At 68.1% G+C, this 102,910-nt stretch carries 144 protein-coding genes and 2 tRNA genes (1 of these 146 only partly in view); 45 read left to right on the forward strand and 101 right to left on the reverse strand.

What is annotated here, in order from left to right; translation table 11 throughout:
- Both ACIBQX_RS10825 and ACIBQX_RS10830 read right to left on the reverse strand, forming a co-directional pair.
- Positions 1 to 1,246 carry the 5' portion of an MFS transporter gene (locus ACIBQX_RS10825; protein WP_397002933.1) on the reverse strand. The gene continues 65 nt to the left of window position 1, outside the view, so only the first 1,246 of its 1,311 coding nucleotides appear in the window; the start codon lies at positions 1,244 to 1,246; its stop codon lies beyond the left edge, outside the window.
- A 143-nt stretch (positions 1,247 to 1,389) separates the two neighbouring features.
- A complete protein-coding gene (locus ACIBQX_RS10830) occupies positions 1,390 to 2,505 on the reverse strand; it encodes an epoxide hydrolase family protein (RefSeq protein ID WP_397002935.1) in 1,116 nt (371 codons plus the stop codon).
- Between the two features lie 62 nt (positions 2,506 to 2,567).
- Here ACIBQX_RS10830 and ACIBQX_RS10835 point away from each other — a divergent pair, with 62 nt between their 5' ends.
- Positions 2,568 to 3,575 (forward strand): helix-turn-helix transcriptional regulator, encoded by a 1,008-nt coding sequence (locus ACIBQX_RS10835; RefSeq protein ID WP_397002937.1) that lies wholly within the window; start codon positions 2,568 to 2,570, stop codon positions 3,573 to 3,575.
- 10 nt (positions 3,576 to 3,585) lie between these two features.
- Positions 3,586 to 3,843 carry a hypothetical protein gene (locus tag ACIBQX_RS10840; RefSeq protein ID WP_397002939.1) on the forward strand — a complete coding sequence of 86 codons (258 nt, stop codon included), beginning with the start codon at positions 3,586 to 3,588 and terminating at the stop codon, positions 3,841 to 3,843.
- Between the two features lie 82 nt (positions 3,844 to 3,925).
- Here the strand turns inward: ACIBQX_RS10840 and ACIBQX_RS10845 are convergent, their stop codons facing one another.
- From ACIBQX_RS10845 to ACIBQX_RS10860, 4 genes are read right to left on the reverse strand one after another with little or no spacing between them, the layout of a single operon-like run.
- Complete coding sequence (locus ACIBQX_RS10845) at positions 3,926 to 4,336, reverse strand: type II toxin-antitoxin system VapC family toxin (RefSeq protein WP_397002940.1); 411 nt, start codon at positions 4,334 to 4,336, stop codon at positions 3,926 to 3,928.
- Positions 4,333 to 4,653, reverse strand: coding sequence for a type II toxin-antitoxin system Phd/YefM family antitoxin (locus tag ACIBQX_RS10850; protein ID WP_397002942.1), 321 nt, complete (start codon positions 4,651 to 4,653; stop codon positions 4,333 to 4,335). Before ACIBQX_RS10850 ends, ACIBQX_RS10845 begins: the two co-directional genes overlap by 4 nt.
- Before the next feature lie 55 nt (positions 4,654 to 4,708).
- Entirely contained in the window at positions 4,709 to 5,620 is a 912-nt protein-coding gene (locus ACIBQX_RS10855) for an ROK family protein (RefSeq protein WP_397002944.1), read from the reverse strand.
- Positions 5,617 to 6,297: an N-acetylmannosamine-6-phosphate 2-epimerase gene (locus ACIBQX_RS10860; RefSeq protein ID WP_397002946.1), complete on the reverse strand. Its 681-nt coding sequence runs from the start codon at positions 6,295 to 6,297 to the stop codon at positions 5,617 to 5,619. The genes ACIBQX_RS10855 and ACIBQX_RS10860 overlap by 4 nt, the downstream gene beginning before the upstream one ends.
- A gap of 105 nt (positions 6,298 to 6,402) precedes the next feature.
- On the opposite strand from ACIBQX_RS10860, the gene ACIBQX_RS10865 reads away from it, so the two are divergent.
- Complete coding sequence (locus tag ACIBQX_RS10865; RefSeq protein ID WP_397002948.1) at positions 6,403 to 7,128, forward strand: GntR family transcriptional regulator; 726 nt, start codon at positions 6,403 to 6,405, stop codon at positions 7,126 to 7,128.
- On the opposite strand, the gene ACIBQX_RS10870 is transcribed toward ACIBQX_RS10865, so the two are convergent.
- The 5 genes from ACIBQX_RS10870 to ACIBQX_RS10890 all read right to left on the reverse strand — a co-directional run bounded on the left by ACIBQX_RS10870 (position 7,116) and on the right by ACIBQX_RS10890 (position 12,292).
- The gene (locus ACIBQX_RS10870; RefSeq protein ID WP_397002950.1) at positions 7,116 to 7,592 is read right to left on the reverse strand and encodes a GNAT family N-acetyltransferase; all 477 of its coding nucleotides are present in this window, start codon (positions 7,590 to 7,592) and stop codon (positions 7,116 to 7,118) included. The two genes, ACIBQX_RS10865 and ACIBQX_RS10870, sit on opposite strands and share 13 nt — an antisense overlap.
- Before the next feature lie 239 nt (positions 7,593 to 7,831).
- A tRNA-Met gene (locus tag ACIBQX_RS10875) sits at positions 7,832 to 7,908 on the reverse strand.
- A 53-nt stretch (positions 7,909 to 7,961) separates the two neighbouring features.
- A complete protein-coding gene (locus tag ACIBQX_RS10880) occupies positions 7,962 to 9,944 on the reverse strand; it encodes a GTP-binding protein (protein WP_397002952.1) in 1,983 nt (660 codons plus the stop codon).
- Positions 9,945 to 10,116: 172 nt separating this feature from the next.
- Positions 10,117 to 10,692 (reverse strand): HD family hydrolase, encoded by a 576-nt coding sequence (locus tag ACIBQX_RS10885; RefSeq protein WP_397002954.1) that lies wholly within the window; start codon positions 10,690 to 10,692, stop codon positions 10,117 to 10,119.
- Between the two features lie 106 nt (positions 10,693 to 10,798).
- On the reverse strand, positions 10,799 to 12,292 hold the full coding sequence (locus tag ACIBQX_RS10890) for a hypothetical protein (RefSeq protein ID WP_397002956.1): 1,494 nt from the start codon (positions 12,290 to 12,292) through the stop codon (positions 10,799 to 10,801).
- A 272-nt stretch (positions 12,293 to 12,564) separates the two neighbouring features.
- Here ACIBQX_RS10890 and ACIBQX_RS10895 point away from each other — a divergent pair, with 272 nt between their 5' ends.
- Together ACIBQX_RS10895 and ACIBQX_RS10900 are read left to right on the forward strand one after the other, a co-directional pair.
- Complete coding sequence (locus ACIBQX_RS10895) at positions 12,565 to 13,032, forward strand: hypothetical protein (RefSeq protein WP_397002958.1); 468 nt, start codon at positions 12,565 to 12,567, stop codon at positions 13,030 to 13,032.
- Between the two features lie 127 nt (positions 13,033 to 13,159).
- Positions 13,160 to 13,483 (forward strand): putative quinol monooxygenase, encoded by a 324-nt coding sequence (locus ACIBQX_RS10900; protein WP_397002960.1) that lies wholly within the window; start codon positions 13,160 to 13,162, stop codon positions 13,481 to 13,483.
- 3 nt (positions 13,484 to 13,486) lie between these two features.
- Here the strand turns inward: ACIBQX_RS10900 and ACIBQX_RS10905 are convergent, their stop codons facing one another.
- Positions 13,487 to 13,936, reverse strand: a complete 450-nt coding sequence (locus ACIBQX_RS10905; RefSeq protein WP_397002962.1) for a VOC family protein — start codon at positions 13,934 to 13,936, stop codon at positions 13,487 to 13,489.
- A 136-nt stretch (positions 13,937 to 14,072) separates the two neighbouring features.
- Here ACIBQX_RS10905 and ACIBQX_RS10910 point away from each other — a divergent pair, with 136 nt between their 5' ends.
- The gene (locus ACIBQX_RS10910) at positions 14,073 to 14,957 is read left to right on the forward strand and encodes an alpha/beta fold hydrolase (RefSeq protein WP_397002964.1); all 885 of its coding nucleotides are present in this window, start codon (positions 14,073 to 14,075) and stop codon (positions 14,955 to 14,957) included.
- The gene (locus ACIBQX_RS10915) at positions 14,954 to 15,445 is read left to right on the forward strand and encodes a GbsR/MarR family transcriptional regulator (protein ID WP_397002966.1); all 492 of its coding nucleotides are present in this window, start codon (positions 14,954 to 14,956) and stop codon (positions 15,443 to 15,445) included. The genes ACIBQX_RS10910 and ACIBQX_RS10915 overlap by 4 nt, the downstream gene beginning before the upstream one ends.
- Here ACIBQX_RS10915 and ACIBQX_RS10920 read toward each other — a convergent pair.
- A complete protein-coding gene (locus ACIBQX_RS10920; RefSeq protein ID WP_397002968.1) occupies positions 15,424 to 15,978 on the reverse strand; it encodes a CGNR zinc finger domain-containing protein in 555 nt (184 codons plus the stop codon). The genes ACIBQX_RS10915 and ACIBQX_RS10920 overlap by 22 nt on opposite strands.
- A gap of 91 nt (positions 15,979 to 16,069) precedes the next feature.
- On the opposite strand from ACIBQX_RS10920, the gene ACIBQX_RS10925 reads away from it, so the two are divergent.
- Together ACIBQX_RS10925 and ACIBQX_RS10930 are read left to right on the forward strand one after the other, a co-directional pair.
- Positions 16,070 to 17,383, forward strand: coding sequence for an MFS transporter (locus ACIBQX_RS10925; protein WP_397002970.1), 1,314 nt, complete (start codon positions 16,070 to 16,072; stop codon positions 17,381 to 17,383).
- Positions 17,377 to 18,216 (forward strand): alpha/beta fold hydrolase, encoded by an 840-nt coding sequence (locus ACIBQX_RS10930; RefSeq protein WP_397002972.1) that lies wholly within the window; start codon positions 17,377 to 17,379, stop codon positions 18,214 to 18,216. The genes ACIBQX_RS10925 and ACIBQX_RS10930 overlap by 7 nt, the downstream gene beginning before the upstream one ends.
- 260 nt (positions 18,217 to 18,476) lie before the next feature.
- Here ACIBQX_RS10930 and ACIBQX_RS10935 read toward each other — a convergent pair whose 3' ends face one another.
- Positions 18,477 to 19,067 carry a hypothetical protein gene (locus ACIBQX_RS10935; protein ID WP_397002974.1) on the reverse strand — a complete coding sequence of 197 codons (591 nt, stop codon included), beginning with the start codon at positions 19,065 to 19,067 and terminating at the stop codon, positions 18,477 to 18,479.
- An 18-nt stretch (positions 19,068 to 19,085) separates the two neighbouring features.
- Here ACIBQX_RS10935 and macS point away from each other — a divergent pair, with 18 nt between their 5' ends.
- The gene (gene macS / locus ACIBQX_RS10940) at positions 19,086 to 20,192 is read left to right on the forward strand and encodes a MacS family sensor histidine kinase (RefSeq protein WP_397002976.1); all 1,107 of its coding nucleotides are present in this window, start codon (positions 19,086 to 19,088) and stop codon (positions 20,190 to 20,192) included.
- A 4-nt stretch (positions 20,193 to 20,196) separates the two neighbouring features.
- Entirely contained in the window at positions 20,197 to 20,847 is a 651-nt protein-coding gene (locus ACIBQX_RS10945) for a response regulator (protein WP_397002978.1), read from the forward strand.
- 6 nt (positions 20,848 to 20,853) lie between these two features.
- Here ACIBQX_RS10945 and ACIBQX_RS10950 read toward each other — a convergent pair whose 3' ends face one another.
- The 4 genes from ACIBQX_RS10950 to ACIBQX_RS10965 all read right to left on the reverse strand — a co-directional run bounded on the left by ACIBQX_RS10950 (position 20,854) and on the right by ACIBQX_RS10965 (position 24,250).
- Positions 20,854 to 21,144, reverse strand: coding sequence for a YiaA/YiaB family inner membrane protein (locus ACIBQX_RS10950; protein WP_397002980.1), 291 nt, complete (start codon positions 21,142 to 21,144; stop codon positions 20,854 to 20,856).
- 466 nt (positions 21,145 to 21,610) lie between these two features.
- Positions 21,611 to 22,342, reverse strand: a complete 732-nt coding sequence (locus ACIBQX_RS10955) for a hypothetical protein (protein WP_397002982.1) — start codon at positions 22,340 to 22,342, stop codon at positions 21,611 to 21,613.
- A 218-nt stretch (positions 22,343 to 22,560) separates the two neighbouring features.
- A complete protein-coding gene (locus tag ACIBQX_RS10960; RefSeq protein WP_397002984.1) occupies positions 22,561 to 23,532 on the reverse strand; it encodes an alpha/beta fold hydrolase in 972 nt (323 codons plus the stop codon).
- A gap of 109 nt (positions 23,533 to 23,641) precedes the next feature.
- Positions 23,642 to 24,250, reverse strand: coding sequence for a hypothetical protein (locus tag ACIBQX_RS10965; RefSeq protein WP_397002986.1), 609 nt, complete (start codon positions 24,248 to 24,250; stop codon positions 23,642 to 23,644).
- A 151-nt stretch (positions 24,251 to 24,401) separates the two neighbouring features.
- Here ACIBQX_RS10965 and ACIBQX_RS10970 point away from each other — a divergent pair, with 151 nt between their 5' ends.
- On the forward strand, positions 24,402 to 25,415 hold the full coding sequence (locus tag ACIBQX_RS10970; protein WP_397002988.1) for a MerR family transcriptional regulator: 1,014 nt from the start codon (positions 24,402 to 24,404) through the stop codon (positions 25,413 to 25,415).
- A 43-nt stretch (positions 25,416 to 25,458) separates the two neighbouring features.
- On the opposite strand, the gene ACIBQX_RS10975 is transcribed toward ACIBQX_RS10970, so the two are convergent.
- Complete coding sequence (locus tag ACIBQX_RS10975; RefSeq protein WP_397002990.1) at positions 25,459 to 26,004, reverse strand: dihydrofolate reductase family protein; 546 nt, start codon at positions 26,002 to 26,004, stop codon at positions 25,459 to 25,461.
- 44 nt (positions 26,005 to 26,048) lie between these two features.
- Positions 26,049 to 26,750, reverse strand: a complete 702-nt coding sequence (locus ACIBQX_RS10980; RefSeq protein WP_397002992.1) for a helix-turn-helix domain-containing protein — start codon at positions 26,748 to 26,750, stop codon at positions 26,049 to 26,051.
- A 154-nt stretch (positions 26,751 to 26,904) separates the two neighbouring features.
- On the opposite strand from ACIBQX_RS10980, the gene ACIBQX_RS10985 reads away from it, so the two are divergent.
- Positions 26,905 to 27,717: an RNA ligase family protein gene (locus ACIBQX_RS10985; protein ID WP_397002994.1), complete on the forward strand. Its 813-nt coding sequence runs from the start codon at positions 26,905 to 26,907 to the stop codon at positions 27,715 to 27,717.
- A 103-nt stretch (positions 27,718 to 27,820) separates the two neighbouring features.
- Here the strand turns inward: ACIBQX_RS10985 and ACIBQX_RS10990 are convergent, their stop codons facing one another.
- Both ACIBQX_RS10990 and ACIBQX_RS10995 read right to left on the reverse strand, forming a co-directional pair.
- Positions 27,821 to 27,946, reverse strand: a complete 126-nt coding sequence (locus ACIBQX_RS10990) for a hypothetical protein (RefSeq protein ID WP_397002996.1) — start codon at positions 27,944 to 27,946, stop codon at positions 27,821 to 27,823.
- Positions 27,947 to 28,240: 294 nt separating this feature from the next.
- Positions 28,241 to 28,624, reverse strand: a complete 384-nt coding sequence (locus ACIBQX_RS10995) for a peptidase inhibitor family I36 protein (protein ID WP_397002998.1) — start codon at positions 28,622 to 28,624, stop codon at positions 28,241 to 28,243.
- Positions 28,625 to 28,789: 165 nt separating this feature from the next.
- On the opposite strand from ACIBQX_RS10995, the gene ACIBQX_RS11000 reads away from it, so the two are divergent.
- The 6 genes from ACIBQX_RS11000 to ACIBQX_RS11025 all read left to right on the forward strand — a co-directional run bounded on the left by ACIBQX_RS11000 (position 28,790) and on the right by ACIBQX_RS11025 (position 31,831).
- Entirely contained in the window at positions 28,790 to 28,924 is a 135-nt protein-coding gene (locus ACIBQX_RS11000) for an excalibur calcium-binding domain-containing protein (RefSeq protein WP_397003861.1), read from the forward strand.
- Between the two features lie 318 nt (positions 28,925 to 29,242).
- Complete coding sequence (locus tag ACIBQX_RS11005) at positions 29,243 to 30,196, forward strand: M23 family metallopeptidase (RefSeq protein ID WP_397003000.1); 954 nt, start codon at positions 29,243 to 29,245, stop codon at positions 30,194 to 30,196.
- Positions 30,197 to 30,249: 53 nt separating this feature from the next.
- Positions 30,250 to 30,612 carry an SCO4225 family membrane protein gene (locus tag ACIBQX_RS11010; RefSeq protein WP_397003002.1) on the forward strand — a complete coding sequence of 121 codons (363 nt, stop codon included), beginning with the start codon at positions 30,250 to 30,252 and terminating at the stop codon, positions 30,610 to 30,612.
- A gap of 200 nt (positions 30,613 to 30,812) precedes the next feature.
- Positions 30,813 to 30,953, forward strand: a complete 141-nt coding sequence (locus ACIBQX_RS11015; RefSeq protein ID WP_397003004.1) for a hypothetical protein — start codon at positions 30,813 to 30,815, stop codon at positions 30,951 to 30,953.
- On the forward strand, positions 30,950 to 31,258 hold the full coding sequence (locus ACIBQX_RS11020; protein WP_397003006.1) for a hypothetical protein: 309 nt from the start codon (positions 30,950 to 30,952) through the stop codon (positions 31,256 to 31,258). Before ACIBQX_RS11015 ends, ACIBQX_RS11020 begins: the two co-directional genes overlap by 4 nt.
- A 255-nt stretch (positions 31,259 to 31,513) precedes the next feature.
- Positions 31,514 to 31,831, forward strand: a complete 318-nt coding sequence (locus ACIBQX_RS11025; protein WP_397003008.1) for a hypothetical protein — start codon at positions 31,514 to 31,516, stop codon at positions 31,829 to 31,831.
- Between the two features lie 48 nt (positions 31,832 to 31,879).
- Here ACIBQX_RS11025 and ACIBQX_RS11030 read toward each other — a convergent pair whose 3' ends face one another.
- The 5 genes from ACIBQX_RS11030 to ACIBQX_RS11050 all read right to left on the reverse strand — a co-directional run bounded on the left by ACIBQX_RS11030 (position 31,880) and on the right by ACIBQX_RS11050 (position 36,120).
- On the reverse strand, positions 31,880 to 32,818 hold the full coding sequence (locus ACIBQX_RS11030; protein ID WP_397003010.1) for a cyclase family protein: 939 nt from the start codon (positions 32,816 to 32,818) through the stop codon (positions 31,880 to 31,882).
- Positions 32,819 to 32,856: 38 nt separating this feature from the next.
- Positions 32,857 to 33,216, reverse strand: a complete 360-nt coding sequence (locus tag ACIBQX_RS11035; RefSeq protein ID WP_397003863.1) for a DUF6193 family natural product biosynthesis protein — start codon at positions 33,214 to 33,216, stop codon at positions 32,857 to 32,859.
- Entirely contained in the window at positions 33,113 to 34,669 is a 1,557-nt protein-coding gene (locus tag ACIBQX_RS11040; RefSeq protein WP_397003012.1) for a PQQ-dependent sugar dehydrogenase, read from the reverse strand. Before ACIBQX_RS11040 ends, ACIBQX_RS11035 begins: the two co-directional genes overlap by 104 nt.
- A gap of 677 nt (positions 34,670 to 35,346) precedes the next feature.
- Positions 35,347 to 35,805, reverse strand: coding sequence for a hypothetical protein (locus ACIBQX_RS11045; RefSeq protein ID WP_397003014.1), 459 nt, complete (start codon positions 35,803 to 35,805; stop codon positions 35,347 to 35,349).
- 108 nt (positions 35,806 to 35,913) lie between these two features.
- Positions 35,914 to 36,120 carry a hypothetical protein gene (locus tag ACIBQX_RS11050; protein ID WP_397003015.1) on the reverse strand — a complete coding sequence of 69 codons (207 nt, stop codon included), beginning with the start codon at positions 36,118 to 36,120 and terminating at the stop codon, positions 35,914 to 35,916.
- 1,549 nt (positions 36,121 to 37,669) lie between these two features.
- Between ACIBQX_RS11050 and ACIBQX_RS11055 the strand changes: the two genes are divergently transcribed.
- The 3 genes from ACIBQX_RS11055 (at position 37,670) to ACIBQX_RS11065 (ending at position 38,523) form a co-directional block, all read left to right on the forward strand.
- Complete coding sequence (locus ACIBQX_RS11055) at positions 37,670 to 37,984, forward strand: hypothetical protein (RefSeq protein WP_397003017.1); 315 nt, start codon at positions 37,670 to 37,672, stop codon at positions 37,982 to 37,984.
- A gap of 174 nt (positions 37,985 to 38,158) precedes the next feature.
- Positions 38,159 to 38,314 (forward strand): hypothetical protein, encoded by a 156-nt coding sequence (locus ACIBQX_RS11060; protein ID WP_397003019.1) that lies wholly within the window; start codon positions 38,159 to 38,161, stop codon positions 38,312 to 38,314.
- Complete coding sequence (locus tag ACIBQX_RS11065; protein WP_397003020.1) at positions 38,311 to 38,523, forward strand: hypothetical protein; 213 nt, start codon at positions 38,311 to 38,313, stop codon at positions 38,521 to 38,523. Before ACIBQX_RS11060 ends, ACIBQX_RS11065 begins: the two co-directional genes overlap by 4 nt.
- 141 nt (positions 38,524 to 38,664) lie before the next feature.
- Here ACIBQX_RS11065 and ACIBQX_RS11070 read toward each other — a convergent pair whose 3' ends face one another.
- Positions 38,665 to 38,799 (reverse strand): hypothetical protein, encoded by a 135-nt coding sequence (locus ACIBQX_RS11070; RefSeq protein WP_397003022.1) that lies wholly within the window; start codon positions 38,797 to 38,799, stop codon positions 38,665 to 38,667.
- A 409-nt stretch (positions 38,800 to 39,208) separates the two neighbouring features.
- Positions 39,209 to 39,532, reverse strand: a complete 324-nt coding sequence (locus ACIBQX_RS11075) for a hypothetical protein (RefSeq protein ID WP_397003024.1) — start codon at positions 39,530 to 39,532, stop codon at positions 39,209 to 39,211.
- Between the two features lie 93 nt (positions 39,533 to 39,625).
- On the opposite strand from ACIBQX_RS11075, the gene ACIBQX_RS11080 reads away from it, so the two are divergent.
- Positions 39,626 to 40,609, forward strand: coding sequence for a tyrosine-type recombinase/integrase (locus tag ACIBQX_RS11080; protein ID WP_397003026.1), 984 nt, complete (start codon positions 39,626 to 39,628; stop codon positions 40,607 to 40,609).
- Positions 40,610 to 40,783: 174 nt separating this feature from the next.
- Entirely contained in the window at positions 40,784 to 41,470 is a 687-nt protein-coding gene (locus ACIBQX_RS11085; RefSeq protein ID WP_397003028.1) for a thermonuclease family protein, read from the forward strand.
- A gap of 120 nt (positions 41,471 to 41,590) precedes the next feature.
- Here ACIBQX_RS11085 and ACIBQX_RS11090 read toward each other — a convergent pair whose 3' ends face one another.
- Positions 41,591 to 41,938, reverse strand: coding sequence for a hypothetical protein (locus ACIBQX_RS11090; RefSeq protein WP_397003030.1), 348 nt, complete (start codon positions 41,936 to 41,938; stop codon positions 41,591 to 41,593).
- A gap of 518 nt (positions 41,939 to 42,456) precedes the next feature.
- Between ACIBQX_RS11090 and ACIBQX_RS11095 the strand changes: the two genes are divergently transcribed.
- A complete protein-coding gene (locus tag ACIBQX_RS11095) occupies positions 42,457 to 43,305 on the forward strand; it encodes a helix-turn-helix domain-containing protein (protein ID WP_397003032.1) in 849 nt (282 codons plus the stop codon).
- Positions 43,306 to 43,457: 152 nt separating this feature from the next.
- Entirely contained in the window at positions 43,458 to 43,820 is a 363-nt protein-coding gene (locus ACIBQX_RS11100; protein ID WP_397003034.1) for a hypothetical protein, read from the forward strand.
- 8 nt (positions 43,821 to 43,828) lie between these two features.
- Here ACIBQX_RS11100 and ACIBQX_RS11105 read toward each other — a convergent pair whose 3' ends face one another.
- Positions 43,829 to 44,080: a GntR family transcriptional regulator gene (locus ACIBQX_RS11105; RefSeq protein ID WP_397003036.1), complete on the reverse strand. Its 252-nt coding sequence runs from the start codon at positions 44,078 to 44,080 to the stop codon at positions 43,829 to 43,831.
- A 197-nt stretch (positions 44,081 to 44,277) separates the two neighbouring features.
- On the opposite strand from ACIBQX_RS11105, the gene ACIBQX_RS11110 reads away from it, so the two are divergent.
- The 10 genes from ACIBQX_RS11110 (at position 44,278) to ACIBQX_RS11155 (ending at position 51,247) form a co-directional block, all read left to right on the forward strand.
- Positions 44,278 to 44,514 carry a hypothetical protein gene (locus tag ACIBQX_RS11110; RefSeq protein ID WP_397003038.1) on the forward strand — a complete coding sequence of 79 codons (237 nt, stop codon included), beginning with the start codon at positions 44,278 to 44,280 and terminating at the stop codon, positions 44,512 to 44,514.
- 514 nt (positions 44,515 to 45,028) lie between these two features.
- A complete protein-coding gene (locus ACIBQX_RS11115) occupies positions 45,029 to 45,325 on the forward strand; it encodes a hypothetical protein (RefSeq protein WP_397003040.1) in 297 nt (98 codons plus the stop codon).
- Positions 45,326 to 45,538: 213 nt separating this feature from the next.
- Positions 45,539 to 45,766, forward strand: coding sequence for a hypothetical protein (locus ACIBQX_RS11120; RefSeq protein WP_397003042.1), 228 nt, complete (start codon positions 45,539 to 45,541; stop codon positions 45,764 to 45,766).
- 86 nt (positions 45,767 to 45,852) lie between these two features.
- Positions 45,853 to 47,418, forward strand: coding sequence for a hypothetical protein (locus tag ACIBQX_RS11125; RefSeq protein ID WP_397003044.1), 1,566 nt, complete (start codon positions 45,853 to 45,855; stop codon positions 47,416 to 47,418).
- A gap of 24 nt (positions 47,419 to 47,442) precedes the next feature.
- A complete protein-coding gene (locus ACIBQX_RS11130) occupies positions 47,443 to 47,622 on the forward strand; it encodes a hypothetical protein (RefSeq protein ID WP_397003046.1) in 180 nt (59 codons plus the stop codon).
- Positions 47,623 to 47,627: 5 nt separating this feature from the next.
- On the forward strand, positions 47,628 to 48,296 hold the full coding sequence (locus tag ACIBQX_RS11135; RefSeq protein WP_397003048.1) for a hypothetical protein: 669 nt from the start codon (positions 47,628 to 47,630) through the stop codon (positions 48,294 to 48,296).
- A gap of 359 nt (positions 48,297 to 48,655) precedes the next feature.
- Positions 48,656 to 50,293 (forward strand): hypothetical protein, encoded by a 1,638-nt coding sequence (locus ACIBQX_RS11140; protein WP_397003050.1) that lies wholly within the window; start codon positions 48,656 to 48,658, stop codon positions 50,291 to 50,293.
- A gap of 190 nt (positions 50,294 to 50,483) precedes the next feature.
- Positions 50,484 to 50,744 carry a WhiB family transcriptional regulator gene (locus tag ACIBQX_RS11145; protein WP_397003052.1) on the forward strand — a complete coding sequence of 87 codons (261 nt, stop codon included), beginning with the start codon at positions 50,484 to 50,486 and terminating at the stop codon, positions 50,742 to 50,744.
- Between the two features lie 35 nt (positions 50,745 to 50,779).
- Entirely contained in the window at positions 50,780 to 50,950 is a 171-nt protein-coding gene (locus tag ACIBQX_RS11150; protein ID WP_397003054.1) for a hypothetical protein, read from the forward strand.
- A gap of 99 nt (positions 50,951 to 51,049) precedes the next feature.
- Positions 51,050 to 51,247 (forward strand): hypothetical protein, encoded by a 198-nt coding sequence (locus ACIBQX_RS11155; RefSeq protein WP_397003056.1) that lies wholly within the window; start codon positions 51,050 to 51,052, stop codon positions 51,245 to 51,247.
- Here the strand turns inward: ACIBQX_RS11155 and ACIBQX_RS11160 are convergent.
- The 3 genes from ACIBQX_RS11160 to ACIBQX_RS11170 all read right to left on the reverse strand — a co-directional run bounded on the left by ACIBQX_RS11160 (position 51,200) and on the right by ACIBQX_RS11170 (position 53,402).
- Entirely contained in the window at positions 51,200 to 51,493 is a 294-nt protein-coding gene (locus ACIBQX_RS11160; RefSeq protein WP_397003058.1) for a hypothetical protein, read from the reverse strand. The genes ACIBQX_RS11155 and ACIBQX_RS11160 overlap by 48 nt on opposite strands.
- A 113-nt stretch (positions 51,494 to 51,606) precedes the next feature.
- Positions 51,607 to 52,005, reverse strand: coding sequence for a hypothetical protein (locus ACIBQX_RS11165; RefSeq protein WP_397003060.1), 399 nt, complete (start codon positions 52,003 to 52,005; stop codon positions 51,607 to 51,609).
- A gap of 86 nt (positions 52,006 to 52,091) precedes the next feature.
- Positions 52,092 to 53,402 carry a helix-turn-helix domain-containing protein gene (locus tag ACIBQX_RS11170; protein WP_397003865.1) on the reverse strand — a complete coding sequence of 437 codons (1,311 nt, stop codon included), beginning with the start codon at positions 53,400 to 53,402 and terminating at the stop codon, positions 52,092 to 52,094.
- Between the two features lie 162 nt (positions 53,403 to 53,564).
- On the opposite strand from ACIBQX_RS11170, the gene ACIBQX_RS11175 reads away from it, so the two are divergent.
- The 3 genes from ACIBQX_RS11175 to ACIBQX_RS11185 all read left to right on the forward strand — a co-directional run bounded on the left by ACIBQX_RS11175 (position 53,565) and on the right by ACIBQX_RS11185 (position 55,821).
- Positions 53,565 to 54,608, forward strand: coding sequence for a radical SAM protein (locus ACIBQX_RS11175; RefSeq protein ID WP_397003061.1), 1,044 nt, complete (start codon positions 53,565 to 53,567; stop codon positions 54,606 to 54,608).
- Positions 54,605 to 55,291, forward strand: a complete 687-nt coding sequence (locus ACIBQX_RS11180) for a dTMP kinase (protein ID WP_397003063.1) — start codon at positions 54,605 to 54,607, stop codon at positions 55,289 to 55,291. The genes ACIBQX_RS11175 and ACIBQX_RS11180 overlap by 4 nt, the downstream gene beginning before the upstream one ends.
- Positions 55,292 to 55,377: 86 nt before the next feature.
- Complete coding sequence (locus ACIBQX_RS11185) at positions 55,378 to 55,821, forward strand: NUDIX domain-containing protein (protein WP_397003065.1); 444 nt, start codon at positions 55,378 to 55,380, stop codon at positions 55,819 to 55,821.
- A 364-nt stretch (positions 55,822 to 56,185) separates the two neighbouring features.
- On the opposite strand, the gene ACIBQX_RS11190 is transcribed toward ACIBQX_RS11185, so the two are convergent.
- Positions 56,186 to 56,398, reverse strand: coding sequence for a hypothetical protein (locus ACIBQX_RS11190; protein ID WP_397003067.1), 213 nt, complete (start codon positions 56,396 to 56,398; stop codon positions 56,186 to 56,188).
- 134 nt (positions 56,399 to 56,532) lie between these two features.
- On the reverse strand, positions 56,533 to 56,778 hold the full coding sequence (locus ACIBQX_RS11195) for a hypothetical protein (protein WP_397003069.1): 246 nt from the start codon (positions 56,776 to 56,778) through the stop codon (positions 56,533 to 56,535).
- 279 nt (positions 56,779 to 57,057) lie between these two features.
- Between ACIBQX_RS11195 and ACIBQX_RS11200 the strand changes: the two genes are divergently transcribed.
- From ACIBQX_RS11200 to ACIBQX_RS11215, 4 genes are all read left to right on the forward strand, one after another.
- Entirely contained in the window at positions 57,058 to 57,945 is an 888-nt protein-coding gene (locus ACIBQX_RS11200; protein ID WP_397003071.1) for a hypothetical protein, read from the forward strand.
- Positions 57,946 to 58,046: 101 nt separating this feature from the next.
- Positions 58,047 to 58,592, forward strand: coding sequence for a class F sortase (locus ACIBQX_RS11205; protein WP_397003073.1), 546 nt, complete (start codon positions 58,047 to 58,049; stop codon positions 58,590 to 58,592).
- Between the two features lie 106 nt (positions 58,593 to 58,698).
- Positions 58,699 to 59,121 (forward strand): type II toxin-antitoxin system Phd/YefM family antitoxin, encoded by a 423-nt coding sequence (locus tag ACIBQX_RS11210; protein ID WP_397003075.1) that lies wholly within the window; start codon positions 58,699 to 58,701, stop codon positions 59,119 to 59,121.
- Between the two features lie 128 nt (positions 59,122 to 59,249).
- The gene (locus ACIBQX_RS11215) at positions 59,250 to 59,501 is read left to right on the forward strand and encodes a hypothetical protein (RefSeq protein ID WP_397003077.1); all 252 of its coding nucleotides are present in this window, start codon (positions 59,250 to 59,252) and stop codon (positions 59,499 to 59,501) included.
- Positions 59,502 to 59,620: 119 nt separating this feature from the next.
- On the opposite strand, the gene ACIBQX_RS11220 is transcribed toward ACIBQX_RS11215, so the two are convergent.
- From ACIBQX_RS11220 to ACIBQX_RS11280, 13 genes are all read right to left on the reverse strand, one after another.
- The gene (locus ACIBQX_RS11220) at positions 59,621 to 59,983 is read right to left on the reverse strand and encodes a hypothetical protein (protein WP_397003079.1); all 363 of its coding nucleotides are present in this window, start codon (positions 59,981 to 59,983) and stop codon (positions 59,621 to 59,623) included.
- A 105-nt stretch (positions 59,984 to 60,088) separates the two neighbouring features.
- Entirely contained in the window at positions 60,089 to 60,802 is a 714-nt protein-coding gene (locus ACIBQX_RS11225; RefSeq protein WP_397003081.1) for a peptidoglycan recognition family protein, read from the reverse strand.
- Positions 60,803 to 60,810: 8 nt separating this feature from the next.
- A complete protein-coding gene (locus tag ACIBQX_RS11230; protein ID WP_397003083.1) occupies positions 60,811 to 61,155 on the reverse strand; it encodes a hypothetical protein in 345 nt (114 codons plus the stop codon).
- 177 nt (positions 61,156 to 61,332) lie between these two features.
- On the reverse strand, positions 61,333 to 61,686 hold the full coding sequence (locus ACIBQX_RS11235) for a hypothetical protein (protein ID WP_397003085.1): 354 nt from the start codon (positions 61,684 to 61,686) through the stop codon (positions 61,333 to 61,335).
- Between the two features lie 108 nt (positions 61,687 to 61,794).
- The gene (locus ACIBQX_RS11240) at positions 61,795 to 62,202 is read right to left on the reverse strand and encodes a hypothetical protein (RefSeq protein ID WP_397003087.1); all 408 of its coding nucleotides are present in this window, start codon (positions 62,200 to 62,202) and stop codon (positions 61,795 to 61,797) included.
- Entirely contained in the window at positions 62,202 to 64,025 is a 1,824-nt protein-coding gene (locus ACIBQX_RS11245; protein WP_397003089.1) for a hypothetical protein, read from the reverse strand. The genes ACIBQX_RS11240 and ACIBQX_RS11245 overlap by 1 nt, the downstream gene beginning before the upstream one ends.
- A gap of 29 nt (positions 64,026 to 64,054) precedes the next feature.
- Positions 64,055 to 65,089 carry a phage distal tail protein gene (locus ACIBQX_RS11250; protein WP_397003091.1) on the reverse strand — a complete coding sequence of 345 codons (1,035 nt, stop codon included), beginning with the start codon at positions 65,087 to 65,089 and terminating at the stop codon, positions 64,055 to 64,057.
- A gap of 52 nt (positions 65,090 to 65,141) precedes the next feature.
- Positions 65,142 to 65,846, reverse strand: a complete 705-nt coding sequence (locus ACIBQX_RS11255) for a hypothetical protein (protein WP_397003092.1) — start codon at positions 65,844 to 65,846, stop codon at positions 65,142 to 65,144.
- Complete coding sequence (locus tag ACIBQX_RS11260; protein ID WP_397003094.1) at positions 65,847 to 66,314, reverse strand: hypothetical protein; 468 nt, start codon at positions 66,312 to 66,314, stop codon at positions 65,847 to 65,849.
- 1 nt (position 66,315) lies between these two features.
- Positions 66,316 to 66,633: a hypothetical protein gene (locus ACIBQX_RS11265; protein ID WP_397003096.1), complete on the reverse strand. Its 318-nt coding sequence runs from the start codon at positions 66,631 to 66,633 to the stop codon at positions 66,316 to 66,318.
- A 55-nt stretch (positions 66,634 to 66,688) separates the two neighbouring features.
- Positions 66,689 to 67,153, reverse strand: a complete 465-nt coding sequence (locus ACIBQX_RS11270; protein WP_397003098.1) for a hypothetical protein — start codon at positions 67,151 to 67,153, stop codon at positions 66,689 to 66,691.
- Positions 67,154 to 67,163: 10 nt separating this feature from the next.
- A complete protein-coding gene (locus tag ACIBQX_RS11275; RefSeq protein WP_397003100.1) occupies positions 67,164 to 67,379 on the reverse strand; it encodes a hypothetical protein in 216 nt (71 codons plus the stop codon).
- Positions 67,380 to 67,443: 64 nt separating this feature from the next.
- Positions 67,444 to 71,481, reverse strand: a complete 4,038-nt coding sequence (locus tag ACIBQX_RS11280; RefSeq protein ID WP_397003102.1) for a hypothetical protein — start codon at positions 71,479 to 71,481, stop codon at positions 67,444 to 67,446.
- Positions 71,482 to 71,613: 132 nt separating this feature from the next.
- On the opposite strand from ACIBQX_RS11280, the gene ACIBQX_RS11285 reads away from it, so the two are divergent.
- Positions 71,614 to 72,060, forward strand: coding sequence for a hypothetical protein (locus ACIBQX_RS11285; protein ID WP_397003104.1), 447 nt, complete (start codon positions 71,614 to 71,616; stop codon positions 72,058 to 72,060).
- A 1-nt stretch (position 72,061) separates the two neighbouring features.
- On the opposite strand, the gene ACIBQX_RS11290 is transcribed toward ACIBQX_RS11285, so the two are convergent.
- The 10 genes from ACIBQX_RS11290 to ACIBQX_RS11335 form a co-directional block, all read right to left on the reverse strand.
- Positions 72,062 to 72,397, reverse strand: a complete 336-nt coding sequence (locus tag ACIBQX_RS11290) for a hypothetical protein (protein WP_397003106.1) — start codon at positions 72,395 to 72,397, stop codon at positions 72,062 to 72,064.
- Positions 72,398 to 72,432: 35 nt separating this feature from the next.
- Complete coding sequence (locus ACIBQX_RS11295; RefSeq protein WP_397003108.1) at positions 72,433 to 72,954, reverse strand: hypothetical protein; 522 nt, start codon at positions 72,952 to 72,954, stop codon at positions 72,433 to 72,435.
- The gene (locus ACIBQX_RS11300) at positions 72,954 to 73,439 is read right to left on the reverse strand and encodes a hypothetical protein (protein WP_397003110.1); all 486 of its coding nucleotides are present in this window, start codon (positions 73,437 to 73,439) and stop codon (positions 72,954 to 72,956) included. The genes ACIBQX_RS11295 and ACIBQX_RS11300 overlap by 1 nt, the downstream gene beginning before the upstream one ends.
- Positions 73,440 to 73,442: 3 nt before the next feature.
- Complete coding sequence (locus tag ACIBQX_RS11305) at positions 73,443 to 73,655, reverse strand: hypothetical protein (RefSeq protein WP_397003112.1); 213 nt, start codon at positions 73,653 to 73,655, stop codon at positions 73,443 to 73,445.
- Positions 73,655 to 73,987: a hypothetical protein gene (locus ACIBQX_RS11310; RefSeq protein ID WP_397003114.1), complete on the reverse strand. Its 333-nt coding sequence runs from the start codon at positions 73,985 to 73,987 to the stop codon at positions 73,655 to 73,657. Before ACIBQX_RS11310 ends, ACIBQX_RS11305 begins: the two co-directional genes overlap by 1 nt.
- 72 nt (positions 73,988 to 74,059) lie before the next feature.
- Positions 74,060 to 74,494, reverse strand: coding sequence for a hypothetical protein (locus tag ACIBQX_RS11315; protein WP_397003116.1), 435 nt, complete (start codon positions 74,492 to 74,494; stop codon positions 74,060 to 74,062).
- Positions 74,491 to 74,841, reverse strand: a complete 351-nt coding sequence (locus ACIBQX_RS11320; protein WP_397003117.1) for an HK97-gp10 family putative phage morphogenesis protein — start codon at positions 74,839 to 74,841, stop codon at positions 74,491 to 74,493. The genes ACIBQX_RS11315 and ACIBQX_RS11320 overlap by 4 nt, the downstream gene beginning before the upstream one ends.
- Complete coding sequence (locus ACIBQX_RS11325; protein WP_397003119.1) at positions 74,841 to 75,269, reverse strand: DUF6093 family protein; 429 nt, start codon at positions 75,267 to 75,269, stop codon at positions 74,841 to 74,843. The genes ACIBQX_RS11320 and ACIBQX_RS11325 overlap by 1 nt, the downstream gene beginning before the upstream one ends.
- 12 nt (positions 75,270 to 75,281) lie before the next feature.
- Positions 75,282 to 75,635 (reverse strand): hypothetical protein, encoded by a 354-nt coding sequence (locus ACIBQX_RS11330; RefSeq protein WP_397003121.1) that lies wholly within the window; start codon positions 75,633 to 75,635, stop codon positions 75,282 to 75,284.
- 8 nt (positions 75,636 to 75,643) lie between these two features.
- The gene (locus ACIBQX_RS11335) at positions 75,644 to 75,937 is read right to left on the reverse strand and encodes a hypothetical protein (RefSeq protein ID WP_397003123.1); all 294 of its coding nucleotides are present in this window, start codon (positions 75,935 to 75,937) and stop codon (positions 75,644 to 75,646) included.
- An 818-nt stretch (positions 75,938 to 76,755) separates the two neighbouring features.
- Here ACIBQX_RS11335 and ACIBQX_RS11340 point away from each other — a divergent pair.
- The gene (locus ACIBQX_RS11340) at positions 76,756 to 77,214 is read left to right on the forward strand and encodes an HNH endonuclease (RefSeq protein ID WP_397003125.1); all 459 of its coding nucleotides are present in this window, start codon (positions 76,756 to 76,758) and stop codon (positions 77,212 to 77,214) included.
- Here ACIBQX_RS11340 and ACIBQX_RS11345 read toward each other — a convergent pair.
- The 42 genes from ACIBQX_RS11345 to ACIBQX_RS11550 form a co-directional block, all read right to left on the reverse strand.
- Complete coding sequence (locus ACIBQX_RS11345; RefSeq protein WP_397003127.1) at positions 77,211 to 78,350, reverse strand: hypothetical protein; 1,140 nt, start codon at positions 78,348 to 78,350, stop codon at positions 77,211 to 77,213. The genes ACIBQX_RS11340 and ACIBQX_RS11345 overlap by 4 nt on opposite strands.
- Positions 78,351 to 78,361: 11 nt before the next feature.
- Complete coding sequence (locus tag ACIBQX_RS11350) at positions 78,362 to 78,724, reverse strand: DUF2190 family protein (protein WP_397003129.1); 363 nt, start codon at positions 78,722 to 78,724, stop codon at positions 78,362 to 78,364.
- 22 nt (positions 78,725 to 78,746) lie between these two features.
- Positions 78,747 to 80,276: a hypothetical protein gene (locus ACIBQX_RS11355; RefSeq protein WP_397003131.1), complete on the reverse strand. Its 1,530-nt coding sequence runs from the start codon at positions 80,274 to 80,276 to the stop codon at positions 78,747 to 78,749.
- A gap of 13 nt (positions 80,277 to 80,289) precedes the next feature.
- Positions 80,290 to 80,442 carry a hypothetical protein gene (locus ACIBQX_RS11360; protein ID WP_397003133.1) on the reverse strand — a complete coding sequence of 51 codons (153 nt, stop codon included), beginning with the start codon at positions 80,440 to 80,442 and terminating at the stop codon, positions 80,290 to 80,292.
- Positions 80,443 to 80,458: 16 nt separating this feature from the next.
- Positions 80,459 to 81,547, reverse strand: a complete 1,089-nt coding sequence (locus tag ACIBQX_RS11365; protein ID WP_397003135.1) for a hypothetical protein — start codon at positions 81,545 to 81,547, stop codon at positions 80,459 to 80,461.
- Positions 81,548 to 81,557: 10 nt separating this feature from the next.
- Positions 81,558 to 83,225: a hypothetical protein gene (locus tag ACIBQX_RS11370; protein ID WP_397003137.1), complete on the reverse strand. Its 1,668-nt coding sequence runs from the start codon at positions 83,223 to 83,225 to the stop codon at positions 81,558 to 81,560.
- A gap of 14 nt (positions 83,226 to 83,239) precedes the next feature.
- Complete coding sequence (locus ACIBQX_RS11375; RefSeq protein WP_397003139.1) at positions 83,240 to 84,700, reverse strand: hypothetical protein; 1,461 nt, start codon at positions 84,698 to 84,700, stop codon at positions 83,240 to 83,242.
- A complete protein-coding gene (locus ACIBQX_RS11380) occupies positions 84,663 to 85,208 on the reverse strand; it encodes a hypothetical protein (RefSeq protein WP_397003141.1) in 546 nt (181 codons plus the stop codon). The genes ACIBQX_RS11375 and ACIBQX_RS11380 overlap by 38 nt, the downstream gene beginning before the upstream one ends.
- A gap of 136 nt (positions 85,209 to 85,344) precedes the next feature.
- Positions 85,345 to 85,632 carry a hypothetical protein gene (locus ACIBQX_RS11385; protein WP_397003142.1) on the reverse strand — a complete coding sequence of 96 codons (288 nt, stop codon included), beginning with the start codon at positions 85,630 to 85,632 and terminating at the stop codon, positions 85,345 to 85,347.
- 1 nt (position 85,633) lies between these two features.
- Entirely contained in the window at positions 85,634 to 85,828 is a 195-nt protein-coding gene (locus ACIBQX_RS11390) for a hypothetical protein (protein WP_397003144.1), read from the reverse strand.
- The gene (locus ACIBQX_RS11395; RefSeq protein ID WP_397003146.1) at positions 85,825 to 86,070 is read right to left on the reverse strand and encodes a hypothetical protein; all 246 of its coding nucleotides are present in this window, start codon (positions 86,068 to 86,070) and stop codon (positions 85,825 to 85,827) included. The genes ACIBQX_RS11390 and ACIBQX_RS11395 overlap by 4 nt, the downstream gene beginning before the upstream one ends.
- Positions 86,067 to 86,336 (reverse strand): hypothetical protein, encoded by a 270-nt coding sequence (locus ACIBQX_RS11400; RefSeq protein ID WP_397003148.1) that lies wholly within the window; start codon positions 86,334 to 86,336, stop codon positions 86,067 to 86,069. Before ACIBQX_RS11400 ends, ACIBQX_RS11395 begins: the two co-directional genes overlap by 4 nt.
- Positions 86,336 to 86,575, reverse strand: coding sequence for a hypothetical protein (locus ACIBQX_RS11405; RefSeq protein ID WP_397003150.1), 240 nt, complete (start codon positions 86,573 to 86,575; stop codon positions 86,336 to 86,338). Before ACIBQX_RS11405 ends, ACIBQX_RS11400 begins: the two co-directional genes overlap by 1 nt.
- A 106-nt stretch (positions 86,576 to 86,681) precedes the next feature.
- Positions 86,682 to 86,870, reverse strand: a complete 189-nt coding sequence (locus tag ACIBQX_RS11410) for a hypothetical protein (protein WP_397003152.1) — start codon at positions 86,868 to 86,870, stop codon at positions 86,682 to 86,684.
- Between the two features lie 6 nt (positions 86,871 to 86,876).
- On the reverse strand, positions 86,877 to 87,188 hold the full coding sequence (locus ACIBQX_RS11415; RefSeq protein WP_397003154.1) for a hypothetical protein: 312 nt from the start codon (positions 87,186 to 87,188) through the stop codon (positions 86,877 to 86,879).
- A gap of 11 nt (positions 87,189 to 87,199) precedes the next feature.
- Positions 87,200 to 89,851: a hypothetical protein gene (locus ACIBQX_RS11420; RefSeq protein WP_397003156.1), complete on the reverse strand. Its 2,652-nt coding sequence runs from the start codon at positions 89,849 to 89,851 to the stop codon at positions 87,200 to 87,202.
- A gap of 70 nt (positions 89,852 to 89,921) precedes the next feature.
- Complete coding sequence (locus ACIBQX_RS11425; protein ID WP_397003157.1) at positions 89,922 to 90,383, reverse strand: hypothetical protein; 462 nt, start codon at positions 90,381 to 90,383, stop codon at positions 89,922 to 89,924.
- Positions 90,384 to 90,386: 3 nt separating this feature from the next.
- A complete protein-coding gene (locus ACIBQX_RS11430; RefSeq protein WP_397003159.1) occupies positions 90,387 to 90,614 on the reverse strand; it encodes a hypothetical protein in 228 nt (75 codons plus the stop codon).
- Entirely contained in the window at positions 90,598 to 90,882 is a 285-nt protein-coding gene (locus ACIBQX_RS11435; RefSeq protein ID WP_397003161.1) for a hypothetical protein, read from the reverse strand. Before ACIBQX_RS11435 ends, ACIBQX_RS11430 begins: the two co-directional genes overlap by 17 nt.
- A gap of 346 nt (positions 90,883 to 91,228) precedes the next feature.
- Entirely contained in the window at positions 91,229 to 91,756 is a 528-nt protein-coding gene (locus tag ACIBQX_RS11440) for a hypothetical protein (RefSeq protein WP_397003162.1), read from the reverse strand.
- Positions 91,757 to 92,005: 249 nt separating this feature from the next.
- Positions 92,006 to 92,527, reverse strand: a complete 522-nt coding sequence (locus ACIBQX_RS11445; RefSeq protein ID WP_397003164.1) for a DUF6221 family protein — start codon at positions 92,525 to 92,527, stop codon at positions 92,006 to 92,008.
- Positions 92,520 to 92,837: a hypothetical protein gene (locus ACIBQX_RS11450; protein ID WP_397003166.1), complete on the reverse strand. Its 318-nt coding sequence runs from the start codon at positions 92,835 to 92,837 to the stop codon at positions 92,520 to 92,522. The genes ACIBQX_RS11445 and ACIBQX_RS11450 overlap by 8 nt, the downstream gene beginning before the upstream one ends.
- Before the next feature lie 82 nt (positions 92,838 to 92,919).
- On the reverse strand, positions 92,920 to 93,270 hold the full coding sequence (locus ACIBQX_RS11455) for a hypothetical protein (protein WP_397003168.1): 351 nt from the start codon (positions 93,268 to 93,270) through the stop codon (positions 92,920 to 92,922).
- A complete protein-coding gene (locus ACIBQX_RS11460) occupies positions 93,267 to 94,223 on the reverse strand; it encodes a phage antirepressor KilAC domain-containing protein (protein WP_397003170.1) in 957 nt (318 codons plus the stop codon). Before ACIBQX_RS11460 ends, ACIBQX_RS11455 begins: the two co-directional genes overlap by 4 nt.
- 213 nt (positions 94,224 to 94,436) lie before the next feature.
- Positions 94,437 to 94,628: a hypothetical protein gene (locus ACIBQX_RS11465; protein WP_397003172.1), complete on the reverse strand. Its 192-nt coding sequence runs from the start codon at positions 94,626 to 94,628 to the stop codon at positions 94,437 to 94,439.
- A complete protein-coding gene (locus ACIBQX_RS11470; protein WP_397003174.1) occupies positions 94,628 to 95,023 on the reverse strand; it encodes a hypothetical protein in 396 nt (131 codons plus the stop codon). The genes ACIBQX_RS11465 and ACIBQX_RS11470 overlap by 1 nt, the downstream gene beginning before the upstream one ends.
- Complete coding sequence (locus ACIBQX_RS11475; RefSeq protein WP_397003175.1) at positions 95,023 to 95,673, reverse strand: hypothetical protein; 651 nt, start codon at positions 95,671 to 95,673, stop codon at positions 95,023 to 95,025. Before ACIBQX_RS11475 ends, ACIBQX_RS11470 begins: the two co-directional genes overlap by 1 nt.
- Positions 95,674 to 95,894: 221 nt before the next feature.
- Positions 95,895 to 96,137, reverse strand: coding sequence for a hypothetical protein (locus tag ACIBQX_RS11480; protein ID WP_397003177.1), 243 nt, complete (start codon positions 96,135 to 96,137; stop codon positions 95,895 to 95,897).
- 299 nt (positions 96,138 to 96,436) lie between these two features.
- Positions 96,437 to 96,510, reverse strand: a tRNA-Lys gene (locus ACIBQX_RS11485).
- A gap of 20 nt (positions 96,511 to 96,530) precedes the next feature.
- Positions 96,531 to 97,946 carry a hypothetical protein gene (locus tag ACIBQX_RS11490; RefSeq protein WP_397003179.1) on the reverse strand — a complete coding sequence of 472 codons (1,416 nt, stop codon included), beginning with the start codon at positions 97,944 to 97,946 and terminating at the stop codon, positions 96,531 to 96,533.
- Between the two features lie 63 nt (positions 97,947 to 98,009).
- A complete protein-coding gene (locus tag ACIBQX_RS11495; protein WP_397003181.1) occupies positions 98,010 to 98,735 on the reverse strand; it encodes a hypothetical protein in 726 nt (241 codons plus the stop codon).
- Between the two features lie 294 nt (positions 98,736 to 99,029).
- Positions 99,030 to 99,464 carry a hypothetical protein gene (locus ACIBQX_RS11500; RefSeq protein WP_397003183.1) on the reverse strand — a complete coding sequence of 145 codons (435 nt, stop codon included), beginning with the start codon at positions 99,462 to 99,464 and terminating at the stop codon, positions 99,030 to 99,032.
- A gap of 94 nt (positions 99,465 to 99,558) precedes the next feature.
- On the reverse strand, positions 99,559 to 99,870 hold the full coding sequence (locus ACIBQX_RS11505) for a hypothetical protein (RefSeq protein ID WP_397003184.1): 312 nt from the start codon (positions 99,868 to 99,870) through the stop codon (positions 99,559 to 99,561).
- A complete protein-coding gene (locus ACIBQX_RS11510; RefSeq protein ID WP_397003186.1) occupies positions 99,867 to 100,328 on the reverse strand; it encodes a hypothetical protein in 462 nt (153 codons plus the stop codon). Before ACIBQX_RS11510 ends, ACIBQX_RS11505 begins: the two co-directional genes overlap by 4 nt.
- Entirely contained in the window at positions 100,325 to 100,636 is a 312-nt protein-coding gene (locus tag ACIBQX_RS11515; RefSeq protein ID WP_397003188.1) for a DUF6011 domain-containing protein, read from the reverse strand. The genes ACIBQX_RS11510 and ACIBQX_RS11515 overlap by 4 nt, the downstream gene beginning before the upstream one ends.
- Positions 100,629 to 100,826, reverse strand: coding sequence for a hypothetical protein (locus ACIBQX_RS11520; protein WP_397003190.1), 198 nt, complete (start codon positions 100,824 to 100,826; stop codon positions 100,629 to 100,631). Before ACIBQX_RS11520 ends, ACIBQX_RS11515 begins: the two co-directional genes overlap by 8 nt.
- Complete coding sequence (locus ACIBQX_RS11525) at positions 100,819 to 100,992, reverse strand: hypothetical protein (RefSeq protein WP_397003192.1); 174 nt, start codon at positions 100,990 to 100,992, stop codon at positions 100,819 to 100,821. Before ACIBQX_RS11525 ends, ACIBQX_RS11520 begins: the two co-directional genes overlap by 8 nt.
- Positions 100,985 to 101,371, reverse strand: coding sequence for a hypothetical protein (locus tag ACIBQX_RS11530; RefSeq protein ID WP_397003194.1), 387 nt, complete (start codon positions 101,369 to 101,371; stop codon positions 100,985 to 100,987). Before ACIBQX_RS11530 ends, ACIBQX_RS11525 begins: the two co-directional genes overlap by 8 nt.
- Positions 101,364 to 101,750 (reverse strand): DUF4326 domain-containing protein, encoded by a 387-nt coding sequence (locus ACIBQX_RS11535; RefSeq protein WP_397003196.1) that lies wholly within the window; start codon positions 101,748 to 101,750, stop codon positions 101,364 to 101,366. Before ACIBQX_RS11535 ends, ACIBQX_RS11530 begins: the two co-directional genes overlap by 8 nt.
- 3 nt (positions 101,751 to 101,753) lie before the next feature.
- Positions 101,754 to 102,053, reverse strand: coding sequence for a hypothetical protein (locus ACIBQX_RS11540; RefSeq protein WP_397003198.1), 300 nt, complete (start codon positions 102,051 to 102,053; stop codon positions 101,754 to 101,756).
- 79 nt (positions 102,054 to 102,132) lie between these two features.
- Positions 102,133 to 102,522 carry a hypothetical protein gene (locus ACIBQX_RS11545; RefSeq protein ID WP_397003200.1) on the reverse strand — a complete coding sequence of 130 codons (390 nt, stop codon included), beginning with the start codon at positions 102,520 to 102,522 and terminating at the stop codon, positions 102,133 to 102,135.
- A gap of 56 nt (positions 102,523 to 102,578) precedes the next feature.
- On the reverse strand, positions 102,579 to 102,881 hold the full coding sequence (locus ACIBQX_RS11550) for a hypothetical protein (RefSeq protein WP_397003202.1): 303 nt from the start codon (positions 102,879 to 102,881) through the stop codon (positions 102,579 to 102,581).
- Positions 102,882 to 102,910: the final 29 nt, after the last annotated feature.

The following is a 102,910-nucleotide window of genomic DNA, read 5'->3' on the forward strand; positions in this document are numbered from 1 at the left end:
AGGTCACCCCCACGCAGGCCACGTAGAAGATCCCGAAGGCGGCGAAGGCGAGGGACGGGCTGCCCGTCGCCGCGAACGACATGCCGAACGCCCGGTTGATCAGGAACCCGCCGAGGGCGCCGACGGCGGAGATGATGCCGATGGCCGCCGAGGCCTGCCGCTTGCCGTACAGCAGCGCCGCCTCGTCGGTGCCGCGCTCGGCCACCGCCTTGGCCTGGAAGATCGCCGGGATCATCCGGTAGGTGGACCCGTTGCCGATGCCGGCGGTCAGGAAGAGCAGCTGGAAGGCCAGGAAGAACAGCCAGAAGTCGCCCGAGACGGAGCCGAGCCAGACCAGCAGCACCCCGCCGCCCATGGCGGCGAAGTTCCACAGGGTGACCGGCGCGCCGCCGAGCCGGTCGGCAAGCCAGCCGCCGACCGGCCTGATCAGCGACCCGATGAGCGGCCCGGCGAAGGCCACCGCCGCCCACGGCGAGCCGGGGAACAGGCTCTTGCTCAGCAGCGGGAAGGCCGTGGAGTAGCCGATGAACGAGCCGAACGTGCCCACGTACAGGAACGACATGATCCACGTCTGCGCCTTGCCCGCCACCGCCATCTGCTCGCGCGGGCTGGCCTTGGCGCTGGTCAGGTTGTCCATGAAGAACCAGGCGCAGGCGGCGGCCAGCACGATGAACGGGATCCAGAACCAGCCGGCCGCGGCCAGCCCGAACGCCCCGATCACCAGCGGGATGACGAACTGCACCGAGCTGACGCCGATGTTGCCGCCCGCGGCGTTCAGCCCGAGCGCCACGCCCTGCTTGTCGCGCGGGTAGAAGTAGGTGATGTTGGCCATGCTGGAGGCGAAGTTGCCGCCGCCGAACCCGGCCAGGGCCGCGATCACCAGGAACATCCAGTACGGCGTGGCGGGGTTGCTCACCGCGACGCCGAGCAGCACCGACGGGATGATCAGCAGCAGCGCGCTGGCGACGGTGAAGTTGCGCCCGCCGAACCTGGCGGGGCCGAAGGTGTAGGGCACCCGCAGCACCGAGCCGATCAGGTTCGGCAGCGCGATCAGCCAGAAGAGCTGATCGGTGGAGAAGGCGTAGGCGCCCATCTGGGCGGCCACGATGCTCCACAGCGTCCAGACGGTGAAGCCTAGGTGCTCGGCCAGGATCGAGAAGATCAGGTTCCGACGGGCGACCTTCCGGCCGGTGTGCTGCCAGAAAGCCGCGTCGTCGGGATGCCACTCGGCGATCCAGCGCGCCATCGTTCCTCCTACGCTCGGGTGGCCAGGACTCGAACGTTAGGAAGCCGGAGTTACGCACACCGACGATCCGTGGCTGTGCGGGCGTTACATGTAACTCACCCGCGCAACACGCAATACATATGCGTCACGGCGGAAACATGTTGTTAATCCAGCGTTCTGAAGAAGGCCCGGACGTCGGCGACCAGTGCCTCGGGCCGCTCCATGGCCGGGAAGTGGCCGCCCGTGGCGAACTCCGTCCAGTGCACGACGTGGTCGGTGCGCTCGGCCAGGCTCCGCACCGGCCGCACGTAGTCGTGGGCGAAGACGGCCACGCCCACCGGGATGGGCGACCGCTCCGGCATGGTCCACGCGTGGGCGAACTCCCAGTAGAGCTGCGCGGCGGAGTCGGACGTGTTCGTCAGCCAGTAGAGCGAGACGTTGGTGAGCAGCCGATCCCGGTCGACGCCCTTCTCGGTCCAGTCGTCGAACTTCTCCGCGATCCAGGCGAGCTGCCCGGCCGGCGAGTCCGCCAGCCCGAACGCCAGTGTGTGCGGCCGGGTCGACTGGATGGCCATGTATCCGCCCAGCTCGCCGGTGAACCGCTCCAGCCCTTCGAGCCTGGCCTGGTCGGACTCGCTCAGCCCGTCGAGCTCGCCCGGCTGCCCCGAGGGAAAGGTCATCAGGTAGTTCACGTGCACGCCGATCAGGTGCTCGGGGTCGGCGAAGCGCAGCTCCCTGGCCACACCCGAGCCCCAGTCGCCGCCCTGCGCGCCGTAGCGCTCGTAGCCGAGCCGGGCCATCAGCGTGGCCCAGGTCCGGGCGATGCGCGCGAGCGTCCACCCGGTGCCGGCCAGCGGGGCGGAGAACCCGTAACCCGGCAGCGACGGAATGACCAGGTGGAAGGCGTCGGCCGGGTCGCCGCCGTGCGCCCGCGGGTCGGTGAGCGGGCCGATCACGTCCAGGAACTCCACGACGGAGCTGGGCCAGCCGTGCGTGAGGATCAGCGGGGTCGCGACGGGCTCGGGTGAGCGTACGTGCAGGAAATGGATGTCTTGGTGGTCGATGGTGGTGACGTACTGGGGGTGGGCGTTGAGCCGCGCCTCGTGCTCGCGCCAGTCGTAGCCGGTGGCCCAGTGGTCGGCGAGCTCGCGCAGCCGCGCGGCGGGCAGACCGCGCTCGCCGCCCGCTCCCGGCGTCTGGACGGGCAGCCGGGTACGGCTCAGCCGCTCGCGCAGGTCATCGAGGTCAGCCTGGGGGATGTCGATGCGGAAGGTCCTCATGGACGGAACGTTCGCAGCAATAGCGGCAAGCTTCTTGCCGGGATGGCCGTGAGAATGGAGGAATGCTGGAGACCTCCGCACGGCTGCTGCGCCTGCTGACGCTGCTGCAGACCCGGCGCGACTGGACGGGCGCCGAGCTGGCGGCGCGGCTGCGGGTCAGCCCGCGCACCATCCGTTACGACATCGGCAAGCTGCGCGACCTCGGCTATCCGGTGCACGCCGCGCCGGGGGTGGCGGGCGGCTACCGGCTGGGCGCGGGGGCCGAGCTGCCGCCGCTCCTGCTCGACGACGACGAGGCCGTGGCCGTCGCCGTGGGGCTGCGCACCGCCGCCGGAGGCACGGTCGACGGCATCGAGGAGGCCTCGCTGCGCGCCCTGGCCAAGCTCGAACAGGTGCTGCCGTCCCGGCTGCGCACGCGGGTGCGGGACCTGCACGGCCACACCGTCTCCCTCGCCACCGGCGGGCCCGCCGTCTCGGCCGACACCCTCACCGCCATCGCCGCCGCCTGCCGCGACCACCACCGGCTGCGCTTCGACTACCGCGCCCACGACGGCACCGACCGGGCCCGCGACGCCGAGCCGTACCGGCTGGTCCACACCGGGCGGCGCTGGTACCTCATCGCGTGGGATGTCGAGCGCGCCGCCTGGCGCACCTTCCGGGTCGACCGGATCACGCCGCGCGTGCCGTCAGGTCCCCGCTTCACGCCCCGCCCGTCGCCGCCGGCCGACGTGGTGCCCAAGGGCGTGGACACCGCCCTGTCCCGCTACCGCGCCACCGTGACCGTACGCGCCCCCGCCGACGTCATCACCGCCCGGGTCCCCGCCTCCGTCGTCGTCGAGCCGGTCGACGACACCAGCTGTCTGGTGCGCGCGGGCGCCGACACGCCGATGCGACTGGCCCTCCACGTCCTCATGCTGGACGCGGACTTCCACGTCGAAGGCCCGCCAGAGCTGCTGGACGCGCTGCGCACCCTGTCGGTCCGGGCCGGGGGTTATCGGCTCCAACCTGGGGTAACAGCAACTCAGCAAGGGGGGAATCATGATCAAACAGCTCCACAAGATGGGCATTAAGTCAAATCACATGTACCTCGCTGGGATCGGGTCGATCGCCCTTTCCTTCGCCACTTGGTTCGCCTCGAAAGAGGGCGAACCAGCCGGGATCGACCGGGCCGACCGGTGGGGGATCTTCGTAGGCCAGTGGGCGCCGACCTTCTTCGCCATGGGGGTCGCGCTCCGCATCGAGGAGACCCACCAGGGCGAGGAGGACATGCCGGAAGGCATGCGCGGCGAGTCCACCCATCGCACCACCGACCGGATACGCGCCGGCACCGGCGTCTGACCACCACAAGCCCAGGCCGCAGGCCGCGTCAGGGGGACGCGTCCTGCGGCCTGTCATCTCGCCGGCCGTTGATACCGAGGATTCACTTCGGGCGGGTGACCGGGGCCACGGAGAGGAGGTGGTCCAAGCCTGTGAAATCCTTGGGGTTGCAGGTATAGAGCGGGAGTTGGTTGGCGATGGCGACGCAGGCGATCATCAGGTCGGCGGTCCGAGGGCGCGGCTTCCTACCCGAGGCGATGACCGCGGTCCAGAGCTGGCCGTATTCACGGGCGGCTGTCTCATCGAAAGGCAGCGGATCGAACTCGGCTTCAGCGGTCTGAAGAATCTTCATTCGCTGTGCCAGTTGCTGCGGCCCTGAGGCCACCAGGACGCCGGCCGACAACTCCGCGGTCGTGATGGCACTGATCATCAATTCATCAGGCAGCTCGTCGGGATCGATACCAGCGCGCAGGATGAGGATGTTGGTATCGAGCAGCCCCGCAGCATGCGTCATTCCTGCCCCTCCGCGAACTGGCCCCTGCCATAGGCGCGCTCGTAGGGATCATAGAACTCGTCGTTGACGTGCCGGTCCATGTCCCGCCGATAGTCGCGGTCATCCAAACGAGGCATACCGCGAGATACGGCCGCGAATTCGGCGCGAGAGACAGCGCGGCGTCGGCGGCGAATGGGAACGAGGTCACCGATATGGTGACCGTTTCTGGTGACGGCATACTGCTCGCCACGTTCCAGGCCGTCCATGATCTCAGCTGACCGATTACGCAGGTCACGCTGGGAAATCAGATGCGAAGGATCGTAGTCCGGAGTGCTCACACAGCGATTCTAACGCGCGAGTGCTACCGTGTGCCATGAGATAGCACCACTGCTCTCACCTCGAGTGCAACGCGGACAACCCGGCGCCGACGAGGCCGGCCCTCTCTCCCAGGACGGCCACCCGGATCAGGACGGCGCGCGACCCGGGAAGCGCCTCGGCGCGGAAGGCCCGGCGCATCGGGCCCAGCAGCAACGAGCCGAGTCCCGACACACCGCCGGCGATCACGATCACGTCCGGGTCCAGCAGGTTGGCCGCGCCCCCGAGCACACGCCCCAGGAGACCTCCGGCCGTCGTGATCGCGTGCAGGGCCTGCGACCGCCCCGACCGGGCCAGCGAGGCGATCTCTCTCAGTCCCGCCGCCTGCCCTGTCAACTCCCTGAACGAGCGCTCGATCGCCGGTCCTGACGCATGCGCCTCCACATGGTCGAACGCACCGCAGGAGCACCTGCGCCCGGCGACGACCGGCGCCGGCACGTGACCGATGGCGCCCGCCGTCCCTGACCGGCCCGTCACCGTCACGCCGTCGGCCACGAGCGCGCCGCCGATGCCGGTGCCGACCGCGACCACGAGGCCGGTCCGCGCACCGCGTGCGGCGCCGATGCGCGCCTCGGCCGTGCCCGCCGCGTGGCAGTCGTTGACCACCTCGGCGGGGAGCCCCAGGCCGCGCTCGGCGATGCCCCGGACATCGGTGCCCGCCCAGCCCCTCAGCAGGTCGGTGGCCCCGGCGATGCGGCCGGCCGGGTCCACCACGCCCGCCGTCGCGATGCCGCACGCCACCACCCGGTCACCGCCGAGGTCGCGCAGCGGGCGGGCGCAGCCGAGCACGGCCGCCATGATCGCCTCGCCGCCTTCGGCCGCAGGGGTGGCCGTCCTGCGCCGCTCGTACAGGCGCCCCTCGGCGTCCACCAGCCCCGCAGCGATCTTGGTGCCACCGATGTCGACGGCCACCGCCAGCGGAGTCGTCATCGGGAGCCGGCCGGGGTCGCCGCCGTCAGCCGGGTGGTGATGGCGACCGGGTCGGTGATGGCACCGCCTACCACGACGGCCCACGCGCCCGCCTCGAACGCCTGCCGTACCTGCTCCGCCGTGCGGTAACGGCCCTCGGCCACCACGCGGACGCCGCGCGCGGCCAGTGCCCCCACCAGGGCGATGTCCGGATCGTCGGGCGTGGGCAGCTGCCGGGCCGTGTATCCCGACAGGGTCGTCCCGACCACCTCGGCCCCCGCCTCCCACGCCGCCAGTCCCTCCTCCTGGGTGGAGACGTCGGCCATCACCCCGACGCCCAGCGACTCGTGGACGGCGGCGACCAGCGCTCCGGAGGCGGGCGACTCGTGGGTCAGGTCGATGGCGATCAGGTCGGCTCCGGCCACTGCCAGGTCCTCGGCCAGGGCCAGGGTCGGCGTGATCAGGTGGCGGTGGGCGTACGGGATCTTGTGCAGGCCGATGATCGGCAGCGCGGTGCGCTGCCGGACGGCGCGGACGTCCTCGGCGGAGTTGATCCGCAGCGCGGAGGCGCCGCCGAGCTCGGCGCACCGCGCGAGCCGGGCGATGGTGGCCGCGTCCCTCAGCGGATGTCCCTCGGGCGCCTGACAGGAGACGACGAGCCCGCCGCCCATCCGTTCCAGCACGGAGACGGTCCCCATACATGCCCAATCTCAGAGATTTTGCCCGATTTCTCCATAAATATGGAGAGATATGATGTGATTGGTATAGCCCAATTCTGATCGGCCGGTCAAGCGGGAGGTCCCATGACTGATGGTGGCGTGGCGCGTGGCCCGGTCAAGTCCACCGAGCTCCGCCGGCACCTGCGCACGCTCCTGCGCGAACGGCTCGCCCCGCACGACCGGCTGCCCACCGAGCGCAGCCTGGCCGAGGAGTTCTCGCTCAGCCGGCTCACCGTCAGGCGCGTGCTGGACGAGCTGGAGCTGGCGGGGCAGGTCTACCGCGTGCAGGGCTCGGGCACGTTCGTGAGCGAGCCGCGCATCGCCAAGTCCGTCGAGCTGACCTCCTTCAGCGCGGACATGCGCGCCCGGGGCCTGGCCCCGGGCTCGCTCGCCGTCACCGTCGAACGGGTCCCCGCCGGGGCGGAGGTCGGCTACGCGCTGCGGATCAGCCCGTCGGAGGAGGTGCTGCGCGTCCGCAGGGTGCGCACCGCCGACGGCGAGCCGATCTGCCTGGAGGACGTCCGCCTGCCCACCGCCCTGGTGCCCGACGACCTGGGCGAGGCGCTGCACGGCTCCCTGTACGAGGAGCTGAGCGGCCGGTACGGCCTCGTCCCCCACCGGGCGGAGCAGACGATCACGGCGACGGTGCTCGACCAGGACAGCGCGCAGGCCCTGAAGGCGCCGCCGTTCTCACCGGCGTTCCTGGTGCGGCGCACCACCTTCGACGCCCGTGGCCGGGCCTACGAGCGGGCCGAGTCGCTCTACCGAGGCGACCGCTACGCCTATGAGCTCACGATCTATCGGACCTGACCGCCGAACCGCCGCAACGGCTCCCCGGCCAGCCGGTAGCGGATCCAGTCGCCCTGCGGCTTCGCGCCGATGGACTCGTAGAAGTCGATCGCCGGGGTGTTCCAGTCGAGCACCGACCATTCCAGCCGCTCGTACCCCCGCTCGACGCTGATCCGGCCCAGCTCCGCCAGCAGCGCCTTGCCGTGCCCGCCGCCCCGGTGCTCGGGCCGTACGTAGAGGTCCTCCAGGTAGAGGCCGCGCGTGCCGGTCCAGGTGGAGAAGGTGAGGAACCACAGCGCGAAGCCGACCACCTCGCCGTCGCTCTCGGCGACGTGCGCGAAGACGGACGCCTGCTCCCCGAACAGGACCTCCCGCAGCTGCTCCTCGGTGATCTCCACCTCGTGCAGGGACTTCTCGTAGTCGGCCAGCTCGCGGATCAGCTTGTTGATCACGGACACGTCGTCAGGGGTGGCGTAGCGAATCATGCGCCACAGGTTAGATGACCCCTGGACCGGTTCCGGTCACAGCAGCAGGTTGACGACCAGCGTCAGCAGGATCGACAGCACGATGGACAGGATGATCATCGTCACGCAACCGGCCGCGCCGCCGAGCGGTCTGACGTCCCAGTTTCCGAAGCGCATGGCGGACGCCTACCCACGCCGGGCGAGGTCACCACCGGATACGCGAAACGCCCTCCGAGAAGATCCTCAGAGGGCGTTTCGTTTGGTAGCGGGGGAAGGATTTGAACCTACGACCTTCGGGTTATGAGCCCGACGAGCTACCGAACTGCTCTACCCCGCGTCGACTTCTCCTTAAATATAGCGCACTCCTGGACCGTACGAACCACGAAGCGACTAGACCTGCCGCAGGACGTGCAGCAGATACTCCTTGCGGCTGAGCGGGTCGTGGTCGGTCCGTGGCCGGGCGGGCACCTGGCCGCGAACCTCCTGGTAGTGGTCGAAGGCGCTCTCCAGGACGCCCTCGCCTCGGGTCAGCGACGGCAGCCGCTGCTCCAACTCGTGCACCCTGGCCGCCGGGATGACCCCTTCCACCAGGTAGGACGCCCCCTGCGGCGTGGACGTCCCGGGGACGGCGCCCAGGCGGGCGAGCACGGGCAGCACCGTGCCGAACAGGTCCTCGGGCAGGTCCAGCCGGAAGCGGTGCATCGGCTCGTACACCCTGGTGCCGGCCCGCCTGAGCGCCTCCATCAGCACCAGCGGCGTCAGGTTGCGGAAGTCTCCCGCCGTGCTCGACATGCTCTTGTCGAACACCGCGTGCGCGTGGCTCTGCCGGGGCCAGTAGCCGGTGTGCGTGAGGATGACCGCGCAGTCGGTGACCCGCCACCCGTGCAGCCCCTGCAGCAGGGTCTCCCGGACGGTCTCCTCGACGGCCCTGATGAACGTGTACGGCATCGAGCCGAGCTCGACCTCCAGCCTGAAGTCCACGCCGGAGCCGGTCGGGGCCGGCTCGACGCGCAGCCCGACGGTGGCCAGGAACGGGTTGGGCGGCTTGGCGATGAACTCGGCCGCCGCGCCGGTGCCCGCGGGCCGTTCGACGTGGATGGTGGTCGTCTCGCGGAAGGTGACGTCGAGGCCGAACTCCTCGGCCAGCGTCGCCTGGATGACCTCCTTCTGCACCTCGCCGTACAGGGAGACGGACGTCTCCTGCCTGATGTCGTCCTGGCGCAGGTCGATCAGCGGGTCCTGCTCGGCGAGCTGGGAGAGCGCGACGTGCAGCGCGCCCTTGTCGGCGGGCCTGGCGGGCACCACGACGGTCTCCAGCGTCGGCGGGGCGAAGTGGCGGCGCCCGGCGGGCGCATCGGTGCGCGGCAGGCCGAGCTCGTCGCCGATCCTGATGTCGCCGAGTCCCCACAGCTTGCCGATCTGTCCCGCCTCGACCGAGGAAGCCCGTACGACCGCGCCCCGGTCGAAGACGCGGACGGCGGTGACCTTCCCTTCTTTGTCCCGGAACGGCACCTGGTCCCGCAGCCGGATCGTGCCGGCGAACATCCGCACGTAGGCGATCTTCTCTCCGGCGGGCCCGCGCTCGACCTTGAAGACGGTGCCCGAGGGCGGGCCGCCGGGGTCGCCCGCCACGCCGGGCAGCAGTTCCCTGATCCCGGCGATCAGCTCGGCGATCCCCGCCCCGGTGATCGCCGAGCCGAAGAGGATCGGCTGCACCAGCGCCCGCCGTGACTGCGCGGCGAGCTCGTTACGGAGCCTGCGGGGCGAGATGGCCTCCGTGCCGTTCACGTACGCGGCCAGGAGGGCGTCGTCGTGGTCGGCGAGCACGCTCAGCAGGTCGTCGCCGGCGACGCCGCCGGGGAAGGGCAGGTAGCGGGCGTCGCGGGCGCCGAGGCCGGTGACCGACCCCATCGCGACGGCCGCCGGGGCCAGCCTGCCGCGGATGCTCCGCACGACGCGCTCGGCCTGGGCGCCACGACGGTCGATCTTGTTCACGAAGATGAGCGTGGGGACGCGCAGCCGGCGCAGCGCGCGCATGAGCACACGGGTCTGCGCCTGTACGCCCTCCACGGCCGAGATGACGAGCACGGCGCCGTCGAGCACGTTCAGCACCCGCTCCACCTCGGCGATGAAGTCGGGGTGGCCGGGCGTGTCGATCAGGTTGACCGTCACGTCGTCGAGCGGGAAGGAGACGACGGCGGACTTGATGGTGATGCCGCGCCGACGTTCGAGCTCCAGGGAGTCGGTCTGGGTGCTGCCCTCGTCGACGCTGCCGATCTCGTCGATGACCCCGGCGGCGTGCAGCAGCCGCTCGGTCAGACTTGTCTTACCGGCGTCGACATGCGCCAGAATTCCTAGGTTGAGCGATTTCACTAAGCGCCATGTCCTCTGAGTGGATGGTCATTCTCAGCTGGTCAGACATGAACGCTGCGCGCATCGCTGCTCCTCGGTCGATCGATGATGCTCCGGTAGTGCAACAGATCGACGCCCGCCGGGACAACGGGTTTTCGGCGGCCATGGGCGTCACCCCTGGCCGCCGGCCGCCTCAGTCGCCGTTGAGCACCGGCATGATCCAGTCCAGGGTGCCCGTACGCAGAGCCTCCTCGGCCAGGCGCTTACCCGTGGGGGTCCTGAGCGCGGCCAGGGAGCTGTCGATCCACGGCTGCACGTTCTGGTGCCCCTGCTCGCGATACTCGACCGCCTGGATCAGGCACTCCAGCTTGTCGGCGTCCCGCGCGCACACGGCCTCCAGGCTGGTCTTCTCCTCGTACTCGCCGACCGCGCCGCGCACCATCTCCGCCACCGGCGCGGGCAGGCCGCGCATCTGGTCCGCGCTGACCTCCTCGTTCGGGGCGGCCTTGAGATAGCGCTTGCCGATGTACGGGATGTCGGTGATGCGGGTCTCCTGGGTGTCGTGGAACAAGCTCATGAACGCCGCCCGTTCGGCGTTGGCGCCCTCCAGCTTGGCGATGACGCCGGCGATGACCGCCGTGCGGAAGGAGTGATCGGCGATGCTCTCCGGATCACGTACGCCCGCCACCAGCCACCCGGTGCGCTTGTACCGCTTGAGCAGCCCGAACTCGTACAGCACACCGGCCACTCCCGCCAGTTCGTCCGTCACGAAGATCCCCCCTTGACCTCGTTACACCATTTCGCCAGCGTAGACGAGGTGTACCCACTGGACCGGGCACCGGACACCCATGTCCTGGGCTCACCTCGCCCCGCAGTCAACGTCCGCCGGCGGGCGCGAAGCGCGCCTTCCACCGGCCGGTCAGCACGACCTCGTCCCAGTCCCGGGCGTAGCGCGGCAGCGGCAGGTCGGTGTAAACCATGACCAGCCGGTGCCCGCCCTCCGCCAGTTGCCGGACCCGGGTCGGCGTCCGGGAGGCGAACCCCTGGATGACGCCCTGCGACTCACAGCCGAGCAGGTAGCCGATCTGCACGCCGGACTGGCCGTACACCAGGCAGGGCGGGCGCACCCCGAGCCGGCGCAGCTCCTCGGTGGCCCGCCCGATCGCCTGCCTCGTCTCCAGCGTGTTGCCCGCCATCTTGTACGCGTACGCGCCCTGGAGCGCGAGGTGGGCGAGAACTCCGGCGGCCATCACCCCCGCCACGGCCCCCCGCCACCGGCCGTCTCGACCGAAGCCGTCTCGTCCCAAGCCGTCTCGTCCCAGGCCGGTGGCGGCCACCGCGACGGGCAGCGCCAGCAGCGCGTAGGCCGGCATCAGGAAGCGCGGCGCCGCGTAGCCGACATAGAACAGGTACGGCAACGCCACCGCCAGGCCGGTCACCGCGGCCAGCACGACAGGTCCCGGCCGGTGCGCGCGCCAGGCCACCCACACGCCGAGGACGGCCGTCGCCGGGATGGCCAGCCACCACACCAGCGCGATGGGCGACACCTCCCCGCACCTCACCCCGAACCTGCACAGCGAGGGCCCGTCCAGCGCCTGGGCGTGCTCCAGCACGGAGACGGTCAGCCCGGTCAGGTTGGCCTCCTCCGCCGCCCGCAGCCGCTCGGCCACGCCGCCGAACCGCGTCAGCGCCTCCACCAGCCACTGCCCCCACCCCACGGCCAGCCCGGCGGCCATCGCCACCAGGGCGAGCAGCCGCCGCCGGTCGGCGGCGACCAGCGCCGCCACGCCCAGCGGCACCGCGAGGAACAGCGAGTCCGACGGCCGCAGCAGCGACACCAGGGCCAGCGACGCGCCCAGCCCGACCAGCGCCCCCCGGGAGCGGCCGAGCAGCGCGAAGAACCCGGTGGCCGCCACCGCGCCGAGCGCGACGTACAGGTTCGGCATCGCCTCGTTGCCGTAGAACAGCGACAGCCAGCACGCGCCGAACAGCAGCGCGGCCAGCGGCACCGAGCGGTCGGCGCGCACCCGTAGCCAGACGTAGTACGCGCCGAACAGGGCGAGCGAGGAGAGCAGCGTCAGGTACAGCCGCAGCGCGAACACCGAGTCCGTCACCGCCACCACCGGCGCGACCAGCAGCGGCACCCCGCGTGCCCGTGGCGCGCTGAAGACCGCGGGCGGCGCGTGGCCGGCGTACTGGCTGGCGTAGACCGTCTCGTCCCAGCCGATGCCCATCCAGGGCGAGACGATCACCAGTTGCGCCACGCCGTACAGCACGCTGACCAGCGCGAGCAGGAGCACCGGGCCGGGCGCGGACCTCGGCCGGGCGACGGCGGCCGCGAGCACCCGTGGGCGGCGAGTGACGGTCATGATGGGCTCCGAAGATCGACGGAGCCGGGGTCATACCCTCGGCCTCAGCGCCTAAGACCTGGTCAAGCCCGGTTTTACGGCGTGCTGATCAAGACGCTGCCCGCTCGTTCCCTGGCATCGGTCTCTGTGGCGCGACGATCCCGGGGAACGGCCGTCGAGCAGGCCCTGCCGAGCGGCGGCGTGGCTCATCCCCCGTCGCCACCTGATCGACATAATGAGAAGAACAGCACGCTCAGCACAGGTGTCCCGGCCACGGCCGGCAGGAGGAAGAGATGCGTGCCCTCATGGGAATGGCACTCGTCGCGGCCCTCGCGATGGGATCCGGTCCGGCGGCCGAGGCGCGCACGGAACCGGCGGCCACCAACGATCCGCCGCCGAAGGACTGGAAGAAGCTCACCTCCCTGCGGGTCCTGCCCGAGGCGCCGCGCCAGAACAACATCGTCCGGATCTTCGCGCACTGCCCCGTGACGGCCAACCACGCGATCATCGGCTCCACCGCCTTCGCCCTCAAGGGCTCTCGGCGGCTCTACCGGGAGGTGGGTCTGGGCCTCTCCGACCGGGGCCTGGGCCGGCGCGGCGCCGTCATCTCGTATTACGCGCTCCTGGGCCATCACGAGGTGCGGATGACGTGCGTGAAGGTCACCATCGACCCCAAGACCCGCTTCCGGAAGATCCGGGAGATCAGCCGGTGCACCGTTCCTCTTACCGTGCGCAGGTTCCGGCTCGGCCAGTTCACCTGAATCGCTCGGGCGGAACCATCGGGATGATGCTGGTCAAGCCCGGTTTCACGGCGTGCTGATCAAGACGCCGCCCGTTCGTTCCCCTAGCATCGGTGTCTGATTCGCTCCCCGAGAAGAGAGAGGCCCGATGATCTTCATCACCGCGAAGTTCCGTGTCCGGCCGGAGTCCGCCGACCGGTTCGGCGAGATCACCGCCGAGTTCACCCGGGCGACCCGCGCCGAGCCCGGCTGCCTGTGGTTCGACTGGTCCCGCAGCCTCGACGACCCGGCCGAGTACGTCCTGGTCGAGGCCTTCCGTGACGCCGACGCCGGCGCGGCGCACGTACAGTCCGAACACTTCCGCACCGCGCAGCGGACCCTGCCGGGCCACCTCGCCGAGACGCCGCGGATCGTCAACGCGACGATCCCGCAGGACGACTGGTCCCTGCTCGGCGAGATGGCGGTCGACTAGGCGCTACGAAGCGGCGGCGTCCAGGAGTCCCTGGACGCTGATCTTCTTCATGCCGAACATGGCCTTCATGACCCGCTCGGCCGCCGCCGGGTCCGACGTGCTCATCAACCCGGGCAGGGCCTTCGGGATGATCTGCCACGACAGCCCGTACCTGTCCTTCAGCCAGCCGCAGGGCCCCTCCTCACCGCCGTCGGCGAGCTTGGCCCACAGCTCGTCGACCTCCTCCTGCGTCTCGCAGTCCACGTACAGCGAGATCGCCTCGTTGAAGGTGAACTGGGGGCCGCCGTTGAGCGCGATGTGCTCCTGCCCGGCCAGCGTGAACGTCACGGTCATCGCCGCCTCGCCGGCGCGCTGCACGTGCACGATCTCGGAGTTCGGGAAGAGTGAGGTGTAGAAGGTCGCGGCCTCCTCGGCCTGGTTCTCGAACCACAGGTAGGTCTTGATCTTCTGCATGGTGATGTCCTTCACGCTCGCTGTCCGTTCTTTCACAGACGCGTCGTACGGCCTCCCACCGGATCGACACACGACCCAGAAGTTTTTTCATGAGCCATGTTGCAGTAAATACTGCAATTACCGTAATAATAGGACCATGGACGACCTCGGCGAGAGCACGTACGTCCCCCAGCCCGAAGGGAACCTGCACGTCATCACCCGCGGCGAGGCGGGCACGCCGGTGGTCCTGCTCAGCGGCGCGGGCGTCGACAACGCCGTGCTCAGCTGGCGGCACGCCATCCCCGCCCTGGCCGCCGAGCACCGCGTGTTCGCCCTCGACTGGCCCAAGCAGGGCGGCAGCAAGCCCTGGACCGGCACCGCCGGCCACGAGCGGATGCTCGGCTGCGTCACGGCCGTGCTCGACCACTTCGGCCTCGACCAGGCCGCGCTCGTCGGCCTGTCCCAGGGCGGCGCGATCACCCTCGGCTACGCCGTCGAGCATCCGGAGCGCGTCTCACGCATCGTCGCCCTGGCTCCAGCGGGCGTCATCTCCTTCCCGCCCGTCGTCCATCAGCTGCTCTGGGTCACAGCCAAGTGGTCCCTGCTCAACCGGACGCTCCCGTCGCTCGTCTTCCGCAGCCGCGCCGCCTGCGCGTGGTTCGCCCGGCGCGCCCTCTTCGCCGGCGGCCACGTCGACGACTTCGACCAGATCGTGGACGAGTACCACGCCGACGTCCTTGCCAACGGCGCCGGCTCCTCCGACTGGCAGAACGGCTCGATCGGCTCGCGCCGGATGCGCGTCGACCTCCGTCCGGACCTGCCCAGGATCGCCTGCCCGGCGCTGTTCATCCAGGGCAGCGGCGATGTGGGCGTCAACCCGGAGCACACCCGTGCCGCGGCGGAGGCCGTACCAGGAGCGAGGTTCGAGCTGATCGAGGGCGCGGGACACTGGGCGAACCGGCAGGCCCCAGAACGGATCAACACCCTCATCGCGGACTTTCTCCGTCAATCACCCGGCTCTCCGGCAACAATGGGATCATGACCGAGCCAACGAACGCCGAGCTCGACTTCGTCGACGACGTAGCGGCCTTCTTCACCGAGGAGGGCCTGCCGCACATCGCCGGACGGGTCGTCGGGTGGCTGCTCATCTGCGACCCGCCGGAGCAGAGCGCCGCCCAGCTCGCGGACGCCCTGCAGATCAGCCGCAGCTCCATCAGCTCCACGATGCGCCTGCTCACCCCGAGCGGCCTGGTGGAGGGCTTCCGCAAGCGCGGCGAGCGGCAGGAGTACTTCCGCATCGCCGCGGACGGCTGGAGCCGGATGCTCGCCTCCCGCTACGCCAAGACCTCGGCGTTCCGCGAAGTGACCGAACGCGGCCTCGCCGTCCTCGCCGACGCCGCCCCCGAACGCACCGCGCGCCTGGCCGGCGTCGCCGAGCTGTACCGCTTCCTCGAAGCCGAACTCCCCGCCCTCTGGATCCGCTGGGAGCAGCACCGGGCGACCCTGACTCAGGACGAGCGCCCCGCGTAGTAGCGGCGCGACTTGTCGCGGCTGCCGCAGGTGGTCATGCTGCACCACCGGCGGCGACGGTTCTTGCTGACGTCCAGGAACACCCAGCAGCACGACGGGCACGAGCCGAGCCGATCCAGCGGCCCGTGCGTGAGCAGCTCGACCGCCGAGGCCGCGACCTCCCACAGCAGCACCCGCACCGTACGCGGCGCCCCCCAGGCCAGCCGGAAGACCCCGTCGGCCTCCTCCAGCCCGCCGTGGGCGACGCCGTCGCCGTGCACCGCGAGCACGGCGCCGAGATCCGGCCGCGACGCCCTGTCCCCGTGCGCCAGCGCCTCGAACACCCGGAACACCGCCTCCCGCAGCCGCCGGGCCTCCGGCAGGGCCGCCGCGAGCCCGTCCGGGTCCTCGATCGGGCGCCCGGCCGCCGCGCTCCAGGTCATCGCTTCCTCCGGCGTGCCCAGCCAGTCACGCCGGGCGACCGGACGGGCGTTGACCGTGTTATTGGCGAAGTCCAGGCAGAGCGCGTTCCCCACCAGCTCGATGTCCGTCATGCCTCCACTATCTCACCGATCAAACACGGTTGACAGGTCAAACGATCCGAGCAAGGCTATTACCGATCAAACACGTTTGAGAGGTAAGAACATGTATCCGAGCTCGTTGGGCCGGCCGTTCAACGCGCTGTGGTTCGGCACCGGCGCCGCGAACCTCGGTGACGGCATGGCGCTGTTCGTCCTCCCCCTGCTCGCCATCGCGGCGGACGCGTCGCCGGGCGGGGTGGCCGCCGTGACGGCGGCGCTCACCCTGGCCTGGCCGGTCTTCGGCCTGCACGCCGGCTGGATCGTGGACCGCGTGGACCGCCGGCTGCTCCTGACCGGCGTCAACCTGGTCCGCGCCCTGATCCTGACCGCCCTCACCGCCGGCCACCTCACCGGCGCCCTGTCCCTGCCGCTGATCCTCGCCGCCGCGGTGCTCCTCGGCGTGGCCGAGACCCTGGTGGACACCGCGCTGACCTCCACCATCCCGATGGTCGTCCAGCCCACCGGCCGGAGCAGCGCCAACGCCCGCATCGAGGGGACGGTCAACGTCACCAACCAGCTCGCCGGCCCGCCGCTCGCGGGCCTGCTGGCGGGCATCACACTCGCCCTGGCCACCGGCGCGAGCGCCGCCCTCTACGCCCTGGCCGTCGCCGGGCTCGCGCTGATGACGCTGCGCCGCCGCGCCCCGGCCACGCACGTGACCTCCGGGAGCGTGGTCGCCGGCTTCCGGTACCTGTGGCGGCAGCCGGTGGTCCGCACCCTCACCCTCTTCACCGCCGTGATGAACATCCCCTGGGCGGTCGCGACCGCCCTGCTCGTCGTGTACGCCGTCACCCCCGGCCCGCTCGGCCTCAGCACCGCCCAGTACGGCCTGGTGCTGACCGCGATGGCCGTCGGCGGCCTGCTCGCCTCGGCGGTGGTCGAGCCGTTGCGACGCCGCTTCGGAGTGACCAGACTGCTGATCGCCGACGCCGCCGGGACCGTCCTGCTGGTCGCGCCCGTGGCCTTCGGCGGACCGGTGTGGACCGTGGTCGCGGGCGCGGTGATCGCCGGGGCCGGATCCAGCGTCTGGCGCATCCTGGTGGCCACGATCCGCCAGAACCTGTCCCCACCCGACCTGCTGGGCCGTGTCTACTCCGCGTCCCGCGTGCTCAGCTGGGGCGTGATCCCCGCCAGTGCGGCGGTGGCCGGACTCGGCGCGGAGCTCTGGGGTGTGCGGGCGGTCTTCGCCCTCGCCACCGCCCTCGCCGTCGCCATCCTGGCCGCCTTCATCCCGTACGCTCTCCGTACCGACCTCTCCACGGCCATCTCCCCCGTCATCCCACCGGCCGTCTCATCGGACGTCTCACCGGACGTCTCACCGGACGTCTCACCGGACGAGAATCGTCAGACCCGGACGCTACGCTCGCCGACGTGCTGACAGAGAGCGACATCGAGCTGGCCGACGGCCACACCCTGCACACCTACGACACGGCCCCGGGCGACACCACACGCCTGGCCGTCTTCTGGCACCACGGCACCCCCAACCTCGGCAGCCCGCCGGCGCCCCTGTTCCCGGCCGCCGACCGCCTCGGCATCCGCTGGATCTCCTACGACCGCCCCGGATACGGCGGATCCACCCCACATCCGGGCCGGGACGTGGCCTCGGCGGCCACCCACGTCGCCGCCGTCGCCGACGCCCTGGGCATCGACCGGTTCGCCGTCTTCGGCCATTCCGGCGGCGGCCCCCACGCGCTCGCCTGCGGCGCCCTGCTCCCCCACCGCGTCCTGAGCGTGGTCAGCGTCTCCGGGATGGCGCCGTACGACGCGGAGGGGCTCGACTGGTTCGCCGGCATGACGCCCTCCGGCGCGGCCGCCCTGCGCGCGGCCGCCGAGGGCCGCGCCGCGAGGGAGGCGCACCAGGCGAGGGCCGAGTACGACCCGGAGATGTTCACCCCGGCCGACCACGCCGCCCTCGCCGGCGAGTGGTCCTGGCTGAACAGCGTCGTCGGCCCCGCCGTGGCGGCGGGCCCCGCCGCCCAGATCGACGACGACCTCGCCTACGTCGCCCCCTGGGGATTCGACCCCGCCCAGGTGACCGCCCCCGTCCTGTTCCTGCACGGCAACCAGGACCGCGTCATCCCGTGCGCGCACGGCCAGTGGCTCGCCCGCCGCTGCCCGGCGGCGCAGCTCCGCCTCACCCCGGGCGACGGCCACATCTCGGTCCTCAACTCGGCCGCCTCAGCTTTGGACTGGCTCCACGCCCAGAGCTAATCCTCCTTATTAAAACAGGGATGGATACTCCGCACCGGAGGACACTGGGGCAAATTGTACTGTCCATTCCTAGATGGTGGATGCATGACAATCCCGGTCAGCGGCACGCCCAAGCTCCCCGAAAGACATGCACGCGACATTATGACCAGAGCGCGACGGTGTCCCCTGCCGACCGGAGATCCCCGCCGCAGCCTTACCGGCCTCAAGCGCACCACCGAACTCCAGGAAGACTGTTGACGTTCGTCAACAGCTGCCGGAAGCTAGTTGTAAGGTGGCCGACCTTCGTGGTGGCGGGCACTGACGTTGATGACGATGAAGCGGTGGCCACACTTATGGAGCAGCTCGATGCCATGCTTTTTCGAGGAGCCGGTGTTGATCTGCTCTCCGTCGTCATCGACGGGGAGAACGCCATTGATGCGGCTCGCCGCGCCTATATCCTTGCCCGGATTCATGCTCCAGAAATTGTCTTCATACGCCTCGACCGCGATCTCGTCGGGATACCTGAGATCTCCGAGCGGACCGGAAGATCGCGCCAGAATATCGCTCAACTCGTCACAGGTGAGCGACACACCGACGCGCCGCCTTTCCCTCCAGCCGAAGGGGTCATAGGCCGCACACGGGTATGGCTTTGGGCTGAGATAAGCACCTGGTTGAAGCAACTTGGCATAGACGATGGCCTTGCCCGCCCCACTCGCGAGGAGATGTCGGAAATCGACTACAGGCTCCACAAGGGTGATCTCCGAACATTCCAGCGGGCCGAGGAGAGCCGGCCACCGCAGAAGAACCGCTGTGCGACAGGAAACACTCGCAAAGAAACGACCATATAATCGGGCGATCGGGAACAGCGCCATAGAACGCGATGAGGCGGCATGGGGATCGAGGGGTCGTTCTGGCGGGCGATCGCGGTCTACCGCATCGCCTCCCTCGGCTACGCCGCGCTGTTGCTGGCCGGTGCCGGCGGTTACCAGCGTCCGGTCGCGGGCTGGCTCGTCTTCGGTGTGATGACGGTCTGGACCGTGGCCACCACCGTCGCATACTCCACCAGGAGGACCCGCCCCCTGCTCGTGGTGGACGTGCTCGTCACGCTCGGCTGCATGCTGACCTCGCCGTACGTTCAGGGGGACGCGGCGGGACCGGGGCTGATACCGGTGACGGCGACCTGGGTCGGCGGGCCGGTGCTGGCCTGGGCCGTGTACGGCGGGCGGCGGGCGGGCGCGGTCGCGGCGGTCGTGCTCTCGCTCGCCGACCTGTGGCTGCGCGGGCTGCGCGAGTTCGACCTCTCCGTCCCGGTCAACGGAGCCGTCCTGCTCATACTCGCCGGAACCGTCGTCGGTCACGTGGCCCGGCTCACCAAGCAGGCGGAGGAACGGCTGCAGCGGGCCGTCGAGATAGAGGCGGCGGGCCGCGAACGCGAACGGCTCGCTCGTGGCATCCATGACTCCGTCCTTCAGGTCCTGGCGCTGGTGCAGCGCCGCGGGCTGGAGATCGGCGGGGAGGCCGCCCAGCTGGGACGGCTCGCCGGAGAGCAGGAGGCCGCCCTGCGCGAGATGATCCGTAACGGACCGGTCATGGCGGACTCGGGAGTCGTCGACGTCGGCGCCCGCTTACACCGGTACGCCACGGCGACGGTCACCGTGTCGACTCCCGCGACCCCGCTGCCCCTCCCCGCCGGTCAGGCGTACGAGGTCGTCGCGGCCGTGGGCGCGGCGCTCGACAACGTACGGCGGCACTGCGGCGAGGACGCGAGGGCCTGGATCTTCGCCGAGAACGACGACGCCTCGATGACCATCACGGTGCGCGACGAGGGGCCCGGCATCCCGTCGGGCCGCCTCTCGGCGGCGGAGGCGGAGGGCAGGCTCGGCATCGCGCAGTCCATCCGCGGCCGGATCGCGGGTATGGGCGGCACCGTCGGCGTCACGTCCGTGCCCGGCCAGGGAACCGAGGTCGAGCTGATCGTTCCCGCCGGTTTAGGGTGACGGCATGACCAGCGCTCTGCGGATGATGGTGGTGGACGACCATCCGATGTGGCGGGACGCGGTCGCCCGTGACCTGGGTGACGCCGGCTACGAGGTGGTGGCGACCATCGGCGAGGGCCGCCAGGCGCTCCGCGTCGCCGCCACCGTCCGTCCCGACGTGGTCATCCTCGATCTGCGCCTGCCCGACCTGCCCGGGGTGGAGGTGGCCCGGGGCCTGGCCGCGTCCGACCATCCGCCCCGCGTGCTGGTGCTGTCGGCGAGCGGCGAGCACGAGGACGTGCTGGAGGCGGTCAAGGCCGGGGCCTCCGGTTATCTGGTCAAGTCGGCGAGCCGGGAGGAGTTCCTCGACGCGGTCCGGCGCACGGCCGACGGGGAGCCGGTCTTCACCCCCGGGCTGGCCGGGCTGGTGCTGGGCGAGTATCGCCGCCTGGCCACGCAGCGGCCCGTCAGCGACGGGCCGAGCCTCACCGACCGGGAGACCGAGGTGCTGCGCTTCGTCGCCAAGGGCCTGTCGTACAAGCAGATCGCCGAACGGCTGGTGCTCAGCCACCGGACCGTGCAGAACCACGTACAGAACACCCTGAACAAGCTCCATCTGCACAACCGGGTCGAGCTCGTCCGGTACGCGATCGAGCGGGGCCTCGACGAGGCGTAGGCCGGGTCAGAGCGTGTCGACCTTGTACGGGTCGTGCTCGCTGATGAGCTTGTCGAGGCGCGCCTGGTCGACCCGGCTGGCCATGCTGACGATCTCCTGCCGGTCGCGCAGGCACTTGGCCAGGCCGAAGGCCGTCGTCACGGTGTACAGCACGGAAACCGCGAGGAACGCGCGAAGCCAGGGGTCGATCGGCAGGAAGATGACGCCGAGAGCCACGCTGCCGAGAGCCACGCCGAAGGAGATCACGCACTGTGCGTAGTAGGCGCCGGTCATGGTGGGTTGGACTGGTTTGCTCATGCCTTCCATGGTCGGACACCGGCCGGCGCGACGCCTGAGTACGCGTACCTACTCGGACTAGGTACGCGCACCGGTCCTCCGGAATGGCAGCGGCCCCCCGGACTTACCCAAGCCGGGGGGCCTTGAATGAACTGCCGTGTACGGGTGCCAGCGGCGTTTAAGAGTGCTGGTCAGTCGTTACGATATCGCGCTCTACCATTAAGCCACGGACCCATGGAAGAGGGTCCAGCGGGAATCGAACCCGCATCTCGACTATCACAGCCTGCACTCGGTTGATCTGGCACTCGACGGTGAATACTGAGCTTAGAGCGAGAATCTGATTCTTAGCGGCTGCCTCTACCATTGGGCCACCGGGGCCCGTGTGCCCCGGGAAGGACTCGAACCTTCATGTCACCGCGTATCAACCTCAGCCTGAGCTTCAGCTTCGCGCTTTCGCGCACCCCGCGCTCAACGGGGAGTCTTCATCTTAGGCGAGCAGATAGCGGAACAGGCGCTCGCCGATCTCCTGATCTGTCACCGCCCACGTGTTCGCCTCCTCGCGCGCGTACTTCACCGCGTCCTGCACCTTCTGGATACGGGTCAGCAGCTCGTTGACGCGCCGGTTCGGCAGCGCGCCGGAGAAGGCGACCTTCGTCCAGTAGCCGACCACGACGTCCTCGGTGAACACCTGCACCTGCGCCGGGTGCTTGTCCGTCGCCTCCGACAGGACGTGGTTGCGCGGCACCTTCTTGGTCCGCGTCGTCTTGACCGGCTCGGTGCGCCACGTCTCGGCGTTGTCGTCGTACGACCACGTGTCGGCGGGGTCGAGGGTCGGCAGCTTCGCCACGAACGTGTGCAGGTCGACGAGCTGCTTCTCCAGGAAGAGCAGGTAGGTGACGGGGGCGTCCTCGATGAGGGTCTCGCCGTCGACGACCACGCTGGCCCTGGCCTGCGTGTTCGCCCAGTCCTTCGTCGCGGTCACGTCGAAGAGCCGGGTCAGCGCCGCGGCGACGTCCTTCAGGACGCTTTCGGCCTGCACCTGCACGCGGGTGGACTCGGGCGGCAGCATCTCGCCCTCGTCGTCGATCGGCTGGTAGGTGCGGGAGATGCCCGACAGCAGCGGTGTCTTCTGGATCCGGTGGTAGGCGTCGGTCACCTTGCGCTGGGCGTCGGACTTGACGCCCTTCTCCACGGCGAGGATCTGGTTCAGCTTCGCCACGACACGAATCCGTTCATCAGGGGATTTGCCCGTACAGCGCATGATCGTACAGCGACGTGACCGTGGGCCGCATGTCATATACCGGCACCCCGGCGGAGGGCGGCATGGCCGGCCAACGACGTCAGCGTCGACGTCGCCCAGCACACCGGCGCGACCGCCGAAGGAGAACGGCCGCCTGGCGAGCCCGAGCTCTCGGCCGCGCGCGCGATAGCGGGGGCTCAAGCGGGCAGGGAGGCCAGCCAGCCGGTCAGGATCTCGTTGACCTCCTCGCGGCGCTCCTGCTGGATCCAGTGGCCGCATCCGTCGAGAAGGTGCGAGGAGACCAGGCCGGGCAGAGTGGTGGGATAGGCCCGGATCGCGTCGGACAGCCAGGTGGTCGAGGCGTCCAGGGCGCCGCCCACGAACAGGGATGGCTGCGTGATGGGCGCGCCGTGGAAGGCGGCGAGGTCCGCCCAGTCCCGGTCCATGTTCCGATAGCGGTTGAGCGCCCCGGTCATGCCCGTCCGCTCGAACTCCCCCGCGTACACGTCGAGGTCGTCCGCGCTGAGCCAGGCGGGCAACCGCCCGGCGGGGAACCGGTCGCGCAGCTGCCCGCCCCGGCTCACGAAGTGCGGGTCCGGGGCGGCGGGCATGGTGTCGGCGGAGAAGGCCGCGTAGAAGCCCGCGAGCCAGCCGCGCACGTCCGGCTCGATCTCGGCCTCGGCCCGCTCGGGCTCCTGGAAGTACGAGACGTAGAACTCCTCGTCCCCGCCCATGTGCGCGAACACCTCACTGGGCCGCGGCCCGCCGGGCGGAGCATAGGGCACGCTGAGCAGTCCGACCGCGCGGAAGACCTCCGGCCTGACGAGCGCGGAACTCGCGGCGATGGTCGCCCCCCAGTCGTGCCCGACGATCACCGCCGTCTCCTCGCCGAGCGCACGCACCACGGCGACGTTGTCCTCGACCAGGTCGAGCATCCGGTACGCGGCCACGCTCGCGGGCTTGGACGACCGCCCGTAGCCGCGAACGTCCATGGCGACCGCCCGGTAACCGGCCGCGGCCAGCACCGGCAGCTGATGACGCCAGGAGTACCAGGACTCCGGGAATCCGTGCACCAGCAGCACCAGCGGCCCGGTCCCCTGCTCCACCAGGTGAATCCTGCCGGCAGGCGACGAGACGGAACGATGCGTCACATCGGTGGGCTGGGACATGAATCCTCCAGGACAGTTCGCCGTGGGCAACGCGGGCCATCATCCGCCCGAGGCGGCGACCGTGACGAATCCTGTTGCCACTTCGGCAAACGCCGGCCACACGACTCCCTCACAGATTGCGGAGCGGCCTGGCGAAGGGATCCCATGCGATGGCGACGAGACCGCCGTACCGCTCGGCCAATCTGCGGCGCAGCTCCTGGTCGAAGGTGTTCGTTGTGACGACGATTCGGTTGAGCTCCGGATCGATCCCCATGCCGAGTGCTTCCGGTTCGTCGATCGGTCGACCGCCCTCCCTGTCCTCCGTCACCGCGACCAGCTCGGCTTGACTGTTCTCCGCCGGTCTCACCTGGGGCACGATCGCGTACGGGATCCACGCCCCGTCCGACAGGTTCACGCCAGAGATCCGCGGAGCGGCCAGCTCGCGTCCGCGCGCGGTGACGTAGGGAGCGACCAGCCGGTACGGCCCGTGCAGGATGTACGGCGGCGCGAGATCGTACGGATGGGTCCTGGCCCGCTTCTCGGCCGTCTCCAGAGCGCGCAGGAACGGCCCGATGCCCTCGTATGACCTGAGGTGCACCGTGGAGACCGGCTGGTAGTAGACCTCGGCCCGGTCATCCGTCGCGGGCTGCAGGATCACCCGCCACTCGCCCGGGAGGAACGCGGGCGCCGCCGTGACGGCGTAGACGGCGAACAGCACGAAGATCACCTTCAGCCGCATGCGCGCCTGCGTCCTCGCCTGTGGTCATCGGGACGGTCTCCTCATAACGGACGGATCATCCTCGACAGGCTACGACCCCGGCCCGGCGAGCAACCCGTTTCCCGCGAAAGGGGTTGAGTCTCGACCGGCTTGAGACCCCATAGTGGACGCCGTGGACGACAACGAGCTGTACCCGATCGGAGATGTGGCGCGGCGCACCGGCCTGAGCGTCAGTGCCATCAGGTTCTACGCCGACGCCGAGGTCATCGCGCCCACCGACGTCACGGACGCCGGTTACCGGCTGTACGACATCCAGGCCATCGCCCGGCTCGAACTCGTCCGTACCCTCCGCGAACTGGGCGCCGGCCTGGAGGACATCCGCCGGTTGCTGGCGGACGAGACGACGCTCCGCGATCTGGCCACGGCGCATCTGGCGCTGGTCGAGCGCCAGACACGTCGCCTCCAGGCCCGGCGGGCCGTCCTGCGGACCATCGTGAAACAGCACACCGCGACCGAACAGGTGAGTCTCATGCACAAGCTCGTCTCCATGTCCGACGACGACCGTAACCGGCTGATCGACGACTTCTGGGACGAGGTCACGACCGGCCTCAACGTCCACCCGACCTTCGCCGAGCAGCTCCACCAGATGCGGCCGAACCTTCCGGAGGCGCCCGCCACCGAACAGCTCGAAGCCTGGATCGAGCTGGCCGACCTGGTGCAGGACGGCGACTTCCGCAAGGCGGTCCGCCAGTTCTTCCACGACAGCTTCGCCGCCACCCCCGCCGCCCGGGCACTCGAGGTGACCTCACCGGAGATGATGGAACACATCGAGAGACAACGGCTGGTCGAAGTCGAGGTCTCGAATGCCCGGCAGTCCGGGATGTCCCCGGACTCGCCCGAGGCACGGGAGCTCGCCGACCGCCTCGTGGCCGTGACCGCGGAGTTCGTCGCTTACGCCGCCGGCGAGTACGACGTCGACGAGGTGCGCCGCCACATGGCCGCCCCCGACCGCACCAGCGAGGCACACCGGCACGCCGAGGAGGCCGTGTCCCGGTTCGGCAGCGTGCTCGACAGGTATCTGTCACTCATCGCCACCATCGACGGGACACCGCAGCCGGACCCGGAGGAAGCCATGGCGACCGAGGAATGGGTCGCCGCCGCTCTCACAGCGGACCACAAGCTCTGAGGGACCGCGGTGGTGCTCAGCCGCGCCGGGTCGTGAGCGGTGGTCAGCCGGCGTCCGGAACGTAGGTCAGGTTGAGCACGCCGGTCTGGAAGGTCTCGGACTTGACCAGCTTCAGCGGGTGGGTCGGGGTGTCCTCGAAGAGCCGTTGACCATGACCGACCGCGATCGGGTGGACGAGCAGCTTCAGCTCGTCGAGCAACCCGTTGGCGAGCAGCCACCGCACGGTCGTCGCGGAGCCGGACATCTGGATGTCGCCGTCGATCCGCTCCTTGAGCTCGCTCAGCCTGGCCGCGACGTCACCGGAGATGACGGTGGTGTTGTCCCAGTCCGCCTTCTCCAAGGTGTTGGACACGACGTACTTGGGAGTGCCGCTCAGGGCCTTGGCGACATCCTGGTCGGTGTCCGTCGTCGTCCAGTACGTGGACCATTCGTCGTACAGCTTGCGGCCCATCAGCATCGCCGCCGCACTCTGCATGCCGGCCTCGACCACCGCGCCCATCTCGTCGTTCCAGTACGGGAAGTGCCACTGGTCGGGCGATTCGACCACACCGTCCACCGAGATGAAGAAACTCGAAACGATCTTTGCCACTGTTCTCCTCCTTGTCCTCCGGAAGGTTAGACGAGGAGGAGAACTCAGGTCTTGTACAGAAGCGACAGCGGCTCCGGCTGGTCCCGATCGCCCAGCTGCGTGGCGGTCCGCCCGATGTAGCGGGTCAGCGACCGCGCCAGGTGGGGCTGGTCGAAGTATCCGAGCCGGTGGATCACGTCCTGGGCCGGCACCCCCTCCTGAATCAGGACCGCCGCCTGCCGGGCCCGATCGATCTGCCGGATGGCGCCGCGGGTGAGCCCGGTCGCCGCCACGAAGCGCCGCTGCAGGGTGCGCTCGGACAGATCCGGCGACGCGCCGCGCAGCACCTCGGCGACGATCGGGTCACGGTCCAGCACCCCCTCACGCACCAGCCGCCGTACGAACTCCTCCGCGTTGTCGTAGTCCGGAAGCCGCCAGGCGGACCCCTTCAACCAGAACGATCTACGCGTGGCGTCGGGGATCTCCGCGGAACCGTCGACGAGCCGGCCGACCGGAAGGTGCGGCATCGAGGTGCCGGACGAGAAACTGATCCCGAAGAACGTGGCGTCCTCGGGCACGGGGGCCACGCTCGCCCTGGACCACGGCCCTTGGACGGCCGCGCTCACCTGGCCCCGGTGCTCCCAGAAGACCAGGTCCCAATGCGCTGCCGCGATCGACGTCATCCGGTCGACGTCATGGCTGCGGCTCCGCCACACCCGCTCGACGTACGGCGAATCGGACGATCGACTCTCGACCTCCAAGCCCATCCCGGCCATTCCCTTTCGCCCCGGTCCGCCACTGCTCACGCTGCGAGAATCGTACGCGCCCGCATTATCGCCTGGCTTTGGAGACGGCCTGGATGACACCATCATGCGTCGGGACCTCCCGCCCGCCGCGAACCCCCGACCAAGGACCATCTCGATGTTCTCGCTGCGAACCGCTGACCTGCGCAAGCTCAACTCACTCACGAAATACCCGTCGATCCCGACCCACCACGCTCTGGATCCGAAGAACGGCGGCCTGCTCGAAGAGGTCACCCAGTTCACCGGGACCGTGATCGGCACGGAGAAGGTCGACGGCACCAACGGCCGGATCGTCCTGTTCCCGGACGGCGAATGGCTGATCGGCTCCCGCGAGGACCTGCTCACCGCCTCCGGCGACATCGTGCACAATCCGGCGCTCGGCATCGTCGACGCCCTGAGAGGCGTGGCCGGGCGAGCCACCTCGGCCGAGCTGGGCGGCACCGACGAGATCATCGTGCTGTACCTGGAGGTCTACGGCTCCACGAAGCTCCCCGCGTGGAAGCAGTACGGCGACGGCGCGGCGGCGGTACGGCTGTTCGACGTGGCCTCGATCGGCAGCGACCTGCCGTCCTGGGACCTCGACCGGATCTCCGCCTGGCGGCAGCGGGGCGGGCAGGAGTTCGCGGACGAGACCACCCTGGGCAATGTCGCCGAGACGTGCGGCACGCAGGTGACGCCGCGCCTTTTCGAGGTCGACGCCGACGAGTTGCCGTCGGCGATCGAGCCGATGCGCGCCTTCATGGAGCCGTACCGGCACACGCTGGTGGCCACGTCGGGCGACCCCGGCCTGAACGAGGGCATCGTTCTCCGTGCCCCGGATCGCAGCGTCATCAGCAAGGCCCGCTTCCAGGACTACGACCGGACCCTCAAGCGGCGCGCCAAGCATGCCGGACGAGAAGTCACCGGCGTCACGCCCCAAGCCGGCCGCTGAGCGGCGGGACGTGTACGACCTCCTGGAGGAGGTCCGGCATCGGGCGTGGAGGCACGGTTCGAGACCAAGGTGGGCGTGGTCGGAGTCGATGGCACGACGCCTTTCATGACCCGCTGCGCTCGCGAATCGCCGCTTCCAGGCGCAGCCCGAGTCCGATCATCGCCACCATCGCGAACATGCCCAGCACCTGCCAGGACGGCTCGCCCGCCGAGAGCACGAGTGCCGCCACGGACAGCATCCCGCCTGCGAGAAGGGCTACGGTTCCGCAGGTCCGAACCGACTCCAGGTCACTTCGTCGGCTCGTAGCGGCGCGTAAGACAGGCTCTTCCGACTCAGTCATGATCGCGAGCATTCCATATCGGCGTTCGGGGTGGTCGGCGGCTCTACATGGTCAGCGCTCTTCACCCGATCGTCCCGTCCGCCTCGTCCCATGGGTCAGCCTGAAACCACGGGCGATGCCCGGGGTTCGCCACGGCCGGCGAGCCGCGACGAACCAGGCCGTCCGACTGTCCCGATCAGCGCGTCAGCATGCGCGGACGTACCAGGCCGGCTCGAAGTCGTACGCGGGGTGCGAATCCCCGGGGTCGGTGTCGTAGATGGAGATGCGGCTGCTGTTGAGGATCTGGGCCCGCGCGCCACCGGTGTTGTTGCTGTACCAGGACCCGTAGCCGTTCCAGCGGCTCAACGCGTACTCCTGGCAATAGAACAGCCGGAAGACCCGCCCACTCCATTCGGGGCCGGTGTAGAGGCAGAAGTTGCCGGCGGGGCAGCCCTCGCTCGCGGGACGGGGTGTCACCCCGGACACACGGGCGTTGGCGTTCAGCGGATCCTCGTCGGCGTACGCCGCCGTCGGCACGGCGAAGACCGCGGCGGCGCATACGGCCGTCACCGTGATCAGTCGCTTCATGCGAATCCTCTCCTTGGGTGGCCACCACCGGCCTGACTGCGCGGTTCGTACTCCTTCGGCCGAAGCCTTGTTCTTCTGCCGCGTGGGGGAAAGATTCGTCGAATGACTTGTCAGAAGACTTGGGATTTCCGTCCGACGAGCGGGAAGCATTGTTCCGAGATCTGAATCGAGGCCTTTTCGCAGAAGAAGAAGCGGCCCGCATGCGACACCGAAGAGCAGCAACCGGCCACGCGAGACCGTGACGCGGAGTACGCCTGGTACCAGGATCGCGACGGCGACGGCATCGTCCGCGAACGCTGAGCACCACCGGGAGACGGCAGGGGCCGGGCGTCCTTGATGTCACTCCGTGTTCTCCGCCGCGCCACCGCCCTCCACGACCTCGTCGCGGTTCGCGTCTCTCTGCCGGGACGCACTGCGTTTACGCACGGTATTGCTGAGCATACTTGAAGTGAGTATGCCGTTTTTCTATCCCAGTGTTGATGTCGATGGCATCCGCACGTTCTATCGGGACATGGAAGACCCAGTCTCACCACCGCCACAAGGCTCCGAGACGGCTCGGAACGCGACGAGGAGCCGTGCCGGCGCCGACCGCCTTACCTGCCCGTTCAGGGGGACACTATGACCGATGCCTTCGCGACTGTCTGGCGCCCGGGCGACGGCACACAATGGGTCCACTGGGGCATGACGGAAGACGACTTCAAGGCCAAGGACTCCACCTACTTCCCCCAAGGACTCCGCATCACCTCCCTCATCATCAAAGACGGAACATTCGCAGCCGTCTGGCGCCCCGGCGACGGCACACAATGGGTCCACTGGGGCATGACAGGCGACGACTTCGCTGCCCAGGATCGGACCTACTTCGCCCAAGGGTTGCGCCTCAGCGTCCTGACGACCGACAACGGGCGGCTCGCCGCAGTGTGGCGTCCTGGGAACGGTACCCAGTGGTGCAGTTGGCGGCGGCACGTTGTCGACTTCAAGACCGAGGATGGCGCGTACTTCCAGCAGGGGCTCAGGATTGCGTGCCTTGACCTCGAAGAAGCTCCGGTCGGCGCCTACCGGTATCCGTGGAAGGGCGGGGTCACTCACACAGTTGGACAAGGAAACAACAACCCCGCCGGCTCCCACAATGGCAGCCAATCTTGGGCTTTCGATTTCGGCCTGCCCGCGGGCACCGAGATCCGCGCCGCCCGCGAAGGCACCGTCGAGTGGCTCCAGGAGAACCTGACAGCGACCTACAACCCCAACCAGCCGACCACTCCGACCAACACCCCGTTCCCGGACGGGAGCCTGCAGAATTGGGGCAACGCCGTGCGGCTCCGCCACGCCGGTGGATTCACGAGCTGGTACTTCCACATCCAGGCCAACGGCGTGCTCGTGAACGTAGGCGACCAGGTGGCGCGGGGACAGGCGATCGCGCTCTCAGGTAACACGGGCCGATCGTCCGCACCACACCTGCACTTCCAGGTGCAGGCCGACTCTACGGACTGGGGCCAGTCCGTAGCGCACACCTTCGGCGCGGGGTGCGAGCAGCCGGCGAGCGGGGCGTCCGTGACGTCGGACAACGCCACCTGACCGCTGCCGAGCGCGGGATGGTCCTCGCCGCTGATCGTCACTGAGAAACCTCGATGGGTACACTCGGCCTCCTCTACGGGGCGTCCGAGGAGCGTGACCGCATGAGGCATTACCGAAATGGCCGTGTCGCGGCAGTTCTCGCCGGTGTGTACGCCAGTCTCGTGCTGCTCCTTGGCGTTGTCTCGGTGGTGATCTTGCTGACCGTCCAGGACCCGATCCTGCTGTCCGGCGTCGCCCTCATGTTCGTTACGATCCCGCTTGGGCCGCTTATCTGGTGGGGATGGGATGCGCTCCCGCCTCAGACGGCGGACCCCGTACTCCTCATAGTGATCCTCACCGGCGCGGGCGTGCTGCAGTCGTATCTGATCTGGCGGGCCGTGCGTGGCCCTTCGGTCCCCGAGGACAAGGCCGCCTGATCCCTTCGAACGAACGATCAGTGCACTGGACTGAGCATGAGGCCGGCCGCCGTCGGCCGGCTCGCACCAGGTCCGAACGCTGGAGCGTCGTCATCCGGTACGGCCCCCGGACGTTCTCGCCACGTCAGGGCATGGCCCACCGGTGGCATTCCGCTCACCCACCATCGTCGAACCGCGTTCATGTGGGTACGGTCCCCGGCATGGCCAAGAGTGACGAGCCGCCGATCTGCGACACCTGCCTCGGCGCGGGTGGCGAGTGGATCGAGAAGAACGGGAAGCAGGAGAGCCACAACGAGTGGGTCTCCTGTGGCGCGTGCAGCGGCACCGGACGGCGCGGATGAGCGACCCCATCACCTGCCCGGAGTGCGAAGGCCGCCGAGGGCGGCGGCTCGGCCGGATGTTCCTCACCTGCCGGTTCTGCCAGGGCCGAGGCTGGGTCGGCGGCGCGCATGAGCCCGCCGAACGCGACCAGAACCCGCCGCCGGTACAGCCACCGGCCTGGGAGCACAAGGCGTGGGCCGACCCGGTCGTGGCCGCCGCGCTGCCGTGCCGCTACTGCCTGGGCGCCCGCTCTGTGGCGCATGTGGACGAGGACTCCGGGACGCTGTTGATGGCGGAGTGCCCGGGATGTGCTGACGTCGTCTGACGATCCGGGAACACGCGCTCGCCCCGGGGCGCGGTGAATCCTGTCCTTACCCATGGTCGAGTCGCGTTCTTTCGACCGGTCGACCATCGGTGCCCACCCAGCGCGACGACGTTGGCGGGAAGCAGGCGAAAGCTGGCAGTACAACGATGGGCATCGCCGTGCACGATCTGCGATTATCGAATTCGTACCTCAAGTGTTCTCATCCAATTCACGAAACAGCGGTCACGCAAAGAGGCATTCAGAAAGGAACCCTCAATGAGAAGACGAATTCGTGCCGGGCTGCTTGGCGGCATCCTTACTGCCGCTGCGATGCTGGCATTCGGCACGCAGTCAGCCTTTGCGGCCCCCAGTTCCGGTGCATCGGCGAGTGTCTATGTACCGCCCGGCTGCACTCTAGAGGCCGGCCACAACTTCACGCAGACCTGGTGTGTCAACCGCGCGCATCAGGCCTGGGTGAAATGCGGCGACGGTAACTGGTACTACGGTGAGTGGCGGAACGTTGATCAGACCTCGCACGTCACGTGCCCCAACGGTTTGCACGCCCTCGACCACAGCATGAGCTATCCGGACTGAGCCCCGCATAGAGCCGCCGCTCCAAGCGTTGTTCCTGAACCCTTCCCGTCAGAATGTGGCGATCGGGTTGACCGGGCTGCCGGACGTACCGGCGAAGCGGACCGGCGCGACTGCGAGGTGGAAGTCCCACTGGCCGAGCTCGGCAGCCGTCGTCGCGCACGCCTCCAGGTCGCAGTTGTCGAGCATCCACAGACCCATCGCGACGAGGCTCACGGCGTGGACCGGCATCAACACGTCTTCGTACCCTGATGGCTGAACGTCCTGGGGGGTGTCGGCGCCGATCAGCGCGACCTGCCGTTCGTGCAGCCACGGCAGGCAGGACGCGTGCCACCCGGCCTGGGTGAAACCGCTGACCGCACCGGTCTCGTGCCGGACGCGGCCGTAGCCGGTCCGCAGGAGTACCGCATCGCCGGATCGCACCCGCACACCCTGGCGCCGCTCGGCCTCCTCAAGATCATCGGGAAACACACCCTCCCCCGGTTCCAACCACGGCACATCCCGCACGCTCGCGATGTCCAGCAGGACACCACGCGTGATGATCCCGTTCGCCGCCGCCGTGACGGCCGCCCACGCCGATCCCGTTGCGGCGTCGACCTGCGCGTGCGACCGCCCGTTGTACATCGTGCCGTCCCAGAAGATGTGGCACGGGGAGTCGACGTGGGTGAGGGTGTTGCCGTGGAACGTGACGCCGAGCCGCTCGGACGAAAAGCCCCAGCGCCGGTCGTTGCGGAATCCGGGCACCGGCATGTTCTCGGCGCCCGGCATGTCGGCGGCGCACGGGCACGTCGTCGTCGACCGCTCCATGTCTTCCGGTACGGCAACCTCCCATGCGCACGACACGCTCCTGCCGTGGCGCACGGCCCGCGCCGCCGCCAGCCGGACGTCGTCGGTGATGTGGTTCAGAGTGCCGAGCTCGTCGTCGTCGCCCCACCGTCCCCAGTTCGACAGCGTGTTGAAGTACCCGAGCACGTCGTCCTGTGTAGGCATCGGTCGCCCTGCCGTCATCCCAGCATCGACTCCTCCGGTCACGTGGTTCGAGGCACCGCAGGCAGAGTATCCCGCCCTCCCCTTCGACATGACCTCGCCGGCGCCGGAGATACGGTGTGAGCAACTCGATTCGACCCCGGCGAGGTCCCCCATCCGCCTCTGGTCGTTGAGAGCCGCGACGACCAGAGGCCCGTGTAGGGGAAGAACTGCCGCAGCCGAGGCCGGACGTAGGCGGCTTCGATCAGGTCGCCATGCTCGCCGTACCGGCCAGATCGGCGACCGGTGCGGTGCTGATCAGGGTTCGACGGCGCAGGCGTCTCTGTTGAGTGAGTATCGGCTCGGCAGGGACGCGTTGCCCGTGTGGCTGGCGAGGTAGCCCATGGTGACGCTCTGGCCAGGGGCGATGGAGCCGTTGTGGTCGGCGTTGGCCGCGGTGACGAGGTCACCGCCCTGGGTGAGGTCGGTGTTCCAGTCCGAGATGATGGTCTGGCCCCGAGTGAGGGAGAACCTCAGGGTCCACCCGCTGATCGGTGTGGTGCCGGTGTTGGTGATGGTGAGGTCGACGGTCATGCCGCCGCCCCAGGTCCGCGTGGTCTGTTCGATCCGGCAGGTCGGCTCGGCCCGCTCGAACGACACGCGGTGCAGGCCGCCGGGAAGGTCGTTGACGACGTAGAACTCGCCCTCCGGGGTGGCGCCGAACGCGGTGACCTGCGTGGGCATCTGGCCGAGCTCGGCAGGGGTATAGCCGCCCGAGCCGTCCTCGCGCAGCGCCCACACGGTGTTGGAGCAGTAGTCGGTGGCGATGTAGGTGCCGCCGACCAGGTCGGCGAACTCCTGACCGCGGTACACCTGGCCGCCGATGACCGCGCAGCCACCGGTGTACGGGGAGTAGGTGAAGACCGGCTCGGTGTACTCGGCGTCGGAGCGGCACTGAGCCTCGTCGAACACCTCCAGCCCCTCGTAGCAGGACCAGCCGAGGTTCGCGCCGGCCTGCTGTCCGCGCTTGACGTGGTTGATCTCCTCCCACCGGCCCTGGCCGACGTCGCCGATCCACATCGAGCCGTCCGCATGGTCGATGGAGAAGCGCCACGGGTTGCGCCCGCCGTACATCCATATCTCCTCGCGGGCGCCCTCGACGCCGACGAACGGGTTGTCCTCGGGCACGCAGTAGGCCAGGTCGCCGCAGCTCCGGCTCACGTCGACGCGCAGGATCTTGCCCAGCAGGGTGTCCAGGCGCTGCCCGGTGTCGAAGGGGTCTCCGGAGCCGCCGCCGTCGCCGATGCTCATGTACAGGTTGCCGTCGGTGCCGAAGGCGAGCTGGCCGCCGTTGTGGTTGCTGTGCTCGGCGTGCTCCTGGGACAGCAACGGCTCGAGATTCGCGGTGTCGAGCTCGTATCGGGCCAGGGTCACCGCGCCGTCCGGCAGCGCGGTGTAGGCCAGGTACAGGTCCTGACTCTCGGCGAAGTCGGGCGCGAGGGCGATGCCGAGCAGCCCCCGCTCGTTGCCGGATTCGTCCACCGACGCCCTGATGTCGATGATCGGGGTGGATTCGAGACCGGTGTCCGGATGGTAGACGCGTACGGTGCCGCGCTTCTCGATGATGAGCAGCCGGTTCGTTCCGTCGTCGGGCGCGGCGATGGCGGTGGGGCGGCGCAACCCGAACGCGACCTGGGTGGTGGTCGCGTTGATCTCCTCCAGCGGCACCGCAGAGGCTTCTGCCCCCCGCGCGCCGCTGTCCGTGACGGACGACGACGCAGCCGCAGCGGCCGGTGGAGTGAGTACGGTCAGCGGGGCGAGCAACGGCAGGGACAAGGCGAGCAACGCGGGGGCTGCCCAGCGTTTTGCTGGCATGTCGGCTCCAGAGACGGGGGGCGTCGGGGTCCGGAGGACACTGGTTCCCAGGACCGGAGCGCGTCCGGGCTCGCAACAGGCCCGGCCCGATCGCATCCCGCCGGCAGAGCGGAGTACGACGCCGACCGGGCAGACTCCTCGCCCTGACGTGCCCGACCGGACGGTATCCGCTCGCCCGCCGCACAGCCAGGCCCGCGACCGCGACTTCCGCCCTGAGAGCTGACGCCAGGCCATGGCGGCCTCTCTGACCAGGGACGATATGAGACCCTCTCGGCGAGGCCCGCCACTGGCTCATGAAACGTACATCGCTACGCACCTGGCCGCCGCAGGCGGGGCAGGAGCTTGGGACCACCGCTCGGGCTCCTCGCGCGGCGACCGCAACGCCCCCGCCCCTGCGCCCGGACGTCCTGACCCACCTGATCAAGCACCCCGACCTCGCCCTCACCGCCAACGAGATCGCCAAGGTCCTCAACCGTTCCTCCGGAGCGGTCGCCAACGCCCTGGACACCCTCGCGAGCAACGGCGAGGCCGAGCTCGTCAGCGAGCGCCCCACCCACTTCCGCATGGCAAGGCCCAGGCCTGACACCCCGCCTCATCGGGCCCGGCCGATCGCCCGGGCCCCTGCCATGAAGCCCAGCGCCCCTCGATGGGCATGTACCGTGCCCCCACCCTCCGGCTCAGGGCGTCTTGTACTCCGCCGCCTTGCCGCAGTAGCTGGTCCCGATGGGCGAGTTGGGGAACCGGCACACCTGGACGACCACGCGATCGATCGCGGTGACGCCGTTCGGGTCGGACAGTCCGAAGTCGAGCTCTACGGTGCCGTCGTCCGCCCGGAGCGTCTCGGAGTCGACGATGGTGTCGCCGTTGTAGGCCGTGAAGGTGGCCCTCGAATGCATCTGGTCCGGAGCGCACGGTGAGATGTCGGGGTCATCGGCCAAAGTGCCCTTGACCTGCACGATCGGCTTGATGACGGGCCCTTCCAGCCAGTCGAGCGTTCCCTCCGTGACGCCGCGGCCGCACTGGTCCCCGGAGCCGGCGGAGAACTCCACCGACGCCTGCGCCGCCATGGCGGGCTGCGTCCCCAGCAGACCTACGGCGACGACGGCGCCCAGCGCCGGCCAAGTACGTAAGCGCATGGCATCGACCTTCCCGTGGGGGTGATCCGGCCACACCATCGTGAGCCACAGCGTTGCCATGCGCCAGCCCGCACCGCCCGTCCAGGCCCGCAGCAGCGTTGGCGTCCGTCATGCGGTCAAGGTGTCGCAACGCTGGATCAGGCTGATCATCGCTCGGCAGAAGCCGAGGCGCTGCTGCTGGCTCCAGTCGTCGGTCAGCCGGTCCAGGACCTGCTGCTGCCCGTCCGTACGGGCCGAAAGCGACACAAGACGGTGAAGCCCCGGCGGTCGCTCAAGCTTCCTCGGCTCTGCGCGGAGGCGCCGCGTGAACTGCACGAGGAACAGGACGACACTTCCGGGCCGGTCTTCCGGGCTCAGAGTGGCAACACTTCCGGGCTGGCCTTCCGGGCTCAGAGCGACAACGCGCACAACCTGCGGCGGGACTCCCGTAAGATCCTCGACCGCGCCGGGCTCGTCGGCAAGGAATGGTCACCGCGCGGGATGCGACAGCCTGACGCTCGCGTGACCTTACAGCCACAAGATCGCTGAGTAACAAGAGAAATCTCTGACGGCGGGGCGGCATTCCCATTCGACTGCGGTCGTCCAGGCCGACGGAATCGGGGTAGGGGCCGGGACGCCGGTTGCGGACTGCAATGTAAATAAAAAGCCGTGCATTGCGGCGTTTCGGCGCCAGTCGATATGTAGCCATGTTCATGGTGAACGGCCGCATCCTCCGCCCGCATGTGGGGGCACAGGATGCAGCCGTTCAACTGGCGGTGTCAGCCGGCGCGGTACCGGCTAGCAGAGCCACCTTCGCGCTGACTCCACGTTACCGGCCGTTGTCCTGGCCAGTGTGTAGTAGTTTCCGGCGCCGGTCGTGCTGCAGTAGGCGTACGAGGTGACCGGGCTGGTACCCCGGGGACAGCAGCCTGCCCTTACGTCGAATCCAGGCACGTCGATCCAGATCTCCACCGTGACCGCTTGGTTGCCGCATCCGCCGATTCCGGAGATCACGTCTCCGTTCCGGCTCGGAGGATAGGCGTACGGCTGGTACCCGTTGCAATCAGCCGCAGCCGAGGCGGTAGATGCTCCCGGCGCTGCCGGGGCTGCCGACACCGCCGAGGCCCATGACATGAAGAGCCCTAGTGCCACCGTGAGAATCATGATAATTCGCCGGAAACTCATCCTTTTCTCCCATCTACGAGCCACCGATGATTGAGTGATGCTGGTGGTTTCACGTCGAGGCTGCACATGCCTTCGAATGTCAATTTCGATTGCGCCGGCGGCCCTTCCCGTACGATTCTGGCGAGCTGCCGGATCGGCGGCTATCCCTTATCCACCGATATATTTCCTAGCCTGCAATGCAGTTGATGTGCTTTCCTGCAAATTAGCATAGTAAGATCTTGGACAATAGATTTTAGGGAGCCAAAAAGCGCTGCATTCCTGCCAATCGACGCCTCGATGAGGATGCCGCGGCCCATCCGGTCATCATCCCCGGGCGATCGTGGTCGCCCAGGGGAAGGTTCATCTCACGGAACTCCCGGTCCTCCTGCAGCTTCTTGGGCTTCGATCTCCAACCCGTCCACGGCGGATCGAGCTGGGAGAAGCGCCGTATCGAGCGGATGCGGAGCTTCCTCGTCGCACTGTGGCCACCGAATGGCACACCGTACGGATGTACGTGTCTTCCGCCTCAATCGGGGCCGATCACCACCGAGAAGCCAACGGTTTACGGGGCCGACGTTCCTGCTGCATCAAGCCTCTGACCTCCGGGTACGATGCTCGCCTCCCCCGCCATGGAAGATCATCCCGTGTATATCCGGCGAGGCAGGGCCAGCCGTGATCACCCAGGAACCTGCGGATCTAAGATCCGGGAGACTGTGTAGACATGAGCAAGATCGAGCGCCCTCTCGTACGTGAAATGTTTCCCGATCTACTCGCAGATCTCATCGCGTGTCTGAGGGAGGAAGGTGAGGAGGATCTCGCGATCTCCGCCTGGGACATCCGGTTCTATGAGAAGTGCGGATGCAGTGATGATTTCTGCCAGAGCTTCTATACGGCCGAGCGGCCCGACGGAGCGTACGGTCCGGGGCACAGATGTGTGCCGCTGCTTCCAGCGAGAGGCGATCTGATCCTTGACGTCGTTGAGGGACGGATCATGTTCGTGGAGGTCTTGCACTACCCGAAGCTCCCGGCGAACTGAAGCCATTGGCTTGGGACCTGCATCGCTTACGACCCGATGAGGCGCTGAACTGGGCAGAGACCCGGTCGGGAGTGACCGTGGTTGACCGCTCGTCACCCCCTTGGTGGCCTGCTAATGGCCCGACCGACCAACGCTTGACTCTCCCGTCTCCAGTGTTCCGTGGTACTCGGCAGGGTGGGCCTCGAGATCGACGGCGCGTTCTACCGCATCAGCAAACCCGGCTTCGAGATGCTGATTCCTCACTGGGAAGGGTGCGCCCCTGAAACAGCTGATGAAGCAGACGCGACCATCACGCTGTCCGACGGCACTCGCCGGTCGCTACGGTCATGACGCTCGGTGTCGTCAGCAACACCATGGATCGCTGGCGGGACACAGGCGAGTGCCTCAGCGGCCAGTACTTCTGGTGTTCCGATCTGATCGTCATCCGTGAACCCGGCTTCGACCCGAAGATCACCGCAGTGCAGGAAGTGATCGCATCTGGAGAAATCGACGACGCATGTGGCGTCCTTCCGCCGCTCGATGAGGACGTGGATCAGTAGGTAAGTGGCTAACCAGGGATCCAGCAGTTGTACAGCAGTTCGTCGTTCTCCCTGGCCCGACGTGCCGTCGCAATCAAGGGTAGGCGCCCGCTATCCGGTGAGCCGGTGCTGAGGAATGAGGTACCGGATCGTCGATCGCTTTCAGCCACCACCGGAGGCCAGCTCATACGTGGCGGTCGTAGGGCTGCATTCGTGTGGCGGCGTGACGCTGGGGTTGGCGAGCTCGCTCGGGGTGGCGAGCGCCACGGTCGGCGTGACGGTCCGTGCTGCTGCCACGTCATGCTCCGAGGCACCTGCGGTGACGTTCACGCCGGTTGCGAATCGGTGCCCCAGAGCAACGGCAGGGGTGGGATTCTTCGCTGAAGGCCGGATGACCACGCATCCCAAACGAGCAACCTGCTTACCCTGGGGCGCAAGCATCGGGCGAAGCCCGACACAGGAGGAACGTCCGAGCGCCAGCGAGGCCCACGCTTACAGGGCGGGCATCAGACGGCCCACCGAAGCCCTGGGTAACGGGTGGGTGGCTCTGGCACTTTCAGGTGGGCGGTACTGGTTTCGAACCAGTGACCCCTCGCTTGTAAGGCCCATGGGGGTCTAGCGCTGTGCTGTCCTGTACTTGACCAGGTCTATTGGATATGACCGCAAGCGACTTTCCCAAAAGCGAGAGGGCACTAAACGATCACTCTTACTCTTGGACCAGACGAGGGCGTCGTGCGTCGCGCTGGCCGCGGTCGTACCCGTCGATCCCGCCCTCGAACCAGGCGTGCACCGCTAGGTCCAGCATCGCCTTGTCCGCCGGCATGCCGTTCTTGATGCGCTCAACGGCCTTCCACAGCAGCAGGCGAAGGATGGGGTTGTCGGAGTCGGGCCACGGCGGCGCAGGCGCAATCTCTTCCCGCGGACTCGGCCAGTCGCCTCGCTGCCTGTCCTGCTCATCGAGTACGGCCATCAGCGGCCGAGCGATGCTGTCGGGAACGCGCGGCGGATCGAAGTCCTCAATCTCATCCATGGCCCCCATTGTCGAGGCTGACTGGTCGCCATGTCCTGCCCGTTCCGACAGATGAACCCCTGCCGCTTGGCTGACCCCCGATAGCATCGCCTTATGCGGAGCCAGAACGAGATCGCCCGTACATCCCATGACCTGACCACCACACAAGAACGCGTCGAAGCCATGGATCAGGCGGCAAAGGACTACCTGCTCAAAACCGCCAACAAGAACACAAGCAAGGCATACCAGGATGACTGGAACACCTGGCTCCGCTACTGCTCAAAAGTCCGCATACCACCTCAAGAAGTGACCTCCGGAACATATAGCGGCTTCGTCGCATGGATGCTCGGACAAGGCAAAGCGACGAAAACCATCCAACGCCGCCTCACCGGAGTGCGCGTCGCCATGAAGGACGCAGGAACCCCCATACCGGCCGACGTCATCGAGGCGGCAGCCAAGACTCTCGACCGAGCGCTCAAACAGCTCGCCGAAGCCGGCCACCTACGCGAACCAGCCAAGGCGAAAGCGTTCACCGTCGAAGAACTCCGCGCCATGTCCCTCGCCTGTCCCGACACTCCGGCCGGCATCCGCGACCGTGCCCTGCTCGTCGTCGGCTTCGCCATCGGCGCCCGCCGCCACGAGCTCGCCGGACTGCACGTGCGCAACATGGTCGATGCCGCCGAAGGACTGGAGGTGCTGGTGCGAGTCAGCAAGACCGGCTACCGCGACGTTGCCGTCCCCTACGGTCAGCACCTGTCCACCTGCCCCGTCCGCGCTTGGCAGGCGTGGCTCGGCAGCTCGGGTATCGGCGACGGCCCCGCCTTCCGGCGCATCGACCGGCATGGGCGCATCCTCGGCAGCCTGTCCCCCGAGGGGGTCGGCGACATCGTCACCCGCGCCGCGGAGCGCGCCAACCTCGGCCACCGCACCGCACACGGCCTGCGTTCCGGCATGGCCACCGAAGCGCGTCGTGGTCAGCACGACGCGGTCACCATCGCCGCACAGGGCGGATGGACGCCGCACAGCCGCGAGATGCTCGGCTACATGCAGATCGTCGACCGATGGACCGACAACCCTCTGCGCGGCATCGGCATGTAGACCTACCCTCCGACTCCCTCAGCGAGGGCAGATTCTGCCCTCTTCGGTAGAGATCATCGCTACCTCTAGGTAGAGCCCTGTCCCCCGCGCACAAGAACGTTCCAAGAGGTGCACACCCAGCGGGCAGGATGCGCGTCTAACACCCCGTCCGCTTCCTCTCCCCCTGGAGATTGCATGCGTCTCATCGCACGCGCTGCCGCCGCTGTCGTCGCTGCGGCGGTCCTGCCCGCTCTCGCATTACCGGCCGGCGCCGCAGCGAAGCCGAAACTGCCGAAGGGCACGATCACCGCGAGCGTCGTGAAGGTGGTGGACGGGGACACGCTCGACGTCCGCCGCGCCGGCAAGACGCTGCGGGTCCGGCTGCTGGAGGTCGACACCCCCGAGCGGGGCCAGTGCTGGTTCTCCGCCGCTACCGCCCGCACCAAGGCCCTCCTGCCGGTCGGCAAGGCCGTCTACCTTCTGCGCGACAAGGACCCGAAGGACCGCTACGGCAGGTGGCTGTACTACGCGTTCAACGCGAAGGGCGTGCACGTCAACCGCAACCTCGTCCGGTACGGGTACGGCAAGGCCGTCCTCTACGCGCCGAACGACCGCTACATCAGCGTGATGCGCGCCGAGCAGGCCAAAGCGAAGAAGGACAGGCTGCGCATCTGGTCCGGCCGGTGCGACAAGCCGGGCGGCACCACCCCGACACCCACCCCCACGCCGACGAACACCACCAAGCCGTCCGGCGTCGACCCCCGCTACCGGACGTGCGGCGACGCGAACGCGGCAGGGTACGGCCCTTACCGCCGCGGGGTTGACGCGGAGTACGCCTGGTATCAGGACCGCGACGGCGACGGAGTCGTCTGCGAGCGCTAAGCATCGCCCAGCAACGGCAGCGGCCCCCGGACTATCAAGCCGGGGGCTTCGCTGTTGCTGCGGCAGCAGGCAGCAGAACGGCCCCGCCTCCCACAAGGGGGCGGGGCCGCGGTGTTCAAGTCAGGCGTCTGCTAGTTCCACCCGACGAGTGGACGGCTGCTCCTCTTGCGTCAGCTCGTAGCGCGGGAACCCTTGGGTGCCGCATTCTGCGGCGTGAAGGGCGCACTGAACGTTGGCTAGGAACAGCTTGATTGCATCCACTTGCGTGGCCGCTTCGATCCCCATCAGGAAGTGGATGCGGCGCTCAACGAGACTGGCGGTCAGGTCCGGCTCTACGATGCCCACTTCGAGGCCCTGAAGCTTAACCAGCTCGTCAAAGACGCGGTCGGTGAAGGCGTCGAACGCGTCGTCGCTGTCGTCTTGGTCGGTGCAGACGAATCCGGCATCCATGCGCAGGTAGTGGGTCATACACTGCTCCTCACCAGCAAGTCACCCTGTTCAACTGGCCCAGTAGGTTCTTCAGACAGTTCGGGTCGGACGGTGTGCTCGGCATCGTCTTCTTGCACTTCAGTGGGCACGGGCAGTACATCTTGTAGTGCCCATTCCCCCCGAGCTCGACCCTCCAACCCTTCTGTTCGGCCTCCCTGAGGACCGCCTCGAACTCTTTCGTCTTGTGTCGCGGTCTGACCACCTTTGTCCCACCTGTCGACGACTTGAGTCTACGCACCGGCCTCGTCCCCGAACAGACCGCCCTGCCGTAGGTTGGCACAACGCATGACGCCCGGACAGCGGTTTGGGATGACGCGTCGGCAAAACCGGAGCCCTTGGAACGGCAGCGGCCCCCGGAAGATCCAAGCCGGGGGGCCTTTGCGTTGTCGCCATGACGGATAGGCGAGTTTCTTAAAACTCTTCGAGAAACATCCTGACTGGAGTCATCCCCCGGCGTAGCGTCGGGCACACAGATGCCCCGAAGCTGGGAGGTCCGCATGGCCAGCACAGAAAAGATCAACGAAGCACGAAGGGCGCTCGCCGATCGGCTCAAGGAGCTCCGTCTCCACCCCGCCCACGGCAACCCCATGACCGGCGACCAGCTCGCCGACGCCATGGGATGGCCTGGCCGCAAAGCCCGCATCAGCAAAATCGAGAACGCGACGCAGCCCCCCACCATCGACGACATCAAAGCGTGGGCAACCGCATGCGGCGCCGACCATGAGATCCCCGACCTGATAGCGCAGGTGCGCACCATCGACAGCATGTACACGGAATGGCGGCGCCTGGAGCAGCGAGGGCTCTTCGAGGTCCAGGAGGCGTTTATCAGCCTCTACGAGCGCACCACCCAGCTCAGGGTGTGGCAGCACTCCGCCGTCCCCGGCCTGCTCCAGACGGAGGCGTACGCCCGCGCCCACCTGGCGACCATCATCGCGTTCCGCGGCATCCCGGACGACCTGGATCGCGCCGTGGCGGCCCGCATGTCGCAGCAGGACAGCATCGGCGGCGTCCGCCGGTTCGTGTTCCTGCTCGGCGAGCAGGCACTCCACACGCCGATGCTGGATGCGGGCGGAATGCGTGAGCAGCGGGAGCGGCTGGCCGGCTACACCCACGACCACCCGAACGTGTCCCTGGGGATCCTGCCCCGAGACGTCCGCCCGCCGGTGATGCCGCCGGAGAACTTCTGGCTGTACGACACCGCCGAGGTCAGGGTGGATGGGGTAGCGGCGCAGTTCCGGATCAAGAAGCCGGACGACATCGCCGTCTACGAGAAAGCGTTCACCGCCCTGTCCGAGGTGTGCGTGTATGGGGAGGCAGCCAGGAGGCTAATCGAAGCCAACGACTGATCTTTAAGAAACTTATCGAAACTTCGTTGAGCTGCCACGACACAGCTCTCTAACGTCAGCGGCGAACACCTTCGCAGGCCAGGCACTCGGGGACCGCGCCACCCGCCTGGCCCGACGCGACCTCCACCCACGTCGCCCGTGAGGAAATCGCCGTGTCCAACGACGCCTCAACCCAGGCCGCCCTCGACCTCCACAGTGCCGTCGCGAGAGCCGCAGTAGCTGCCCGCGCTGCCGCCGCCCGCGAACCGTTCGAACTCCGCCAACTGGCCGTACTGCAGGACACCTACCCCGGCTGGGACATCAGCCGCGTCCGAGACGATTCCGGCCGGCAGCGGTGGCTCGCCGTGTACGGCGGTCCACTCACGGAAGAGATGCGCGCCGCCAACGCGGCAGCCACAATCCTGGAGTCGGATGCTGTCACCCTCGCGGCCACCCTCGCGTGGCAGTCGGCCCTCGTCGGCGCTGTGACCGCGACACATCAGCCCTTCGGCCAGTCCTTCGGCGGGGAGACGTAGCTGCCGCGCTACTCCTCGGCCGCCTGAAGTTTCTCGGCGGCGCCCGCCAGCACGTAGCTTCCGGTGCCCCGCTCCGTCTCCACCAGGCCGGCCTCGCGCAAGGCGCGGTGCACCTTCTGGGCGACCGTGTTCGACATGTCCCACCCGGTCATGAGTTCGTGCACCGTGGGCACCCGGTCGCCAGGGGCCAGCTCACCGGTGCGGATCTGGTCGCAGATCGCCGCGAACGCCTGGCGCCACTTCGACCGACTCGGATGCATGCGATCAAGATTCGTGCGCCATACCAGGGTGGACATAGCAACACGTAGACGCCCCGTAATACACGTGGATATGGTTTAAGACACCTTGACGTGGCAGACTCGATGGCCAGACATGAGTCGGGCCCGGCAAGCGCGCGAACGCTAGACCGGGCCCTGATCGCACACTGGAGGTGCGACATATGGACCAGCCTAACCCGATGCCCCAGATCCCAGAGTTCAACGTCTGGGAAGACGGCGAAGGCTTCCACGCCACCTGGGCCAAACCGCTCGGCGCCGACGAAGCGCACGCGCGCATCCCAGAGCAGGCTGATTCCCGGCACGTCGACCAGCTTGAGGCCGAGTGCGCCTGGCTGCGCATCCGCCGGGATCTCGCGACCCAGTCCACCTGGCGGCGCACAGTGGATATCCCGTTCAGGACGGGCGACCCGACGTGAGCGCCGACCCCGACGGCTGGGCAGCGAAGAGAACCGGCTCAACCGCGTGCGACGCAGGCAGAAGCCACAGCACCGAACTCCCAGGCCGGAGGTAGAGGTGTCCGGGTACGGCATCGGGTTCACAGGCCGGCCCGGCGTGGGCATGGCGGAGCTTGGCACGCTACAGCGGCACGCAGTGCCTGTTCCTTGGCCGCCAGGTGCACCCTACGGTGACGCGGTGTGCGGCCGGCGCGTCGTCCTCAACTGGATCTGGGGGCAGCCGATGACGTACTCCCTCAAGGACGGCTCCCTGTGCGCGGAGTGCGTACAGCGCCTCACCTAGACAGCCCGGCCCCCGCTTTCTGCTGCGGATTGCGGGAGCCGGGCGATCAACCCGGTCCTAGCGCGGACACCGGGACGCTGGCGGCCCTGCCCTTCCGGCCGGAGGGGACGGAGGGCAGGGCTGCCGCAAACAAATAGGAGGGAATCCGTGAACGACTGGCCGCAAAATTCCCCACGTCCTACCGTCGGGGACATGAGCACCACTGACCGTGACCACTTCACTGCGATCACCACCCCCCGCGGGAGTGTCGTGAGCATCCCGTTCCTCACCGCCGAGCAGGCCGCCGACGTCGCCGACCAGTTCGAGCCGCCCGCCGAACCAGTCGCGCCGATCGAGGCCGGCGAGGAAACCCAGCAGTGCAGCAAGTGCAGCGGGGCCGGCGGCTGGAACGAAGAGGTCCGGACGAAGACCGGCAAGGGCGGCGAGGTCGTCACGCAGAAGTGGGTGAACTGCAGGCCCTGCGGCGGCACCGGGCGAGTCTCGAAGTAGGGCAAGACGCGAGCTGGCCCCCGCCTACGAATCCCGGGCGGGGGCCTTCGCGCCTGGCAAGGCGAGGGCTCCCGTGACAGCCTTGCCAGGCACACGAAAAGGCCCTGCCGCCCGTCGTGGGCGGCAGGGCCTTCGTCCTATCTCCGGAAGGTTACACATGTCCGTTTCTGCAAGTAGCTTGCAAAGCATTGGTGCGACTGCTACACCTAAGAAGTGACCGACGAGCGGGAGGTGAGCGACGACATGCTTGCCGCACGACTTCGTGAAACAGCCGCCCGCGTACAAGCAGGCGAACAAGCCCGCGACGAACGAGGACGACTCATCGAAGAAGCCGGCCGCCGCAACTGGCCCCGCGAAGTGATCGCCGACTTGGCCGGCGTCAGCCACCAAGCAGTGACCCAACGCATCCAGAAGAGCCGCCAGCAAGACACAACCGAATAAGCCGAACGCCCCGGAGCCAGCGTTGGCGCGCTGACCCCGGGACTTGATCTCGAAACCTCCGTGACTAGAGGACAGGTCCGAGACCCATGGCACAAAGTAATGCCGCTGACCTGCTCAGCGGTAGTCCTGTTGATCCGTTTCCCGTTTCCTCTCCCGCCGACTGGTGGGCGTGGATATGGACCCATATCTCCATCCCTCTCCCGCCCATCGAGGTGCTGTGGGGTGTCGGCGCGCTGGCCGTCCTCCTGCTCACCTTCCTGTTCGGCCGCGCCTCTCTGAAAGGTCTGCGCAGCCTCGGGCGCCTCACGAAGGCGTACCTGTCCAGCCGTTCCATCGAGGACGTGCTGACGATCGTCGCCGCCTCGATCGCGACCGGCGTCTCCGCGACCGGCATGTGGCGCTTCGCCGAAGACGTACTCCACCTGCCATTCCTCCTGCGGGTGCTGCTGTTCGCCTTCATCGAGGTCGCGATCGTCACCTCGGCGGTGCGTGCCCGCCGGAACATGCGGGAGAACTTCTCCGCCGGCGTGGACGGCATGGCCGTGTGGGCGCTCACCGTCCTCACTGCGGTCCTGTCGAGCATGGACGCCCGCTCGCTGCCGGAGGCGGTGTTCAGGCTCGCCGCCCCGCTGGTCGCAGCGTGGCTGTGGGAGCGCGGCATGGCCATCGAACGCCACCGCATCCGCGGCACCAAGGGCATCCACTGGCGGTTCACGCTGGAACGCGCCATGGTCCGCCTCGGCCTGGCGGAGGCGCGCGACCGTAGCGCCGCCGACGTGGACGCCCACCGCAGGCTCACCCGCGTCGCGCTGGCCGCCAAGCGGGCCAAGGCGCTGCGCGAAGCCGGCGCCCCCGAGCGCAAGCTGCGCGCCGCCTTCGCCAAACTCGACAAGGCCATGGACCAGGCCGTCGAGCACACCGGCCTGTCCGACGACGAGACGCGGCAATCGGCTCTGCTGGCGCGGATCGACGCGCTGAACAGCACGGCCACGCTGGCACGCCGGGACAAGGTCGCCAGGTGGGCCGACCCGACGACCCAGGAAGACCGGGAGCGGGCCGAGACGGCATTGAACGAGGTGCTGCAATTCGACACCGCCGAGGCGACCCAGCGGGCCATCGACCGGACCGCGGTGACGCTGATGGCGTTGACCGAGCGGGCGACCTCCGAGCAGGTCACCAACAAGGTCACGCCGCTGGTCACCGAGACTGTCACCCATGTGGACGTCCCCGCCCCCCGGAACGGCACCACGCTGACCCCTGCCGTGACTGCTCCGGTGACTCCCTCGTTGACCGTCGAACGAGTCAACGAAGACGTCACGTTCGACGTCACCGACGAAGCCTGGTTCGACATCGAGCGGGCGCTGACCGCGGACCCCTCGGTGACCCGGATGTTGACCCACCCGATGACCCCTGACGAGGTCACCCAAGAGGTCAACGACGCCGCCGATGAGGCTACGAAGACCAAGGTCATGCGCCTCTACTGGGAATCCGAGGTGGCGAAGAAGCGCCACCCGCGCCCGATCGATCTGGCCCGCCATGCGGGCGCCGATCGCAGCCTCGCCTCCCGCCTCCTCAACGAATGGGTTGAGGAGCTGTCTGGCTGGGACAAGCGCCGCGCCAAGGCCGCACTACGCGGCAAGGCATCCGCGTAACCATCTCAACGATTGGACAAGAGCATGGCTCTGCTTGTGATCGTCGGCGTCTTGATAGGCGCTGTTGTCACCATGATGATCTTCAAGATCACGCGCTGGTGGGAGCTCATCATCCTGGTCGGCCTGGGCTCCCTGGCCACCGTCTGTGTCTACAACGGCTATGTCGGCGAGTTCTTCGACACGCTCACGGCGTGGGCTCGGTGAGTGGCATGAGCTGGCTCATCATCGCCCTAGTCCTCGTGATCGCCATCGGCGCGGTCGAGAAGTCCGACATCAGGCCCGCCGCCCGCATCCGTGGCAGCCGCGCCTACCAGGGCGGCCGGCGGCGCGCGATCGACCTCGGCAGTGTCCTGCGCGGACGGCCTCCGCTGTACGTCAATGGCCAGCGCACCGATGTGAAGGACCTGACGGCGCAGGTCGCGGCGATGTCCGACCTGAAGCCTCCCAGGCAGCCCAAGGCGAAACGCCCCACCATCGCCTACACCCCGCCCACCGCACCTGCGCCGACGCCTGCCGCAGCCAACGGCAGCGCCTCAGCGCCGGGGTCCGCCGGCATCACCGTGGACTTCTTCCAAGGGGTTCTGATGCTGATCAACGCCCCCTACGAAGGGCCGAACGACGCCCTGCGCCAGCTCCGGAGCCTCGCCGAAGGCGGCAGGCAGTGGAACGGCGGCCTGATCGGGCTGCACCGGCGGATGTCCGATCCGGCCGACATGCGGATCGACCCGTTCGTAGCGGATCACGTGGTCCGTGCGGCGGCGCTGGGCCAGGCGATGGTACTGGAGCTGGTGGAGGCGGACACGGCGATGACCGCCCTGCTGAACATGACCCTTGCCGAGATCACCGAGCGGGGCCTCCAGGTCCCCAACACCAAGTAGGAGTGACGTTGAAGCGGGCGCAGCAGCAACCGGCCGGCTACCACGTGGTGTTCCAGCCGCAGGAGCCGCCGAAGCGCCGCGCCTGGCCTATCCGGGCGGGCCGGTGGATGCGCAGGAACCGGCTGTGGCTGATCCCGCTCGCCATCCCGTTCGGCCTGCTCGTGGCAGCTCACACGGTATACAAGGCGGGCTGGTGGTGGTGGTTCATCCCTGCGGTACTACTGGTGTCTGCCGCCGTCGTGATGGGCGCCCCGGACCGGTGGGACCGTACCGCGGAGGTGCGGTTCGCTCGCGCCACCGCCGCGGGGATCGCCGCCTGGCTGATCGCAGGCGCGCTGTGGGGCGTCTGGAACGCTCTCATGACGTACACGCTCGGCGGCCTGTGGACGATGTGGACCGTCTGCTGGTGGTGGCACAAACGCCCCCGCAAGCAAGACAAGGCCATCGCCGAGTGGGACCTGCAGTGGCAGCTCATCATCCACCGAATGCGCCCACAACAGCTCACCAACAGCCACGTCATCGAGGTGGACCTGTCGGACGAGAACGTGGACGCATTGCTCATCAAGCTCGACCGGGGGCGGCAGAACATCGGCAACCTGCGGGACGCTGGCGAGTCAATCCTGTCTGCGTGGGAGTACCCGGAGGAGACCACGTTCCGGGTGGTCAAGCACGGCAGGAACCGGAACTGGGCCTGGTTCAAAATCCAGCACGCCAACCCGCTGGCCGAACGCCGCGAGTGGGACGAGGACCTCGCCCCGTCCAGCTTCCTGGACGAATTCGTCGTGGGCTTCACCCCCGAAGGCGCTCTGATCAAGACGACGCTGCCGAAGGCGCACTGGTTCATCGTCGGCCAGACACAGTTCGGCAAGTCCACGTGGCTGTCCCTGAAACTCGCCCAGCTTGCCGCCTGCGACGACGTCCTCATCTGGGTGATCGACCTCAAGGGCGGCGGCATGGCCGCCCCGTGGAAGCCGTGCATCGACTGGCTGGCCACTACCCATGCCGAGGCCGAGCAGATGCTGGCCGCAGCCAAGCGGATCATCAATGCCCGCTCCTCCCTCACTGGCGACCACATCCCCTCCCCCGAGGACCCGGCGATCGTCATCGTCATGGACGAGTGCAACGAAGCTTTCGGGCAAGGCACAGGCACCGCCGCGCTGGTGGCTGCGGGGGTATCGGTGGCGCAACTCGGCGCGGGTATGTCGGTCGAGCTCGACGCGGCCACCCAGATCGGTGGCCTGTCGTCGATGGGCGACGAGCGGATCCGCTCCAACCTGTCCAAGTGCATGGCGTTCCGCTGCCAACAGGACGCGCACGCCGAGTACGCGCTGGAGGACTGGAAGCACCTGAGCGCCTCCAAGCTGGATCAGCCCGGCATGTTCTATTTCAAGGACCAGGCAAAACCGTCCGTACTGGGCCGCGGCTTCTGGATCTCTACGCCGCAGCGCGCCCGCCTGGCCCGCATGTACGCCGCCCGCCGCCCGGTACTGCCGGAGGCGCTCGCTCTGCACGCCGGCGAAGCGTACTCGTCTCGCCACGATCGTGGGGCTGCCGCTCGGCCGCCCTCCCCTGCCCGCGAGGAGTTTTCTGTGCCTACCCCTGCCGAGATGGCCGCCGCGATCGAGTCCGGCCTTCCCGATCCTGTCACGCACGCTCAGATGGCAAGGCTTGCCGAGGCCCGTGCCGCCGATGGCCTCCCTCCCCTGTCGGCGGAGCAGGCCTCCCGGACTGGTCAAGATCGTTTTGTGGCTGAGCTGCAGTCCGGACCCCGCTCCCCCACCCAGCTCATCGAAGCGTCAGGGATGAGCAAGTCGTGGGTGATGGCGATGCTGCCCAAGCTCGTCGAGTACGGCGCAGCTCGCCAAGCAGGACCGCGAGAGCCGTACGAGGCGGTCCCCGGGATGGACATCCAGGAGGCGCTGGCCGAGATCAGACGCGACCGGCGCAAGCTCGAAGACAAGGCCAAGACCAAGGTCAAGGATCTGGTGACGTCATGAGGTCACTCACAGTCCGTCACCAAGGTCCACGAAGATCACTCCTGTGGACTTGTGGGAGCCCATACGTGCGTAGGCGTGGGCGCGCGGGCGCGAGTGGACCTCCCGTGGACCTCGCGAAGAGGGGTTCGTGGACCATCCGTGGACCTCACGATGATCTACAGAGCGTAACCGCCGAGAGGGGATGTCGATCATGTTCGCGGCGATGATGACCGACCTGCTGGACATGGCCACCGCCACCGCATGGATGGCTGACGGCCTTTGCAGCCAGACCGATCCGGAGGAGTTCTTCCCCGACACTGGCGAGAGCTCGGACGCCGCCAAGCAGGTGTGCCGCGACTGCCCGGTGCGCGAGCGGTGCCTGGAGTACGCGCTCGCCGAGGGGATCGAATTCGGCGTCTGGGGTGGCCTGACCGCCAGCGAACGCGCCAAGCGGCTCGACCTAGCCGCTTAACCGACCAGTGCACCACCGAGAGAAGGAGAGCGGCAATGGCCAGCGACAAGCCCAGACGGCAGCCCAGGATCCAGCAGACGGCCCCGGTCGTGAACAACACGACCGGCCCAGTCACCATCCGGGGAGTGACCGCGTACGACGAGGAAGGCAACGCGGTCGGTCGGGTTGGCGTTGAGGCGCCGGGCGACGGAGACGTTGCGGAGTAGCCAGTTCAGGCGTGAGAGCCCTGGGCGTCTTCCCCATCGCCCAGGGCTCTCGCATGTCCAGGCTATGCCTTTATGTCCGTTTCGGCGTAGTGTGCTGCCGTGGCAACGTGGCACGGCCCCGACGGCATCCTCATCGAGCCGATCATCCTCAATGATCGGCCGCGCCTACGCGTCACCCAAACCGTCAACGGGCGCCGCTACCTGATCGCCTACTGCGCCAGTGTCAAGCAGGTGGCCAAGCACGTGGCCCTAGCGGACCTCGTCGAGGTCATCCCGCTCCGCCGCGGCGTCGCGTAGCGCCTTCTCCGCTTTCTGCCGGTTGTCCACCGTGGCCCACCACCGGTGGGTCTGGATCTGCACGGCCAGCCTCCGGCACTCGTCCTGCGCCGCCGACCACGCCAGCTTTTGCTCTTCGGACGCTGCCTCGGCTTCTCCCGCGACGACAGCAGCGTGTGGGGGTAGCGCCCGTCCAGCGGCAGACAGCCGTTCCTCGGCCGCCACGAACGCGCGCCGCAGCTCAACCAGGTCGTCAAAGTCAGACATCGTGCATCTCCCCAGGTCATATGGTGCGAGTCGCATCTTAGAGGAGGGACTGGAGAGCTAACCGGTCGCCACTCTGGGACAACCATCTGTGACCGGGTGTCGTCTAACAGTGGTCAACTCCCCAGCACGAAGGGCCCAATGATGCGCTCTCCCCTTGTCGCCGCCGTCCTCGCGGTCGCACTCGCGGCCGGCTGCTCATCTGCCACCCGGTCCGCGGACCTGGTGCCGTCAGACACGGCTACCGCCGTGCCGTCCCCCACGCCGACGAGCACGATGTCCGCAACGCCGACGCCCACAAGGACGATCACGCCGATCCCGGTACCCACTCCGACGCCTACGCGGGTGAAGAAGACGCCCCGCAAGGTGGTGGCCAAGCCGACACCGAAGCCGAAGCGGACGACGAAGGCCCCTCGCCCGGCGATCAGGTCCGACGTCCATCCGGGCTCGTTCTGCTCTCCGCAGGGGGCGATGGGCCGGACGGTGAAGGGGACGCTGATGCAGTGCTCGTCCAAGGCGGGCGCTCAGGCGCGGTGGCGCTCGGCCTGACCCGGACGACACGAAAAGGCCCGCCGCTCCGTATGGAGTGGCGGGCCTCGCGTCACCCGCTGACCACGGCGAGCTGCCGAACACCCGGGGTTCGGGGGTGGCGCTCCACCAGCTCGGCGGCGATTCTCCGGATCGACGGCCTGTCTTGCACTTCGGCCGGCGCGTGCTGGTAGGCCGTCAGCAGTTCCGCCGCGGCCTGCTCAGGTTTGCCCCACTGCCACCAGGCGCGGGCGAGGTCGGTGTGGAGCCTTCCCCGCCGCTCGGGCGTGGAGAACATGCCGGTCCGCAGGCTCCGGGCGGCATGCAGGGCGGTCCCGGCGTCGCCTAGGGCGTAGTGGATGTCCACGCGGTAGAGCGCCGCGAACGGCCTCATCGCCGGAATACGGGCGGCGGCACGCTCGGCCTCGGCGATCCCCTCCAGTGCCCGGTCACGGTCCCCTGCCCAGGCGCAGGTGTACGCGCGGGCACACAGGAGCCGCAGGTGCGTGGCGGCTTCGGATGTGGTGCGCAGCCCGGTCGTCGTCAGTTGGTCGACGCCCCTGGACATCACGGCGGTGGCGAGGTCGGGGCGTCCCTGGATACGCAGCATCATGCCCAGAGCTCGCGCTGAGGCCGCCTTGGCAACGGGGTCTTCGGATCTGTCGGCGTACAACATCGCTCGCTCCGCCGCGATCCGGGCAGAGGGCTTTTTGCCGATCTTGTTGAGGGTGTCGGTGGCCAGGTTGTAGCTCGCCGAGACCATCACCCACCTCGTGGAGGTGTCAGCTTGCTCGGCCGCCTCCCGTGCCGATGCGAGCAAACCAGGCAGGGCGGCGATGAGGGCGGTCAGTTCGCTGGCGTCGAATTGGCGGCGCGCGGACCGGAGCATCTGGGCGAGTTCCGCCGGGCTGGCGGCGTGGTCCGCTTGCGGGGGCACCGCCAGGGCGTCGTCCAAGCGCTGGAGCAGTGACAGTGGGACGCTGAGCCCGGCTGCTGTGAGCAGTGTGCGACGCCGCATCGGATCGGTCCCCTCGTCGTGACTTCCATCATGCAGTGTAATCGTTTCATTGCTCTGTGTGACAGGTCTTAGGTGCTGGCGCGTTTCGGCAGGCGCAGACATCGCGGCGACGCCCACCATCGCTCGACCACCAATGGCCTCGCCCACGTCGGGCAGGAGTCCGAAGATCTGCGGCGGCAGGCCGAGGGCGGCGGCGAAGCGCCGCAGCACCGTCGTGTCACTCAAAGGGGCAACCCCGCGCTCGTAGCGGGAGACCTGCGAAATCGAGTACCCGGTCCGCTGCCCGAGATCGGCGAGCGTCAAGCCCTGAGCCTGCCGGGCAGACCTCACGACAGCACCGGCGGACCGTCTACCAGATGGATGCATCGGCTGCTCCACACGAGAGTCCCGGCCTCACCGTAACCCGCCTACGGGCCTGAGGCACGGCGGTTTGCAGAACACGCAAACCACTACCGCGACGTGCAAGAACGTCTAGCAGTGCACGCCGGTCCGGGGCTTGCTGGAACCAACCGGACCACAGGAGAGCACATGCTACCGACCCCCACCGCGCCCGGCTTGAACCTCGCGGCGGCCACAGGCGGCGACTTCGCTCGCCGCGGCGGGCAACTGCGAGTCTCCCTCACTCCCCGCTGTCAACTCGGCTGCTGGTTCTGCCACAACGAGGGCGAGATTCCGCCACGCATCACCCACCACGACCGCGCCATCCAGCCCCGCCGCCGGGCGTTCAACGCCAGCGATTTCCTGACCGCGATCAACGCCATGACCTCCGCCGGGATCCGGCGCGTGTTCTTCACCGGCGGCGAGCCGCTGCTGTCCCCGCTGGCACGCCCGATCCTGCAGGGCCTGCCCGAGCATCAGATGAGCGACTACACCACCACGCTGATCACGAACGGTCTCACCCTCACCAAGGACCTCGACTGGCTGGCCGCCACCGCGCTGGACCGGATCAAAGTCTCGCTGCACTACTTCTCCGATGCCTCCATCGCCGCGATCGCCGAGGGAAAATCCGGCGACATCGCGAAGATCAAAGCCGGTATCGAGGCCGCCATCGACGTCATCCCCCTCGTGGAGCTGAACCTTCTCCTGCAGGAGCAGAACGCTCACGAGGTGATGGACATCATCTCCTACGCCCGCGAGCTCGGCACCGGACTGCAGATCATCGAACTCGTCGACACCGACCACAACCAGGACCTGGGCGGCGCGAAGGTCCCATCGGCCGATATCAGCTCTCACCTCCGCTCGATCTCCACCGCCGAGAAGGTGGTCACCTCCGGCACCGGCCAGGGGCGACGAGTCTTCACCGTCTCCGGCCAGCGCGGCGAGATGACCATCGAGGTCATCGACGCCTCACTCGGCCGCCACCACGTCGGCCAGTGCACCACGTGCCCCAAGCGGTCGCAGTGCATCGAAGGCTTCTGGGCGCTTCGCCTGGACTCGGCCGGCGCCCTCAGCCCATGCCTGCTCCGCCCCGACTTGCGCCTGGACGTCACCCCGTACACGCAAGATCAGGCCGCGCTGCTGGCGGCCGTCTCCGCACACCTGGACGCCTTCACCGAAGGGACGCTCTCGTGACCATCACCGCAACCCGCGGCATCAACAAGCCGCTTCCTGCCGCCTACCAGCCGGCCGCAACGCCCCGCTCGGGCATCTTTGTGGTCCTGGAGGGGATCAGCGGATCGGGCAAATCCACCCTCGCCGCCCACCTGGCCGCGCGGCTGGACTGCCAGTCCTTCCACACCGTCCCGGCCCCGGTCTCGGACCTGCAGCCGTACATCAACGCGAACGCCCGTACCCTGCCCCAACTGGCCTTCTACCTGGCAGGGGCGCTGCACGCCGCCGACCTGGCCCGCAAGGCGCTACAGCACGGGCACGCGGTCGCCGACCGCTACGTCAACTCTGTCATCGCCAACCACGCCGCCGTGCACGGCCTCGACAACGCCACTGTCATCGAGACCATCGCCCCCTTCGCCGGCTACCTGGCTGAGCCGGACCTGACCGTCTACCTGCACACCGACCTCGCGGAACTGACCGAGCGGATGGGCGCCAAGACCGACCAGACCGCCGCCGACCGCGACCTGATCGCCGACCGGGCCCTGCTACGACGACTCCAAGAGCGCTACGACCAGGTCGCCGACGACGACCCGACCGCCTACCACTTGCACACGGACGGCCGCACCCCGGATCAGCTCGCCGACCACCTCGCCAACATGGTCCACGCAGTGGCCAGCGTCCAGACGCCCCTCGCTCACATCTGACAAGGCGACACGAACGGCCCGTGCTCCCCGCGCGCCCGCGATAGCGTCGGCCCCACGACGCATCGCCCACCGCGGGGAGCACGGCCATGACCACCGAACCGTTTCGGCCCCACGTGGGCGTGCACCTGATCCTCATCCAGGATGGCAAGGTACTCCTCCTGCTGCGGGCCAACACCGGTTTCGCGGACGGCTCGTGGTCGGTGCCCGGCGGCTGCCTGGATGCCGGCGAAACCTTGCCCGAGGGTGCGGCGCGCGAGGCCCGTGAGGAGCTCGGCATCGTCATCGACCCAGCCGACCTGGATTTCGCGCTGGTGTGTCACCACGCCGACCCCGACGGCCAGGCACGCATCGGCGTTTTCTTCGTCGCCACCCGGTGGACGGGAGAGCCGGTCAACGCTGAGCCGGGCAAATGCGACAAGCTCGACTGGTTCAGGCTCGACGACCTGCCCGACGACGTCGTCACCTACATCCGCACCGGCCTCACCGCCTACCGCGGCGGCCTTGCCTTCAGCCTCGACGGCTGGTCGTAGGGGTTCGCGCGAAAGCCCATCGCCTGGCTGGAGAAATAGGCCCCGAAACGCGAATCAACCCCCGCCTCTCCGGAGAGGTGCGGGGGCTGCTTCATGGAGGGCGACGGCTCCCGTCTGCTCCGACGATACGGCGGTCAGGGCTGGCCGTCGAGGTCGTCGTACGCCCGATCTTCGGGTGAGAGCCAGTCGGACCACGCGCGAGAGAACTGCCACTCGCCGGCCTCGCGGGTCACGTCTCGCTGCTCCACTCGTTTCCTCCACCGGGTTGAGGTGTCCCCACCAGAGCAGTCGGGCCCGTCCGTGTGGCGCATTCGGTGCCAGCCCGCACGCGTGCCGGGGCAGCATCCTGGGGTCTGGTAGCGGCCTAGCATCCTGGCCACGTCTCACGCTCCGCTCTGAGCCTGTCGATCCTCGCCCGCAGCTCGTCCAGGTCATCCACCTTCAGCGGCTGCTTGAGCCTCTCCTCCGCGCCAGCCAGCAGGGCACGGACCTCGTCCGCGTAGAAGCGGTCACCGTTCGAGTAGACGAAGATCTCGCGCCCGTCGTTGCCGATGATGGTGGTCCGCTCAGACTCCATCTCGGCACTCCCCTCGATTCGCCCAATCGAGAATCTCACCGCCGCGAGAGGTATCGAAGGAGACCGGCCACCCTCCCACTCCCAGCGGCGGCCGTCGCCGCTCCCTCGTGGAGTGATCATGTACTCGAAGTCGCTCACGCGTCCGCCGGGTATCGGGTGTAGTTGCCGGGCGTCTCCTGCCACACCCGCATCGCATCCGCCTGAGCCCGCGCGCCGGCAGCCCGGACGGGAGCGCCGTTCTTCTCGGCAAGGTCCGCCCACGCCTCGACGATGGCGGGCGCGGTGAGGTCCTTCGCACGCAGGACGAACACGGGCTCGTCCTCGCCGATGACCCCGTGCGGGTCCTGGATCTGCTGATAGTCGTCGCGGCCGTGGCGCATGCGGGTTCTCCTCTGGGGTTGAAAGGGGCCGGGCGGCCCAAGGCGACCCGACCCCGTAAGCCCGCCGCCCTACCACCGTCGTGGGCGCCGCAGCGTCCTGCGGCAGAGGCGGGTAGCCCCACCTTAACGCCGCTCTTATCCGTCTTGTAGTAGTAGGCGCGCCTTTTGCGCCACACTGTATAAGTCGGCTGGCATATTCGCCCGCCCGTATGGAGTGGGGAGGATGCCGCGCCGATCGACCAGCTCCCCCCGAGGGCTGGCACCCCGAGAGGACCCTCAATGCACAGCAGACTCGCGGCCGTCGTGGCCGCCGTGACGCTGGCGGTGACTGGCGCGGCCATCGCCGGGCCGGCGCACGCCACCCCCGCCCCCAAGCCGAGCGTGAACGTCGCAGACGCGTGCGCTCCCCTCTCCCTGGTCAACCCCACCCGGTGGGGCGCCCAGTTCAGCTACCGCGTCGTCGGCCACCGCCCGGTCGGCCCTGTCGCCGTCCCTGCCCGTTCGACGGTTCAGCGTGAGCTGCGTCCCCGCTACGGCTCCGGCGCTCTGGCCGTGCAGTGGTGGGCTCGGTCTCACGACTGGCGGGCCAAGGCCGTAGCGGTGGTCCGTGCGGAGCGTGTGCTCCGCACGGCGAACGGCGTCGAGGTGGCAGCTCAGGCCAAGTTCGATGCTGCGGACAAGGTTCTCCCCACCAAGACCGACAAGTGGGCAGGCTCATGGGCTGCAGAGCTCGCGAGGCTGAAGGTCGTCGCCGCTGACCAGGACCAGACGGAGCATCGCGCCGAGGCGCTAGAGAAGATCGCCCTGATCGAGCCGTACCTCGACGCCGAGTCGGCTCTCGCTGACGCCAAGGTCAAGGTCGTCGACGCCCGCAGCACGGTCAGCAAGGCCCAGGAGGCGTCCTACTGGACGCGCTGGAACCGAGGCCTCGTCCGAGTGGCGGAGTGCGTCACCCCGACTCCGACGCCTACCCCGACCGTGACTCCCACCGAGGAGCCGACCGCCACTCCGACCCCGGAGCCGACCCCGACCGTCACCGAGACGGAGACCCAGGAGCCGACTCCCGAGCCGACCGTTACCCAGACCAACACCCGCGTGATCGTCGTCAATGACGTGATCGTCCCCGACAGGGTCGACACCGGTCTCGGCGGCCTCGCCACCAAGTAATCCCCCCTGGGGCTGGACTGCGCTGGAGCGGTCCAGCCCCGCTTCCCTTTCTGGAGCCCTCCATGCGTAGCCTCGCCGCCGTAGCCGCCGCCTTGGTCCTCGTGTCCGCCTGCGGCGGGAACGGCCCTTCTGGGCAAGCTCAGCCGCGCCTCGCTGCGGAAGATCCCCCCTCAAGCATCAGCACTCCCACGCTCACCAAGTCGCCTCGCGCGGCCGAGCCGGAGCGGATCCGCATCCCGTCGATCGGCGTAGACGCCCGCATCGTCAAGGTCGGACTCAAGGCCAACGGCGACATGGAGACGCCCGACTTTGGCAAGGCGGGCTGGTACACCGAAGGCCCCCGCCCGGGGCAGGACGGACCGGCCGTGGTCGTCGCCCATGTGGACAGCAAGACCGGTCCGGACGTTTTCGCCAAGCTCAAGCAGCTGAAGCGCGGAGAGAAGATCGCCATCACCGACAAGAGCGGCAAGGTACATCAGTTCGTGGCCCGCCGCCAGCAGCAGACTGACAAGACCGCGCTCCCCGTGAAAGCCATCTGGGGGAAGACGGACGGCCCGGCGCTGAGGCTCATCACCTGCGGCGGCGACTTCGACCGCAGGATCAACCACTACGTCAGCAATGTGATCGTGTGGGCCGACGCCGCCTGACCCTAGACGTACGACGACGCCCGCCCTCCCGGAGGAGGGCGGGCGTTTCGCATTCCTAGGCCAATCGCCCTTGTGTACACAATGACAACTGTGTACTCTCATGGAGGTGAGCGAGAACGAGATCGGCCTCCGCGAAGGACGCGCCAAGTTCGGCGACCTGGTCAACCGAGCGGAGTACTCAGGCCAGACCACCTACGTCACCCGGCACGGCCGCCGAGTCGCCGCCATCGTCCCCATCCACCTCATCCCCCAGGAGTGCACCATGACGACCTTCCAGATCCTCGCCAGCAACGGCAGCGAAGAGCCCAGCGAAGGCCCCGCGTGGCTGATCGTGGACGACTCTGACAGCGTCATCGTGGCCGCGCCGTTCAAGGACGGCGACACGATCGACGACGCCATTGCCCGGTTCGTCGAGGCGGGGGAACTGCCCGAGGGGGCACAGCTGGAGCGTCAGGAGCGGATGCACGACCCGTACTCGTGGCAGCCCTCGGGTTACGCATTCCGGTGGACCGTCACAGCGCCCGAGTAGTACGTTCAGCGCGTGGCCCGGCGCGCTTGCGAAGCCGGGCCCGTGCACCATCTCCCTGCCCCCGCTTGCACCGGGGACAGGGCCTCTTTGCGTCACCCTGGCGTAGCCGTCACGAGCAAGGAGGACACATGGCGACCCTTGACGACCTGGAAGTAGAAGACCCAGTCATCACGGTCATTCTCACGGAAGTCCACAAAGACGACACCGCCACAGTGCAGGCGTGGCAGGTAGATCGCCGCCCGGACACCGTGGCCGAACTGGACCAGGTCAGAGAGAAACTGCGCACCCTGTGGGGCGACCCATGCGACCAGACGATCGGCGTGATCGCGCGCGACGAAGGCGGGGAGCCGGAACTCCACGTGCAGCTAGATGACATATAGCCCCGTGCTCGCTGCCTGACCCCGGACATGCGAAAAGAGCGCCTCGCCCCAGTCCCGAAGGACCGAAGCGAGGCGCTCTCATGTCGCCACCCGGGGAGGTAGGCGCGTACGTGGGGCGGTCAGGCCGCCAGGTTGTAGGCGCTCTTCGGCTTGCTGGTCTGCCGCAGGAACACCGCCACGCCAGCACCCACGAGCGACATGATGACCGCCGTCTTCTCCGGGGTGGCGTCCCAACCGAACGTGATCGCAGCCGAGATCGCAGCCTGAACGAAGCCCAGAATGGCCGCCTTGATGCTGCCGCCGTTGTCCGTGCTGCGGGTGGTGAACGCCATCCACACGCCCGCAGCGGCCAGCACAGCCGCGTTCACGCCAGCGGTCATCTCCTCCGACCACGGCAGGAAGAACGCGGCCACGAACTGCACCACCATGGCCACGAACGTCGCGTACAGGACCGGCTCGCCGGTTAGCTCGTCACTCTTCATGCGCCCCTCCAAGGGGTGAGGCCCGCACTCGGCGGGGGGATTTGGGAATGCGAAAGGGCGGCCCACATCTGGTGGACCACCCGAGGAAAAGACAGGTGTGTGCGGCTACTTGCCGAGCGCGCCGAGCTTGGCGAGGATCTCGTCCTGCTTCGCCTCGATCCGGTCCAGCCGCTGCTGGGTCCGGTCCTGCTCCGTCTCCAGCTCCTGCAGAAAAGCCGCAGGCGAACGCTCCGACTCGGCGTCCTCACCCTTGTTCATCTTGATCCGGGCGTCGTGCCAAAAGGCGTTAACGTCCATGTCGTCGTCCTCCTCGATGGCCTGTGAGCCGCTGGGGCCCTTGGTAAAGGTGCCGTCCCGGACGAGCCGGTACAGGCTGTCCCCGGGGCAGGAAGTGCTGTAGAAGTCGCGGTGGCCCTTCACCGCGCCGGCGACGCCCTTCGACATCAGCCACGCGCGCAGGCCGCGCACCGCCTCAATCTGAGCGGCCGTGGGCTTCTCGCCAGGGCCGGACATGAGCGTCACGCTGTACCAGTCGGCGTTGCCGCCCGGCTGTGCCGCCTGGATCCGGTCCAGGCCGCGCCCCTCGAACACCTTGCCGTGCGGGCACGCCCCCCACGAGTAGCCGATGTCGGCCCATCCACGGTTCGACCCCATGTGGAACTTCCGGGTGCGACGCCAGTAGTCCACGCAGGACGCGTGCGGCTTGCCCGCCAGGTTCTGGTCAGAGCCGTCGTAGTGGATGACTAGCCCGCGCGTGGGACGTGCGGTCGAAGCGCCGGAAGCGCCCCACCCGAACTCGCTGCGCTTGATCAGCTGCATGTTCCAGGTCACCCCTGTTTCTGATGCTCTCGACGCTTAGCGCGCCAGGTCCGGATGATGATGGTGAGCCTCCACGCGAGCACGACCGGGACGCCGCTGAAAGCGATCAAGCGCAGGGCGACGAACCACCGCCCGTCCGGGACCGCCAACCGCAACGCCCACAGCGACAGACACACCGCCAGCACAAGCTGAAACGCCATCACATGCCTGCCGGACGGCGTCTCCCACCAACGGGCCAGCAGCGCCTGAGCCGCCACACACGCGACAGCCAGCAGCGCCGACACCAGCACCAGTACGGTCCCCACCAGATAGGCGGTCCCGTCAAGCACGGCTACCACCCCCAAAAGCGTCATCGAACAGCTCCGAGAATCCGTTCGCCTCCCGCAGGCGCCGCAACCTGGCTGCGATCGAGCGGGCGCGTGCCGCCCTCTCGCGGGCCAGCCTCAGGTCCTCTTCGGCGCGCTGCCGGGAATCCTCGGCCGCACGTCTGGCCTCGTCTATGTCCGGCAGCCTCTCGTCCTCGTGGTCGTTCACGATCCGGCCCCGATTTGCCGCGACCGGATCTCAGCCAGGAGTACGGCAGCCACTTGGGCTCCTTCCGTGGAGGCCAGCAGCGCCGCCCGGATCTCTTCGGCGTGCGCACGGCGCGTCAGTTCGTGCGCCTCGCACTCGCGCACGTACAAGGCCCGCCACTCGTCGGCGTCAGCGTTCGCCTCAGCCACCCGGGCGTCCCGGTCGGCCCGCACGTCATCGAGGGTGGCGCGGGTGGCGAGCGTGGACGGCACGAGGTGGCCCTTGAACACCATCCAGCCGACCAGCCACAGCACGCCGAGCAGGACGCCGAACGCCCCCAACTGCACGACGGGGATCTGCGTCCACTCCACTCACAGCCTCCAACAGAAGAAAAAGGGGGGCTGACATGGGGAAAGGTGGTGGCCGCCCGTGCCCTTGGGGGCGCATCAAGCCCTGCGCGGGCGGCCACGATCGAGGGGTCAGGCCATCAGCCCGACCGCCCGCAGCGCGGCGCGGAGGTCCAGGCCGAAGGTGCGCAGCATGGTGAGGTCGTCCTGCACTGCCTCGCCGTTGGCGCGGTTGTAGGTCTCCGGCCACGAGTTCGGCGTGGACAAGCCCGACATGCCGCCTACATCCGCTGCCTGAGGTACCGGCTGCGACAGCAGCGAAGTGGTCGTGCCGGAGGAGTCTTTCCAGAACGGTTCCCCGGCGGTGGCGAACAGATGCCCACCAGCGGCGGGTGTGGACGGGCTGGCCACGTTGCCGATCACCCAGCCTTGCGAGGCGGTCGTGAGGCCGGACCGCTGATGCAGCAAAGCCTTCAGTTCAGCCACTTCGGCTTGGAGCTTGCGGATGTCGGCGAGAACGTCACCCGGGTACTTGTCCATCAGGCCACCTCCAACCCCTCGAAGATCAGTTGCGCTTCTTCTTTGCCGGACTGCTTGCTCGTCGGGGTGATGCCGATGCCGATGATCCGCCTGACCCGGCTATGGGGCAGGTGCCATTCGTTGTTGAAGTACAGGCGTGCCTGATCCCCGAGACTGTTCGGGGTGAAGGACGGCTCCGCCCCCAACGCGACCGTCACCGAGTCCACCCGCAACGCGCCCGCTGCTGTCGCCGCCCAGTAGGTGGCGTAGTCGTCCAGCGTCTGCTGCACGATCACGGAGTTGTAGTTGAGCGTCCGGTCCAGGCGAGGCCAACCGGCGCTGAGATGCGCTGCGGCTTCTGCCGGCGCCGACATGAGCGGGGTCGAGGTGGTGGAGGCGTCTGCCGCCTCGGCCGGGTCGATCCCGCCACGTGCCCGCCAGATGGTGCCGCCGCGGAGCGCGTCGAGTTCTTCGTCCAAGTCGAGGATGTCGCCGCCGTTCGGCGAGTCGACGAACACGTGCTCGACGCCCGCTGATCCAAGCGTCGGGTATCCCCACACCCAGTGCCGTTCCACTCCCGCTGCCCCGAGCACGTGGTTGATCGTCCACTCGAACCCGTTGTCGAGCTGGGCGAGTTCGAGGAGGCGCTGCCCGTAGGTGGCTTCGTCCGGCTTGTAGGTGTGGTCTCGGACGACGCCGGACGTGCCCTCCTGCAGCACCAGGTTGAGGCTGGCGTGCAGCTGCCCCTGCATGTGCTGGATCAGGGACCGGGCGATGTCGATCTGGTCGTCGCCGACGTACTCCAGCAACTCCTGCAGCTCGACGTGCAGCAGGTAGGCATCCATAGTGGATCCGCGCAGCTGGATCGTCGGGGTGCTGCCGCGGGAACGGCCAGTCTTGGTCGCGGTGATCCAGTACTCGCCCCAGATGGCGCCGTCGCGGTAGATCTCGCAGGTGATCACACCAGGGCCAATGGACAGGTCGGTGATCCCGCCTGTCCCCTCCTGGTCCCGTGGGATCACTCGGCCGACCCGTTGGGCGACCGTCCGGTTCGGTACCGCGATCTGCGCGGAGAACGTGCCCGCCTGCAGAAGCCGCTTGTCGAAGCGGACGTTGGACAGTTCGAGGTCGTCCAGGTAGGTGCCGCCCCAGTCCCGAAAGACGTACCGGTACTGCGACGTGCCCACGCCCGGCGTGAACGGCGGCGGCGGATCCGGGACCGGCCCCAGGACGGCGGACCCGATCGAGATGGACACGCCCAGCCCGAACCGGGTACCGGTCGGAGCGACCCCGAACGACTTCAAGCCGGACGCCGTACTGGAGTTCAGCTGCCGGCTGGCCGCCGCCGAGGCGATGAACCCGGCCGGCGCGTTGATGGTGCCGCGCATCTGATAGTTCGACGGCGCCGTGAACGTCACAGCCGTCGGGAACGAGCTCGTACAGCCCGCCCTGATCTCCAGGTGCGACGCAGACGCCGGGCTCACCGACGGGGTGACGAGCGTCTCGGCGAAGTTCAGCGCGAACTGAACCTTCGGCGCGGAGGTCGTGTCGGCGTCCTTGACGCAGATCACGTGCATGGTGCCGTCAGCGTTGATCGGCTGCCCGAACGTGTACTGCGACGATTCGCCGCCCGTCGCGACTTTGCGCAGCACCCGGCAGGCCATCTCGTCGGCGTTGCGGCTGGCCGTGTTCGTCCACCCGGAGGAGTTCACCCCGGACAGGCCCGAGTCGCCGAAGTAGATCGCGATCAGCAGGTCGCCCGCCTGCACCCCGGACGGGCGCTGGACGATGATGGGGCCGCCCTGTTCGGCGCCGGTCGAGGAGGAACGCACGCTAGCAGCCACGACTGCACCCCCGAACGGTGGAATCGGATTTACAGCCAGGCGTCCCGGTACAGCGCCACGGCCAGGTCGCCGCCCGCGTCGCCGCTGTAGGTGACCCGGTTCGTTCCGGGTCTCAGGGTGAAGTCGACGATCGGCGCGGACGTGCCGGTGATGGTCGAGGTGACCGGCTCGCCGCCCACGGTGGCGGTGCCCTCAAACGTGTTGATCACCAGTTGTTCACCCGCGAGGACGTCGAGGGCGAACGCCAGCGTCCTGCCGGTGTCGGCGTTGGCGAAGGTCGGATTCGTGACCGGGCCATCCACGCGGATCCGAGGATGCGTGGAAGTGTTGCCCGCGTTCGACAGCACCGTCTGAATGCCGACCGGCACGTTCACGCCGGTCTGCTCGATGTTGTACCGGCGAGGATCCGCGCACGCGATCAGCACCGTCACGGTGGGCAGGCCGGCGTTGTAATCGCCATCCATGTCCACATCCCGGTCGATCACCTGCCCGTAGGCGACCTGCGGATCGCCGTACCCTCTAACCACCAGAGGCAGCGGCGCCTCAGACTCGGGCAGGCCGGTGACCAGGTCGATCTGCGTCAGCATGTCGTCGATCTGGCTCGGGTTGGATCCCGAGTTGGGTTGCAGCCGGAGGGTGACGAGCCGCTGCTGGGAGAGTTTGCGGCCATCCCACGCGCCATGCTGGGCGGGCCGGGCGACGTTGAGGTTGTCCACCTGCGGCAGGCCCCGCCACCCTTCTACCGGCAGCAGCACGGCCACGTCCGTGCCGGGCCCCCACAGCGTGTAGTTCCACTCCACCTGCCCGGCCGTGGTGACGAGGTCGCCTGCGACAAGCGGGATCGTGACCGTGATCGCCGGCCACTCGCTGACCGTCTCGAAGGCGGGCAGCGTGAAGTTCTGGTCGAACGCCAGCGTCAGCGCCGGCCACTCCGAGAGGGTCTCGAACGGACCGAGGAACAGGTTGACGTTCGGGGTGGTCACCGTGACCGGCGGCCACTCGCTGACCGTCTCGAAGACGGGCAGCGCCACATCGACCTGCAGCGTGTACGGCGCCCTGACCACGATCGGACGGTTCGGCCTGGCGCGGCCTAGACGAGCCACCCGCCACCCCCCATCACCAGTTGGCGGCGCGGCGAACCGCGGCAGTCGACACGACCGGGCGCCGGGTCTGCGGCACGCCCGCCGACGCGACCGCGATCGTGAACCCGTGCCGGAAGCCCAACGTGAGCAGCGACGTGAAATTGAGTGACCCGGTCGCAGCCCCGGATGTGAGCTGCTTGGACGCGAGAGCGCCCGTGCTGTTGCCGCCCGCCTGCAGATCGGCTTCTTCGGTGTAGGTGGCGGGGACCGTCCAGGTGATGGTCTCGAAGTCCGGCTGACCCGACACCCACCGCAGTTCCAGGTCGTCATCCCCTGCCGGGGTAATGCCGGGCGACGGCACCGACGTGGAGAACGCGTCATTCCCGGTCTGGGCGACCACCGGCGTCAGCGCCGTGTTCGCGCCCATCACGGCCGCGATCGCGATCACGCCCGTGCTGCTGCTGTTCTGCGTGAACCCGTAGTTCGCCGGCTCACTACCGCCTGCGACCTTCCACCAGATTTTCGTCTTGTTGTCGTAGTCGGTCCCCGAAGCTCGGGTCGCCAGCGACTCCCACGTGGCACCACCCGTCGGGGTGCCCATGTTCGCCAGCGTCCCCTGGACCATGCTGTGGCAGGCGATCAGCACGTCCCCGGAGACCGCACCGGTCGGCTTGGTGACGTTGATCGACCCGACCGCGTCAAGCAGGCCGGACGACACCGCGCGCACGCTTGCGGGCATCTAGCACCGCTCAAACCACATGGCGGCCCGCAGGGCGACCGCGTCCGCAGACGTGCACCGGACCGCGAACCCCTCACCCAGCGGCGAATCCGGGGTGTCACCCAGCGGCCAGTCGTACATGACCAGCCCACCATTCGGCGACAGCAGGAACTCCTCCAGCACCGTCACCACCGTCGGCACGCTCGTCCAGTTCGACGCGGCCAGAAACCCGGTCGCGGCATGCCGGCCGTACACCTGCCGCGGCGTCACGGGCGAGGAGTTGGTGCCGGGCGCGTTCGTGGCGAACGTGACAGCGCACAACTCCACCAGCGTCGGCGCGTCGGTCGCGTCTACGCCGTTGAACCCGATCCGGAGCTTCTTCAGGTCCACGCCGTACTCGGTCCCGGCCTGCACGCCGAGCACGTACTTGAGCGTCGAGGCGACCAGGGACACCGAACCCGACGTAACGACGTAACCGCTTTTGGCCATGTCAGTGCACCACGATCAGAACGCGAATGCCGGAAAGGACCTGGGAGCCGGGGTTGTGCGCCCAGAGCCGGAAGTGACTCATCTCCAGCCGAAATTCGGCACCAGCGGCCAGGACGTAGCCTGCATCTGCCAGTCCACCTGGATTTGCCGTCATGTTCATCTCGCCGCCGAGGTAGACGGGGCCCTCTGAGAAGTTCTGCACGATGACCAGGTGGCGCGGTGTGTACTCGGGGAGCATGTTCAGCCCCACCACCTCGCGGTACAGATCCTTGTAAGCGTTTAGGCCCACACTGAGGCTGTTCTGGAAGATCCGCATCATGCTCCTTACATGCGAAAACCCCCGCACGCTGGCGAGGGTGGAAGGTCGAAAGTGGTTAGGCCGCGGTGCGCCACACGGAGCGCCATACGCCGTCAGCATTGAAGGTGACGTCGAAGCTTCCGTCCTGAGATGCGTATTCTTGCCCGAGGTCGCGGAGCAGCACGGCCCTGTTGGACAGGCCCGGCACGTAGATGAGCAGGCCCCGGGCGGAGATCGTCGCCGACGTCCAGCCGATCGCCGACATCTTCCAGCCGATCTTGTTGGCCGCCGTCAGCTCCGCGAACGAGGTGACGGTCAGATTGACGCCACCCGCCGTATAGCCGGGCCCTGACGTCTCGTTCGCGTCGTACGGAGACGCCCCATAAGCCGGGCTCACCTGCGAAAAGTCCGGGGTCAGCGCCTCCTCGAACAGCGCCGCCTTGAACGTGCCCGGAGTCGTATTCGACAGATCGAGCGCGATCGTATTCGACAACGCTGCGATGATCGTGTCGTTGAACCAGCCGTCCTGCGTGATCGCCACCGTGCGCCCCCTACCTCAAATTGATGCGCACGTCGCGGTGGTAGCCGCCGCGCTCGTCGGTTCGTTCGGTCACCACGTGACCGTTCTGGTCCATGACCCGCTTCTCTCGGGGCGTGTCCACCAGCACCTGATCGCGGGTGGCGGACGTCCGCTCACCCGTCACCACATCCACGCTGCGGCCCTCACCGAGCGGCTCACCGCCCCGCATGTAGGCGCCAAAAGGCACACCCGACTCCGGATCCCAAGGCATGGCTGAACCCGCCCTCCTACTCGAATGTTGAAGGGCGGGCTTAGCCGCGCCCGCCGAGATGCATGCTGGCCTGCGCGAACAACACCGCGGCGTCCGCGCTCTCCCGCACTACCAGGTCCGGGAACGTGACCGTCTTGTTCACCACCGTCGAAGCACCAGCCGCCCCGCCCGGGCCAGCGCTGCCGCCACCGGGCGGTGTCGCATACCCGCGGGAAGGGCCCCGCTGGGGGGCAGACACCCGAGACGAGTTGGCCGGCGCACCCATCGACCCGGCAGAGGGGCCGGACACGAACTTGCCGCCGAAATCGCTCGCCACCTGTGACACCAGATCCATCGCCCGATCACGGAACGCGGGATCGTAGGGAATGAACGCCTCCGGCCCGTTGCCTTCGCCGTACAGGATCGTCGGCGAATCGGCGATGTGCGGGGCAGGAGTGGCACGCCCACCCGAGGCGAACTTCTGTAGGCCGCCCTCGGCGTAGCGCATGATCGCACCAGCCGCCAACTGGCTGTTCTTCGTGTAGACATGCAGCGGGATCTTGCGACCGCTGTTGAGCTTGACGAAGTTGTCGATGGCCTCCTGCGCCGGCTTCACATCCGCGCCGACCCGAATGTCCTTCGACTTCAGCTTGGCCAGGACTTCGACTAGGTTTTGGCCGCCCTTCGCAGCCTTGATCGCGTCGGACTCGGAGATGCCGTACGCCTTGGCCAGCTCCAGCACCTGATTGCGCGCGGCCTCATTCTTCCCAGCCAAGTCGATCATCGCCGGGAGCTGCCGCAGCACCGCGTCACGTGCCTCGGTGGTCCTGCCCGTAAGCGTGACCTGGCCCTCCGCCGACAGGCGGACCTTCTCGACGTACCCGGCGAAAGCGTCACGCGCCTGGATGACTGCGTCACGCTGTGCGGCAGTGAGACCGGGCGTCAACGTCAGCTTGCCGTTGGCGCCGTCGATCGCCGTCTTGGCGTCGTTGAACGCCTTCTCCATGTCGCGCACGGTGGCGGCGGCGTCCGTCTGCGAGTTGAACTCGTCCAGCGACGCCCTAAAGACGCCCAGCCGTTCGGCCGCTTGGCCAATCTCGCGTTGTGCCCCGTTCACCTGCCCGCCCAGCAGTTCCACTGCCGTGCCGACTGCTCCGGTAGTCGCCGGGATGCCGTCCATCGACGCGGCGTACTGCGGAAAGAGATCTTTCAGCTTCTCCACCGGCGTACCGGCTGCGATCGCCTGATCGGCGAGCCGCTTGAAGGTGACGGCGGCCTGCTCTGCGTTGCCGCCGGCGACCAGCTTGGACAGGGACGCGTCGAAGTTGTCGACCGCCTGCTTACCGTTATCAAGCTGGATGCCAAGTGAGGAGTCGATCGTGTCGCCCAGAGTGTGCATGAACCCGAGGATCGGATTGTCGCTCGACAGCCGGGCGGCCGAATCGGCGAACGTTTCGATGCCGCCGGTCAGCCCCGCCATCTTGGGGGCGAGCTGATCGAGCACATCCTGAGTGGCCTGGCCGCTCTCGCCGAACTTGGCAAGGTTGGTGGCGAGCTTGTCCAGGTCCGGGTTAAGGCCAGCCGCCGCGTCGCCGATCTGGTCGAACGCGATCGCGACGCCCGCCACAGTGGCAGCGATCAGGCCGCCCTTGCCGAACACCCCTGCCAGGTTGGCGAGTTTGCTCTGGGCTCCCCCGGCCTTCTTGCCCGCCCCCTCCACGGCCTCGCCGAAGCTGCTGAAGAAGCCAACGGCACCGCTGACGGCCTGGAAGCCCTTCACCGCGACGACCACGGCGGCGATGGCGACCGCCAGCGCCTGGATCTGGCCGGGGCTCATCTGGCTGAGCACCTCGGCCAGGAGGACGAACGCGCCAAGCTTGAGCGTCGTTCCGAGCTTGGCGGCGGCAAAGATCAGGCCGATGCCGGTGGCGATCGCTTGGATCTGGCCAGGGTCGAGGTCCGCCAGCTTCTCCGACAGTTGCACGAAGAAGTCCAGCGCGCCTGGGCCAACGTCCGCCCCGACCTGCACGATCTTGCCTGCAAAGGTGGCGATGTTGCCGAAGATCTCCGCAACCTTCGGCCCGTTCTCGCGGACGTAGGCGATGAACGCCTCAAACTCGGGCGACCCGTCGAGGGACTGCCCCCAATCCTCGAACTCCTGGGTGATGTCCTCCAGGTTGTCCATCAGTTCGTCAGTGAACGGCAGGAACGCCTGCACGATGCCGGTGAGCCCGCCGGCCACGTTCAGAGCGCTGTCGCCGAGCCCGTCGATGGCGCGCGGCGCCTGCTCGGTCAGGTCGCGGAAGAAGCTCTGCCACTGCTCGGACTTCAGCTCCTTGTTGGCCTGCTTCAAGAAGTCGTCGAACGCTGCCGCACTGGCCTTGACCAGCGGGGTGCTGGTCTTCATGCCGGTCGACATCAGGTCCATGCCGCTGCGGATCGCCGGGAACACGTCCGGCTGCAGGCTCCGCTGCCACGCGACGTAGCCGTCCTGGAACGCCTTGACGTCCTTGGCCAAGGCTCGCTCGGCCTTGGACAGCTCCGCCATCTTGGAAGCGGCACCGCCAGCAGCCCCGCCAGCGGATTCCATCGCGGCCTTCTGCTGCAGCTTCAACACGGTGAGCTGCTTGGACGCCATCGCCAGGTCGGTCTCGGCCTTCAAGAGCTTGTCCTGCGCGGCCCGAACCTGGTCGGATCCTTCGACGCCGGCCTTGGCGGCTTCCTTCTGGTCTTCCTTCAGGCGCTTCGTTCGGACGGACTGCTCTTCCAGCCGCTGCACCGACATGCGGTAGTTGAGTTCGGCGCGCTTGACGTCGAGCTCGTCGGAGTCGGGGTCGGTCTGCACCTCGGCGAGTCGCTGCCGCGCCTCTTCCACCGACAGCGCTGCGTCCTGCTCCGCGAGTGCGGCGTCCTTCACCGACAAGGTGAGGTCGTCGAGCGCCCGCTTGGCGTCCCGTCGTGCCCGCGTCAGGTCTTCCTGGGCCTGCTTGACGCCCTTCTGGGCGTCGGCGACCCTGCGCTCGGCCTGCTCCAGCTGGAGCGCGCGGGAGGCTGCTTCGGCCGCGGACTGGCCCGCGCTCTTCGTCGCCCCTCCGGCGCCACCAGCGGCGGACGCCTGCTGCTTGAGTGCCTCATTGATGCGCCCGAGGCTCGGCACGGCAACCGCGGCGAAACCCGCGGCGCCCGCACCTGCGGCGGTGAAAGCTGCGCCGAGCACGCTCACGCCAACCGCGATGGACGTCACCGCGGGCAGCGACGCCAGCGCGGCGCCCACCATCGCGATTGCGGACAGGGCTCCGCCCACGTCCGCGTCCACGTTGATCCGCGCGGATCTGCCGCTGACCGACGACAGCGATGACTCCAGCGCACGCAACTCCGAGAGTGCCTGCACGGTGTCGACCTGGACGTCGATGTCCGTGGTGGAAGTGTTCAGCCGCTGCAGTTCCCGCTCGATTGCGGCGATTTCCGTTCGAGCGGCAGCAGCGTCCAGGTCGATGCCGATGCGGCGGCCGTTGAGTTCGGCCATCCGCGCCTTGAGCTCTTCAAGCGCAGTGCGGGCCGGATTGACGTCCACGTCGGGCGTGATCGGCTCCGGCTCGCCCAGCTTGTCGATCTCCCGCTGCAGAGCCTGCAGCTGGGTGAGAGCGGCCATTGTGTCGGCGCGCACGTCGATCTCAGCCGACTCAGACAGGCGGTCCAGCGCGAGGTGGAGGTTGGCCATCTCCGCGAGGGCGGACCCTGCGTCGATGTCGAGGCCGATCTGCTTCGACGACAGGGTTTGCAGGCTGGCGCGAACCTCTTGCAGCTTCTGTCGCGCTTCTGAGGCGTCGGCGTCCAGCTCGGCTTTTGGAAGGCTCTTGAACGCGGCTTCGAGACGACGGGAGAACGCCTTGGCGAAGGCGCCGGCGATCTGATCGCCCTCTTTGGGCGCCTGCCGCTTACGCTTCTGCTGTTCGCGGTCGTACGGCTCGAACGGGTCCCCCGACCCGTCACCGAGCCCATCGCGAAACTTCTTAGCTGCCGCTTCGGCCTTGGCCATCGCGGCGATGAACGACTTAACATCGGCCGTCAGCTTGACCGTTACAGATCTGTCAGCCACCCGACACCTCCTCATCGAAGGGCCGAAAGCGGCCGAATCGGGGACTGGTCAGGGGATGTCGTGGGATCGTGCCAACCGGGCCACCAAGTGGCGCGTCCTACGCGCGCACATCCCTCTCCCCAGGAGCCACACGTGAGCCAGTACGGACCTCAGGACGACCGGCCTTACCCCCAGCAGCCGCCGCAGCCGTACGGGCAGATGTACAGCCCGCCGCAGACGCCGCAAGGGCCCACCAGTCATGCCGCGCCGCGGCACAGCCAAGGGCTCGCCATCACGTCGCTGGTGATGGGGGTGGCCGGCTCCGCCCTCGCGCTACTGCCAGCGCTGCGCGGTGTAGGCCTGGTCGTCGGCTTCGCGGCCGTGGTCCTCGCCATCGTTGCGCTCGCCGCCAAAAGCCAGGGCGGCAAGATGTTCGCCGCGGGCGGCTTAGCCCTCGGCTTCGCGGCGCTGCCGATCGCAGTCGGCCTCTACATGCTGAGCGCCAGCCAGGAGCGCGGCAACCTGCAGCAGCAACAGCAGATCGAGGAGTGCATCCTCGCCAACCCCGAGACGGCGCTGGAGTGCGCCGGCCTGGAGTAGGTCACCGGCCGACTGCCTTCTTCACCTTCGAGAACACGCGGAACAGCAGGCCAGGCGGGCTCTCCGTGTACTCAGACTTGCGGTGCTCCAGCGGCGTGCAGGCGTGGCACCGGGTCGGCGGCGGAGCCTCATACATGCCTTCGTGGTCGGGGTTGGTCGTCTCCGACAACGGCAAGCCGCAGCCGGGGCAGCGGTCCGCCTCGATCCTCCGCCACGCCTTCGCGTACGCCAGATCCTCATTCGTCCACTCGGGGTCGTGCGTGACCACCTCGCGGAGCATGCGGCCGTCATCGTCGTACTCGTAGGAGACGACCGAGGTGCGCCGCTTGCCCAGCATGATCGACCTGGGCAGCCCGTACGCGGCGGCGAGCGCTACTTCTTCGGCGACTTCCGGAGAGCTTCGGATGCTCTCCGCGATTTTGGGATGTCATCGCCGGACCTGTTGAGCTGCCACAACGTGTTGAACAGGTCGTTCCACTGACCGATCGTCAACCGGTCCACCAGCAGCCCGGCCTGATCGAACGTCATAGCCGGGTCGATGGCGCACGCAGCCAGCAGGCCGACACCGAACGTGTCCGTGTTGAACGCGCCATCGTCGGTGTCTTCCCGCGGCGGATGGGCGGCCAGCAGATCCGACCAGCCTTTGTGGGTGACAGCCCGCAGCTTGATGCCGATCGTATGATCGGCCATCTCCTGCTCCAGCTGCTGAATCCGGGAGGCGACCTTTTTGCCTGCCGCGCCCACACCCGCGAGCGAGTCGCGGGCCTGAGCCTCGGCCTTGGCCAGCTCCTGCTCGGCCTGCTCCCACTCCGCCCGCAGGTCGGCGCGCATGCACAGGGGGTAGACACGCTCGGGCAGACGAATCTGCCCGAGAATGTCGTCGATCGACTGCATCAGGCGGCCACCGTCGCGTCAGAGTCGGCGGTGGTGTGATTGAACAGCTTCGACACGAAGCGCTGCGCCGCGTTGAGCTCGGGAGGCTGCATGTTCGGCCGCCCGCACCGGACCGGATACACCTCGACGGTCTGAGCGGCGACGTAGCTGGTCTCGTGCGGCAGGTTACGCCGCACCACCAGGTAGCCGAGCTGCCGGTCGGTGAGGGTGTCCCAGCCGATGTCCTCGGCCGTCTCTTCCTTGCGCTTCACGGTCAGCTCGATGCTGTACTTCACCGTACCCGCGTCTTCGGTCTCGTCGCGGGAGGCGAGCGCGGTGTTGTCCACCGCGGCCTGCTCGGGCGAGATGCCGAGCCCGTCCTTGGTGATGTACTCCTGCAGGTCGACGCCGGCGTTCAGTTCGGCGGCGGTGGGCGCATTGATGTTGGCGACGGTGAGGCAGAACGTCACCTTGACGTTGCCATCACCGAGAAGGTCGGCAGCCATCGGTCACTCCTTTTCGGTGGTGTTGGCCGCCGTGCTGCGGCGCGTGCTGGGCTTGGGGTCCTCGACCGGCCCTGCGGGCGGCTGGCCCGAGCTGGCGGGCGGCGCCTGAGGCGCGTCGGCCCGCTCGTAGTCGGGGAAATGCCGGAGAGCGTCCGGCGAGATGAGCGCGGTGAGGCCGGTGGTCTTCGACCGGACCTTGATCTTCGGGCGGGGCATCAGATCCGCCCGACCGCGAACGTGACCGTCGTGACCGGGGCGGCGACGAACGTGACCAGCCGGCCGTCCTCCGGATCGCCGAACTCTGGCAGCATCGGGATCCACTGCTCGGCGCCGGTCGACAGGTTGTAGACCTTGTCCGGCAGCGCCTCGCCATAGCTGGTCTCGCCAGCGCCGGACACGGTGACGGTGATCGCACCGCCCGACCCGTTCTTGAAATGCACCCACGTGCGGGAGTCGGCGAGGACCTTGTCCCCGGTGGTGGCGGTGGCGGCGTGATAGGTGGGCGTGACCCCACCTACCGTGATCGCCTGAGCTGTGCGGGTAGCCACTACGGGCTCCTTTCGGGCATGCAAAAGAGCCCGGACACCAGCAGGTGGCGGGCTATGTGAAGTGGATGTGGCCTAGGTCGGCTGGGAGCGGAACGCGATCTCCACGACCGCCATGTACACAGGCGTTGGGACCGTGTCGTCTCGAATGATCGGCGCCTGGCCGGGAGCCGCCTGGACGCGGTAAGTGGAACGGCCCGACACAGTGAGACGCTGCCCGATCAGGGCGGCCCTGACGTCGTCGGTGGCCCCTTCGACTTGCGTCTCGGTGGCGCCGAACACATTGATCTGGGCGGCGTAGTCGAGATACTCCAGCGGCTCAGCCGCATTGCCGTCAGGGATTCCCGGCGATGGATAGACGACGGCGTACCGGACGAAGGTGGATGCGCCGGGCGTACCCTGCCAGCCCGATCCGGCTGGCTGTTTCGCACGATCGACCAGCATTGGAACGGCGGTGATGGCGGCCACGACCGCGTTGGTGTGTGGTGTCGTGGGCGCGATGGGGATCATTCGAGCGCCTTCTCTCCGACCTGGCGCATGATTTCGTCGATGGGCTTTACGGCTCGGTCGAAAGCAGGACGCATGTATGGCTGGGGACTCATGCGGCTCGTCCCGTATTCGACGAAATTTCCGTAGTTTGCCGTGGGGCCGGCCTCGAAGCCCATGCCGTCATCGTCGAAGTCCTGTCCGATGGTGGACTTCAGGTTGCCCGTGTCGACGGGCACGCTCGCTTGGGCGCCTGCCACCGTGTCGAACGCGATCTTCTGGACGACGGTCCGGGTGAGCGCTTCAGCTTTCGGCCCCGCCCCTGCAAGGTCTGCGGCCAAATTGTCCAGGCCGGAGGCGTCCCAACTCATCACCCCTCCGGTTCGGTGAGGTTGATCTTGGCTTTCAGGACGCGCTCGAACCGCTCGGTCGCGTGACGGATGTCGGTGACAATCAGTTGCTTGCCAACGATGCCGGGGTCCTTAGCCGAGGTGACCGTCACAAGGTCGTGTTCGAGGACCTCCGCCGCGTCCCACTCGATGGTGATCTCGTAGTCGGCGATGGCGGTCTGCTGCTCGCCGACGACTTGCACCCGCGAGGGGGACGGCGCGGTGATACGGCAGGGCCCCGTGTAGACGGCGGCCGACGTGGGCGGATGCCACACGCCGTCCCCGTCCAGGCTGCCGTCGCCGGTGGTGCGGGTGATGGAGCACCGGGCCGTCTGCGCGCCTGTGGCTACCGGCCGGTGATGCTCCGACCATCGGCCGTGGATCGGGGCGCTGCCCGCGAGAGGAGACACCGGTCCTCCCCTCTACGGTTCGTAGCCGAGGACGCCGAGATGCGGGTCGAAGTCCAGGACGTCGAAGCCGACGCTGTCGTCCCCCACGCCCTCGTCCACCTGCTGGCGCAGGTCTTTGGCGCGTGATCGGAGTTCGGCAGCGACTTTCGGGCCGTCCGTGGACAGGTCCTGCGTCGTGATGACCTTGCCGACCAGCGCCTCATTCGAGGCGATGATCTCCAACGCTGCCGCCGCAGCGAGCTTGACCGAGCCCTCCATGGACAGGAGGGCGTCGATCTGCGGGTCGATCAGCAGTTGGCTGTCAGCGTCGGTGTCCGGGATGAGGAGACGAACCCGGCCCACATCGGTGCTGTAGTCGATCGCCATCACGCCTCCTAGGCGGGGATGACCGCGATCCCCCACGTGGCCGACGCGGGGTCGACCGCACCGGCGGTGCCGTTGATGATGCGAATCGTCACCGTGTTGGCGGCGGACACGAACGCGGACACGACCAGGCCGGCGTTGAGGTTGCCAGGCGGGGCCACGACAGCGAAGTCTCCGGTGGCCGCGCCCGTCACGGTGGCGGTGAGCGTGCCGACCGCGCCGGCCGCGATGGACGCGAAGTCGAGCGTCGCCGTGGCCTTCAGGATCTCGCTCGGCTTGGTGCCGTAGTAGGCGGCGTTGGCCATCAGGTGGTTCCCTTCGGCTTGGTTCTCGGGGCGGTCTTTCGCGTGCTGCGCGCGGTGGCCGGCGGCGGCTCAGGAGATGACGCCTTCGCTGGGGGCGCGTGCACGGAGGGCTCACGCAGCTCGACCGTCTGCCCGTCGCCCGCTGGGGGCGGTTCAGGGAGACGGTCGAGGATACGCGTGAGCAACTCGTTCTGGCAGTCGAGCCGATCAACGACCGCAGCCAGGTACTTCTGGTCGGTAGTGATTGGGCGGGGAGGATCAGTCATCAGAATGTCCGGTTGACATGTCGAATTGCCTGCATCGCCATCTCTTCGGTGGGACAATGGATCATGGGTAGAGGTGGAGGAAGTCGAGTTCCGGTTCGTTGCGCTATCTGCGACACCGAATGGACCGTGAAGGCAAGCCGCGCACGACAGAACAACGCGATCACCTGTTCCAAGGAGTGCTTAAGCACGCTCCGGAGCCGCAACCGGATCAAGCACTTCGGCAGTGAAGATTTGCGAGTGGCGACCTGCCGAACATGCGGGCAGACGTTCACACGCAAGCCGTCGCAACTCGCGAAGTACGAGGCGAACTACTGCAGCCGAGGCTGCAAGGTCGCTGCCTCGATCGGTGTACCGAACCTCGCCCGCATCAACGGGCAATGGATCCCTTGTCAAACCTGCGGAATTGACGTCTGGCGGACGCCAGGAACGGAGAGGTCACGCACGTATTGCTCGCCATCCTGTGCAGGCCATGCCCAACGTGGCCCGCGTGGCCCGCGCACTGAGCGGATCACGAAGGCGTGCCCAGTGTGTGGGCTGACCAGAGCAGGACTCTTGCCTTCCGCGGCCCAGCGATTCCGCTTCTGCTCGTCGTCGTGCGCCGCCCAAGCGATTCAAGGAGCCAAGCGCGGCCTGCCCGGGATGCCGTGGACCGTTGAGCAGCGCGCCAAAGTGTCGGCAACGTTAGCCCAGAAATACCGGAACGAGTGGACCTGGAAATCGGCACGGCAATCCGCCCAGATGACCGGAGCGGGCAATCCCGCATGGAAGGGCGGCGCGCGGCTCAAGGGCTACACGCCCGGTTTCACGCCCAGGCTCAAGCAGCAGATTGCCCAGCGCGATCAGCACGTGTGTCGATTGTGCGGTGCACCGCGCGGCAGCGGAACGCATGCCGTTCACCACATCGACGGCGAGAAGCACGACCACAGTGCATCGAATCTCGTGCTGCTTTGCATCTCCTGCCACAGCAAGGTGCATCATCACAACTTGCCGATTCCGCCTGCTACGGATTAACCCCCAGCTCCCGTCGAAGCGATGCTCATCCGACTGTCGACGAAACTTCCGCCATAGACGTGCTTAATCTTCTTCTCGGCCGCCTCGGTGTCGAAGCTGAACGGCTCCTCGCCGCCGCCGATCCGGCGCATGTCCGGCACCTTCTCGTACAGGGCGGGCGCCTCGAAGCCGCGCAGCCGGCCGAACTCCATCGCGGGCCTCGGCCCACTCGGGTTGGCGAACACCCACCAGGAGGTGTCGGCGTTCGAGCTGGTGGCGACGCTGGGGATCCAGTAGTTGACGGAGATCCGCAGGTTCGCGGCCACGCCGTTACCCGAGATGATGCGAACGTTGCCGCTGGCGTCCACGGTCCGGTACTCGGTCGTGTCGATGATCTCCTGCGCCTGGAGGGCCAGGCCGGGGCCGACGACGAGTTCGACTGCCTTGACGACGATCGGGTTGCCGTTCTCGTCGGTCCGCTTCATCAGTGTGGTGATCGCCGACTGGAGGGCTGCCCGGTCCAGGGCTGCGGTGAGCAGGTTGCTGCCCGTGTAGACGCTGGTGAGCGGCCCGTCAACGCCGCAGAACAGGCGGGTGACGAACTCCTCCTCCGAGTCGCGGGCGGAGTCGGCGAGGTCCTGGGGGAGCCGCATGAAAGCGTTGAGGTCGTCGTTGATCATCGCCTCCCAGGAGAGGGCGAAACCGGCCTCATACTTGGAGACCGCGTACTCGTACGCGACCTCGTCCATGCCGCGCCGCTCGTGCTCGGCAAGCTCGCCGACCTTGGACAGCAGGCCGCGGACGCCCGTGGAGGCGAACCGCTTGACGGCCCGGAAGTCGTTGACGGTGGCAGCCCTGGCGTAGTTCATCCACGTCGGCTGCACCGCCTCGTAGGCGCCGTACATCTGCCGGTCCAGCGAGTCGGCGAACAGCAGCGGGAAATCGCTGGTGGACATCGCCTCGGAGAAGTGGTGCAGCGGCCGGCGGCCGTAGCGGATGTCCTGGACGAAAGCCTCAGCTTCGAGCAGGGCCCGCTCCCACTTGGGGTCACGGCGGGGGACGCCGGTCGACACCTTGCGCTGGCCGCCGAACGACTCGCGCAGGGCGTTTGCTTCGGAGTCGATCCGCTCGACCGAAGAGTTGAAAAGGGTGGTCATGGGATGGACTCCTAATAGCCGATCTTGACGGGGATGGTGCCGGTCGCGCCGCTGGTGACGGAGCCGAGCGCGTAACCGAAGCGCTTGTTGCCCGACGACGCGTCATTGATCTTGTTGGCGTCGGCGGAGTCGAAGTACATGAGGGTGCCCGGCACCACGTTGCCGCCCTCGGCGTCCACGAACAGGTCGGCTACGCCGTTGCACTTGACGGTGGCGAAGCCGTCGGAGTCCTCGTCCGTCAGCGCGACGAACGGCAGGTCCACCAGCACGCCCGGGTCGCCGGACATGATCAGGCCAGCGGTGCCGGAGCCGGTGACTCCGGAGACGTTGACCCTGAGCTGGTCGCCGTCCTCGAAAACGATGTTGGTTGCCATGAAAGTTCAGGTCCTTCCGGGGTTACGGGCGGCCGACAGCGGCCAGGCGGGCGGCTTCGGGACTGAGCCCGCGGGACTTGTACGTCTCCTCCAGCGCCGTCACGGTCGCCGCATCCGAGACGGACGACGCGGACGAGGTGGCGGACTCGCCCAGGCCGCGGACCTGACCGGCGCCCTCACCCTCGGCGAGGGAGGCCAGGTAGGTGGATTCGGCCTTCGCCGCCTCCTCCACGCTGGTCTTCAGAGCGGACTCGTCTAGGGTGTTCTCGCCGGTCAGCGGGACACTCTCGGAGGTGACCGCGGCCAGGAGCTTGGCCTGCGCGCCGGCGGGCAGGCCGGACTCGGCCAGCACCTTCGTGGCGATGGGACGGGCGGCCTCCAGGGCGGTGAAGCGGGCCAGCATCAGCTTGGCGTCAGCGGCCTCCTGCAGCGCGGCGGCCTTGTCAGCCTCAGCGGTGGTGCGCGCCTCTTCCAGCTCGCGCGCCTGGGCCTCGGTGAGCTCGGGCATGCCGACCTCTCTTTCGTTCTCGACGGCGGGCGAGCTGCCCGGCTCGTTCTTGGATTCCGCCACCTCGGTGGGCGCGGGGTTCTCGGGGTTGGCGGCGTCTGCCGCTACGGGAGGGGAGGGGTCGTCCCACAGGTCCCGCTCGTACAGGTGAGGCATCTGGTCGGCGACCTTCGCGTTGAACGCGGTCAGCCCTTCGCCGATCGCCTGCGACAGGCCGATGCGCTCGTCGCGAGACAGCCGGCCCTCGCCGAACATGTCGTCGCACATCTCGGTGAACAGCCGATGAATGCGGGACTCCAGCCAGTGGCCGACGTTGCGCGCCTCCGAAACCTTCGCCGCAGGCTTCGACTTGGGCGCGACCTTGCCCTTGAGGAAGGGGGGCAGGTCCTCCTCGTCGTCGTCCTCATCCGGTTCGACGTCTTCGGCGTCGTCTGGCTTCTTGCTGTCGTCGTCCTGGCCCTTGGCGTCCTTCTTCTTGAACGGCGGCGCCTTCGCCTCAGTGGCGGACCTCAGCAGGTCCCCCGACTGAGCGCGGGCCGATTCCAGCAGTGCCACGATCTTTCCTCCAGCTCCTGCGGCGGTCACGAAGTCCACGGAGGACGCCTCGGCGAGGCTGGTGACGATCGGGCCGCGAATGTTGTCCTCGGTGGACGCCTCGACGGTGCCGAAGGCGCGGATGCTCATGCCGATGTGCTCGGCCATGGCTTCGATGACGGGCGCCCAGTGCGGGTACACCTCGACGTCGGCGTACAGGCCGTCGCCCTCGTAGACCGCGGTGGTGGCCAGATGGCCCGCCAGGTCGCGCACGGAGCGCTCGGGCCGCTCGTACGCCTCGGTGACGCCCGGGTGATCCAAAAACACGGGCAGACCCTGGACGAATACGGCGGGGCCGTCCTGCCGCAGCATCGCCGCCGGGTAGAAGCCGGAACTGCCTTGCACGTCCCCGGCGATGATCCGCGCCCGGAACTTGCGGTTTTTCGGGGCCTGCCCGCCCGTAGCCTCGGCGAGCGGCACGCGCTCGACGAGCGCCTGCTGTTCGGGCATGGTGACCTCCAGGTCAGGTGATGTCAGGCAGGAAGCCTGCGAAGACGAGCAGCGCCCCGGCGAGGCAGGCGAGGGCGGCGACCCAGCCCTTGTGGACGGCGGCGTAGACGGCAGCCCCGAGCAGGCAGAGGCCGGCGATGATGACGAGCAGTTCGGTGACGGACATCAGGTCTCCCTGAGGTTCAGGCGGCGCTGCTGCGTCGCTGCTTGGCGATGCGCTCCAGGTCCTTGACCGGCCGCACCCCGTACGAGTCGCGCCATTCGGGGGTCGTGCGGAGTTCCGGCAGGTCTTCCCACTCGACGTCGCCTGACTTGAGCAGGTCGAGGCGACGGCGACCCATGATCTGCACCTGCTCGGCTTCGGGCAGTGCGTTGAAGATGGCGCGTGCGTCGGGGATGAGGTCGTCGGGCTCGTCGATGCCTTCGAAGCCGAGGTCGGCCCAGCTCTTGGTTTTGGGTGTGCGACTGCAGCGGCCCTGTTGGTGATCTATCGGACCTGGCTCGGTCAGCGGGTGGACGGTGCCATGGCGAGCCCAGCACGAGGGACAGGTTCGGCCCCTGCTGGAGTTGAGCTCGCACATCCACACCCAGCCCGCCAGCACGTCGCCGTGCTGTTCCTGGCCGATCTCGGCGGCCTCGCGGTGGGCGTCCAACGTCTCGGTGCGCGCCAGGTTGAGCGCCCGGGTGAGACCGCCGTTGAACTCGCCTTCGAGGTTCTTCACCATCCGGGCGGCGGCGGTGCGCGGGTTGTCGCCCACGACCACGCCGCGGACCAGTTCACGTTTCATCCGCTCGGTGGCTTCGTCGGCGAGGGGCCAGTGCCGGGCGTGGATCTGCTCGGCGGTGCGGCGGACGATCGAGTCGATGGCGTCGGGCTGCTGGACCTTGTAGTTCGCGGCGAGCGCCTTGGTGGAGCCGTACGGGAGTTGGGAGGCGACGAGCGGGTTCTGGGCGTCGAGGGCGACCTTGGCCGCCAGTCGGGCGGCTTCGATCGTCTCGGTGCGGGTGAGGTCGGCGAGGCGTTCGAGGGTGGCGCCGATCACGTCAAGGGCGCGCACCACGCGGGCGGTGTGCTGGATCTGCCTGCGTGACGGCCACGCCCCGTCGCCGATCTGCAGGAGCTCGCCGATCGCCTCCACGACGTCGAGGGCGATCTGATCCCACGCTCTCACCCAGGCGGAGACCAGCGACCTGGACGTGCTGTCCACGATGCTGCTGACCGCCTGGCGCATCTGCTCGACGATGCGGATCGTCTCCGAGGTGATCGCCATGACCACCTCGCTACGCCGGGTCGGGCTCCGCGGCCGGTTCGTCGTCCGGGGGCTTTTCGTCTTCGCTGCCGGGCTTGTCGGGCTTACGGCCTGCGAGGAGTGCGGCCGGATCGTCGCCGCGGCGGAAGGCGTCCACGGCAGCCTGGCCGGCTTGCCCTGCGGCGCCTTCAGGGGGCTTGAAGTTGCCGTCCTCATCCGTCAATCCGTCGAGGATGGACTCCACATCTCTCACGCCGAGCGCCTCCAGGAGGAGACGGACGACGACGAGAGGCGGCACGTAGCCGGTCGCGTCGGCCTTCACGATGGCCTCGATGACGGCGCCAGGGTCAAGGTCGTCAATGTCAGGCCAGGCGATATCCAGCGTGTCGTCGGCGTCGGCGGCGAGTTCAACGGTTTCGACGCCGTCTTCCAGCCTGACGGTGCCCTTGAGCTTGCCCTGCGGCGCCTTTACCGCGGAGGCGATGACGTAGCCGAGGATGGCCTGGAACGTTTCCGTCCACGCCTCGCGGCGGAGCTCCATGGTGCGCTCAGTGGGCGAGTCGAGGGTTTCGGCTGTGGCGCGGGCGCCGGTGGTGCCGGGGTCTCCGAGGAGCATCGTCACCGGTACGTCGAGGGCTGCGGCCACCATGGCGGCGAGCGGACGCCCGGACTCGGAGTCGATCGTGGCGCCCGACTTGGGGATGGCCTCCAACGCCATGTCCGGGGTGGTAAAGGCGGTGGCGCCGGCGCGCTGCGGTTCGCCGCTGTAGCGGTCGGTGGTCGGGGCTGTGGCCATCCTCGCCTTGGCCGCGGCCTGCTTGCTGCCCTTGCTGGTGAGCTTCCACGCGAACCGGGACAGCGCCTTGACGAGGGTCGCCCAGTCCTCCAGGAAGCTCTTGTACGCCTGCGCCCAGTCGATCGCGGTGTAGGTGACGCCGAGGCCGAACTTCCAGCCCTTGTCGCCGCCCGTCTTCATGTGGTGGACGGGGGCGTCCCACATGACCTCCGCCACGTCGCCGACCTGGTCGCGCACCCGGAGCGGCTTAGCACCCTTGGGGCGGTAGCCGAGCGCCGGATAGTAGACGGTGCGGTGCCGGGAGGTGAGGCCGCCGGTGATCGGGTCGGTGCTGCTCTCGAACCAGACGCGCTTGTAGTACCAGACTTCGGAGCAGTCTTCGGGGTTGGTGATGACGTCGGCGATCTCATCCCAGGGGATGGATCGGGCTTGGACGCGGCCGGTGCGCGGGTTGGTGAACAGCGCCCAGAACAGGTTGCCGTCCGTGTCCAGCGCCTTCTCGTTCTCGATCTTCGCCTGTGCGCCGGTCAGGCAGCGGCGGTTACCGGCGTCGTCGAGGAACGCCTGGACGAGGGCGTTGACGTCCTCGTCGCGGGCGCTGATCTCCACGCCTTGGCCCCACACGTACGCCATCCGCAGGGCCAGCCCGCGCTTGATCAGGGCGTTCTTCAACGCCATGATCCGGTTGACGGCAGTGATCTGCCGCAACCCTTCGCGGGTGAACTCCTGCTCGGCCATCGAGGTCAGCCGCTGCCAGCCCGGCTCGTACATGCGCCGTTCGAGGTCGGCGATGGACTCTTCCAGGTGGGCGACCGTCGCACGCTCTGCGCGGACCACCTCGGCCAGCTCGGTGCGGCCGGTCACCCGGTAGAACGTCTCCTGCAAGCGGGAGGCGAGACCCACAATGCCTCCCTCGGCTAATACGGCGAGATTGAGAACTCGGCCAGGTCGTCGTCGAGGTCTTCGTTGCCGACGATCTCGTCAGGCGGCGCCACGTGGCCGTAGGCGAGCATCACCGAGTCGGCGCGGTCAGGAGACGGCAGGCCGCGCTTCTTCATGTCGTCCTTCGACTCGATCAGCACCTGGCCGCGGGCAGTGAACTTGTACTTGAGGGTGCCGAGCTGTGAGGCGAGCTCATCGTCTTCGGGGTCAAGGTCGATGTCGCCGGCCTCGAACCGTTCACGGAGCCCCCACCACCATTCGGCGCGGGCGTTCGCGTAGTGCTCGCGGTCCATCGCCCCGGCGCCGGACTGCATGTCGAGGACGTCATGCCCCGCTTCGAGGAGCTCGTCGACGACGCCGGAGCCGACACCGACGCCGTCCACGCGGATCTCCTGCACGTGGTGCTCGCGCTTGGCCGCGATGACCTTCCCGGTCGTCTCGGTCGTCCTGGCGTGGGAGAAGTCACCGATGATGCGGGCGATCGGCCCGCGGGCGAGGCACAGGATGGAGCGGTCGGAGCCGAAGCGTGCGACATCCACGCCGAGGACGTTGACCGGGCCGGGTTCCAGGGTGCGCTGCCGGGCGGCTTCGATCCAGCGGGGCGAGATGAGGGTGTCGTCGCCGACCTCGGGGAAGTCACCGAGGACCTTGGACACGTAGCGGGGCGAGGTTTCGCCCCACCGCTTGCGCTTGTCCTCAACCCACTCGGGCGACAACATGAGCGGCCGGAGCTTCTCGGGGAACGGCTCGTCGGTGAAGTTCGGGGTGTCGAACCCGGAGATGCGGATCGTGTTCCAGCCGGAGCCGGGCTTACACACGTTGCCGAATTCGGTGTTCGGGTCATCGGGGTTGCCGATCGCCAGGATGCGGCAGTCGGCGCCGGTGGTGATGGCCTCTACGGCGGTCCACAGCTGTTCGGGGATGCCGCACGCCTCGTCGAGGATGACCAGGACGTAGCGGCGGTGGATTCCCTGGAAGCCGTGCTGGTCCTGGTCTGCCGGCTTGCGACCCCAGCCGACCAGAGTGCCGTCGTCCAGCTTCCACTCATCCGACTGCAGTACCCGTCCGGGCAGCGGGTCGCCGGCCGGGTTCTTGGCCGCCTTCCGGATCTCCTCCCACAGGATCGCGTGCACCTGCGCGTAGGTGGGGGCGGTGGAGACGATGAACGCCTCACCGGGCGGGTGGACGTCGATCCACCAGCAGGCGATCTGGGCGGCGAGGAACGACTTGCCGGCGTTGTGGCAGGACTTCACCGCGGTGCGGCGATGCCCTACGACTGACAGGGCGATGTCGCGCTGCTTGGACCAGAGGTGCCCGCCGAGCCTGTCGTGGACCCAGCCGACCGGATCGTTCAGGTAGGGACTCGGCTTGGGTGGTTCGACGCTCTCTTCGATGCGGTCAGCTGCTCGCGACAGAACGGAGGCGACGGGCGACATGGCGGCTCGCCTCCACCTGCTGCTCTTGCGGTAGTCCGAGGTCGGCGATGCCTCCGGTCACGGCCCGCATGATGAGGTCGGCCTGCTGTTCGGAGATGCGCGCCAGGCGTTCGTCGATGTTGAGCCGGGCCATGGCGGTGAGGAACTTCTCGCACCGGTCCATGGCCCGCTCGAAGAGTGCGACCTCGGCGCGAAGCTGTTCGCCGCCTTCGGTGGAGTAGCGGAGGCTGGTGAGTTCGTTGACGTGGTCGCGGATGGCGTCCTTCCAAGCGACGACCTCGCCGGTGATCTTCGCCAGTTCGGATAGCGGGTCCGTGATGGGCTCGACGTCCATGCGGGCCAGTTGTGCGCGGACCTTGCCTTCGGCTACACGCTGGGCGGCTTTGGCTTTCACCTGCTTGGCGCGTCCGCCGTGGGCGTGGCATACGAGGCCGCCGGTGATGGCGTAGTTGTTGCACGGGTCGCCGTTGGTCTTGCGGCCTTTGCACTTCAGGGCTTGCCGTCCCATGTGCCGCCTCCAAGGGTTCGAGGTGTGGGGGCGGGTTCTGGGTCGCGGGCCCGGAAGGGATCTTGTTCTGCTGGGACGATTACGGACGGTAGGTATCAGCCCCGGCGATCGAGAGAGCTTTTCATCGAAATCTCACTTACCGTGACGAAACAGGGGGCATCTCTGTGGCCGTGTTCGGCGGCTGAGCAGTGCCGTTCCGGTGCTCGTCGTCCAGGTGTTCGACCGCAACCGCCCACAGGCTGGGGATGGTCAGGACGTACGCCACCTTGGGATCCCGGTAGTCGCCTTCGAGGTGGCCGTAGTGAGCGATCGGGTGGCCCTTGCAGTCCCGGCAGTAGAGGCTCACTCCGCCGTCTGCGTCGCCTGTCAGCTTGAGGCGCTGGTCGAGGAGTGCGGCTATGAGAGCGTCGGTGGAGACCCTCATGTCAGCCCTTGGCCTTCGGATAGCTGCCGACCTCGACCGTCTCCCTGGGGGCCACTTCGTCCAGGACGACAGGCCACACGCAGTCGGTCGGCTCAACGCAGGCGGCCACAGCCTTCTCCCGCGAGGAGAACACGCCGCCCAGCTCCCACAGGCTGCCGTCCTGGCTCTTTACCTGGCCCATGATCCAGAGACTCATCGCTCAGCCTCGCTCATGAACACTTCCCGGACCTTGGTAAGCCCGTCCGGCCAGCGGGCGACCAGGAAGCGGCGGGTCCGAGATGGCAGCTCGCACGACACGCTGTCGTCCCGCGTGAAAACCAGTTCGCCCGGGAGGTGGCCGCCGGTGGCGAGTTCATCGGCAGTGGGTGCGTCGGCGGTCCGCAGGTTGATCGCGAACGTCACTCGCACCTCTGATCCATCGCCCACGAAGTTGCTCATTGCTCACCTGCCGGAGGAGTCCAGCCGAGAACGATCAGCGCGGCCCATGCTTCGTCGGGCATGGACACCTCGAAGCGGGAGTTCTCCACGCCTAGTTCCGTGACCTCGATCGCGTAGATGGCGAGCTCCGCTTCTACGCGAGGCCAGCCGTTGCGCGGGTCCACGTCGATGGTGAGGCGGCGAATGCCTTCGCTGAAGTCTTGCCCGTCGAGGGTGACCTTGTGAGGGAGCGGGCCACCGGACAGGGTGAGGGTGCGCTTGGACATCACGCGCTCACCTGCCCCATGCCGAGCCAGCCGTTCAGGATGCTGGCGTGGATGATGCCCGCCATGAGCAGGACGCATCCGAGCCACACCCCACCGTGGCCGAGGGGCCCGATCTTGGCGCCTTCAAACTCTTCCTGCCAGATCCACAGCAGGGCGTTGACCGCGCCGAAACTGCCGAGGGCGGAGCAGAGGAGCAGGATTCCGAGCAGAATCTGACCTGCGACGTACATGAAGTCCATGGGGGTTCTCCCGGTAATGGCGAGGACCCCGAGTCCGGGAGGTCTCGGGGCCCTCTAACCTGCGGTGGCGAACCGCAGGGTCCTATCCGGCACAGGTTGTGCCAGGTCAGGCGTCCTGTTTGCGTTCAGCCCGCGAAGCCTGCCAACTCGACCAGTGGCCGGCGACGTTGGCCCAGACGGACATGATGACGAGCCAGGGGATGGAGTCCTTCCACCACAGTAGCGACGGGATCATGAGGGCGATCCAGGTGATGGTGGCTGCCAGGTGAAAGTGCTGCCAAAAGCGTGAACTCATGGCAGGTCAGTCGATCTTTACGGGGCGGCCTTCGATGACCGGCTCCTCAGGTGAGGCGTCGATCCGCACGAACGGCACGTAGGTGCCGGGCGCGGCGGAGAAGTCGAAGTTGGTGCCGGGCCCGATCAGGATCTGGGCGACGGTCTGACCGTCCTCGTCCTCACCCCACCCGGCCTCTTTCCACCCGGCCTCCGTTGGGCGTGCTGGGTACAGGCACACCTGCATCTCCACGCCCAAGCCGGTGAGCACGTCGGGAGGGCCGTCGACCGCCACGTCCAAGTACTCCTTGGATTCGCGCGGGTACTCGCGTACAGGCATCGGCCCTCCTTTCAGGGTGCGACCGTCCAGCGGCGGCGGGTTCTGGTCGTGCCCCAGTCGCGGTCTGCGGTAGGGCTCGTCCAGCGCCGTTTCGCCGGCTGATCGCCGAGGCGTGCGTGGATGTCTCCGACCTGGCCTGTGGACACGGTCGGGCTTGGGATGGAGGCGGTGGCGGCGACGGTTGGAGGCCGTGCCGTAGTCGAGATCAGCGCCGCGGGGATGGTCGCGTGGGCTGCCACTGCTGCGGGTGTGGCTGCGACGAGCGTCACCGTGGTCGGGGTGTGAACCGCGGCGGTGGCCAGGACTACAGCCGGTGCTGCGGTGGAGCCGGCCGAGGTGTCGGACCCAGGGATGGACGCCGATGCGTTGATCGTGGCCGGTGTGGCGGTCGCGTTGCCGCCGGCCTGGACGGTCGGCGTGGGCACCGTGACGCTGGCTGTGACCGCGCCTGGCGTTGCTGTCGCCCCCGTCGCCACGGTGGGCGCAGGGATGCTCGCAGAAGCGGCTACGACGCCAGGAGAGGCGGTAGTGCCAGTAGATGCCCCAGCGGCGGGAATCGACGCCGTAGCGGCGACTACAGCCGCTTGTGCGGTGGATCCTGCTGTGATGTCCGGGGCTGGGATGTCCGCTGCAGCCTGGACTGTGGCAGGCGAGGCCGTCGAGGAGGAGCCGGACTGGACGGCCGGCGCCGGGATCGTGGCGACGGCGGACACGACTGCCGGGGTGGCGGTCATGTCCGCGGCGACGTCAGGGGTGGGGATGGTGGTGGTCGCCGGAACCACGCCAGGTGTCGCGGTTGCCCCGGTGGACACGGTGGGCGCCGGAATCGTGGTCGTGGCCCCGACGACGAGCGGGGCGGCTGTGGAGCCGGTGGAGACGGTCGCAGCGGGGATGCTGGCCGACGCGGTGACCGTGGCTGGGAGGGCTGCGGTGACCGCTGTAACGGACGGCGCGGGGATGCTGGCCGTCGCCTGGACGGTGGCCGGTGAAGCGGTGGCGCCCGCGCTGGCCGTGGGTGTCGGCACCGTAGCGGTCGCCTGGACGACCATAGCGGCGATGACAGAGCCCGTGGACACCGTCGGGGCAGAGATCGACGCGGTAGCCGCTACGACGCTCGGAAAGGCCGTCGAGCCCGCGCTGGCGGTGGGAGCCGGGACCGTAGAGGTCGCGGCCACCACGGCAGGGGAAGCGGTCGAGCCGGTCGATGCGGCGGGCGCGGGGATCGACGCGGACGCCTGCACGGCAGCGGGTGTCACGGTCGCGTCGGGGTTGGCGAGCGCCGGGGCGAAACCGAGCGTCACCCCAGAGACGGCAGCGAGGACGACGGTAGAGGTGAAGTTCTCGGTGCCGGTGGGGCTGGTGGAGGACAGTTCGCGGGTCGCCGCTGTGGCGGTGGTGTATGTGGTGGACTGGACGTCGGCGATCTCATCCAGACCGGCCGGCGGCGTCCAGGTGGAGGCCTCACCGACGGCGACACCGACCGCGAAACGCAACTCCAGCGAGTTGGCTGCGGGTGGGGTGATGCCGGGTGTGGGGGTGGTGGCGGTTTCTGCGGCGTTGGCGAGCGCAAAGGTGGGCTCGTCGGTGCCGGCGTCTTGGACGGCGACGATGATGACGGTGCCGTCTGACTGGGTGTCCTGGCCGAAGTCCCAGGTGGCGGGTTCGGTGCCGTCCGCGATCCGCCAGTACACGACCACTTGGAGTTGGTCTTCGCCTGCGGTGTAGGTGGTGAGCTGCGTCCAGTCGGGGTCGGCGGTCATGTCGGCGAGGGTGCCGACGTCGCAGGCGTGGTGGGCGAGCAGCAGGTCGCCTGTCTGGCTGGTGGGGGCGGGCGTGGTGAGGGTGGGGAGCCGGTCGCCGATGAAGCTGATGTCGCGTACGGCGGGGTTGAGGCCGGGCGTGCTTGCGGCCGGGGCGGGGATCGTGGCGACGGCCTGGACGACGGCGGGGGTGGCGGTGGCGTTGCCGGTCGTGGTGACGGTCGGGGACGGGATCGACGCGGTCGCCTGAACCACGGCAGGGGTGGCGGTCGCGTCCGTGCCCGCCACCGCCGATGGGACGCACGCCACGAACGCGAGACGGGCGTCCATGCTGGCCGCCGACGCGAACGTCAACGTGCCCGTCGATCCGCCCGTGGTGCGGTGGCGGGTAGACGACGCCCCAGACGTGCGAGTCCCCGACTGCGCCTCGCCCCGCTTGGTGTGAGGAGCCGACACACCCCACGGGGTGAGAGTCGCACCGAGGGTGACATCGCCGAACGCGAACCGGATCTCGCAGTCGTCCTCGCCGATGGCGGTGGTGGACGGGGTGGTCACGTTCGTGCCGAAGCCGGAGCTGTTGCTGTTCGAGGCGGGTGTGGTGGCTCCGTCGGCGTCCTGGACGGCGATGATGATGACGACACCGGCGGAGGTGTTGGCCTGCCCGAAGCTGTAGCTGCCGGGCTCGGACGGGCCTGCGACCTTCCACCACAGCTTGCCGATGACCGTGGCCGAGCGCTGCTGCAGCAGCGTCCACCCGGACGCGGTCAGTGAGCCGATCGCGCCGGCGTTGCCCGTGTGGGCGGCGATCAGCACATCGCCTTCGACAACACCGGACGGCTTGTTGCAGGAGATGCTGGTGGAGGTGCCGGTGGCGGTGGTGTGGGACCGGTACGTTGCCGCCACGCCAACCCCCTGACATGCGAAAACCGCCCGTAGGCGGCAGAGTCAGGAGGTCAGGCAGCGTCGTGGAAGGTCAGGGGACAAGGTCCAGTGCGGCCCAGCCGCTAGCCGAGACCTGGATCAGCAGGGTTCCTGCAGACGTCGCGTAGTCCTGGGTCAGGTCCACGAGCAGGAACGCCGACTTGGGCGTGAGGCCGTTGTTGTAGATCAGGACGCCGCGTACGCCGGTGAGCGTCGAGGACGACCACGATGGGTCGGCGGAGTCGAAGGTGAGCACCCCGGACGAGCCGGTCAGGGTCGTGGTGGTGAGGACGACTCCACCAGCGGTGTAACCGGTGCCCGAGACCTCGTTGGCGTTCCAGACGCCCGCGCCATAGGCAGCATTCGCCGTTGACGTGCTGTAATCGGGAGTCACACTGTTGGTGAAGAGAGCGGCCTTGATCAGGGTCTCGCTCTCCAGGTCCAGATCGAGGTTCGAGTCGCCGAGCGACGCCCCGATGTTGTTGACGAAGATGCCGCTTCCGGAGATCGCCACTGGTCAGCCCTCCTGTCCCATGGTCTCGACGTAGGCGTCTCCGCCCACGGATGTGGTCTCATCGCGCGCGAGAGAGCGCGCCCCCCGCAGGGCGTCAGCCGCCTCGCGGATGCGGTCCTGGTCCCCCGACTGCTTGGCGTCGATCAGGTCGGCTTCGAGCCCACCCAGCGCGTCCAGGGCGTCGGCCTGTGCTCGGAGTTCGGCGGCGGCGCGCTTAGCGCTGCTGGACATCGGTGGTCTCCTTCTTCATTGCGGAGGCGAGAATGACGGCCCGAACCGTTTCGAGGTTCTTGATGGTCACGTCCTGCCGGTCCGACCCGTACTGGCGGACCTCGTTGCCGAGCTGGTCCAGGACGCGTTTCTCGGACGGGGTGTCCACGAGCACCTGATCTCGGGTGGCGTTCGTCCATCCGCCGGCGCGGGTTTGCACACCCTTCGACTTCAGCCACTCCCCGTACGGGCCGTGACGCTCGCGGTCGTACTCCTCGCGCATGACCACCCCCGGAATGCGAATGGCCCGCTCGGTGGCGGGCCTCAGGTGGTCAGATGCGGTTACGGGTGGTCGGGCTGCGCTCTCGTACGCGGCACCCGCGAGTAGTCCTCACCGGGGATCGGCTCAACCTCGTGAGCCATGAACCACACCCGGCGCGGTGCTTGGAGGCCCGCCTCGGTAGCCGGGGGCGATCTCCACGATCTCGACCAGTGCTTCCCACGAGCCGTCCGGCTTGCGACGCCACTCGATCAAGCCGCCTGCCATGGCGTGGTGGCCTGGGAGGCGGACAGATGGTGGAAGGCCCTGCATGCTGCGACGATACCCAGCGGTCGAACGGGCATTCGAGTCAGGGTTAGAAGTCGTGGGCGCATGCCGGGCAGACGTAGATCTTCTGCAGGTCTGTCTGCGCGACCATCGGCGGGTTGTCCGGGGAGGTCTCCGCGTTGATCCGGGCCACGAGGGCGACATGCTCGGCCATCAGATCAGCGGCGGTCGGGTAGACGCGGCTGCACTCGCGGCAGGTCCGGTAGGGGGCGCTCTCCGACTTCACCGCGTTGGCGTAGTCCTCGGGCACCCACGGCCCCTGGAGAGTGGCGTACGCCGGATGGTCAGCGAAGCGGGCGATACGAGCAGGGAAGACCTCGGTCTCGTACTCCCGGCGGGCGTACGACAAGTCCACGTTGCCGGGGCACTCCATGGCCACGCAGTAGTCGTAGCGCTCCAGCAGGCGGCGGTCAGCTTCGATGTTCGCCTTCAGCCTGTCGCCGTAGACGCGGAGGTAGCCCTGTACGAGAGGGCCGCTCGTCAAGCGGTCCAGGTCCGCCGCCTCCTCATCGAGGCGGGCGCGGAAGAACTCGACGATCGCGGCTTCTCGCTCCACGAGGGGGCTCCAGGGTGAGGGGGTTGATCCGGGCGGACGGCGGCGTGCAGCTCAGACCGCCCGCCCGGAGGCCTAAAGTCAGCGCCTGCTCCTGCGGAAGCTTCGTTCCACGAGCCAGCAGGCGAGCACCTGAATGGTGACGGAGAAGACCAGAGCAGCCACGGTCATGAGAGCCCAGAAGGCATCGTCATCCATCGACGACCGCCCCGTACATCTGGGCGAGTTCTTCGGGCGCAGAGATGTACGGCATCAGTCGCTCACCCACTCCGGGTTGAAGCCGGGACGGTGGCGGTAGCCTTTCGCGAACCGCTTCACCAGGTAGGTGCTGGGGCCGTAGAGGGGTTCTCCAGGATGGTCCGGATCTCCTGCCCCTTGGCCTTCTCCATAGGCGATCTCGTCAAGCTGGTCCACGATGGAGACCATCACGTCGAGCAGCGCCAGTTCGGCTTCACACCGGGCGATCGTGTCCCGAGGCTGCTGGAGCACGATGTGGTCAGCGGCTTCCCGCTTCCACACGCCGCCGCCGTCGTCGTACTCGGTGGTCGCGACAGGGCTAAGCACCGGGACCTCGGTCTCTTGCTCGGTCTCCCGGTCGTATTTCCACGTCGTATCGCCTGTAGGCGCTCCGTGGATCTGCCAGGCGTCGGTATCGCTGCCCTGCCCGTCTTGCCCGGTGTTCACCCACGGGCCAGGGGATGCCTCGTCGGCCGCCTTTGCCTGAGTGAGGTCGCCTTCGATGGTGGCTCTCAGCCACGCCAGCAGGTCATCCATGAGCGTTGCCGAGAGGCTCGGAGATCATGCGGTCGTTCAGCAGCGTCTCTAGATCGCCGTGCTGCGGTGGGCGGGAGATGAGCCGGGACAGCGCCAACTCCGGGCCGTAGCCTGGGCAGCGGTGGTGCCAGTCGATCACCTCGTACACGGTGGTGCCGCACACCGTGATCCGGTCGCCCTCGACGGTCACCCACTCGTTCTCGGCCAGCCACGTGCGAGGGAAAGCAGCGGTGCGGTCAGCCCAGGTGACGCATGCGTCGCCGTACGCGCCGACATCGACGGTCACGGCGCCGTGATTGCAGAAGGCCATGAGCGGTCCTAGGAGGTCAGGGGGTTGATGTCCGGGCGGACGGTGGCGTGCAGTCGGACCGCCCGCCCGGAGGTCTAGGGGGTCAAGGTCGGACCCACTGCTGACGTTCGCGACTCCACACCAGTTCGCGCCTGCCTGCGGCGATCAGCAGCCTGTTCAGGTCCGGCCGCGCCTCGGGGTGGTCTGGCTCGCATGCCACCCAGCCGCCGTTGCCCGGCCGCCAGATGCACCACCAGCCCTCACGCTCACACTCGACGTTGCCGGGCCAGGCGCCCGTCCAGATCGCGAACACCTCGGCGAACTCGTGCTCTCGGCACTGGAGTTGCTGCGTGCCGCAGAGCGGGCAGCGGGCTACGTCGCAGCCGATCTCGTGCGGACCGTCGGGCTCGACCTGACAGTCCGGGCAGCGAAGATCCTTGGTCGCGGCGGTCACGGGCGGATCACCTTCGGGTCCAGCGTGTTGTACTCGCCGATGGTCGAGTGGATGCGCTTCCATGCGTGCCGGACGCCCTTCGGGGTGAGGCGGGCGTACGTGGTGAGGAGCGTGCCCCGCGTGTGCGTCTCGTAGTCGGTGGTGGCGTTCTCGCACCAGCCCGCCTTGAGAGCGGTCGCGGTCGCCTGCCCCTTCTCTGAAGTACCAGCCCGGATGACCATCCCGATCATGCCGAGGTAGGCGAAGACGTGTTCCTGCAGCACCTTGATGCCGCGAGGGTGCGCCCACTGCTGGACGTTACGGGCGAAGGTGCGGACCGTCATGGTTCCGTTAGCGGCGGCGAAGGTCTCGGCGAGTTCGTGACCCGGTGTCAGTTCCTTGATCTTCTCGTCGCGCTGCTCAACCTGTCGCTCGGCCTGCATACGCGCCATCACCTGATCGCGGAGCATGTCCAGCACGACCAGCACGCCCTCTGGCGTGGTCGTGTCCGGGACCGCCAGATCGGTCGCGGACGTCGCCGCCTGCTTCTCGGCGATCTCCTGCTTATAGGTCTGCACCGCGAAGTACGTCTGGGCGCGGGCGATGGCGGGCCGCTTGGGGTTGCCGTTCTGCGCGACGAGGAAGCTCGCGTAGCGCGTCAGCCGGTAGTCGGCCACGGCCCTGAAGGCTCCCGAGCCGATCGGGACCATTCTGTCGCGGGCGACAAAATGGTAGGCGACCTCGAAGCCGCTCTTCTGGCAGGCTTCCATCGCCCTCTGGATGGCGTCGGAGAACTTCCGCCAGTCGGTGCCGTAGTCGAGTTCGGGCATCAGGTCCCGTGCGAACCAGTGCTCTCCGTCCTCGTCCATGTGGCGAATCTCATCCAACGGCGACGCCGGGCCGCTCGCTGTCGAAAGCTCCAACTGTCGGCCCTGGTCGTCGGCCTCATCGTCGAACGGGATACGGTAGTCCATGGTCGATCTCCTGGTGATGCAGGTGGTCGGCAAGCTCCGGGCGGTCGGTGAAGCGGCCGTCCGGGGCGCTCTCGATCGAGAGCCCGATGCCTAGATCTTACCGTTTGACCTGCATAAACGCCGGTTCGTCAAGCGCTCCGAAGATCGCTAGCGCGGGCATCGCAGCAGGTCAGACGGTGTGATGAACGCCACTCTCGCAGCGCCCGGTTTAGGTTAGAGATGTCCGTTTTCGGAGCGCCTCAGGATCAGCCGACGTACCGCGTCAGCGTCGTACACCAGCACCCCGCCCGCGCTCTCAGCGACGATCCGGGCCCGGGCGGCGTCAGCCACCACCTGACGGGTTGGCTGCCAGTGCTGCATCCACGCCGCCACCTCGTGAAGGTGGGCAGCGGACAGGGCGGCCATCAGCCCTGCCCCTCGTCGCTGAGCCCTTCTACCGGTACAAGCCGGTAGTGGGCGTCCACGTGGGACGCCTTCTCGACGGAGAACCGGCAGCCGCCGCACACAGCGTCGTCGTGCCAGTAGCCGTGGTTAAGGGTGCCGCAGTGGTGCAGCCAGGCGAACTCCTGCCGCTCGCGGTCGGCCTGCTGCTGAAGCTTGTGCACGCTCGCCGGGGTCGGCTCCGGCTCGTGGACGCTCGCACCCTCGGGCAAGTGACACAGCATGCACCGGCCGTTCGAGTCCGCGATCGGCTCGTGCGGGTGGAACTGCATGTGCTTGTTCTGCCAGTCGAACGGGACCAGCGCCCCGCAGTCCTCGCACGCTTCGGCCTCGTTGATGCCGATCCCTTGAAAAGGCATCAGGCATCCACCCGCGCCGAGCTGGACCTCAGAGTGTCCCGGTTCGGGTTCTCGCACACCGAGAACCCGTCCGCTTCCGTATAGGTGAGGCGCTGGACGGTGAACCACCGGCCGTGCAACGACTGGCTCGGGTCTACGCCCGCCTGCCCACAGACCATGTCGTGCGGGACGGAGAAGTGGTCGGCGGTGCTGTGGATCGGGGTCTCCAGGACGGTACGGCCATCGGCCTCGTACCAGACGCGCACGTCGATCCTGTCCAGCCCGGCGACGACCTCGGCCGCCCGCTCGTCCCGCTCTGCGAGGAACTTGACGTACTCGTCCTCTGCCGCAGCCTGGACCTTCTCCAGGTCCCAGCCCTCGACAATCAACTGATGGGGGCCGTGCGCGTTATTCTCCACCGTCACAGAGATGCGGTCCGGGTCCCCGACGAAGTCTTCCCTGCCGGAGTGGTGCTGCAGTTCGCGGTCCTTGCCGAGCGTGCGGGTGATCGTGTGCCAGTCGCGCACCTCGGGCGGCGCGTCGAGCAGCTCGAACTCTTCGACATTGTCTCCGTGCTCGTACGCTTCGGCCGCCTCGCGCGTGCTGAAGACCTGCCGGATGCTGTACCAGTAGTCGCCGGGGTCTCCGCTGGTCGCTACGTACGCCTTCATGCGCTTCTCCACAGGGGGTGCAGGGGGTTAAGCGCGGCATGCCTACAACCCCCCAGCTAAGACATGCCGCGCGTTCAAGGGGGATGGCAGGGCCGGTCCGGGTGAGCCCTCAGCACCAGAGGATCGGACCGGCCCGCCAAGGCGCTCAAGCAGCACGGGGGCACCGCGAGCGCCGGGCGCACTCCTCGGGGGAGGGCGCGTATCGGAATGTCTAGGGCTATCTAGGCTGCGAGGAGGGAAGCGCGGAGCTCGTCCCGCTCCTCAGGAGTGGCCGGCACACGCTCCCCGAGATGAAGGCACCGGCCGATCACGGACAGGTCGCGCCAGTCGTACCAGGCCGTCTTGCCCAGCTTGACGATGAGGCGGGCGTGGTGGCGAGAAGCCCACACGCGGACGGTCGGCTCGGGCTTACCCAGGCGTCGGGCAGCGTCAGCAATGGTGATCCGCTCAGGCTTCTCCTGCATGCTGGTCACCCCCAGACATGCGAAAAGCCCCCGGACCATACGGTCTGAGGGCCTTTGCTCCCACGTTGACTCCGATTTATAACAGCTCACCGGCGAAAACACCAATTACGACTCGCCAGAACTTTCGCAGTCGAGGCCGAAGTACTCCTCCACGGTCATCGCCCGATCCTCGTCCAAGACACGAAGAGGCAGGTACGACGGGACCACATCGAAGCCTCCATCGCGGCGGAAGCATTGGAATGCCGAGGCCGGAGGGGAAGTGGCGCACATTTCTTCTCCGTCACCCCGGCACAGTTAAGCCTCGCTGACTGGGCTCGAACCAGCGTCCACCCGGGCCCAAGAGCCGGGCGCTCTACCACTGAGCTACAGCGAGGGCCGTTCCATCATCGCCTATCAGGACGAGTGCCCGCCACCGAAAAGCGGACGAGACGGAAGATCCGACACGACCACACCAGCTGAGAGGCCGTGCGCCACGTCTTCGGCCAGCTCCGGCTTGACCCGCTTGCCGCTGAACACGCCCGCCCGGCGCAGCAGCGACGCCCACACCGGGTCGGCGATCGTCACCCCGTGCACAAGTTCCGGCGTTGGCTCGAACACGACGACCCGATGCTTGGCCGGGCTGGCGGTCCACCCGCTGTCGGCCGGGTTCAGGCCGGCATCGGCGCATGCCTGCTCCACGTCGGCCCGAGTGCATGTCACTCGACCGGACAGCACCTCCCACGGCAGCGGCAGCGATGACCACACCTTCGTGTTCGGGTCAAGATCGCCGCCCGATTGCTGGTGCCACCACGCCAAGTCGGCCGCCATCAGCCTCATCACCTTGCCAGGGCATGCCGCGTCCAGCAGGGCGAGAGCGTCCATCGACTGCAGGCAGGCGAGCCAGCCGGCGCGGGCAGCGTTGTACGCCTGGGCGACGGTGTTCCACGTGGAGGAGTCGTCGCCGCGGCGGACCACCATCGACTCCCGGCTGAACGGCCGGGTGTTCCAGATGTGCTCCAGCCGTTCAGCGCACTGCCGCATGACCGCGTACCAGGCGCCGAGCATTTCGCCACGCTGGGCGTCGTTGAGCCGGGCGAGGATGGACGGCTTGGCGTACACGACGGCGATCATCGCCCAGTCGGTGCCGGGGTTTCGCTCGCAGCGGGCCATCAGCATCTCGGCCACGTCATCGAACGGGTTGCCTTTGCCGGTCAAGCTGAACTGGCGGCGCATGTTCCGGCGTGCCGTGAAGTAGGCGACGAAGCACGCCGCGTCGACGTCAGCAGCGAACCGGTCCTCGGTGATGGTGGCGGCGAATCCGCTCCGCCCGATCAGCAGCAGACGGCGCAACTCTTTGCCGTCGCCAAGCTTGGACGCCTTCGCGGCGAGTCGGCCGAGCGCCCGAAAGCGCCGGTTGTACTGCCGCTTCGGCAAGTCGATGCCCGCAGAAGCGCGGCCGGCACGGTCGAGTCGGCCGCTCTTGAAGTCGGCCCGGTCTGCGCTCCACCCGATCTCCCGGCCTGCGAGCGCGGCCACGTCTGCCAGCGCGATCGGATCGTCGGCGTTTCGGCCAGTCCACTCATCGCTGTCGAAGAGGCGTGCCACGGCAGCGAGCTGGTGCGCTCCATCCTTCGGCTTGGCGAACTCGTCCGTCATCGACGACACGTAACCGCGACGCCGATAGGAGTGCCGCGCAGCCTGTTCAAGGATCCGCCGCTCGCGCACGTCGAGCGCACCGTCGAGGGCGAGGTGGACCAGGTCGGCGACATCCTCGGGGCGCATGCGGCGGTCGAGGGAGCGGTGCAGGTCGTAGATCGGGGCGTTGGCCATGAGGGGTCTCCTAGCAGTTACCGGAAGGGTAGCTGCGCAGTCGGTGAAGGTCAGAGGGCTTTTCTAAGCGCGGTGGGTGACGGGGCCGTCGGCGCCTGCGGGTTGGAGGGAACGGCGCCGGTAGGACTTGACCGGCTCCACCCTGACCTTCGTCAGGTCGCTGTACTCCTGCGCGTCGTACTCGGCGCGGCAGGCCCGGCACTTCGCCCCCGCGTGCTGCCCGTCGTCGTCCAGCAGCTCGTACAGCTCCGCGAAACCGCAGTCGCAGTACACCCCCGACAGGTGGCGTGGGCGCTGCTTGGTATCGGTCAGGAACGCCCGGCACCGGTAGGCCAGATCCAGCAGCTCCAGGCCGGCGTCGGCGCCGGACAGGTCCTCGAAGGTGTCGTCACGCGCCATCGAGGCGGCGGGCAGGGCGAGGAGGGCGTCCATGTGGGCGGACAGGATCGTGAACGCCTGCGTGAGGACTGCCCCGTCGCGGCGCCGACGAGACAGGCTCGTGTCGAGCGGGGTGAGCCGGGCGACGTCGCGGACGCGTTCTTCCCAGGAGACGAGCGTGGCCAGGATCAGCCGCAGGAGCGCGTCGGCGCCGAGGGAGAGCGGCACCGGGGCGGACTTGGAGACGCACACCACCGGGCCGCCCGCCACCGCGAACGACTTGTTGAGGCGCTGGTGGACGCGCACCCACAACAGCGGCAGGTCGTTGAGGGACTTACTCACCGCGGTACGGTCCTGCGGGCAGAACGGCTGGTAGGTGAGAGCCGGGAGCCGCCTCGTCTTGCCGTCCACCGTGGAGAGGCGAGGGTCTGAGCATCGGTCGGCGCGGGCGCATTCCCGCTGGCCGTCATCGGCGCGGCTATCGGACGTCGTCGGATCGGAATGAACCCAGTACCTGGCCATTTGCGGTCTCCCCGATGAGTACGCTTGTCGGTAGACCCGAGGCTGGTGGTGTTCGAGGGTCGGCGGTGGAGGGGCGGTCTCCCGGTGGTGCGGGAGGCCGCTCTTTGCGTCTACCTAGAGTGTGGCGTATGTCGAGACGTTGGGATGCCCAACGAGCGTCTCACGCTCACTCGATGGGACTCATCAAAGGACGCAGGAAGTGCAGGGCGACTTACCTGCCTTTTCGGCTGTGTAGTACGACATCTGCACAACGTCGCGCTGGTGGTCGCCTGCGCGTGCGTGGATGCGGTGACCCTCTTTGAACTCCGTGCACCGAACGTCGTAGTGGTAGAGCTCGCCTTGTTTGGTGGCGATGACCTCGCCGGCTTCTGTGATGTATCCCCAATGGGTGCGGCAGCCGACCCGCGTGCAGCGGAGGATCCACGGGGCTGTGACGGCCATCAAAAAGCGACCCTCGAACGTATCGCCGCTGCCACATAGCGGCTTCAGCTCGCTATTCAGCAGGTGGTAAATCTCGTTGGATCCCTGCGTGCTCTTCTTCACGGTTACGCCAGCGATCGCGACCTTGCGCAGAGCTGTACGCAGGGCCCCGAGCTCGGTACCTCTGTCGGGTGGCATTGGCGATCCTCCAGCGTAGTTTCCCGGCCACCTTGAGTGTCCTACCGAACGTGGGCATCGTCGAGCGGTTGGAGCTCCGCGGTACGGTCTGCGGTCACGGTGCCAGGCTCCTCTCGCTGGACACGGTGGTCCCGTCCGCCAGCGTCATGGTCAGCCGGTAGGACGCCGACCCTGTCATGGCCGCTTCGAAGTCGACGACCCCTTGCGGGTAGGTGACGGGCTCGACGGCGAGCACCTGGGCCAGCATGCCGTCCAGCAGCGCTTCCCAGATCGGGTCCTGGTCCTCGTGGCGGTAAGCACAGTGGTCGCATGTCGGGCAGTGCGGGTGATCCTGCTTGCCGCAGTCGTGGCCGGGGTTCCAGGTGCACCGCTCACACGACGAGCAGGGGCCATCGTCCTCGGTCATGACGTCGTTCTTTCCGGAGGAACCAACCGGTACTGGGCTTCGGGATGTTCGACGGCGTTCCCGCACCCTGCGCAAACCGCACCAACCTGCCAACGGCCCGGCGTGAGGCAGCCGCATGCGCACTTCCACGCCATCTCTTGCTCGGGAGGTGGATCTACTTGCGAGATGGCGAAGTCCTGCGGTGCCAGCACAGATGTGCCATCCGGCAGATCTATCACCATGGTCGGCCTGTTGTGGAGTGCAGAGAGTCGCCCCACCCAGACGAGTCCTTGTGGGGTGGTCATCATGACCCACTTGCCGATGAGGCGCTTAAGGTTGGGGCGGTCCTTCAGCCCCAAGTGGTAGTTGATTGTATCTACGAAAGCGTTGTACCCCTCGTCCACGTTCTCGGCGGTGATCTGCTTGGTCCATTCGCGCCAGGCGCGGGCGAACGTTGCCATGTCCAGCGGGTATGTCATGTCTCCTCCAGCAAGTCGATCTGCCCTTGACAGTCTCCGCCGTCTCGCCGGGAGAAGCGGGTTGAGCCAGGGTCGATGATCCCCAGCTTCTCGGCGCACTCCCGCCCGTACCTGCGCTTGCGGGATTTCGGGTCCCACAGAAGCTTTCCGCAGTTGCCGAGGCAGTACATGGGCGGGAGGGACCCGGGGAACGGCGGGGCGTCGAGGGCCAGGAGGTTCACCGGTCCTCCCAGCGTGGCGGCTCGTGGCGGAGACGCCGTTCGTACCGCAGCTTCGGCGTAGCGCTGGCGGAGGTCGTCGTCAGCCACGGCGGGTCTCCCTCGGGCATCCCGTGTCGCATCGACCGTGCACCCTGCACAGGCCGCTGTAGGCGTAGTGCCGCAGGCACGGCAGGCGCAGGCGGTGGGAGCGGTGGACGCAGCGCAGGCCGGGGACGAACAGCGCCCACAGGTGGGCGCTGGCCCAGTCCCAGCGGGACGGAAGGCGGGTCTCAGGCACGGTCGTCCTCCTCGGCCTCGTCTCGCCCGTAGAGGATGTCCAGCAAGGTCGCGCGACGCTCCGCGACCACCAAAGCGAGGCGGTCCCGTAGTGCTTCGAGTCGCCTGGCGTTCGCCATCTGACGGCGACGATGCGCCCGGAGCGCTGCCCGGAGATCGCTATTCACGGTCGGCATGGTCGTTCCTCTCAGGTAGGGCGGCGAGGATCTCGCGCGCCTCGGCGTGCGGGCAGCGCTCCCCTGGCTCCAGCGACAGGAAGCCGTGAGCCTGGCAGCCTCCGTGATGGTCGAACCAGCACTCGTCCGGGTCGGTGAGCGCTTGGAGGAGTTCGGCGGGGATGGCGACCAGTCCTGCGCCGGCCAACGCCTCTACGGCGATCCTGGCCGCGTCTTCGGCCTCTCGCCCGGACGGGCGGATGGGCTCTCCGGCCTTGAGGGTGGCGGTGGCGCGCTCCTGGGGGCGGATCCGCATGTCCTTACGGAGGGCGGCCTCGATCAGCTCAGCAGGGGCGGCCAGTACTGCTTCCTCGGGGATGGGCTCAAGCATCGCACGCCTCCCGCACCAGCTCCAGCAGGTACGCGGCGTGGCAGTGGTCCGGCGCCCCCGGCTTCGGGGTAGCGCACCAGCAGGCGAGGTCCCGGCCGGCCAACTCGTCCAGGCGGAGCATCAGGTGCGGCTGCTCGACCACCCAGCAGGAGTACAGGTGCACGGCCTGCTCGCGGGTCATGGGCGTGAGGGAGACGAGTCCGCGGGCTCCTCCTGGAACGGCTGCGGCAATGTACGGCCACAGTGGGGAGTCGTTGCGGACCTTCTCGCCGACCTTGAACGGGTTACCCCAGGGCGTCGTCCGGTCCACGCAGACCGCGCCCTCGGGGAGCTTGGAGCCTTTGCTGCGCTTCCTCTGGACGCGCTTGGGGGTGGTCACAGGTCAGCCCTCCTCGGGGGCGTCGGCGGGGACGCGCGTGGCATACAGCGTCCACGGCCAGTCCTCATCCGGCCCGAGGCCAGGGTCACGGAGATCCCACTCGCCAACCTTGTACTCGTTGCCGTTGATGGTGACGATCTCCTTGGCCTGGTCGCGTGCGTAGGCGAGCGTCTCTCTGATGGCGATCTCAGCGGCCTTGGTCTGGGCGAGCGAGCCGCCATTGGCCGAGAGGTGCAGCGACCAGCCAGCGAGGACCTGGTCCAGTAGTGCAGGGGGCATCTCGGGGAACGTGCTGTCGGACATCGGGTCTCTCTTTGTCGATGAGGTTGTTGATCTGGCTTGCGGCTTGGCGTCCCCGGTAGGACCGGGGACAGGGGGAAGGTCAGGCGTCGGCCGTCTGCACGTTGGCCGCGTCCCGGGCGAGCACTTCGGCGACCGTCTCGGCGATGATGAAGGCCGCCTTCCGCGCGTCGCTGCCGCCGTCCTCCTCGGCGCGCTGTGCCATCCGCATCCGGCGAGCGAAGTACTGGGCGGTCTCTCGCCTTGCCTGAGCGGCGATGCTGGCTGCGGCAGCTTCAGCCTCACGTAGCCTCGCCAGCACGTTGCCCATCCGCTCCCCCATGTAGGCGGTGTGGTTCAGGCAGTAGAAGTCCTCGCCGTGCCCCGGCTTGGGGTGCTCGTGTGCGAGGCGCTCCTGCACCATCTCGGCGAGCTGTGCGATCAGCTCGTCGGTGGCGGGCTGGGACTTGATCTCGTTGAGGTGGGTCGGCATCTCGGTTCTCCGTTCGGAGGGTCGGGCGACGGGCGGGAAAGCGGTTGCTGCGCGGCCTACAGGGAGCCGAGAACGGCCCTGGCGGCGTACCGGTCGAGCGTCCACGTCCTGTCGTCGCAGGAGACGGTCGCCGCCGTGGGGGCAGCCTTGGACAGGGGGCCGTCCGAGTCCGGGCGCACCTCGTAGCGGATCTCGACCTGGAAGGTGGCGCTCGTGTTGCCGGCCAACTCGCCGCACAACAGGGCGGCGATGTCGCTCGCGCTCGCCATCCTGAGGGGCTTGTATTCGCCGGTCAGGCACTCGGTGCAGCCGCAGTCCCACGGGTCGATCGCGAGCAGGCGGGGGCGGTCGTAGCTCATCGGTCCGGTTCTCCGTTCAGGTGTTGGCG

The sequence above is a fragment of the Nonomuraea sp. NPDC049714 genome (assembly GCF_044465295.1).
Taxonomy (GTDB): domain Bacteria; phylum Actinomycetota; class Actinomycetes; order Streptosporangiales; family Streptosporangiaceae; genus Nonomuraea.

Bases quoted from the DNA above. Each gene is read 5' to 3' on its own strand.
- ACIBQX_RS10830 (WP_397002935.1), bottom strand. From the start codon at position 2,505: ATGAGGACCTTCCGCATCGACATCCCCCAGGCTGACCTCGATGACCTG.
- ACIBQX_RS10835 (WP_397002937.1), top strand. From the start codon at position 2,568: ATGCTGGAGACCTCCGCACGGCTGCTGCGCCTGCTGACGCTGCTGCAG.
- ACIBQX_RS10840 (WP_397002939.1), top strand. From the start codon at position 3,586: ATGTACCTCGCTGGGATCGGGTCGATCGCCCTTTCCTTCGCCACTTGG.
- ACIBQX_RS10845 (WP_397002940.1), bottom strand. From the start codon at position 4,336: ATGACGCATGCTGCGGGGCTGCTCGATACCAACATCCTCATCCTGCGC.
- ACIBQX_RS10855 (WP_397002944.1), bottom strand. From the start codon at position 5,620: ATGACGACTCCGCTGGCGGTGGCCGTCGACATCGGTGGCACCAAGATC.
- ACIBQX_RS10860 (WP_397002946.1), bottom strand. From the start codon at position 6,297: ATGGGGACCGTCTCCGTGCTGGAACGGATGGGCGGCGGGCTCGTCGTC.
- ACIBQX_RS10865 (WP_397002948.1), top strand. From the start codon at position 6,403: ATGACTGATGGTGGCGTGGCGCGTGGCCCGGTCAAGTCCACCGAGCTC.
- ACIBQX_RS10870 (WP_397002950.1), bottom strand. From the start codon at position 7,592: ATGATTCGCTACGCCACCCCTGACGACGTGTCCGTGATCAACAAGCTG.
- ACIBQX_RS10890 (WP_397002956.1), bottom strand. From the start codon at position 12,292: ATGACCGTCACTCGCCGCCCACGGGTGCTCGCGGCCGCCGTCGCCCGG.
- ACIBQX_RS10895 (WP_397002958.1), top strand. From the start codon at position 12,565: ATGCGTGCCCTCATGGGAATGGCACTCGTCGCGGCCCTCGCGATGGGA.
- ACIBQX_RS10900 (WP_397002960.1), top strand. From the start codon at position 13,160: ATGATCTTCATCACCGCGAAGTTCCGTGTCCGGCCGGAGTCCGCCGAC.
- ACIBQX_RS10905 (WP_397002962.1), bottom strand. From the start codon at position 13,936: ATGCAGAAGATCAAGACCTACCTGTGGTTCGAGAACCAGGCCGAGGAG.
- ACIBQX_RS10910 (WP_397002964.1), top strand. From the start codon at position 14,073: ATGGACGACCTCGGCGAGAGCACGTACGTCCCCCAGCCCGAAGGGAAC.
- ACIBQX_RS10915 (WP_397002966.1), top strand. From the start codon at position 14,954: ATGACCGAGCCAACGAACGCCGAGCTCGACTTCGTCGACGACGTAGCG.
- ACIBQX_RS10920 (WP_397002968.1), bottom strand. From the start codon at position 15,978: ATGACGGACATCGAGCTGGTGGGGAACGCGCTCTGCCTGGACTTCGCC.
- ACIBQX_RS10925 (WP_397002970.1), top strand. From the start codon at position 16,070: ATGTATCCGAGCTCGTTGGGCCGGCCGTTCAACGCGCTGTGGTTCGGC.
- ACIBQX_RS10935 (WP_397002974.1), bottom strand. From the start codon at position 19,067: ATGGCGCTGTTCCCGATCGCCCGATTATATGGTCGTTTCTTTGCGAGT.
- macS (WP_397002976.1), top strand. From the start codon at position 19,086: ATGGGGATCGAGGGGTCGTTCTGGCGGGCGATCGCGGTCTACCGCATC.
- ACIBQX_RS10945 (WP_397002978.1), top strand. From the start codon at position 20,197: ATGACCAGCGCTCTGCGGATGATGGTGGTGGACGACCATCCGATGTGG.
- ACIBQX_RS10950 (WP_397002980.1), bottom strand. From the start codon at position 21,144: ATGAGCAAACCAGTCCAACCCACCATGACCGGCGCCTACTACGCACAG.
- ACIBQX_RS10960 (WP_397002984.1), bottom strand. From the start codon at position 23,532: ATGTCCCAGCCCACCGATGTGACGCATCGTTCCGTCTCGTCGCCTGCC.
- ACIBQX_RS10965 (WP_397002986.1), bottom strand. From the start codon at position 24,250: ATGCGGCTGAAGGTGATCTTCGTGCTGTTCGCCGTCTACGCCGTCACG.
- ACIBQX_RS10980 (WP_397002992.1), bottom strand. From the start codon at position 26,750: ATGGGCTTGGAGGTCGAGAGTCGATCGTCCGATTCGCCGTACGTCGAG.
- ACIBQX_RS10985 (WP_397002994.1), top strand. From the start codon at position 26,905: ATGTTCTCGCTGCGAACCGCTGACCTGCGCAAGCTCAACTCACTCACG.
- ACIBQX_RS10995 (WP_397002998.1), bottom strand. From the start codon at position 28,624: ATGAAGCGACTGATCACGGTGACGGCCGTATGCGCCGCCGCGGTCTTC.
- ACIBQX_RS11005 (WP_397003000.1), top strand. From the start codon at position 29,243: ATGACCGATGCCTTCGCGACTGTCTGGCGCCCGGGCGACGGCACACAA.
- ACIBQX_RS11010 (WP_397003002.1), top strand. From the start codon at position 30,250: ATGGGTACACTCGGCCTCCTCTACGGGGCGTCCGAGGAGCGTGACCGC.
- ACIBQX_RS11015 (WP_397003004.1), top strand. From the start codon at position 30,813: ATGGCCAAGAGTGACGAGCCGCCGATCTGCGACACCTGCCTCGGCGCG.
- ACIBQX_RS11020 (WP_397003006.1), top strand. From the start codon at position 30,950: ATGAGCGACCCCATCACCTGCCCGGAGTGCGAAGGCCGCCGAGGGCGG.
- ACIBQX_RS11025 (WP_397003008.1), top strand. From the start codon at position 31,514: ATGAGAAGACGAATTCGTGCCGGGCTGCTTGGCGGCATCCTTACTGCC.
- ACIBQX_RS11030 (WP_397003010.1), bottom strand. From the start codon at position 32,818: ATGCCTACACAGGACGACGTGCTCGGGTACTTCAACACGCTGTCGAAC.
- ACIBQX_RS11040 (WP_397003012.1), bottom strand. From the start codon at position 34,669: ATGCCAGCAAAACGCTGGGCAGCCCCCGCGTTGCTCGCCTTGTCCCTG.
- ACIBQX_RS11045 (WP_397003014.1), bottom strand. From the start codon at position 35,805: ATGCGCTTACGTACTTGGCCGGCGCTGGGCGCCGTCGTCGCCGTAGGT.
- ACIBQX_RS11055 (WP_397003017.1), top strand. From the start codon at position 37,670: ATGAGCAAGATCGAGCGCCCTCTCGTACGTGAAATGTTTCCCGATCTA.
- ACIBQX_RS11065 (WP_397003020.1), top strand. From the start codon at position 38,311: ATGACGCTCGGTGTCGTCAGCAACACCATGGATCGCTGGCGGGACACA.
- ACIBQX_RS11075 (WP_397003024.1), bottom strand. From the start codon at position 39,532: ATGGATGAGATTGAGGACTTCGATCCGCCGCGCGTTCCCGACAGCATC.
- ACIBQX_RS11080 (WP_397003026.1), top strand. From the start codon at position 39,626: ATGCGGAGCCAGAACGAGATCGCCCGTACATCCCATGACCTGACCACC.
- ACIBQX_RS11085 (WP_397003028.1), top strand. From the start codon at position 40,784: ATGCGTCTCATCGCACGCGCTGCCGCCGCTGTCGTCGCTGCGGCGGTC.
- ACIBQX_RS11090 (WP_397003030.1), bottom strand. From the start codon at position 41,938: ATGACCCACTACCTGCGCATGGATGCCGGATTCGTCTGCACCGACCAA.
- ACIBQX_RS11095 (WP_397003032.1), top strand. From the start codon at position 42,457: ATGGCCAGCACAGAAAAGATCAACGAAGCACGAAGGGCGCTCGCCGAT.
- ACIBQX_RS11105 (WP_397003036.1), bottom strand. From the start codon at position 44,080: ATGCATCCGAGTCGGTCGAAGTGGCGCCAGGCGTTCGCGGCGATCTGC.
- ACIBQX_RS11110 (WP_397003038.1), top strand. From the start codon at position 44,278: ATGCCCCAGATCCCAGAGTTCAACGTCTGGGAAGACGGCGAAGGCTTC.
- ACIBQX_RS11115 (WP_397003040.1), top strand. From the start codon at position 45,029: ATGAGCACCACTGACCGTGACCACTTCACTGCGATCACCACCCCCCGC.
- ACIBQX_RS11125 (WP_397003044.1), top strand. From the start codon at position 45,853: ATGGCACAAAGTAATGCCGCTGACCTGCTCAGCGGTAGTCCTGTTGAT.
- ACIBQX_RS11130 (WP_397003046.1), top strand. From the start codon at position 47,443: ATGGCTCTGCTTGTGATCGTCGGCGTCTTGATAGGCGCTGTTGTCACC.
- ACIBQX_RS11135 (WP_397003048.1), top strand. From the start codon at position 47,628: ATGAGCTGGCTCATCATCGCCCTAGTCCTCGTGATCGCCATCGGCGCG.
- ACIBQX_RS11140 (WP_397003050.1), top strand. From the start codon at position 48,656: ATGACGTACACGCTCGGCGGCCTGTGGACGATGTGGACCGTCTGCTGG.
- ACIBQX_RS11145 (WP_397003052.1), top strand. From the start codon at position 50,484: ATGTTCGCGGCGATGATGACCGACCTGCTGGACATGGCCACCGCCACC.
- ACIBQX_RS11150 (WP_397003054.1), top strand. From the start codon at position 50,780: ATGGCCAGCGACAAGCCCAGACGGCAGCCCAGGATCCAGCAGACGGCC.
- ACIBQX_RS11160 (WP_397003058.1), bottom strand. From the start codon at position 51,493: ATGTCTGACTTTGACGACCTGGTTGAGCTGCGGCGCGCGTTCGTGGCG.
- ACIBQX_RS11170 (WP_397003865.1), bottom strand. From the start codon at position 53,402: ATGCATCCATCTGGTAGACGGTCCGCCGGTGCTGTCGTGAGGTCTGCC.
- ACIBQX_RS11175 (WP_397003061.1), top strand. From the start codon at position 53,565: ATGCTACCGACCCCCACCGCGCCCGGCTTGAACCTCGCGGCGGCCACA.
- ACIBQX_RS11185 (WP_397003065.1), top strand. From the start codon at position 55,378: ATGACCACCGAACCGTTTCGGCCCCACGTGGGCGTGCACCTGATCCTC.
- ACIBQX_RS11190 (WP_397003067.1), bottom strand. From the start codon at position 56,398: ATGGAGTCTGAGCGGACCACCATCATCGGCAACGACGGGCGCGAGATC.
- ACIBQX_RS11195 (WP_397003069.1), bottom strand. From the start codon at position 56,778: ATGCGCCACGGCCGCGACGACTATCAGCAGATCCAGGACCCGCACGGG.
- ACIBQX_RS11200 (WP_397003071.1), top strand. From the start codon at position 57,058: ATGCACAGCAGACTCGCGGCCGTCGTGGCCGCCGTGACGCTGGCGGTG.
- ACIBQX_RS11215 (WP_397003077.1), top strand. From the start codon at position 59,250: ATGGCGACCCTTGACGACCTGGAAGTAGAAGACCCAGTCATCACGGTC.
- ACIBQX_RS11220 (WP_397003079.1), bottom strand. From the start codon at position 59,983: ATGAAGAGTGACGAGCTAACCGGCGAGCCGGTCCTGTACGCGACGTTC.
- ACIBQX_RS11225 (WP_397003081.1), bottom strand. From the start codon at position 60,802: ATGCAGCTGATCAAGCGCAGCGAGTTCGGGTGGGGCGCTTCCGGCGCT.
- ACIBQX_RS11230 (WP_397003083.1), bottom strand. From the start codon at position 61,155: ATGACGCTTTTGGGGGTGGTAGCCGTGCTTGACGGGACCGCCTATCTG.
- ACIBQX_RS11240 (WP_397003087.1), bottom strand. From the start codon at position 62,202: ATGGACAAGTACCCGGGTGACGTTCTCGCCGACATCCGCAAGCTCCAA.
- ACIBQX_RS11255 (WP_397003092.1), bottom strand. From the start codon at position 65,846: ATGCCCGCAAGCGTGCGCGCGGTGTCGTCCGGCCTGCTTGACGCGGTC.
- ACIBQX_RS11260 (WP_397003094.1), bottom strand. From the start codon at position 66,314: ATGGCCAAAAGCGGTTACGTCGTTACGTCGGGTTCGGTGTCCCTGGTC.
- ACIBQX_RS11265 (WP_397003096.1), bottom strand. From the start codon at position 66,633: ATGATGCGGATCTTCCAGAACAGCCTCAGTGTGGGCCTAAACGCTTAC.
- ACIBQX_RS11290 (WP_397003106.1), bottom strand. From the start codon at position 72,397: ATGCTGGGCAAGCGGCGCACCTCGGTCGTCTCCTACGAGTACGACGAT.
- ACIBQX_RS11295 (WP_397003108.1), bottom strand. From the start codon at position 72,954: ATGCAGTCGATCGACGACATTCTCGGGCAGATTCGTCTGCCCGAGCGT.
- ACIBQX_RS11300 (WP_397003110.1), bottom strand. From the start codon at position 73,439: ATGGCTGCCGACCTTCTCGGTGATGGCAACGTCAAGGTGACGTTCTGC.
- ACIBQX_RS11305 (WP_397003112.1), bottom strand. From the start codon at position 73,655: ATGCCCCGCCCGAAGATCAAGGTCCGGTCGAAGACCACCGGCCTCACC.
- ACIBQX_RS11315 (WP_397003116.1), bottom strand. From the start codon at position 74,494: ATGATCCCCATCGCGCCCACGACACCACACACCAACGCGGTCGTGGCC.
- ACIBQX_RS11320 (WP_397003117.1), bottom strand. From the start codon at position 74,841: ATGAGTTGGGACGCCTCCGGCCTGGACAATTTGGCCGCAGACCTTGCA.
- ACIBQX_RS11330 (WP_397003121.1), bottom strand. From the start codon at position 75,635: ATGGCGATCGACTACAGCACCGATGTGGGCCGGGTTCGTCTCCTCATC.
- ACIBQX_RS11335 (WP_397003123.1), bottom strand. From the start codon at position 75,937: ATGGCCAACGCCGCCTACTACGGCACCAAGCCGAGCGAGATCCTGAAG.
- ACIBQX_RS11345 (WP_397003127.1), bottom strand. From the start codon at position 78,350: ATGACCACCCTTTTCAACTCTTCGGTCGAGCGGATCGACTCCGAAGCA.
- ACIBQX_RS11350 (WP_397003129.1), bottom strand. From the start codon at position 78,724: ATGGCAACCAACATCGTTTTCGAGGACGGCGACCAGCTCAGGGTCAAC.
- ACIBQX_RS11355 (WP_397003131.1), bottom strand. From the start codon at position 80,276: ATGCCCGAACAGCAGGCGCTCGTCGAGCGCGTGCCGCTCGCCGAGGCT.
- ACIBQX_RS11360 (WP_397003133.1), bottom strand. From the start codon at position 80,442: ATGTCCGTCACCGAACTGCTCGTCATCATCGCCGGCCTCTGCCTGCTC.
- ACIBQX_RS11365 (WP_397003135.1), bottom strand. From the start codon at position 81,547: ATGGCGATCACCTCGGAGACGATCCGCATCGTCGAGCAGATGCGCCAG.
- ACIBQX_RS11375 (WP_397003139.1), bottom strand. From the start codon at position 84,700: ATGTCGCCCGTCGCCTCCGTTCTGTCGCGAGCAGCTGACCGCATCGAA.
- ACIBQX_RS11380 (WP_397003141.1), bottom strand. From the start codon at position 85,208: ATGGGACGGCAAGCCCTGAAGTGCAAAGGCCGCAAGACCAACGGCGAC.
- ACIBQX_RS11385 (WP_397003142.1), bottom strand. From the start codon at position 85,632: ATGAGGGTCTCCACCGACGCTCTCATAGCCGCACTCCTCGACCAGCGC.
- ACIBQX_RS11390 (WP_397003144.1), bottom strand. From the start codon at position 85,828: ATGAGTCTCTGGATCATGGGCCAGGTAAAGAGCCAGGACGGCAGCCTG.
- ACIBQX_RS11395 (WP_397003146.1), bottom strand. From the start codon at position 86,070: ATGAGCAACTTCGTGGGCGATGGATCAGAGGTGCGAGTGACGTTCGCG.
- ACIBQX_RS11400 (WP_397003148.1), bottom strand. From the start codon at position 86,336: ATGTCCAAGCGCACCCTCACCCTGTCCGGTGGCCCGCTCCCTCACAAG.
- ACIBQX_RS11405 (WP_397003150.1), bottom strand. From the start codon at position 86,575: ATGGACTTCATGTACGTCGCAGGTCAGATTCTGCTCGGAATCCTGCTC.
- ACIBQX_RS11410 (WP_397003152.1), bottom strand. From the start codon at position 86,870: ATGAGTTCACGCTTTTGGCAGCACTTTCACCTGGCAGCCACCATCACC.
- ACIBQX_RS11415 (WP_397003154.1), bottom strand. From the start codon at position 87,188: ATGCCTGTACGCGAGTACCCGCGCGAATCCAAGGAGTACTTGGACGTG.
- ACIBQX_RS11430 (WP_397003159.1), bottom strand. From the start codon at position 90,614: ATGTCCAGCAGCGCTAAGCGCGCCGCCGCCGAACTCCGAGCACAGGCC.
- ACIBQX_RS11445 (WP_397003164.1), bottom strand. From the start codon at position 92,527: ATGGATGACCTGCTGGCGTGGCTGAGAGCCACCATCGAAGGCGACCTC.
- ACIBQX_RS11450 (WP_397003166.1), bottom strand. From the start codon at position 92,837: ATGGCCTTCTGCAATCACGGCGCCGTGACCGTCGATGTCGGCGCGTAC.
- ACIBQX_RS11460 (WP_397003170.1), bottom strand. From the start codon at position 94,223: ATGGACTACCGTATCCCGTTCGACGATGAGGCCGACGACCAGGGCCGA.
- ACIBQX_RS11465 (WP_397003172.1), bottom strand. From the start codon at position 94,628: ATGGCCGCCCTGTCCGCTGCCCACCTTCACGAGGTGGCGGCGTGGATG.
- ACIBQX_RS11470 (WP_397003174.1), bottom strand. From the start codon at position 95,023: ATGCCTTTTCAAGGGATCGGCATCAACGAGGCCGAAGCGTGCGAGGAC.
- ACIBQX_RS11475 (WP_397003175.1), bottom strand. From the start codon at position 95,673: ATGAAGGCGTACGTAGCGACCAGCGGAGACCCCGGCGACTACTGGTAC.
- ACIBQX_RS11480 (WP_397003177.1), bottom strand. From the start codon at position 96,137: ATGCAGGAGAAGCCTGAGCGGATCACCATTGCTGACGCTGCCCGACGC.
- ACIBQX_RS11490 (WP_397003179.1), bottom strand. From the start codon at position 97,946: ATGGCCAACGCCCCGATCTACGACCTGCACCGCTCCCTCGACCGCCGC.
- ACIBQX_RS11500 (WP_397003183.1), bottom strand. From the start codon at position 99,464: ATGCCACCCGACAGAGGTACCGAGCTCGGGGCCCTGCGTACAGCTCTG.
- ACIBQX_RS11505 (WP_397003184.1), bottom strand. From the start codon at position 99,870: ATGACCGAGGACGATGGCCCCTGCTCGTCGTGTGAGCGGTGCACCTGG.
- ACIBQX_RS11510 (WP_397003186.1), bottom strand. From the start codon at position 100,328: ATGACATACCCGCTGGACATGGCAACGTTCGCCCGCGCCTGGCGCGAA.
- ACIBQX_RS11530 (WP_397003194.1), bottom strand. From the start codon at position 101,371: ATGCTTGAGCCCATCCCCGAGGAAGCAGTACTGGCCGCCCCTGCTGAG.
- ACIBQX_RS11540 (WP_397003198.1), bottom strand. From the start codon at position 102,053: ATGTCCGACAGCACGTTCCCCGAGATGCCCCCTGCACTACTGGACCAG.
- ACIBQX_RS11545 (WP_397003200.1), bottom strand. From the start codon at position 102,522: ATGCCGACCCACCTCAACGAGATCAAGTCCCAGCCCGCCACCGACGAG.
- ACIBQX_RS11550 (WP_397003202.1), bottom strand. From the start codon at position 102,881: ATGAGCTACGACCGCCCCCGCCTGCTCGCGATCGACCCGTGGGACTGC.